This is a genomic window from Stenotrophomonas sp. GW821-FHT01H02A, assembly GCF_059422145.1.
Window position 1 is genome coordinate 112,368 of sequence record NZ_JBWKWI010000001.1, and the last position, 113,099, is coordinate 225,466.

105 protein-coding genes, 3 pseudogenes and 1 riboswitch (1 of these 109 only partly in view) are annotated in these 113,099 nt (G+C 65.9%); of the genes and pseudogenes, 57 read left to right on the plus strand and 51 right to left on the minus strand.

Annotated features, from left to right (window positions below; genetic code table 11):
* On the minus strand, positions 1–825 hold the 5' portion of the coding sequence (locus tag AC07WC_RS00520; protein ID WP_495208324.1) for a LysR family transcriptional regulator. It extends 57 nt beyond the left edge of the window; only the first 825 of its 882 coding nucleotides appear in the window; its start codon is at positions 823–825; its stop codon lies off the left edge, out of view.
* Positions 826–936: 111 nt separating this feature from the next.
* Between AC07WC_RS00520 and AC07WC_RS00525 the strand changes: the two genes are divergently transcribed.
* Both AC07WC_RS00525 and AC07WC_RS00530 read left to right on the plus strand, forming a co-directional pair.
* On the plus strand, positions 937–1,746 hold the full coding sequence (locus AC07WC_RS00525; protein ID WP_495208325.1) for a dioxygenase family protein: 810 nt from the start codon (positions 937–939) through the stop codon (positions 1,744–1,746).
* 131 nt (positions 1,747–1,877) lie between these two features.
* Complete coding sequence (locus AC07WC_RS00530) at positions 1,878–3,521, plus strand: Na+/H+ antiporter (protein ID WP_495208326.1); 1,644 nt, start codon at positions 1,878–1,880, stop codon at positions 3,519–3,521.
* 74 nt (positions 3,522–3,595) lie between these two features.
* Here the strand turns inward: AC07WC_RS00530 and AC07WC_RS00535 are convergent, their stop codons facing one another.
* Positions 3,596–3,847, minus strand: a complete 252-nt coding sequence (locus AC07WC_RS00535) for a DUF3297 family protein (protein ID WP_495208327.1) — start codon at positions 3,845–3,847, stop codon at positions 3,596–3,598.
* 136 nt (positions 3,848–3,983) lie between these two features.
* On the opposite strand from AC07WC_RS00535, the gene AC07WC_RS00540 reads away from it, so the two are divergent.
* The gene (locus AC07WC_RS00540) at positions 3,984–4,526 is read left to right on the plus strand and encodes a DUF6630 family protein (protein WP_495208328.1); all 543 of its coding nucleotides are present in this window, start codon (positions 3,984–3,986) and stop codon (positions 4,524–4,526) included.
* Between the two features lie 42 nt (positions 4,527–4,568).
* Here the strand turns inward: AC07WC_RS00540 and AC07WC_RS00545 are convergent, their stop codons facing one another.
* The 5 genes from AC07WC_RS00545 to msrB (AC07WC_RS00565) form a co-directional block, all read right to left on the minus strand.
* Positions 4,569–4,844 carry a DUF4031 domain-containing protein gene (locus AC07WC_RS00545; RefSeq protein ID WP_495208329.1) on the minus strand — a complete coding sequence of 92 codons (276 nt, stop codon included), beginning with the start codon at positions 4,842–4,844 and terminating at the stop codon, positions 4,569–4,571.
* 14 nt (positions 4,845–4,858) lie between these two features.
* Positions 4,859–5,377, minus strand: a complete 519-nt coding sequence (locus AC07WC_RS00550) for a hypothetical protein (RefSeq protein ID WP_495208330.1) — start codon at positions 5,375–5,377, stop codon at positions 4,859–4,861.
* 96 nt (positions 5,378–5,473) lie between these two features.
* Positions 5,474–6,421 (minus strand): flagellar motor protein MotB, encoded by a 948-nt coding sequence (motB, locus tag AC07WC_RS00555; RefSeq protein ID WP_495208331.1) that lies wholly within the window; start codon positions 6,419–6,421, stop codon positions 5,474–5,476.
* Between the two features lie 9 nt (positions 6,422–6,430).
* Positions 6,431–7,285 carry a flagellar motor stator protein MotA gene (gene motA, locus AC07WC_RS00560; protein WP_088432758.1) on the minus strand — a complete coding sequence of 285 codons (855 nt, stop codon included), beginning with the start codon at positions 7,283–7,285 and terminating at the stop codon, positions 6,431–6,433.
* A gap of 91 nt (positions 7,286–7,376) precedes the next feature.
* A complete protein-coding gene (gene msrB, locus AC07WC_RS00565) occupies positions 7,377–7,844 on the minus strand; it encodes a peptide-methionine (R)-S-oxide reductase MsrB (RefSeq protein ID WP_495208332.1) in 468 nt (155 codons plus the stop codon).
* 126 nt (positions 7,845–7,970) lie between these two features.
* Between msrB (AC07WC_RS00565) and AC07WC_RS00570 the strand changes: the two genes are divergently transcribed.
* Positions 7,971–8,393, plus strand: a complete 423-nt coding sequence (locus AC07WC_RS00570; protein WP_495208333.1) for a classical arabinogalactan protein 4 — start codon at positions 7,971–7,973, stop codon at positions 8,391–8,393.
* A 175-nt stretch (positions 8,394–8,568) separates the two neighbouring features.
* Positions 8,569–8,736 carry a lana protein gene (locus AC07WC_RS00575; protein WP_495208334.1) on the plus strand — a complete coding sequence of 56 codons (168 nt, stop codon included), beginning with the start codon at positions 8,569–8,571 and terminating at the stop codon, positions 8,734–8,736.
* Positions 8,737–8,806: 70 nt separating this feature from the next.
* Here the strand turns inward: AC07WC_RS00575 and AC07WC_RS00580 are convergent, their stop codons facing one another.
* Positions 8,807–9,286: an Lrp/AsnC ligand binding domain-containing protein gene (locus tag AC07WC_RS00580; RefSeq protein WP_046272909.1), complete on the minus strand. Its 480-nt coding sequence runs from the start codon at positions 9,284–9,286 to the stop codon at positions 8,807–8,809.
* A 149-nt stretch (positions 9,287–9,435) separates the two neighbouring features.
* Here AC07WC_RS00580 and AC07WC_RS00585 point away from each other — a divergent pair, with 149 nt between their 5' ends.
* Together AC07WC_RS00585 and alr are read left to right on the plus strand one after the other, a co-directional pair.
* The gene (locus AC07WC_RS00585) at positions 9,436–10,746 is read left to right on the plus strand and encodes a D-amino acid dehydrogenase (RefSeq protein WP_495208335.1); all 1,311 of its coding nucleotides are present in this window, start codon (positions 9,436–9,438) and stop codon (positions 10,744–10,746) included.
* Complete coding sequence (gene alr, locus AC07WC_RS00590; RefSeq protein ID WP_495208336.1) at positions 10,725–11,798, plus strand: alanine racemase; 1,074 nt, start codon at positions 10,725–10,727, stop codon at positions 11,796–11,798. The genes AC07WC_RS00585 and alr overlap by 22 nt, the downstream gene beginning before the upstream one ends.
* A gap of 74 nt (positions 11,799–11,872) precedes the next feature.
* Here alr and AC07WC_RS00595 read toward each other — a convergent pair whose 3' ends face one another.
* Complete coding sequence (locus tag AC07WC_RS00595; protein ID WP_495208337.1) at positions 11,873–12,445, minus strand: DUF3016 domain-containing protein; 573 nt, start codon at positions 12,443–12,445, stop codon at positions 11,873–11,875.
* A gap of 219 nt (positions 12,446–12,664) precedes the next feature.
* Here AC07WC_RS00595 and AC07WC_RS00600 point away from each other — a divergent pair, with 219 nt between their 5' ends.
* On the plus strand, positions 12,665–14,665 hold the full coding sequence (locus AC07WC_RS00600) for a hybrid sensor histidine kinase/response regulator (protein ID WP_495208750.1): 2,001 nt from the start codon (positions 12,665–12,667) through the stop codon (positions 14,663–14,665).
* Between the two features lie 81 nt (positions 14,666–14,746).
* Positions 14,747–15,037, plus strand: a complete 291-nt coding sequence (locus AC07WC_RS00605) for a DUF3247 family protein (protein WP_495208338.1) — start codon at positions 14,747–14,749, stop codon at positions 15,035–15,037.
* 30 nt (positions 15,038–15,067) lie between these two features.
* Here AC07WC_RS00605 and AC07WC_RS00610 read toward each other — a convergent pair whose 3' ends face one another.
* Complete coding sequence (locus AC07WC_RS00610; RefSeq protein WP_495208339.1) at positions 15,068–15,331, minus strand: hypothetical protein; 264 nt, start codon at positions 15,329–15,331, stop codon at positions 15,068–15,070.
* Between the two features lie 142 nt (positions 15,332–15,473).
* On the opposite strand from AC07WC_RS00610, the gene AC07WC_RS00615 reads away from it, so the two are divergent.
* The 3 genes from AC07WC_RS00615 to AC07WC_RS00625 are packed head-to-tail and all read left to right on the plus strand — an operon-like array spanning position 15,474 to position 17,985.
* A complete protein-coding gene (locus AC07WC_RS00615) occupies positions 15,474–16,595 on the plus strand; it encodes a class I SAM-dependent methyltransferase (protein ID WP_495208340.1) in 1,122 nt (373 codons plus the stop codon).
* A complete protein-coding gene (locus AC07WC_RS00620; RefSeq protein WP_495208341.1) occupies positions 16,592–17,296 on the plus strand; it encodes a pseudouridine synthase in 705 nt (234 codons plus the stop codon). The genes AC07WC_RS00615 and AC07WC_RS00620 overlap by 4 nt, the downstream gene beginning before the upstream one ends.
* Positions 17,293–17,985 carry an HAD family hydrolase gene (locus AC07WC_RS00625; protein WP_495208342.1) on the plus strand — a complete coding sequence of 231 codons (693 nt, stop codon included), beginning with the start codon at positions 17,293–17,295 and terminating at the stop codon, positions 17,983–17,985. Before AC07WC_RS00620 ends, AC07WC_RS00625 begins: the two co-directional genes overlap by 4 nt.
* Before the next feature lie 77 nt (positions 17,986–18,062).
* Here AC07WC_RS00625 and fabB read toward each other — a convergent pair whose 3' ends face one another.
* The gene (gene fabB, locus AC07WC_RS00630; protein ID WP_019185764.1) at positions 18,063–19,271 is read right to left on the minus strand and encodes a beta-ketoacyl-ACP synthase I; all 1,209 of its coding nucleotides are present in this window, start codon (positions 19,269–19,271) and stop codon (positions 18,063–18,065) included.
* A complete protein-coding gene (gene fabA / locus AC07WC_RS00635; RefSeq protein ID WP_019185765.1) occupies positions 19,271–19,786 on the minus strand; it encodes a 3-hydroxyacyl-[acyl-carrier-protein] dehydratase FabA in 516 nt (171 codons plus the stop codon). Before fabA ends, fabB begins: the two co-directional genes overlap by 1 nt.
* Positions 19,787–20,017: 231 nt before the next feature.
* Between fabA and dinB the strand changes: the two genes are divergently transcribed.
* Positions 20,018–21,100 (plus strand): DNA polymerase IV, encoded by a 1,083-nt coding sequence (gene dinB / locus AC07WC_RS00640; RefSeq protein ID WP_495208343.1) that lies wholly within the window; start codon positions 20,018–20,020, stop codon positions 21,098–21,100.
* A gap of 455 nt (positions 21,101–21,555) precedes the next feature.
* On the opposite strand, the gene AC07WC_RS00645 is transcribed toward dinB, so the two are convergent.
* A complete protein-coding gene (locus AC07WC_RS00645) occupies positions 21,556–22,470 on the minus strand; it encodes an MBL fold metallo-hydrolase (RefSeq protein ID WP_495208344.1) in 915 nt (304 codons plus the stop codon).
* Positions 22,471–22,585: 115 nt separating this feature from the next.
* Positions 22,586–23,224 carry an NAD(P)-dependent oxidoreductase gene (locus tag AC07WC_RS00650; protein ID WP_495208345.1) on the minus strand — a complete coding sequence of 213 codons (639 nt, stop codon included), beginning with the start codon at positions 23,222–23,224 and terminating at the stop codon, positions 22,586–22,588.
* Positions 23,225–23,319: 95 nt separating this feature from the next.
* Between AC07WC_RS00650 and AC07WC_RS00655 the strand changes: the two genes are divergently transcribed.
* Both AC07WC_RS00655 and gph read left to right on the plus strand, forming a co-directional pair.
* Positions 23,320–24,222 (plus strand): LysR family transcriptional regulator, encoded by a 903-nt coding sequence (locus AC07WC_RS00655; RefSeq protein WP_495208346.1) that lies wholly within the window; start codon positions 23,320–23,322, stop codon positions 24,220–24,222.
* Positions 24,223–24,288: 66 nt separating this feature from the next.
* Positions 24,289–24,963: a phosphoglycolate phosphatase gene (gene gph, locus AC07WC_RS00660; RefSeq protein ID WP_495208347.1), complete on the plus strand. Its 675-nt coding sequence runs from the start codon at positions 24,289–24,291 to the stop codon at positions 24,961–24,963.
* A gap of 148 nt (positions 24,964–25,111) precedes the next feature.
* On the opposite strand, the gene btuB is transcribed toward gph, so the two are convergent.
* Positions 25,112–26,953, minus strand: a complete 1,842-nt coding sequence (btuB, locus tag AC07WC_RS00665) for a TonB-dependent vitamin B12 receptor (protein WP_495208348.1) — start codon at positions 26,951–26,953, stop codon at positions 25,112–25,114.
* A gap of 124 nt (positions 26,954–27,077) precedes the next feature.
* Positions 27,078–27,308: riboswitch (cobalamin riboswitch) on the minus strand.
* Between the two features lie 152 nt (positions 27,309–27,460).
* Here btuB and AC07WC_RS00670 point away from each other — a divergent pair.
* Positions 27,461–28,039 carry a histidine phosphatase family protein gene (locus tag AC07WC_RS00670; protein WP_495208349.1) on the plus strand — a complete coding sequence of 193 codons (579 nt, stop codon included), beginning with the start codon at positions 27,461–27,463 and terminating at the stop codon, positions 28,037–28,039.
* Positions 28,040–28,077: 38 nt separating this feature from the next.
* Here AC07WC_RS00670 and AC07WC_RS00675 read toward each other — a convergent pair whose 3' ends face one another.
* Together AC07WC_RS00675 and AC07WC_RS00680 are read right to left on the minus strand one after the other, a co-directional pair.
* Positions 28,078–28,449 (minus strand): TfoX/Sxy family protein, encoded by a 372-nt coding sequence (locus AC07WC_RS00675; protein WP_495208350.1) that lies wholly within the window; start codon positions 28,447–28,449, stop codon positions 28,078–28,080.
* Complete coding sequence (locus AC07WC_RS00680; RefSeq protein WP_495208351.1) at positions 28,446–28,928, minus strand: GAF domain-containing protein; 483 nt, start codon at positions 28,926–28,928, stop codon at positions 28,446–28,448. The genes AC07WC_RS00675 and AC07WC_RS00680 overlap by 4 nt, the downstream gene beginning before the upstream one ends.
* Positions 28,929–29,045: 117 nt before the next feature.
* Here AC07WC_RS00680 and bioD point away from each other — a divergent pair, with 117 nt between their 5' ends.
* Positions 29,046–29,729: a dethiobiotin synthase gene (bioD, locus tag AC07WC_RS00685; RefSeq protein WP_495208352.1), complete on the plus strand. Its 684-nt coding sequence runs from the start codon at positions 29,046–29,048 to the stop codon at positions 29,727–29,729.
* Between the two features lie 3 nt (positions 29,730–29,732).
* Here the strand turns inward: bioD and AC07WC_RS00690 are convergent, their stop codons facing one another.
* The 4 genes from AC07WC_RS00690 to msrB (AC07WC_RS00705) form a co-directional block, all read right to left on the minus strand.
* The gene (locus tag AC07WC_RS00690) at positions 29,733–31,163 is read right to left on the minus strand and encodes an aminotransferase-like domain-containing protein (protein ID WP_495208353.1); all 1,431 of its coding nucleotides are present in this window, start codon (positions 31,161–31,163) and stop codon (positions 29,733–29,735) included.
* 151 nt (positions 31,164–31,314) lie between these two features.
* Positions 31,315–32,058: a peptide-methionine (S)-S-oxide reductase MsrA gene (msrA, locus tag AC07WC_RS00695; protein ID WP_495208354.1), complete on the minus strand. Its 744-nt coding sequence runs from the start codon at positions 32,056–32,058 to the stop codon at positions 31,315–31,317.
* An 11-nt stretch (positions 32,059–32,069) separates the two neighbouring features.
* Positions 32,070–33,830: a cytochrome c biogenesis protein DipZ gene (locus tag AC07WC_RS00700; RefSeq protein WP_495208355.1), complete on the minus strand. Its 1,761-nt coding sequence runs from the start codon at positions 33,828–33,830 to the stop codon at positions 32,070–32,072.
* Between the two features lie 36 nt (positions 33,831–33,866).
* A complete protein-coding gene (gene msrB / locus AC07WC_RS00705) occupies positions 33,867–34,373 on the minus strand; it encodes a peptide-methionine (R)-S-oxide reductase MsrB (protein WP_495208356.1) in 507 nt (168 codons plus the stop codon).
* Positions 34,374–34,518: 145 nt separating this feature from the next.
* On the opposite strand from msrB (AC07WC_RS00705), the gene AC07WC_RS00710 reads away from it, so the two are divergent.
* Both AC07WC_RS00710 and AC07WC_RS00715 read left to right on the plus strand, forming a co-directional pair.
* Positions 34,519–35,241, plus strand: coding sequence for a response regulator transcription factor (locus tag AC07WC_RS00710; RefSeq protein ID WP_495208357.1), 723 nt, complete (start codon positions 34,519–34,521; stop codon positions 35,239–35,241).
* Positions 35,238–36,704, plus strand: a complete 1,467-nt coding sequence (locus AC07WC_RS00715; RefSeq protein ID WP_495208358.1) for a sensor histidine kinase — start codon at positions 35,238–35,240, stop codon at positions 36,702–36,704. Before AC07WC_RS00710 ends, AC07WC_RS00715 begins: the two co-directional genes overlap by 4 nt.
* A 17-nt stretch (positions 36,705–36,721) precedes the next feature.
* Here the strand turns inward: AC07WC_RS00715 and AC07WC_RS00720 are convergent, their stop codons facing one another.
* Positions 36,722–38,050 carry an ATP-binding protein gene (locus tag AC07WC_RS00720; protein WP_495208359.1) on the minus strand — a complete coding sequence of 443 codons (1,329 nt, stop codon included), beginning with the start codon at positions 38,048–38,050 and terminating at the stop codon, positions 36,722–36,724.
* Positions 38,051–38,055: 5 nt separating this feature from the next.
* Positions 38,056–38,745 (minus strand): winged helix-turn-helix domain-containing protein, encoded by a 690-nt coding sequence (locus AC07WC_RS00725; protein WP_495208360.1) that lies wholly within the window; start codon positions 38,743–38,745, stop codon positions 38,056–38,058.
* Between the two features lie 333 nt (positions 38,746–39,078).
* On the opposite strand from AC07WC_RS00725, the gene AC07WC_RS00730 reads away from it, so the two are divergent.
* Positions 39,079–39,690 (plus strand): porin family protein, encoded by a 612-nt coding sequence (locus AC07WC_RS00730; RefSeq protein ID WP_495208361.1) that lies wholly within the window; start codon positions 39,079–39,081, stop codon positions 39,688–39,690.
* 97 nt (positions 39,691–39,787) lie between these two features.
* On the plus strand, positions 39,788–41,707 hold the full coding sequence (locus AC07WC_RS00735; RefSeq protein WP_495208362.1) for an asparagine synthetase B family protein: 1,920 nt from the start codon (positions 39,788–39,790) through the stop codon (positions 41,705–41,707).
* 20 nt (positions 41,708–41,727) lie between these two features.
* Here AC07WC_RS00735 and AC07WC_RS00740 read toward each other — a convergent pair.
* The 4 genes and pseudogenes from AC07WC_RS00740 to queD form a co-directional block, all read right to left on the minus strand.
* A pseudogene (locus AC07WC_RS00740) lies at positions 41,728–42,037 on the minus strand (transposase).
* A gap of 71 nt (positions 42,038–42,108) precedes the next feature.
* Positions 42,109–42,868: pseudogene (locus AC07WC_RS00745) on the minus strand (IS3 family transposase).
* Between the two features lie 269 nt (positions 42,869–43,137).
* Positions 43,138–43,503 carry a phasin family protein gene (locus tag AC07WC_RS00750; RefSeq protein ID WP_495208363.1) on the minus strand — a complete coding sequence of 122 codons (366 nt, stop codon included), beginning with the start codon at positions 43,501–43,503 and terminating at the stop codon, positions 43,138–43,140.
* A 149-nt stretch (positions 43,504–43,652) separates the two neighbouring features.
* Positions 43,653–44,006 (minus strand): 6-carboxytetrahydropterin synthase QueD, encoded by a 354-nt coding sequence (queD, locus tag AC07WC_RS00755; RefSeq protein WP_495208364.1) that lies wholly within the window; start codon positions 44,004–44,006, stop codon positions 43,653–43,655.
* 188 nt (positions 44,007–44,194) lie between these two features.
* Here queD and AC07WC_RS00760 point away from each other — a divergent pair, with 188 nt between their 5' ends.
* Together AC07WC_RS00760 and AC07WC_RS00765 are read left to right on the plus strand one after the other, a co-directional pair.
* Positions 44,195–46,840, plus strand: coding sequence for a TonB-dependent receptor (locus tag AC07WC_RS00760; RefSeq protein ID WP_495208751.1), 2,646 nt, complete (start codon positions 44,195–44,197; stop codon positions 46,838–46,840).
* A 78-nt stretch (positions 46,841–46,918) separates the two neighbouring features.
* Complete coding sequence (locus tag AC07WC_RS00765; RefSeq protein ID WP_495208752.1) at positions 46,919–49,492, plus strand: M14 family zinc carboxypeptidase; 2,574 nt, start codon at positions 46,919–46,921, stop codon at positions 49,490–49,492.
* A gap of 165 nt (positions 49,493–49,657) precedes the next feature.
* Here the strand turns inward: AC07WC_RS00765 and AC07WC_RS00770 are convergent, their stop codons facing one another.
* Entirely contained in the window at positions 49,658–51,040 is a 1,383-nt protein-coding gene (locus AC07WC_RS00770; RefSeq protein ID WP_495208365.1) for a DEAD/DEAH box helicase, read from the minus strand.
* 443 nt (positions 51,041–51,483) lie between these two features.
* On the opposite strand from AC07WC_RS00770, the gene AC07WC_RS00775 reads away from it, so the two are divergent.
* Both AC07WC_RS00775 and maiA read left to right on the plus strand, forming a co-directional pair.
* Positions 51,484–52,473 carry a fumarylacetoacetate hydrolase family protein gene (locus AC07WC_RS00775; protein ID WP_495208366.1) on the plus strand — a complete coding sequence of 330 codons (990 nt, stop codon included), beginning with the start codon at positions 51,484–51,486 and terminating at the stop codon, positions 52,471–52,473.
* Between the two features lie 20 nt (positions 52,474–52,493).
* Positions 52,494–53,147, plus strand: coding sequence for a maleylacetoacetate isomerase (gene maiA, locus AC07WC_RS00780; protein ID WP_495208367.1), 654 nt, complete (start codon positions 52,494–52,496; stop codon positions 53,145–53,147).
* Between the two features lie 26 nt (positions 53,148–53,173).
* Here maiA and AC07WC_RS00785 read toward each other — a convergent pair whose 3' ends face one another.
* A complete protein-coding gene (locus AC07WC_RS00785) occupies positions 53,174–54,301 on the minus strand; it encodes a PilT/PilU family type 4a pilus ATPase (RefSeq protein WP_070471661.1) in 1,128 nt (375 codons plus the stop codon).
* 97 nt (positions 54,302–54,398) lie between these two features.
* Here AC07WC_RS00785 and AC07WC_RS00790 point away from each other — a divergent pair, with 97 nt between their 5' ends.
* The 15 genes from AC07WC_RS00790 (at position 54,399) to galE (ending at position 71,682) form a co-directional block, all read left to right on the plus strand.
* On the plus strand, positions 54,399–54,782 hold the full coding sequence (locus AC07WC_RS00790; RefSeq protein ID WP_495208368.1) for a DUF4398 domain-containing protein: 384 nt from the start codon (positions 54,399–54,401) through the stop codon (positions 54,780–54,782).
* A 14-nt stretch (positions 54,783–54,796) separates the two neighbouring features.
* A complete protein-coding gene (locus AC07WC_RS00795) occupies positions 54,797–55,678 on the plus strand; it encodes an OmpA family protein (RefSeq protein WP_495208753.1) in 882 nt (293 codons plus the stop codon).
* Between the two features lie 364 nt (positions 55,679–56,042).
* Positions 56,043–56,261, plus strand: coding sequence for an HP1242/YdcH family protein (locus AC07WC_RS00800; protein ID WP_495208369.1), 219 nt, complete (start codon positions 56,043–56,045; stop codon positions 56,259–56,261).
* 190 nt (positions 56,262–56,451) lie between these two features.
* A complete protein-coding gene (locus tag AC07WC_RS00805) occupies positions 56,452–57,822 on the plus strand; it encodes a pyridoxal-phosphate dependent enzyme (RefSeq protein ID WP_495208370.1) in 1,371 nt (456 codons plus the stop codon).
* Positions 57,823–57,940: 118 nt separating this feature from the next.
* Complete coding sequence (locus AC07WC_RS00810) at positions 57,941–59,131, plus strand: cystathionine gamma-synthase (RefSeq protein WP_495208371.1); 1,191 nt, start codon at positions 57,941–57,943, stop codon at positions 59,129–59,131.
* 23 nt (positions 59,132–59,154) lie between these two features.
* Positions 59,155–59,913, plus strand: a complete 759-nt coding sequence (locus tag AC07WC_RS00815; protein WP_495208372.1) for an ABC transporter permease — start codon at positions 59,155–59,157, stop codon at positions 59,911–59,913.
* Positions 59,834–61,312, plus strand: coding sequence for an ABC transporter ATP-binding protein (locus AC07WC_RS00820; RefSeq protein ID WP_495208373.1), 1,479 nt, complete (start codon positions 59,834–59,836; stop codon positions 61,310–61,312). Before AC07WC_RS00815 ends, AC07WC_RS00820 begins: the two co-directional genes overlap by 80 nt.
* Before the next feature lie 26 nt (positions 61,313–61,338).
* The gene (locus AC07WC_RS00825; RefSeq protein WP_495208374.1) at positions 61,339–63,135 is read left to right on the plus strand and encodes a class I SAM-dependent methyltransferase; all 1,797 of its coding nucleotides are present in this window, start codon (positions 61,339–61,341) and stop codon (positions 63,133–63,135) included.
* A 7-nt stretch (positions 63,136–63,142) separates the two neighbouring features.
* Positions 63,143–65,419: a hypothetical protein gene (locus AC07WC_RS00830; RefSeq protein ID WP_495208375.1), complete on the plus strand. Its 2,277-nt coding sequence runs from the start codon at positions 63,143–63,145 to the stop codon at positions 65,417–65,419.
* Positions 65,419–66,147: a glycosyltransferase gene (locus tag AC07WC_RS00835; RefSeq protein ID WP_495208376.1), complete on the plus strand. Its 729-nt coding sequence runs from the start codon at positions 65,419–65,421 to the stop codon at positions 66,145–66,147. The genes AC07WC_RS00830 and AC07WC_RS00835 overlap by 1 nt, the downstream gene beginning before the upstream one ends.
* Positions 66,144–67,589: a glycosyltransferase family 4 protein gene (locus AC07WC_RS00840; protein ID WP_495208377.1), complete on the plus strand. Its 1,446-nt coding sequence runs from the start codon at positions 66,144–66,146 to the stop codon at positions 67,587–67,589. Before AC07WC_RS00835 ends, AC07WC_RS00840 begins: the two co-directional genes overlap by 4 nt.
* Positions 67,586–68,296, plus strand: a complete 711-nt coding sequence (locus AC07WC_RS00845; protein WP_495208378.1) for an NAD-dependent epimerase/dehydratase family protein — start codon at positions 67,586–67,588, stop codon at positions 68,294–68,296. Before AC07WC_RS00840 ends, AC07WC_RS00845 begins: the two co-directional genes overlap by 4 nt.
* A 42-nt stretch (positions 68,297–68,338) precedes the next feature.
* A complete protein-coding gene (locus tag AC07WC_RS00850; RefSeq protein ID WP_495208379.1) occupies positions 68,339–69,205 on the plus strand; it encodes a glycosyltransferase family A protein in 867 nt (288 codons plus the stop codon).
* On the plus strand, positions 69,198–70,640 hold the full coding sequence (locus AC07WC_RS00855; RefSeq protein ID WP_495208380.1) for a glycosyltransferase: 1,443 nt from the start codon (positions 69,198–69,200) through the stop codon (positions 70,638–70,640). Before AC07WC_RS00850 ends, AC07WC_RS00855 begins: the two co-directional genes overlap by 8 nt.
* Before the next feature lie 19 nt (positions 70,641–70,659).
* The gene (galE, locus tag AC07WC_RS00860) at positions 70,660–71,682 is read left to right on the plus strand and encodes a UDP-glucose 4-epimerase GalE (protein ID WP_495208381.1); all 1,023 of its coding nucleotides are present in this window, start codon (positions 70,660–70,662) and stop codon (positions 71,680–71,682) included.
* Positions 71,683–71,715: 33 nt separating this feature from the next.
* Here galE and AC07WC_RS00865 read toward each other — a convergent pair whose 3' ends face one another.
* Positions 71,716–72,120: a GtrA family protein gene (locus tag AC07WC_RS00865; protein ID WP_495208382.1), complete on the minus strand. Its 405-nt coding sequence runs from the start codon at positions 72,118–72,120 to the stop codon at positions 71,716–71,718.
* Positions 72,117–73,091 carry a glycosyltransferase family 2 protein gene (locus tag AC07WC_RS00870; RefSeq protein ID WP_495208383.1) on the minus strand — a complete coding sequence of 325 codons (975 nt, stop codon included), beginning with the start codon at positions 73,089–73,091 and terminating at the stop codon, positions 72,117–72,119. Before AC07WC_RS00870 ends, AC07WC_RS00865 begins: the two co-directional genes overlap by 4 nt.
* A 145-nt stretch (positions 73,092–73,236) precedes the next feature.
* Here AC07WC_RS00870 and AC07WC_RS00875 point away from each other — a divergent pair, with 145 nt between their 5' ends.
* Together AC07WC_RS00875 and AC07WC_RS00880 are read left to right on the plus strand one after the other, a co-directional pair.
* Complete coding sequence (locus tag AC07WC_RS00875) at positions 73,237–74,628, plus strand: hypothetical protein (RefSeq protein WP_495208384.1); 1,392 nt, start codon at positions 73,237–73,239, stop codon at positions 74,626–74,628.
* Positions 74,629–74,635: 7 nt separating this feature from the next.
* On the plus strand, positions 74,636–76,147 hold the full coding sequence (locus AC07WC_RS00880; RefSeq protein WP_495208385.1) for a glucosyltransferase domain-containing protein: 1,512 nt from the start codon (positions 74,636–74,638) through the stop codon (positions 76,145–76,147).
* A gap of 33 nt (positions 76,148–76,180) precedes the next feature.
* On the opposite strand, the gene AC07WC_RS00885 is transcribed toward AC07WC_RS00880, so the two are convergent.
* Complete coding sequence (locus AC07WC_RS00885; protein ID WP_495208386.1) at positions 76,181–76,885, minus strand: class I SAM-dependent methyltransferase; 705 nt, start codon at positions 76,883–76,885, stop codon at positions 76,181–76,183.
* A 284-nt stretch (positions 76,886–77,169) separates the two neighbouring features.
* Between AC07WC_RS00885 and AC07WC_RS00890 the strand changes: the two genes are divergently transcribed.
* Positions 77,170–78,678 (plus strand): glucosyltransferase domain-containing protein, encoded by a 1,509-nt coding sequence (locus AC07WC_RS00890; protein WP_495208387.1) that lies wholly within the window; start codon positions 77,170–77,172, stop codon positions 78,676–78,678.
* Positions 78,679–78,737: 59 nt separating this feature from the next.
* On the opposite strand, the gene AC07WC_RS00895 is transcribed toward AC07WC_RS00890, so the two are convergent.
* The 3 genes from AC07WC_RS00895 to AC07WC_RS00905 form a co-directional block, all read right to left on the minus strand.
* A complete protein-coding gene (locus tag AC07WC_RS00895; RefSeq protein WP_495208388.1) occupies positions 78,738–79,676 on the minus strand; it encodes an electron transfer flavoprotein subunit alpha/FixB family protein in 939 nt (312 codons plus the stop codon).
* A complete protein-coding gene (locus tag AC07WC_RS00900; protein WP_495208389.1) occupies positions 79,676–80,422 on the minus strand; it encodes an electron transfer flavoprotein subunit beta/FixA family protein in 747 nt (248 codons plus the stop codon). The genes AC07WC_RS00895 and AC07WC_RS00900 overlap by 1 nt, the downstream gene beginning before the upstream one ends.
* Positions 80,423–80,546: 124 nt before the next feature.
* The gene (locus AC07WC_RS00905; protein WP_495208390.1) at positions 80,547–82,133 is read right to left on the minus strand and encodes a hypothetical protein; all 1,587 of its coding nucleotides are present in this window, start codon (positions 82,131–82,133) and stop codon (positions 80,547–80,549) included.
* A gap of 306 nt (positions 82,134–82,439) precedes the next feature.
* Between AC07WC_RS00905 and rfbB the strand changes: the two genes are divergently transcribed.
* From rfbB to rfbD, 4 genes are read left to right on the plus strand one after another with little or no spacing between them, the layout of a single operon-like run.
* Complete coding sequence (gene rfbB, locus AC07WC_RS00910; RefSeq protein ID WP_495208391.1) at positions 82,440–83,495, plus strand: dTDP-glucose 4,6-dehydratase; 1,056 nt, start codon at positions 82,440–82,442, stop codon at positions 83,493–83,495.
* A gap of 31 nt (positions 83,496–83,526) precedes the next feature.
* Positions 83,527–84,414 carry a glucose-1-phosphate thymidylyltransferase RfbA gene (rfbA, locus tag AC07WC_RS00915; protein ID WP_495208392.1) on the plus strand — a complete coding sequence of 296 codons (888 nt, stop codon included), beginning with the start codon at positions 83,527–83,529 and terminating at the stop codon, positions 84,412–84,414.
* Positions 84,411–84,968 (plus strand): dTDP-4-dehydrorhamnose 3,5-epimerase, encoded by a 558-nt coding sequence (gene rfbC, locus AC07WC_RS00920; protein ID WP_495208393.1) that lies wholly within the window; start codon positions 84,411–84,413, stop codon positions 84,966–84,968. Before rfbA ends, rfbC begins: the two co-directional genes overlap by 4 nt.
* Entirely contained in the window at positions 84,965–85,864 is a 900-nt protein-coding gene (gene rfbD / locus AC07WC_RS00925) for a dTDP-4-dehydrorhamnose reductase (RefSeq protein WP_495208394.1), read from the plus strand. The genes rfbC and rfbD overlap by 4 nt, the downstream gene beginning before the upstream one ends.
* A 45-nt stretch (positions 85,865–85,909) precedes the next feature.
* Here the strand turns inward: rfbD and AC07WC_RS00930 are convergent, their stop codons facing one another.
* The gene (locus AC07WC_RS00930; protein ID WP_495208395.1) at positions 85,910–87,313 is read right to left on the minus strand and encodes a mannose-1-phosphate guanylyltransferase/mannose-6-phosphate isomerase; all 1,404 of its coding nucleotides are present in this window, start codon (positions 87,311–87,313) and stop codon (positions 85,910–85,912) included.
* Positions 87,314–87,324: 11 nt separating this feature from the next.
* Complete coding sequence (locus tag AC07WC_RS00935) at positions 87,325–88,674, minus strand: phosphohexomutase domain-containing protein (protein WP_495208396.1); 1,350 nt, start codon at positions 88,672–88,674, stop codon at positions 87,325–87,327.
* 159 nt (positions 88,675–88,833) lie between these two features.
* Between AC07WC_RS00935 and AC07WC_RS00940 the strand changes: the two genes are divergently transcribed.
* Both AC07WC_RS00940 and AC07WC_RS00945 read left to right on the plus strand, forming a co-directional pair.
* Positions 88,834–89,568 (plus strand): CoA transferase subunit A, encoded by a 735-nt coding sequence (locus tag AC07WC_RS00940; protein WP_495208397.1) that lies wholly within the window; start codon positions 88,834–88,836, stop codon positions 89,566–89,568.
* A 1-nt stretch (position 89,569) separates the two neighbouring features.
* The gene (locus tag AC07WC_RS00945; protein WP_495208398.1) at positions 89,570–90,202 is read left to right on the plus strand and encodes a CoA transferase subunit B; all 633 of its coding nucleotides are present in this window, start codon (positions 89,570–89,572) and stop codon (positions 90,200–90,202) included.
* A gap of 48 nt (positions 90,203–90,250) precedes the next feature.
* Here the strand turns inward: AC07WC_RS00945 and AC07WC_RS00950 are convergent, their stop codons facing one another.
* On the minus strand, positions 90,251–92,206 hold the full coding sequence (locus AC07WC_RS00950) for a glycoside hydrolase family 99-like domain-containing protein (RefSeq protein ID WP_495208754.1): 1,956 nt from the start codon (positions 92,204–92,206) through the stop codon (positions 90,251–90,253).
* 165 nt (positions 92,207–92,371) lie between these two features.
* On the opposite strand from AC07WC_RS00950, the gene AC07WC_RS00955 reads away from it, so the two are divergent.
* Positions 92,372–92,962, plus strand: a complete 591-nt coding sequence (locus AC07WC_RS00955; RefSeq protein ID WP_495208399.1) for an alpha-ketoglutarate-dependent dioxygenase AlkB family protein — start codon at positions 92,372–92,374, stop codon at positions 92,960–92,962.
* Here AC07WC_RS00955 and AC07WC_RS00960 read toward each other — a convergent pair.
* From AC07WC_RS00960 to AC07WC_RS00975, 4 genes are read right to left on the minus strand one after another with little or no spacing between them, the layout of a single operon-like run.
* Entirely contained in the window at positions 92,940–93,599 is a 660-nt protein-coding gene (locus tag AC07WC_RS00960; RefSeq protein ID WP_495208400.1) for an ABC-type transport auxiliary lipoprotein family protein, read from the minus strand. The two genes, AC07WC_RS00955 and AC07WC_RS00960, sit on opposite strands and share 23 nt — an antisense overlap.
* Positions 93,596–94,522 (minus strand): MlaD family protein, encoded by a 927-nt coding sequence (locus AC07WC_RS00965; RefSeq protein WP_121042588.1) that lies wholly within the window; start codon positions 94,520–94,522, stop codon positions 93,596–93,598. Before AC07WC_RS00965 ends, AC07WC_RS00960 begins: the two co-directional genes overlap by 4 nt.
* A 3-nt stretch (positions 94,523–94,525) precedes the next feature.
* Positions 94,526–95,356, minus strand: a complete 831-nt coding sequence (locus tag AC07WC_RS00970) for an ABC transporter ATP-binding protein (protein WP_495208401.1) — start codon at positions 95,354–95,356, stop codon at positions 94,526–94,528.
* Positions 95,357–95,359: 3 nt separating this feature from the next.
* On the minus strand, positions 95,360–96,511 hold the full coding sequence (locus AC07WC_RS00975; RefSeq protein ID WP_495208402.1) for an ABC transporter permease: 1,152 nt from the start codon (positions 96,509–96,511) through the stop codon (positions 95,360–95,362).
* 121 nt (positions 96,512–96,632) lie between these two features.
* Between AC07WC_RS00975 and AC07WC_RS00980 the strand changes: the two genes are divergently transcribed.
* Positions 96,633–97,892, plus strand: a complete 1,260-nt coding sequence (locus AC07WC_RS00980) for a threonine/serine exporter family protein (protein ID WP_019182566.1) — start codon at positions 96,633–96,635, stop codon at positions 97,890–97,892.
* A gap of 106 nt (positions 97,893–97,998) precedes the next feature.
* On the opposite strand, the pseudogene AC07WC_RS00985 reads toward AC07WC_RS00980, so the two are convergent.
* The 3 genes and pseudogenes from AC07WC_RS00985 to AC07WC_RS00995 form a co-directional block, all read right to left on the minus strand.
* A pseudogene (locus AC07WC_RS00985) lies at positions 97,999–98,373 on the minus strand (H-NS histone family protein); the annotation flags it as partial.
* A 152-nt stretch (positions 98,374–98,525) separates the two neighbouring features.
* Positions 98,526–100,217, minus strand: a complete 1,692-nt coding sequence (locus AC07WC_RS00990) for a proline--tRNA ligase (RefSeq protein WP_495208403.1) — start codon at positions 100,215–100,217, stop codon at positions 98,526–98,528.
* A 98-nt stretch (positions 100,218–100,315) separates the two neighbouring features.
* Positions 100,316–100,690: a DUF4124 domain-containing protein gene (locus AC07WC_RS00995; protein WP_495208404.1), complete on the minus strand. Its 375-nt coding sequence runs from the start codon at positions 100,688–100,690 to the stop codon at positions 100,316–100,318.
* Positions 100,691–100,813: 123 nt separating this feature from the next.
* Here AC07WC_RS00995 and pssA point away from each other — a divergent pair, with 123 nt between their 5' ends.
* From pssA to rimI, 3 genes are read left to right on the plus strand one after another with little or no spacing between them, the layout of a single operon-like run.
* Positions 100,814–101,593, plus strand: coding sequence for a CDP-diacylglycerol--serine O-phosphatidyltransferase (pssA, locus tag AC07WC_RS01000; RefSeq protein ID WP_495208405.1), 780 nt, complete (start codon positions 100,814–100,816; stop codon positions 101,591–101,593).
* Positions 101,590–102,072 (plus strand): hypothetical protein, encoded by a 483-nt coding sequence (locus AC07WC_RS01005; RefSeq protein WP_495208406.1) that lies wholly within the window; start codon positions 101,590–101,592, stop codon positions 102,070–102,072. Before pssA ends, AC07WC_RS01005 begins: the two co-directional genes overlap by 4 nt.
* A complete protein-coding gene (gene rimI / locus AC07WC_RS01010; protein ID WP_495208407.1) occupies positions 102,069–102,566 on the plus strand; it encodes a ribosomal protein S18-alanine N-acetyltransferase in 498 nt (165 codons plus the stop codon). Before AC07WC_RS01005 ends, rimI begins: the two co-directional genes overlap by 4 nt.
* 10 nt (positions 102,567–102,576) lie before the next feature.
* On the opposite strand, the gene AC07WC_RS01015 is transcribed toward rimI, so the two are convergent.
* From AC07WC_RS01015 to AC07WC_RS01035, 5 genes are all read right to left on the minus strand, one after another.
* On the minus strand, positions 102,577–103,401 hold the full coding sequence (locus AC07WC_RS01015) for an EamA family transporter (RefSeq protein ID WP_495208755.1): 825 nt from the start codon (positions 103,399–103,401) through the stop codon (positions 102,577–102,579).
* A gap of 149 nt (positions 103,402–103,550) precedes the next feature.
* Positions 103,551–106,319: a valine--tRNA ligase gene (locus AC07WC_RS01020; protein ID WP_495208408.1), complete on the minus strand. Its 2,769-nt coding sequence runs from the start codon at positions 106,317–106,319 to the stop codon at positions 103,551–103,553.
* 44 nt (positions 106,320–106,363) lie between these two features.
* Complete coding sequence (locus AC07WC_RS01025; RefSeq protein ID WP_088432079.1) at positions 106,364–106,552, minus strand: YqaE/Pmp3 family membrane protein; 189 nt, start codon at positions 106,550–106,552, stop codon at positions 106,364–106,366.
* A gap of 45 nt (positions 106,553–106,597) precedes the next feature.
* Complete coding sequence (locus tag AC07WC_RS01030; RefSeq protein WP_495208409.1) at positions 106,598–107,023, minus strand: DNA polymerase III subunit chi; 426 nt, start codon at positions 107,021–107,023, stop codon at positions 106,598–106,600.
* A gap of 85 nt (positions 107,024–107,108) precedes the next feature.
* A complete protein-coding gene (locus tag AC07WC_RS01035; protein WP_495208410.1) occupies positions 107,109–108,587 on the minus strand; it encodes a leucyl aminopeptidase in 1,479 nt (492 codons plus the stop codon).
* A gap of 104 nt (positions 108,588–108,691) precedes the next feature.
* Between AC07WC_RS01035 and lptF the strand changes: the two genes are divergently transcribed.
* Both lptF and lptG read left to right on the plus strand, forming a co-directional pair.
* Positions 108,692–109,771 (plus strand): LPS export ABC transporter permease LptF, encoded by a 1,080-nt coding sequence (gene lptF, locus AC07WC_RS01040; protein ID WP_495208411.1) that lies wholly within the window; start codon positions 108,692–108,694, stop codon positions 109,769–109,771.
* Positions 109,768–110,877 (plus strand): LPS export ABC transporter permease LptG, encoded by a 1,110-nt coding sequence (gene lptG / locus AC07WC_RS01045; RefSeq protein WP_495208412.1) that lies wholly within the window; start codon positions 109,768–109,770, stop codon positions 110,875–110,877. Before lptF ends, lptG begins: the two co-directional genes overlap by 4 nt.
* Positions 110,878–111,514: 637 nt before the next feature.
* On the opposite strand, the gene AC07WC_RS01050 is transcribed toward lptG, so the two are convergent.
* Positions 111,515–112,003 (minus strand): RDD family protein, encoded by a 489-nt coding sequence (locus AC07WC_RS01050; protein ID WP_495208413.1) that lies wholly within the window; start codon positions 112,001–112,003, stop codon positions 111,515–111,517.
* A 59-nt stretch (positions 112,004–112,062) separates the two neighbouring features.
* Between AC07WC_RS01050 and xerD the strand changes: the two genes are divergently transcribed.
* Entirely contained in the window at positions 112,063–113,040 is a 978-nt protein-coding gene (gene xerD, locus AC07WC_RS01055; RefSeq protein WP_495208414.1) for a site-specific tyrosine recombinase XerD, read from the plus strand.
* The last annotated feature ends 59 nt before the right edge of the window (positions 113,041–113,099 follow it).

Here is a 113,099-nt window from a genome sequence, read left to right on the forward strand (position 1 = left end):
GCTGCGGCTGGTGTACACCGCATGGATGCCGATGCCCGGCACCGTCCACTCGGGCAGGACGCGCTCGAGCCGCCCGTCGGCGAGCGCATCGGCGACCAGGAAGTCCGGCTGCACGATGATGCCCATCCCGGCGATCGCGGCCTCGCGCAGCACATCGCCGTTGTTGGCGCGCACACCGCCGTGCACGGGCACCGAGACCTCCCCGCGCGGACCGTGCAACTGCCATGCATCGCCACCGGCCCAGTAGCTGTAGTGCAGGCACTCGTGCGCGGACAGGTCCTCGGGCTGCTGCGGGCGGCCATGCGTATCCAGGTACGCCGCTGCCGCGCACAGGCTGATCTGCGCGTCGGCCAGCTTGCGCGCGATCAGGGCCGGGCCAGGCTGGCGGGTGATGCGGATCGCGACGTCATAGCCTTCTTCGACCATGTCCACCAGACGGTCGGAGAGCGACAGGTCCAGCTCCACCTGCGGGTAGCGTGCGCGGTACCCGGCCAGCAGCGGACCCAGGCGGGCGATGCCGTAGCTGACCGGCGCATTGATCCGCAGCCGCCCCGAGGGCTCCAGCGCCTGTGCGCTGATGCCGGCCTCCAGCGCATCGAACTCGGCCAGCAGCCGCACGCACTCGGCGTAATAGGCTGCGCCTGTGCTGGTCGGGCTGACGCGGCGGGTCGTGCGGTTGAGCAGGCGGGTCGACAGGCGCTTTTCCAGCGCGGCGATCTGCCGGGTCACCCCCGCCGTGGACAGATCCAGGGCCTGCGCGGCGGCACTGAAGCCGTTGCGTTCGACCACGGCGACAAAAACACGCATGGCATCGAGAGTGTCCATTGTTTCTCTTTTCGAAATAAACAGCGTCGAAGCATCGTATTTATCGGTTGATCTGTCCGCAATAGTCTGATCTGCAGATCGACCCGTTGGGTCCTGCCATTGGAGTCCGTGATGTCCCGCCTGCCGTCCCTTTATATCTCCCATGGCTCGCCGATGACCGCACTCAATCCCGGTCTGGTGGGCGAGCGCCTGGCCGCACTGGCGGCGCGGCTGCCGCGTCCGCGCGCGATCGTGATGGCCTCGGCGCACTGGCTGACGCATCAGCCGGCGGTGGGCGGCCACGCCCAGCCACCCACCATCCACGATTTCGGTGGCTTCCCGAAGGCGCTGTTCGATCTGCAGTACCCGGCGCCGGGCGAGCCCGAGCTGGCCCGGGAGATCGCGCAGCGGCTGGGCGCCGCCGGTCTGCCGACCGCGATCGATGCGCAGCGCGGTCTCGATCACGGCGCGTGGGTGCCGCTGCGGTTCCTGTATCCGCAGGCGGACATCCCGGTCGTCCCGCTGGCGATCCAGCCGCTGCTGGGTCCGGCCCATCAATTCGCGCTGGGCCGCGCGCTGGCACCGCTGCGTGAGCAGGGCGTGCTGCTGATCGGCTCGGGCAGCATCACCCACAACCTGCATGACTGGCGCAGCTACCAGGACGGCAAGGAAGCGCCGTATGTGCGGCCGTTCATCGAGTGGGTGGAGCAGCGCCTGCAGGCCGATGACAGTGCTGCTCTGCTGGACTATCGCCGTCAGGCCCCGCACGCCGTGCAGGCGCACCCCAGCGACGAGCACCTGCAGCCGCTGCACGTCGCGATGGGTGCGGCCGGTGGCGATGCGCTCGGCGCGCAGCGCATCGATGCCGGGATCGATGCCGGTTTCCTGGCGATGGACATCTATCGCTTCGACGGCGCGGATGCGCAGCAGCACGCTGCATGAGGGCACTGCTGTCCGCGAACTGAGCCTGCCGCGCCCTGCGCATTCGCGGGGCGGCGCACGTGTGGTACGTTTTTTCCTGTTTCCGGCGCCGGCTGTCCGCAGCCTCCCCCGCGCTGCTTACTGGAAAATGCATGCATACCATTGAAGTCGTTCTGGCGATGCTGGTGGCGGTGGTCGCCAGCGGCTACCTGGTCCGCGTCCTGCCGTTGTCGCTGCCCTTGCCGCTGGTGCAGATCGGGCTGGGCGCGGTGATTGCCGGGGTGTTCAACCGCGGCCACGCGCTGGAGCCGGAGATGTTCTTCCTGCTGTTCCTGCCGCCGCTGCTGTTCCTGGATGGCTGGCGCATCCCCAAGCAGGGCCTGTTCCGCGATAAAGGCGTGATCCTGGAGCTGGCCTTCGGGCTGGTGGTGTTCACCGTGATCGGTGCCGGCTTCCTGATCCACTGGATGATCCCGGTGATGCCGCTGGCGGTGGCCTTCGCGCTGGCGGCGATCATCTCGCCGACGGATCCGGTGGCGGTCAGCTCGATCGCCTCGCGCGCGCCGATCCCCAAGCGGCTGATGCACATCCTGGAAGGCGAGTCGCTGTTGAACGATGCCTCCGGCCTGGTCTGCTTCCGCTTCGCGGTGGCGGCGGTGATGACCGGTACGTTCTCGCTGGCGACTGCCTCGCTGACCTTTCTGTGGGTGGCCGTGGCCGGTCTGGCGATCGGCGTGGCGGTGACGCTGGGCGTGTCCACCTTCCAGCGCTGGCTGTGGCGGCGCTTCGGCGAGGAGCCGGGCGCGGCGCTGCTGGTCAACCTGCTGATCCCGTTCGCGGCTTATCTGTTGGCCGAAGAACTCAATGCGTCGGGCATTCTCTCGGCGGTCGCCGCGGGCGTCACGATGAGCTACGTGGAGCTGACCGGCCGCGTCTCCGGCAGCATGCGCGTGCAGCGCACCGCGGTCTGGAACATGCTGCAGTTCAGCTTCAACGGCATCATGTTCGTGCTGCTCGGCGAGCAGTTGCCGGGCATCGTGGAGCGCGCGATCAAGACCGTCAGCGAGAGCGGGCACCACAGTGCGTGGTGGCTGCTGGTCTACGTGGTGGTGATCAACCTGGCGCTGGTGCTGCTGCGCCTGGCCTGGGTGTGGCTGTCGCTGCGCTGGAGCCTGCTGCGCGCGCGGCATCGGGGCGAGGCCCGGCAGGGCACCTCCTGGCGGATCGTGGTGGCGACCTCGGTGGCCGGCGTGCGCGGTGCGATCACCCTGGCCGGCGTGCTGACCCTGCCGCTGTTCCTGCCGGACGGCAGTGCGTTCCCGGCACGCGATCTGGTGATCTTCCTGGCCGCGGCGGTGATCCTGATTTCGCTGGTCGGGGCCAGCATCGCGCTGCCGCGGCTGCTCAAGGGCCTGGAACTGCCGGCCGATTCGGGCGAGCGCAAGGAAGAGGACCTGGCCCGCAAGCTGGCGGCCAAGGCCGCGCTGGCCGGGGTGGAGCGTACGCGCCAGCAGCTGGTGCAGAACCAGACCACCGAGAACGTGCAGCTCTACAACGATGCCGCCTCGCGGGTGAGCCTGCTGTACCAGCGCAACCTGGAGAAGGAGGCCGGGCCGGACGCGGACCCGGAGAAGGTCAAGCGGATGGAGCAGGGTTATCGCCAGCTGCGTACCGCCGGGCTGACCGCCGAGCGTGAAGAACTGTTCCGCCTGACCCGGCGGGGCAAGATCTCCGACGAGATCTCGCGCAGGCTGATCCGCAATCTGGACCTGCTGGAAACGCGGCAACGGGATTGAAGCCGCACCCGCGTGGGTGCCTTGCCACGGGTAGAGCCACCCAGGGGGCGGCTCTACTCCCGGCAACCGAGGGATCAGGCGTCCGGCTTCTGATCCAGGAAGTAGGCCACCACGGTGCCCTTGATCTTGATCGTCATCGGGTTGCCGCGGCGGTCGCGGGCCTTGCCGGCCTGCACGCGGATCCAGCCTTCGCTGATCGAATACTCTTCAACATTGTCGCGTTCGACATCGTTGAAGCGGATGCCCACGCCGCGCTCCAGCGCAGCGGCATCGTGGAAGGGGCTGGCCGGGTTGATCGCCAGGTGATCGGGAGGGGTATCGCTCATGGTCACAGGATGCTGACGACCACCAAGGCCGCCTTCTGCCGCACAGGATAAACCGCAGCGGGCCCCGCGCCGAATTTCGCTTCCTGCCAACGCCCTTGCACGGCAGAATGCGCCCCTGTCTCCAGGATTACCGGCCATGCCCGACAACAGCGATTATTTCGACTTCGAAGAAGAAGAGCGCGATTTCGACGAGGACGATTTCGAGGCGCGGATCTGGAATCTGTTCGTGCTGATCAACCCGGGCGACGAAGAACTGGCCCTGCAGCAGTTCAACCGCTGGCGCGAGGCGCTGCTGGAAAGCGGCGAGGGCATCGATGAGGACGCCGACTGGCTGCCGCCGATGATGGCCGCGATCGCCTGGCAGTCCGGGTTCGAGGTGGAGCGTGGCGATGCCGACGCGCTGATGTCGGCGGTCAACGAGCTGTCTGCGCGCTGGAACCTGCAGATCGACTGGGGCGGCGACCTGGACGATGAGGATTTCGCCGCCGAGGTGGATGTGCCGATGCTGATGGCCACCGCCCACGACCGCCTGCGCGAGCATAACTACGCGCTGTGGAGCGTGGATACCGGCAATGACACCCTGGTCGGGTGGATGGCGCTCAACCGCGATGACGACGCGATGTTGGCGCTGTGCTCGCTGCTGGGCGTGGAAGTACGGCCGGGCAGCGATCCGTTCTGACGGCGTGATCGCAGCCTGCGTGTGCCGACCCACGGTCGGCAGCTACGCCTGGTATTGGCTGCGGGCGTTGGCGATGACCGCTTTGACCAGCGCGCGGTCCGTATGCCGTGAGATGGGCTGTGCGCCGAGCGCGATCGCCTGCAGGCGCAATGGGGCGGGCACGTCGTAGTGGGCGCCGCTGCGGCGGTTCTGGAAGGCCCGCCGCGGAATCCCGAGCTGCGCCGCCATGGCGTGCAGCTCGGGCAGGGTGTCGGCCATCAGATGCGCCCAGCGCTCGCCGCGCCAGGGATGTACCGCATCGTCGATATAGACCGTCACCGGATCGCCGTGGCTCAGGCCTGCGGCTTGTCGTCGCTGGCGGCCGGGGTGGCGTCGGCGGCGTCGGCGGCATCGGTGCCGGCCTCATCTGCTACCGCGGCGTCGTCGCCGGCATCGGCAGCGGTGTCGGCGTCTTCGCTTGCTTCGCCTTCCACACCTTCGAACTCGGACACCAGCTGGGCCAAGTACTCGTCGGCGGTCTTGCCTTCGTCAGCGGCCAGATCGTCGATCAGCTGCTGCAGCTGGGTCGAGTACTCCAGGTTGACCTTGCGGCCTTCCTTTTCCTGGACGTTGGAGAGGTGCTTGAGCATCGCCAGCATCGGCACCGGGTTGTCGGCGTTGCCCATGGTCTGGCCGCCGATGGCCAGCAGCCATTCGGTGCCCTGCAGGCCGATCGCGGCGACAACCTGACCTTCTTCGTTGGTCAGCACGGCATGGTTCTGCACCGGCTGCTGGGCGTTGAGGCGGTTGATCGGGCGCTTGGGCTGCTGCTTCTTGCGCTTGTCGCGCTTGGCCTTGGACTGCTTGGACATGGGTGCGGTCTATCTACAATGGAAAGACCCATTGTAGTGCCGGCCGCCGGCCGGCTCCACGCCTTCCATGAACCGCCCGCCGCGCGCGGCCGCGCCTCAGGGCAACGCCGGTGGCGCGCTGGCGGCCTGCACGTCGGGATCGGCAGCGGCCGGTGACAGTGCCACTTCCTGCCCGGCACCGGCCAACGCCGCCGCTTCGGCCGCCCTGGTCATCACCACGATGCTGATCCGGCGGTTGATCGGATTGTCCGGCTGGGTCCGGTCGAACAGCACCGAGGAGGACAGGCCGACCACCCGGGTCACCTTGTCCTCGGTCATCCCGCCATCGAGCAGCGCCCGCCGGGCGGCGTTGGCGCGGTCGGCGCTGAGCTCCCAGTTGCTGTAGCCGCGGGCTGCGTTGTAGGCGGTGATGTCGGTGTGGCCGGTAATGCTGATCCGGTTCGGAACGTGGTTGATGAACTGCGAGAGCTCGCGCAGGATCTCGCGCGTGTACGGTTTCAGCGAGGCGCTGCCCATGTCGAACATCGGCCGGTTCTGCTTGTCCACGATCTGGATGCGCAGGCCTTCCGGAGTGAGATCGAGCAGCAGCTGGTCCTTGAACGGCTCCAGCGCCTGGCTCTTGCTGATCGCTTCTTCCAGCTCCTGCTTGAGCGCTTCGAGCTGGCGCTTTTCGCGCTCGCGCTCGTCTTCCTGCGGCACCGGCCTGGAGGCCTGCTGGTTCTGGAAGGGATCATTGCTGTTGCCGCGCGAGATGTCGGTGGCGCCGCCCAGCTTGATCATCGACGTACTGGCGCCGCCCGGGCCGGCCATGCCCGGGGCCGGGGTGGAACTGCTGCCGGCCAGCGGACTGGGGTTGCGGAAGTATTCGGAGATCGCCGCGCGCTCGGGCTTGCTGGTGGCGGCCATCAGCCACAGCACCAGGAAGAAGGCCATCATCGCGGTCACGAAGTCGGCGTAAGCCACCTTCCAGGCGCCGCCATGGTGCGCGGCGTGGCCGGCCTTCCTGACCCGGCGGACGATGACGGTGGGTTTGTTCTCGGCCATGGCGCTGCCTTACTTGACCGTCTTGAGGTGCTGTTCGAACTCGCTGAAGCCCGGGCGCACGTTGGACGGCAGGGTCTTGCGGGCGAATTCCAGCGCGATCTTCGGGTTGTAGCCGCGCAGGCAGGCCAGCAGCGCGGTCTTCACCGATTCGTAGATGCGCGCATCCTGTTCGGCGCGGGCTTCCACGGCCGAGGCCAGCGGGCCGACGAAGCCATAGGCCAGCAGGATGCCCAGGAAGGTACCGACCAGCGCGCCGGCGACGTGTGCACCGACCTCGGTGATTTCCCCGCCGATCGAGCCCATGGTGATCACGATGCCCAGCACCGCGGCGACGATGCCGAAGCCGGGCAGGCCGTCGGCGACCTTGTTGAGCACCGCGGCCGGCTGCATCGCTTCGCCATGGTGCTTTTCCAGCTCCAGTTCCAGCAGCGGCTCCAGTTCGTGCGGCTCGATGTTGCTGCCGATCATCAGGCGCAGGCAGTCGGTGATGAAGTCGACCAGGTGATGGTCGGCCTGCACCTTCGGGTAGTTGGCGAAGATGCTGCTCTCGGCCGGGCGCTCGACGTGGTCTTCCAGCGCCATGAAGCCTTCCCGGCGCGCCTTGTTGAGCAGTTCGTAGAGTAGGCTGAGGACGTCGATGTAGTCCTGCTGCTTGTAGCGCGGGCCCTTGAACACGCCCACGGTGGCCTGCAGGGTCTGCTTCACGGTTTTGACCGGGGTGCCGACCAGGAACGCGCCCAGCGCCGCGCCGCCGATGATCACCAGTTCATAGGGCTGCCACAGCGCGCCGAGTTTGCCGTGCGCGCCTACATAACCGCCGAGCACGCTGAGGATGACGACGAGAAGTCCAACGATGATGAGCATGGGGCCGACGCGGGAAGGGGATACCTCCATGTCGGCCCCTTCACCCCCTTTCTGAAGGGCGGCGTTCGCTCGATGTCACACTTTTTCGGATTCAGGCAGCCGGCTCGGCTTCCGCCCCAGCGCGCTGCAACGGGTCCGGATAGGCCTGCCCGTTGGGCGTGAACGACAGCGAGACCGAGTTCAGGCAGTGGCGTTCATGGGTCGGTGGCGGGCCATCCGGGAAAACATGGCCGAGATGGCTGTCACATCGCGCGCAGACGATTTCGGTGCGGACCATGCCATGGCTGGCATCGCGGATCTCCCGCACATGGGCCGGGTCGAAGGGCGCGAAGAAGCTCGGCCAGCCGGTACCGGAGTCGAACTTGGTGCTGGAGCGGAACAGCGGCAGGCCGCACAGCCGGCAGCCGTAGACGCCGTCCTGCTTGTTGTCCAGGAAGACCCCGCAGAACGGCGCCTCGGTGCCATGGTGCAGCAGCACGCGCTGCTCGTCGGCACTCAGGCCACGGATCAAGGCCTGGCGTTGGGCGTCGCTGGGAGGGGAGAGGTCGAAAGCGGTCATGGGCAGTCCTCGTGGGGATGCGCTTTACATTGGGTCGCGGGCCCGGGGTTCCAACCGGGCGGCATTCATCGTGCTGATACCCGTGCGGGTGCATGGTGAAGGCCTGGACGCTGCCGGGAGACCACGATGTACCGCCTACGCCGCCATGCCGCCGTGCTGCTGGTACTGCTGCCGTTGACCGCGGCCGCGCAGATCGGCCCGCCGCCCAGCCCCACGGCGACCCGCCCGGTGGTGACCCCGTCGCCCGCGCCCGCGCCGCTGCCGATCCCCGTGCAGCCGGCCCCGGCCGACAGTCTGTCGGGCGAGATGGCGCCGGTGAAGTCGTCCTCGCAGACCCAGCAGCAGCTGCGCACGCACCCGATCCAGAGCAAAGGCCCCTCGCAGCCCGCGCCGATGCGGGGTCCTGCGGTGCAGAGCAAGGTCTACGACCGCCACGGCCGGATCATTCCGGGCGTGAAGCAGGTCGGCCCGAACCGCGTGCTCGATACCCGCACCGGGCGCTACTACGACGCCATTCCCAGTGGGGATGGACAGCAGATCAAGCCTTGAGCGATACGGTGCGGGGTGGCGGAAAAATGAATGGTTTACATCACGCCACCCGCAGTCATCACCGTCAACGCAGCGGCTCACTGTTTTTTCTCCTGTGATTAACCGGATCGGCGGGACCCTGTCCCTGCGCCGCAACACAGCGCATCCCCCGAGGTTTTTCGAGAAGAGTGCAATCATGGCTAACCAGCAGAACCGCAGTCCCGGCAAGACACCGCAGGAGCAGCAGGGCAGTCAGCAGAACCAGAAGCCCGGCCAGCAGAACCAGCAGCAGTGGGACCAGCAGAATCAGAAGGGCGGCAAGCAGCAGGACCAGAAGCATCAGGACCAGAAGCAGCAGCGCTGATGCGCTTGGCGCAATGAACGAAGGCGGTGCGCACATGCGCGCCGCCTTTCTGCTTTTCCGTCGGCCGTGCTCAATCCGGAATCGGCAGGGTCAGGGTTTCCTTGACCTCTTCCATCACGATGTAGCTCTTGGATTCACGCACGTGCGGCAAGGTCAACAAGGTGCTGCCGAGCAGCTTCCGGTACGAAGCCATCTCGCTGATGCGTGCCTTGAGCAGGTAATCGAAATCGCCCGAGACCAGATGGCATTCCAGCACGTTGGGCAGCTTCAGCGCCGCACGGCGGAATTCCTCGAAGATATCGCCGGATTTGTAGGCCAGGCTGATCTCCACGAACACCAGCAGGCTGGCCTTGAGGTAATGCGGGTCGAGCTTGGCGTAGTAGCCGGTGATCGCGCCGTCGCGCTCCAGCCGGCGCACGCGCTCGGTGCAGGGCGTGGTCGACAAGCCGACCCGCTCGCCCAGTTCGGTGAAGGAAATCCGACCCTCGGCCTGCAGGATGCGCAGGATCTTGCGGTCGATCTTGTCCAGTTCACGGGCGCGCGTGGCCATCGGCGTCAACCTCTCGAGGATGTTGGCGAGACAATACCCTGCCTGCGGCTGGAAAAACAGGCGAATTGATTGGTTGTGGCTGACTATACTTCCTCAATTATGGTCCCGGCGTGCTTCTGCGCAGGGAATGATCGGGTTGGAGAGGTGTCATGCGCGTTCTAGTCCTTGGCAGCGGTGTGATCGGCACGACCAGTGCCTGGTACCTGCGGCAGGCCGGGTTTGAAGTCACGGTGGTCGACCGCCAGCCCGGTCCGGCGCTGGAAACCAGCTTCGCCAATGCAGGCCAGCTGTCGTTCGGCTACACCTCGCCGTGGGCCGCGCCCGGGGTGCCGCTCAAGGCAATCAAGTGGCTGTTCTCCGAGCATGCCCCGCTGGCGATCCGGCCTGGCCTGGACTGGCACCAGTACCGCTGGCTGGCCCAGATGCTGCGCAACTGCACGCATGAGCGTTATGCGATCAACAAGGCGCGCATGGTGCGCATGTCCGAGTACAGCCGCGATTGCCTCAACGAACTGCGCCGCGAGACCGGCATCGAATTCGAAGGCCGCGATCTGGGGACCACCCAGTTGTTCCGTACCCAGCAGCAGCTCGATGCGTCCGCGCAGGACATCGACGTGCTGGCCCAGTACGGCGTGCCGTATGAGGTGCTCGACCGCGACGGCATCATCGCCCACGAACCGGCGCTGGCCGGCGTGGCCGACAAGCTGGTCGGTGCGCTGCGCCTGCCGCGCGACCAGACCGGCGACTGCCAGCTGTTCACCCGTCGCCTGGCCCAGATGTGCGTCGATGCCGGGGTGGAATTCCGCTTCGACCAGGACATCGCCGGCCTGCAGAGCGATGGCGACCGCATCACCGGTGCGCGCATCGATGGCAAGCTGGAAACCGCCGATCACTACGTGGTCGCGCTGGGCAGCTACTCGCCGTCGCTGGTCGCACCGCTGGGCATGCAGCTGCCGGTGTACCCGCTCAAGGGCTACTCGCTGACGCTGCCGATCACCGATCCGGCGATGGCGCCGACCTCGACCATCCTCGATGAAAGCTACAAGGTGGCCGTGACCCGTTTCGACGACCGCATCCGCGTGGGTGGCATGGCCGAAGTAGGCGGGTTCGACCTGTCGCTCTCGCCGCGCCGCCGCGCCACGCTGGAGAAGGTGGTGCGTGATCTGTACCCGGACGGTGGCGACCTGTCGCGCGCCGAGTTCTGGACCGGCCTGCGCCCGGCCACGCCGGACGGCACCCCGGTGGTCGGTGCCACGCCGTACCGCAACCTGTTCCTCAATACCGGCCACGGCACCCTGGGCTGGACCATGGCGTGCGGCTCCGGCCGCTACCTGGCCGACCTGATGGATGCCCGCCAGCCGCAGATCAGCACCGAAGGCCTGGATATTTTCCGTTACACCCACCACGCCGCCTCTGTCCGTCACCGTGAGCCGAGTTCATGCGCCCAGCCCGTGCGTTGATTGATCTGGATGCGCTGCGCAGCAATTACCGGCTGGCGCGCGAACTGGGGGGCGGCAAGGCCGTTGCCGTGATCAAGGCCGACGCCTACGGGCACGGTGCGGTGCGCTGCGCCCGCGCGCTGCAGGCCGAGGCCGACGCCTTTGGCGTGGCCTGCATCGAAGAAGCGCTGGAACTGCGCGCGGCCGGTATCACTGGCCCGATCCTGCTGCTGGAAGGGTTCTTCGATGCCGCGGAGCTGCCGCTGATCGTCGAGCATGACCTGTGGTTCGCGGTGGGTGCGCCGTGGCAGGTCGAGGCGGTCGCTGCCTTCCAGACCACCGCCACGCTCAACGTGTGGTTGAAGCTGGACAGCGGCATGCACCGGTTGGGCCTGTGGCCGGACGAGTTCCGCGCCGCCCACGCCGCGCTGAGTGCGTTGGCCCATGTCGGGCCGATGGTGCTGATGACCCACATGGCGCGCGCCGACGAACTGGACAGCCCGCGCACCCGCGAGCAGGCCGACGTCTTCGCGGCCACCATCGACGGCCTGGCCGGGCAGACCAGCCTGTGCAATTCGCCGGCACTGCTGGGCTGGCCGGACGTGCGCAGCGACTGGGTGCGGCCGGGCCTGATGCTGTACGGGATCAACCCGATGCCGGCGCATACCTTGGTGACCGAGCGCCTGCGCCCGGTGATGAGCATGCGCTCGAAGATCTTCGCCGTGCGCGACATCGCGGTGGGCGAGCCGGTCGGCTATGGCGCGCGCTTCGTGGCGCAGCGGCCGACCCGGGTCGGCGTGGTCGCGCTCGGTTATGCCGACGGCTACCCGCAGTTCGCACCGAACGGCACCCCGGTGCGCATTGATGACCAGCCCGGCATCGTGATCGGCCGGGTTTCGATGGACATGCTCACCGTGGACCTGACCCACCTGCCGCAGGCCGGCATCGGCAGCACCGTGACCCTGTGGGGCGATGCGCCGCGCATCGAGGCCCTGGCGCCGCTGTGCAGTGTCAGTGCCTATCAACTGCCGTGTGGCGTGAAGCGGGTGGTGCGCGAGTACGTCGACGGCTGAGCCGCCACCGGCGATACCGCGTGCATGAAAAAAGGCGGCGCTGATGCGCCGCCTTTCACATGTGGGCCGGCGGCTCAGGTGCTGGCCGTGGCCTCGTTGCGCAGGTCGCGCCGGATCCAGTCATCCAGCAGGCGCTTCTCGTAGCGCAGCGGGTCGGTATCGCTCTGCCGGCCGATGTTGTGCAGGTAACCGGTGTCCTGCAGCTTGCGCTCCCCCTCGCCGATCACCTGGCCCTGCGCATCCTTGAGCGTATAGGTCAGCGACACCCGGGGCGGGTAGATGTCGCGCATCACCCGGATGTCGTTGGCGCGCGGGCCATGCCATGGCTCGTAGTCGCCGGCGCGCTTGATGTCGGTGAAGGTGACGGCCAGCGTCTGGCCGGGCTGCAGCTCTTTGCTGGCCGTGGTCTGCACGTACTTCGCCAGCTGCTGCACCCAGTCGCCACGCTCGGCCTCGAAGCGGTTGTTGCTCTGGCGGATCTCGGTGAACTGGGCCGGGTCCGTCCAGGCCACCTGGACCGGGCCATCGGCCTCAAGGGCCCGCGGGGCCTGCGGGTCGGTCACGGTGCGCGGGGCGGCGGTAGCGGCAGCACTGCCGATCAGCAGCAGCCCGGCCAACGCCCCGGCGATCAGGGATGTGCGGTTCATGACAACTCCTGGGTCGCGATCACAAGTGGGATCAGGTGCCCAGTGTGATCCTGATCCGGGTGGCGGACAATGCACGCGCGTATGCTCCGCCTCTGCGGTTGGCGCCAATTCACCCAGGCCTGCCCCGCGCCCCCTGGCGCTTGACGCTGCGAATACGCGCGTTGGCCGATCCTGTCCTCCTCTGTTTCGCCAGTTGCCTCATTGAAGCCCTTGCCCAGCCTGCCCACTTCGACGTTGGAACGCGCCTCTTTCCTGGCTTCATCGCCGGATCCGGCCCTGTATCGCACGGTCCTTGAGCGCCTGAATGCGGGGTTCTGCATCATCGAGGTGATCTTCGATGACGCCGGCGTGGGGGTGGACTACCGGTTCGTGGAGGTCAACGAGGCGTTTTCGCGCAACACCGGGCTGAGCAATGTCTGCGGGCAGCGGATGACAAGCCTGCAGCCGGGCCATGAGACGGACTGGTACCGCACCTATGGCGAGGTGGCACTGAGCGGCCAGGCCCGGCAGTTCGAGATGGAAGCACGCGCGCTGAACCGGTGGTATTCGGTCGAGGCGGTCAGCGTCGGCGAGCCGGACGAGCACCTGGTGGCCGTGGTGTTCTTCGACATCACCAACCGCAAGCACATCGAAGTGGAACTGGCCGAAAGCGAGGCGCGCTTCAGTGCGTTGGCCGATGGCCTGCCGATGCCGGTCTGGGTGCTGGATGAGCGCGGTCATTCGCGCTTCGTCAACAGTGCCTTCAGTGAGTTCTTCGGCGGTGACGAGCAGCGCGTACCGGACGATGTCTGGCGTGGGCTGGTGCATCCCGACGATGCTTCGGTGTTCGATTACGAACTGCAGGAGGCGCTGAAGTCACAGCGTTCCATGCATGCGCTGGTGCGCGGCCGCCGCGCCGATGGCCAATGGCGCTGGCTGGAAATGAACGCGCGTCCGCGCTTCTCGCGGATGGGACGTTTCATCGGCCTGGCCGGCAGCAGCCCCGACGTGACCGAACGCCGCGAGATCGAAATGGCGCGCGAGGAGCTGCTGCAGTCCGAGCGTGCCGCGCGCAGTGCCGCCGAGAACATGGCGCGGCTGAAGGATGAGTTCCTGGCCACGCTTTCGCACGAGCTGCGTACCCCGCTGACCACCATCCTGGGCTGGAGCGAGCTGCTGCTGCAGCGCATCGACAATACCAGCCCGATGTACAAGGGCCTGGGCGTGATCGCCAACAGCGCGATGGCGCAGAAGCGGCTGATCTCGGACATGCTGGACCTGAGCAGCATGCTGCTCGGCAAGGTCCAGCTGGAAGTGGAAATGCTGGATCTGCGGGCGCAGCTGGAAGAGGCGATGCGCGCACAGGAGCTGGTTGCCGAAGGCAAGGCGCTGTCGATGGAACTGGTGATGCCCGACGAGCCGTGTCTGGTCCTGGGTGATGCCACGCGCCTGCAGCAGGTGCTGTGGAACCTGCTCTCCAACGCCATCAAATTCACCCCGGCCGAGGGGCGCGTGGTGCTGACCCTGGCTGCCGACGGCGGGCACTGGTCGATCACCGTGACCGACTCCGGTGACGGCATCGCGCCGGAGTTCCTGCGCCATCTGTTCAGCCGGTTCCGCCAGGCCGACGGCACCACCACACGCCGCCATGGCGGGCTGGGGCTGGGGCTGGCGATCGTGCAGCAGCTGGTGGAACTGCATGGCGGCGTGGTCGCGGCCAGCAGCGACGGCCACGGCCAGGGGGCGAGCTTCAACGTGCGCCTGCCGCGCTATCAGCCGCAGGCCGATGGGCGCCCGCTGCGCGAAGTGTTCAGTGGCCCGATCACCGAGCAGATCATCGAACCCTATCCGCTCAAGGGCCTGCATCTGTTGGCCGTGGAAGACCAGCCGGAAGTGCTGGAGTACCTGCGGCGGCTGCTGGAAGAGCAGGGCGCGTCCGTCACTACGGCATCGTCTGCCGGCGAAGCGCTGGCGCTGCTCAACGAGAACGGCCACGACGGCATCGACGCCCTGCTGACCGACATCGGCATGCCGGGGATGGATGGCTATGGGCTGGTGCGCACGCTGCGCGACAACATGGGGGTCGAGCCCGAGGCGTTGCCCGCCGTCGCCGTCACTGCGCTGGCGCGTGCCGATGACCGCAAGCGGGCGCTGGCCTCGGGCTTCCAGGAGCACGTGGCCAAGCCGTATTCGGTCGCCCAGCTGGTGGCGGCCGTGCGTGGCGTCCTCGCTGGCCGTTGAAACCGCCGCGTTGGCGGTGGTTGTTGGCAACGTGTTGACGCAGCGGCGGGCACACTGAGCGGGTACGCCACAGGAGTTGCCATGTCCCGTTATGCCCCCCGCATCCACACTGACCCAGCGGCCATCGCCGCCCTGGAAGCGCTGCTGCCGCAACTGCACGGCCAGACCCAGGTCGAACTCACGCTTGAGGATGGCAGCCGCCTGCTGGGTACCGTGGCGGTGCAACCGACGCTGCAGCAGTACCGCGACGCCGAGGAAAACGAAGGCAGCAACGGCCAGCTGCGGCTGGACGATCTGGACACGCCGGTCCAGCAGCACCTGATCTGGCTCGACCAGATCACGGCCGTCCGGCAGCTGCCCTACCGCGAATGATCGCGGCGGGCAGGCCAGGCTGCGGCCGGCTCAGTGGATGAACTCGCTCGGTTCGGCCTCGAAGCGGCGCGCGTAGGCACGCTCATCGGCGATCCGGGCCACTTCTTCATCGGCCATGTCCGGCGCGCCATACACCGCATAGGCCACGTTGCCGTCCGAGGTCTTGCCGATCTGATGCAGGCGGTAGCGCGAATGGCCGCCGCCGGTGTCTTCGGGGTAATGCACCGGTGGCTGGCTGCCCTCCATGTCCATCTCGCTGTTGTCGACTACGCCACCGACGAACAATGCACGCATGAGCCATCTCCACGGGAAGTGAGGCTCCACCCTGCCGGTTTGGATGTTGTCAGGGCATCAACAGGACGTTGAATAAACGCAAATCCGGGCCGGGCGGGGCGAACCGGTAGAATGGCGGTCTCTTTTCAAGATGTGCCCCCGCATGGCTGCCCAGCACGACGCTCCCCTGGAAACCCTGTTCCTGCCATTCGCCAGTGGCGCACTGGCCTGGCCGGCCGGCCCCGTGCTGTTCCTGCGCGCCCGCGATGGCGCCCCGCTGCGCGAGCATGCCCAGCCGGCCCAGCTGGTCTGCGAGCAGAGCTTCCGCCCGTTCGCCGACGCCCTGGAAGCCAGTGGCTGGACCGTGCGCGACGAGCAGCAGCTGGCCAGCGACCCCACCCGCTATGCCGCGGTACTGGTGCTGCCGCCGCGCCAGCGCGAGGAAGCCAAGGCCCTGTTCGCGCGTGCGCTGGCCCTGGCCGCCCCGGGTGGCATCGTGGTCGCCTGCCAGCACAACAACGAAGGCGCCCGCTCCGGCGAAGGCGACCTGCAGCAGTTGGCCGGCCTGGGCGGCAAGCTGACCAAGAATCACTGCCGCGCCTACTGGACCGCGCCCCTCAACGGCCAGCATGACGCGACGCTCGCGCAGCGCTGGGCGTCGCTGGACGCACCGCGCGCGATCCTGGGCGGCCGCTTCCAGAGCCGCCCGGGCATCTTCGCCTGGGACCGCATCGATCCGGCCTCGGCGCTGCTGGTCGAGCAGCTGCCGGCCGATCTGGCCGGCCGTGGCGCCGACCTGGGCGCCGGCTTCGGGTATCTGTCCGCCGAAGTGCTGGCCCGCTGCCCGAACGTGACCGCGCTGGACCTGTACGAGGCCGAAGGCCGCGCGCTGGCCCTGGCCCGCGAGAACCTCGCCGCGCTCGGCAAGCCGGCCGCGCTGGCCTACCACTGGCAGGACGTCACCGCCGGGATCGAGGGCGAGTACGACTTCATCGTGACCAACCCGCCGTTCCACACGCCGTCGCGTGCCGACCGTCCCGACATCGGCCAGCGCTTCATCGCCGTGGCCGCGCAGGCGCTGCGCCCGGGCGGCCGGATGTGGCTGGTGGCCAACCGCCATCTGCCGTACGAGCAGATCCTCAACGAAAGCTTCGGCCAGGTCCGCGTGGCCGCCGAGCGCGATGGCTTCAAGCTGATCGAAGCGACCAAGGCCAGCAAGAGCGCCACCCCGGCCCGGGCCCCGCGCAGCACCGAGCCGAAGTGGGGCCGCAGAGGCCGCGCATGAAGCTGGTCAAGCTGTTGGCCAACCTGGGCTATGGCAGCCGCAAGCAGGTGCAGGGGATGTTCCGCGCTGGTCTGATCACCGATGCCGAGGGCGAGGTGCTGTACGCCGACGACGCGGTCGCACATGAGGCGATCCGGGTCGAGGGCGAGCCGCTGGACCCGCCGCAGGGGCTGACCCTGATGCTGCACAAGCCGCGCGGCTACACCTGTTCGACCAAGGACAAGGGCCGGTTGATCTACGACCTGCTGCCGCCGCGGTACCGCGACCGCGCGCCGGTGCTGTCCTCGGTGGGACGCCTGGACCGCGACACCAGCGGCCTGCTGTTGATGACCGACGACGGCGCCCTGCTGCACCGGATCGTGTCGCCGAAGTCGCGCCTGGACAAAGCCTACGAGGTCACCCTGGCCGAGGACCTGCGCGGCGATGAAACCGCGCGCTTCGCCAGCGGTGGGCTGCTGCTGGAATCGGACGACAAGCCCTTGCTGCCGGCCGAGCTGCACGTGAACGGTCCGCGCCAGGCGCAGCTGGTCCTGCACGAGGGCCGCTACCACCAGGCGCGCCGCATGTTCGCGGCGGTCGGCAACCACGTCGAGGCGCTGCACCGCAGCCGCATCGGCGGGCTGTCGCTGGGCGAGCTGCCTGAAGGCGAGTGGCGCATGCTCGATGCCGCCGATCTCGAGACGCTGTTCAACGTCCCATGACTGCCTTCGCCGCGCTGCCGTTCCTGCCCGACGCCGTCATCTTCGACATGGATGGCCTGATGATCGACAGCGAGCGGGTATCGATCGCGTGCTGGTCGCAGGCCGCGCAGGAACTGGCGCTGCCGTTCCCGGAGGGGTTCTGGCTGCGCATGGTGGGCCTGGGAGACCGCGACTGCGAGCGCCTGCTGCTGCAGACGGTGAACGCCGAGCAGGTTGCCGCGCTGTTCGCGCGTTGCCATGATCTCTATGAAGCACGCACACAGCAGGGTCTGCCGCTGCGCCCGGGGATCCTGGAAATCCTGCAGCTGCTTCGCGATCACGATGTGCCGCGTGCAGTGGCGACGTCGACGCGCCAGCCGCGTGCTTCGCGCAAACTGGCCGCCGCCGGCCTGCTGCCGTTCTTCGAGGTAGTGGTGACCAGTAGCGACGTGTCGCGTCCCAAGCCGGCGCCGGACATCTACCTGCTGGCGGCACAGAAGCTGGGCAAGGATCCGTCGCGCTGCCTGGCGCTGGAAGATTCGCCGGCGGGCATCCGCGCAGCAGTGGGCGCGGGCATGACCGCGATCCAGGTGCCGGACCTGGTGCATCCGGACGAGGAACTGCGCGCGCTGGGGCATCGCATCGTGGATTCGCTGCTGGATGCGCGGCAGTTGCTGGTGCCGCTGCTGCCTGCCGCCGGCGCGCGCTGACGCCTGCCGTTGGCGGTTGCGCGGCACGAAAAAGCCCGGCACATGGCCGGGCTTTTTCATGTGCACCCCCGCGGGAATCAGATCCGGCTGAAGACCAGCGCCGCGTTCGTGCCGCCAAAACCAAAGCTGTTGGACATCACGGTGTTGAGCTGTGCCGGCTGGGTCTCGCGCACGATCGGGAAGCCTTCCACCAGCGGATCCAGCTCGCCGATGTTGGCCGACCCGGCGATGAAGCCGTCGCGCATCATCAGCAGGCAGTAGATCGCTTCGTGCACGCTTGCCGCGCCCAGCGAGTGGCCGGACAGCGCCTTGGTCGACGACAGCGGCGGGATGGTCTCGCCGAACACTTCACGGACCGCCTTCAGCTCGGTGACATCGCCCAGCGGAGTCGAGGTGCCGTGCGTGTTGAGGTAGTCGATCGGGCCGGTGAGGTGCTCCATCGCCATGTTCATGCAGCGCACCGCGCCCTCACCGGACGGGGCGACCATGTCCGCACCGTCGGAGGTGACCCCGTAGCCGACCAGCTCGGCATAGATGCGCGCGCCACGGGCCACGGCATGGTCATAGTCTTCCAGCACCAGCATGCCGCCGCCACCGGCGATGACGAAGCCGTCGCGGTCCTTGTCGTACGGACGCGAGGCAGAGGCGGGAGTCTCGTTGAACCGGGTCGACAGGGCGCCCATCGCATCGAACATCACGCTCATCGACCAATGCAGGTCTTCACCGCCACCGGCGAACATCACGTCCTGCGCGCCATGACGGATCAGGTCCGCGGCGGCGCCGATGCAGTGGGCGGAGGTGGCGCAGGCGGCCGACAGCGAGTAGCTCAGGCCCTTGATCTGGAACGCGGTGGCCAGGCAGGCCGACACGGTGGAGCACATCGTGCGCGGCACCATGTACGGGCCGACCTTGCGCACGCCACGCGCGCGCAGGATGTCGGCCGATTCCACCTGCCACTGGCTGGAGCCGCCGCCGGAGCCGGCGATCAGGCCGGTGCGCGGGTTGGCGACCTGTGCCTCGTCCAGACCGGCATCGGCGATGGCGTCGCGCATGGCGATGTAGGCGTAGGCCGAGGCATCGCTCATGAAGCGCTTCACCTTGCGGTCGATCTGCGCGTCCAGGTCCAGCTCGATGTTGCCGCCAACGTGGCTGCGCAGGCCGGCTTCGGCGTGGTCCGGCAGGTGGCGGATGCCGGCGCGGCCCTCACGCAGTGCCGAGGACACGGTGTCCAGATCGTTGCCCAGGCACGAGGTGATGCCCATTCCGGTAATGACGACGCGACGCATCAGAAGTTCTCAGTGGAAGTGAACAGGCCTACACGCAGGTCTTTGGCAGCGTAGATTTCGCGACCGTCGACGAGCATGCGGGCGTCGGACTGGGCCATCACCAGCTTGCGGTTGATGACGCGCGAAATATCGATTTCGTAAGTGACCAGCTTGGCGTTCGGCAGCACCTGGCCGGTGAATTTCACTTCACCGCAACCCAGGGCGCGGCCACGGCCGGGCGCACCGATCCAGGTCAGGAAGAAGCCGGTCAGCTGCCACATGGCATCCAGGCCGAGGCAGCCGGGCATGACCGGGTCGCCGAGGAAATGGCAGTCGAAGAACCACAGGTCAGGGCGGATATCCAGTTCCGCGCGTACCATGCCTTTGCCGTGCGGGCCGCCGTCCTCGCGGATATCGGTGATGCGATCGAACATCAGCATCGGATCATTGGGCAGGCGACCGCTGCCCGGGCCGAACAGTTCACCGCGGGCGCTGGCCAGCAGCTGGTCGCGCGAGAACGCGTTGAGACGAGTCATGGAAAACGCAATCCTGAAGAAGTTGTCGTCGGGGTGAGCCGACCACAGGTCGACTGCTCTTGCATGAAGCAAGTGCTCAAGAGTGCATGAGAAAAAGTGATTCAATCAAACGTTTTAACCGTACGCCGCCGTAGTGTTTTCAGGTTCAAAAACGCATGTTGTTGTTATCCAACAACCATACTGCGGCGTGTGGCTGTAATCTTGTTCATCTGCATCCGAGTGCCGACGCCCGTGTCCCGCCCCCGCAAGATCATTCACGTCGACATGGACGCGTTTTACGCGTCCGTGGAGCAGCGCGACGATCCTTCGTTGCGGGGCAAACCGGTGGTGGTGGCGTGGCGCGGGATGCGTTCGGTGGTGTGCGCGGCGTCGTACGAGGCGCGCGTGTTCGGGGTGCGTTCGACAATGCCTGCGGTGCGCGCGGAGCGGCTGTGTCCGGATGCGGTGTTCGTGCCGCCGGATTTCGTCCGGTACAAGGCAGTGTCCCGGCAGGTGCGCGAGATCTTCCTGCGGCATACCGAGCTGGTGGAGCCGCTGTCACTGGATGAGGCGTACCTGGATGTGACCGAGCACAAGGGCGGGCTGACGGTGGCGACGGAGATCGCACAGATCATCCGCGCGCAGATCCGCGAAGAGACGCAGCTGACGGCGTCGGCGGGCATCGCGCCGAACAAGTTCCTGGCCAAGATCGCCTCGGACTGGCGCAAGCCGGATGGGCAGTTCGTGGTGCCGCCGCATCGCATCGAACAGTTCCTGACGCCGCTCCCGGTGAACCGTGTGCCGGGCGTGGGCAAGGTGATGGCGGCGAAGCTGGCCGAGCTGGGCATCGCGACGGTGGGCGATCTGCGTTCGCTGTCGCTGGAGGAACTGGAGGCGCGGTTCGGGACGTTCGGTGGGCGCTTGTTCAATCGTGCGCGCGGCATCGATGAGCGGCCGGTGGAGCCGGATCAACCGGTGCAGTCGATTTCGTCGGAGGATACGTTCGCGGAGGATCTGTTGCTGGAGGATCTGGCGCCGGCGATCGTGCAGTTGGCGGAGAAGACGTGGCAGGCGACGCGCAGGACCGACCGTGTGGGGCATACGGTGGTGTTGAAGTTGAAGACGTCGCAGTTCCGGATCATCACGCGTAGTTTCACGCCGGAGTCGCCGCCGGCGTCGATGGAGGAACTGCGGGATATTGCGTTGGGGTTGCGGGCGCGGGTGGAGTTGCCGCTGGAGACGCGGTATCGGTTGGTGGGGGTGGGGTTGGGGGGATTCCGGGAGCGGGAGGTGATGCGCCAGCCGGGGTTGTTTGATCACCTTGGTGATACGTAGCTGACCGGATTTCGTGTGCGCTTTTTTGGCTGTTTTTTTGGTCGATTCAAGCGTTGACATCAACAGCAACAGCAACAGCTAATTCGATGGTGTACGGGTGATGAGGGTTTGGGACGACGCGGGTGGGGTATCGGGACCCGCCGCAAGTACGTCCATGTAGGCTCGTGTGTTGCCATCCATGGCAACACACGGTCCCGATACCCCACCCGCGTCGTCCCTTCGACACTTGGTCGGTGCGCGTGGAAAAGGTGCCCTGCACTCTTCCGGATTCACTGAAGACGTTGCTCGCCAGGACTCTACTGCTGCGGTCCCTCGACTCTTGCTAGCGACGTTGCGCCCGACGGTTGCGAACGCTTCGCCCAAGCTTTGCTCGCATCTGGATTCAATGCGGAGGTCTCACCCACGCGTGGTGATCGTGTCGCCTTCGCGCCGCCCTGCCTTTCATTTTCGCGCCATTACGGCCACTGCATTTCGCCCTTGGCTACTTTCGCGCTCAGTTCCAGTGAGCTTTCGCCGGCCAGGGTCGGATAGCGCTTTTTCATGGCGGCGATCAGTGTGTTGGCGTCGTTGCTGCGTGCGGTCTCTTCGTCGAATGCGCGGATGTAGTCGGCGGTGAAATCCACGGCGCTGATGGCCAGGGCGGCACCCGTTGCGTAGTGGCCCGGGATGACGCGCGTGGGTTTGAGGGCCTTGATGGTTGCCAGGGTCTGCAGCCAGTGGGTGTGCGATTGCGGGCTCTGGGTGTCGGCCATCCAGACGTGTTCGCCGGCGACGATCGGGATGCCGCCGAGGATCGTGCGCAGGGCGGGAATCCACAGGACGGTGCGGTCCGGGGTAGGGCCGTTGAGGCCGATGATCTTGATCGGTTGGCCTTCGAGGGTGAGGGTGTCGCCCTCCAGCGGTTCGGGGATGACGATGCGGGTGGGTTTGCCTGCGCCCATCCGGGGGCCCCAGTACGCGAGTTTGGCGGCCTGGGTGGCGTTGATGTGAGCGACGGTGGTCGGCGTGGCGAGGATGCGGGCGTCGGGGAAGGCGTCCTGCAGGGTGGCCAGGCCGAAGTAGTAGTCGGGGTCACCGTGGCTGATGTAGATCGTGGTCAGCCGTTTGCCGGAGGCGCGGATGCGCTGCACCAGCTGGGCGGCGTCGGATGTGGCGAACTGGGCGTCGACCAGGATGGCGTCGTGGCGGCCGGTGATCAGGGTGGACGCGACGGAAAACAGCGCCTTGTCACCGGGGTGGTAGGGCTGCACCTGCAGCGCGTGGGCTTCGGCGGTGGCCGCAGCAGCGTGGCTGATGGCCGGTGGGCTCACGGCGAACGCGGTACCGAGCGTCAACGCCAGGGCCAGGGTCGTGCGGGAAACGGTCGGCATTTCAAGGAGTCCTGTGCAGCGCGGTCCCGGCACACACCGGGGCGATACGGCCCCGACATGACCCCGGGGCCGGTAGAGCCGACCGTTGGTCGGCTGCTTCACATCGGCGGCCTGGTCAGTACGCAACCGTGGCGATCTGCCGCACGTACTGCGGGGTTTCAATCTCGCTGACGAAGGCGTCGGCGTAGTCGGGGTAGCTGATCCGGCTGTGGCCGTCGGCACCGACCAGGAAATTCTGCGCCTGGGTGCGGAAACCACCGCGCTGCGGGCCAGGGCCGATTTCGGCGGCGGGGGAGTAGAAGGTCCAGTCGAGGTCGTCGACGGCGCGCAGCTGCTTCAGCGTCTCGCGGGCGGCCAGGGCGACCGGCTTGTAGGCGTCCGGGAAGCCCTCGGTGTCCACCAGCTGCACGCCCGGTGCAACCTCCAGGCTGCCGGCGCCGCCGACCATGATGAAGCGGGGCACGCCGGCCTGGCGGGCAGCAGCGACCAGCGCGGCGGTGGTGGTGGTGACCGTGCTGGGCGCATCGCCCGGGCGCGGGCCGAAGGCGCTGGCCAGGATGTCATGGCCGGCGATCACCGCTGCCAGGGCATCGGTATCGTCCAGCGCGGCGACGGCGAGCTGGGCACCGTCCAGTTCGGCCGGGAGGTCGGTCTCGCGGCGCACGATGGCGGTGACCTGATGGCCGCGGGCGAGGGCCTGGCGGGTGATTTCACGGCCGATATTGCCGGTGGCACCAACAAGCGCGATTTTCATGGGGAGGTCCGTTGAGGGAGGAAGCCCAGCGTATGCTTCTGGAATCGAGCGAAAAACCGCGTATAACGGCCTAATTTGTTGCACGGATCGATCAAATGGACCGGATGACCGCCATGAACGTGTTCGTCGAGGTGGCCGAACGCGGCAGCCTGACCGCGGCGGCCGAGGCACTGGAGATGTCACGGGCGATGGTGACGCGCTATCTGGCCGAGGTGGAGCGCTGGCTGGGCGCGCGGCTGCTGCACCGGACCACGCGCCGGATCAGTCTGACCGACCCGGGCGAAGCCGCGCTGCTGCGCTTCCGGCAGATGCTGGCGATCGGCGATGAGCTGCGCGGTGAGCTGGCCACCGACAACCCCGAGCCGCATGGTCTGCTGCGGGTCACCGCGAGTGTCTCGTTCGGGCAGATCCACCTGGCGGCAGCGGTGGCGGCGTTCGTCAAACGGCATCCGCTCACGCGGGTGGAACTGCTGCTGGTGGACAGGGCCGTCAATCTGGTCGAAGAGCGCGTGGACATCGCGGTACGCATTTCGCGCGCGATCGACCCGAGTCTGATCGCGCGTCCGTTGGCGCCGTGCCGGTCGGTGCTGTGCGCGGCACCGGCGTACCTGGCCGAGCATGGCACACCGACCACCGCCGATGCGCTGGCCGCACACAACTGTCTCACCCACCACTACGTCGGCAAGAGCGTGTGGCATCTACAGCGCGACGGGCGGAAGATCGCGGTGGCAGTGGGCGGCAACATCAGTGCCAACGAAGCATCGCTGCTGCTTGAAGCGGTGCGTGCCGGCGCCGGCATCGCGATGCTGCCCACGTATCAGATCGCGCCGTTGCTGCGCAGTGGTGAACTGATCGAGGTGCTGCCGGATTACGAAGTGAAAGGCTTGGGCATCCACGCCGTGTATGCGTCGCGTCGGCAGCTGCCGACGATCATGCGCAGCTTCCTGGATTTCCTGGTGGAGCGTTTTGCCAGCCCGGAATTCCTGGCGCAGCTGTAAACGCGGCTCTACCCGGGCGTGCATCGGCATCACACACGCACCTCCGTACAATGGCGCTTCCCTGCTGTGGAAGTGAGCATTGCCTTGTCGTATCCGTACCCGTATCCGTTGGTGGTGTTCGATCTGGATGGCACGCTGGTGGACAGCGCGGCCGATATCGCCGAGGCGCTCAACCGCACATTGGAAGACTGGGCGTTGCCGCGCGTGCCGGAGGCGACCGTGCTGACCTGGATCGGCGATGGGGTGCGCCGGCTGGTCGAACAGGCATTCACCGCGGCCGGCAGCAGTATCGACTTGGACAGGGTGATGCCTGGTTTCATGCGGCACTACGAGGCCTGCCTGTTGCGCAGTCCGCGCCTGTTCGATGGTGTGACCGAGACGTTGGCTGCATTGCGCGAACGCGCGGTGACGCTGACGATCTGCACCAACAAGCCGTCCGCGCTGGTGGCACCGTTGCTGCAGCACTTCGGTCTGCGGGATCAGTTCGCGCTGGTGCTGGGCGGGGATTCGCTGTCGGAGCGCAAGCCGAGCGGGGCGCCGTTGCGGCATATCGCGGCGCACTTCAATGTGGGTGTAGGAGCCGCCTTGATGGTGGGCGATTCGATCACCGATTACCGCGCCGCCGTGGATGCAGGCATGCCGGTGGCGCTGGTGCGCTATGGGTATCCACGTGGGCTGGATCTGGACAATGTCGAGGCAGTTGCAGTGATGGACGATCTGCGGGACTTGTTGGCGCTCTGATGCGCGTGTGCCGACCAACGGTCGGCAGCTACCAGATTCAATGATTGTGCCGACCAACGCTCGGCACCTACCAGATTCAACGATTGTGCCGACCAACGGTCGGCACCTGCCGAGGGTGGGACGGCAGCGGTGCCGCCGTCCCGCGCGCTTACTTCGGCTGGTAGCGCACGCTCAGGCGGTACTCGCGACTGGGCTGGTTGTACCAGGCGACGGTTTCGTAGTCGCGGTCGAAGACGTTGCTGACCCGGCCCAGCACCGACCAGTCGCGGGTCAGGGCGTATTCCAGGCGCAGGTCCACGGTGCCGTAGCCGCCCAGGCCCACCGTGTTCGCGGCATCGTCGTAACGCTTGCCGGCGCCGTTGACGGTGAGGCCGGCGCGGAAGTCACCGAAGCGGCGGTCCACGTCCAGGCGCGCGGTGTTCTGTGCGCGGCGGGCCAGCCAGTTGTCGAACTGCGCGCTGCCGTCGGTGCGGTTGCGCGGATCGGTGTGGCTGAGCTGCGCGTTGAGATCGAACCCGGCGACGGTGATGGCACCGGTCAGTTCGGCGCCGCGGATGCGGGCCTTCTCGACCTGCGACATCATGAAGGTGGTGGCGTCGTAGGTGATCAGGTCATCGATGCGCGTTTCGTACACATCCAGGCCCCAGCGCCAGCCATCACCCTGCTGGGCGATGCCGAGGTTCGCGCTCTTGGATTTTTCCGGGTCCAGGGTCGGCACGCCGCTCCACGGGTCGTACAGATCACTGAAGGTCGGGGCCTTGAATGCGGTGCCGTAGCTGGCGTTGAGGCGGAACCCGCTGCCCAGCTCCAGGCCCCAGCCGAGGCTGCCGGTGGTGTGGTTGCCGAACTGTTCGTTGTCGTCGTTGCGCACGCTGGCCTGCACGTGGTGCGCGCCGAAGCGGCCCTGGTACTGCACGAACACGCCGGTGTTGTCGCGGCTGTCGACCAGATAGCCGGCGCTGCTGCCGTCCAGGTTGTCCTGGCTCCAGTCCACGCCGGCGCTCAGCAGCTGGCCGTCGGCGATGCCGATATCGGCCTGCACCGAGGCGCTGTCGCGGTGGGTCTGCGCGTTGCCCAGCCAGGTATCACCGTTGTAGTTGTCCGATTCGTTGTCGGCACGGCCGACACTGACGGTCAGGTTGAGGCGCTCGCTGGGCGTGTAGCGCAGCTTGCCGCCGAGCACTTGCTGCAGCGTGTCGGAGTAGCTGTAGTAGCCGTCGTAGTGGTTCTCGCCTTCGGCGCGCAGCGCGGTGCCTTCCAGGCTCAGCGTGTCGGTCAGCGCATAGCCGCCGCGCAGGCTCATCGACAGGTTGCGGTAACCGTCACGGTCGGGCTCATCGGCGCCGCAGCCGGCGAACGGCGCGACCGAGCCGCGGCAGGCGTTGATGCCATCGCTGTGCTGGTAGGCGATGTCGGTGCCGAACCAGCCGCGCTCACCGCTGCCACCGAAGCCGCCGCTGGCCTCGCGCAGGCCGTTGCTGCCGCCGCCAAGCTGCAGGTGCGGGGCGAACTGGCCGGCATTGCGGCGGGTGAAGATCTGGATGACGCCACCGATCGCGTCGGCGCCGTACAGGCTGGACTGCGGGCCGCGCACGATTTCGATCCGTTCGATCTGCGCCAGCGGCAGGTCCTGGATCATGGCCAGGCCGAGGTCACCGGTGTTGATGCGCACGCCATCGACCAACACCAGGGTGTGGGCCGAGTTGGTGCCGCGCAGGAACAGCGAACTCTGCTTGCCGAGGCCGCCGCTGTTGTTGAGGTTGATGCCAGCCCGGCCGCGCAGCAGATCCTGCAGCGAGGGCGCCTGGCTGCGCTCGATCTCGGCGCGGTCGATCACCTGCGCCGGCGAGATGCTGTCCTGCAGGGCGATCGGGGTACGGGTGGCGGTGACCAGCACCTGGTCCAGTGCGGTGGCCTCGTCCTGGGCGGACGCCAGCAGGGGCAGGGCCGACAGGACGGCCAGGGAAAGAACGGGGATCTGCAGCTTCATCGATGACTCCATGCACCGCGCACGCCCGCGCGGCAAGGGGTGGGGATGATCGCGCTGCAGGGAGATTCGACGGTGGGCGGGCGCACGCAGGCGCCTGCTTGCCGCCGCCATGCCCGCCGCATCGCAACCAGTCGTCTTCCAGGCCGGTCTCCGGGCTCGCGGGTCGATGGGGGTGCCATCGTGCCAGGCGCCTTCCCATGCCGGAGCACAGTGGCGTGTTGCCTGGTGTTTCCTCGCTTACCGTTGCGGGGGCAGCGCCGGAGTAGCGGCGGGCACAGGGCCTGACGCGTCACCGGCTTCCCGTTTCAACCTGGCGGCGTTGCAGCCCCGGGTCACCTGAAAGTGGGCGCAGTCTAAGCCATCGGCCGGGCCGGTGGAGCGCAGCGGTTAGAATGCGCCTCGCTTTTTCGATGTGATCCCCATGACCCCAACGTGGTTGCAGCAGCCCGGTACCGACGCCCGCGACCCTCACTGGTCGGCCGCCGCGGGCAGTAGACGGGGCCGTGCATGATCCTCGACCTGATCCGCCACGCCAGCACCGGCCGCGACGACCATCTCGATGGCCGTACCGATCCGCCACTGCATGAAGGCGCGACCGATGCCTTGTGTGCGCGCTACGCCGCGCTGACCTGGCAGCGTGTGCTGTGTTCGCCACGGCAGCGCGCCGTGGTCACGGCCGAAGCGCTGGCGAGCCCGCTTGGGCTGGCGGTGGACACCGACGAGGAATGGGAAGAGCTGGATTTTGGTGACTGGGACGGTGGCGCGCTGGAGTCGCTGCCGATGGATGCGTTGTCGGCCTTCCATCTGGACCCGCATGCCAACCCGCCACCACATGGCGAAAGCTGGGGCCAATTCGAGCGCCGCATCGCGCGTGGACTGCATCGGCTGCTGGATGAGCCCGAGCGGGTCTCCACCCTGATCGTCAGCCATGGCGGACCGCTGCGGATGGTGCTGTCGCAGGTATGCGGCCTGCCGATGGCGATGTGCTGGGCGTTGCGGATCGATCACGGCACCCGGCTGCGGCTGCGCGTGGAGCGCGAGGACGATCAACTGTGGGGCGAACTGCTGGAGCTGCAGCAGGTGTGAGGGCGCACGGGTATCGACGCGCTGTCGATACCCGGGGTTCAGCGATGGTCGTCGTCGATCTCGAACGGCGTTGCTTCGTCGCCGTCATCATCGCGATGCTCGACCGTGCGGTCGTAGACCGGGCCGGACGCAGGCGGCGCCTTCTTCAACGGCTGGTCGGCGATGATCGCTTCGTATTCGGCTACCAGCGTCATGCGGCGTGCCTCCGGCAGGTCCTGCCAGTGGCAGTCCTGCAGGGCGCCTTCCAGCGAATAGAGCAGGTTCAAGCTTGGCTTGAAGCCGGCGCGGCGCACCTTGACGAAGGCACCGACGGCGCCGACCGCCACCAGGTCTTCCGGCGTACGCAGCCCGACCTGGCGCAGCCACGCTGCGCTCTTCGGGCCGATGTTGCGCAGCTTGGCGCTACTCATCCCAGGGCCTCGACGAACACGGCGGCGATCGCCTCCAAGCCGGCCTGGTCCTCGGCGTCGAAACGTGCCAGTGAAGGACTATCCAGATCGAACACACCGACCAGCTCGCCGTTGTGGATCAGCGGCACCACCAGTTCCGAGCGCGAGGCCGAATCGCAGGCGATATGGCCCGGGAACGCGTCGACATCTTCGATCCGCTGGGTCACCCGCTGCGACGCCGCGGCGCCACACACGCCCTTGTCGAGCGGAATGCGCACGCAGGCGGGCAGGCCCTGGAACGGGCCGACGACCAGCTCGTTGCCGTCGAAGAAGTAGAAGCCGACCCAGTTCAGGTGCGGCAGGGCGTGGTAGACCAGCGCCGACAGGTTGGCTGCATTGGCGATGCGGTCGCGCTCGCCGTGCACCAGGGCGCGGGCCTGGGCCAGCAGCTGGCCGTACTGTTCCGGCTTGCTGCCGGTGAGCGTGGAGGTATCGAACATGGCCGCAGTCTACCAAGCCGAACGCCCGCCTGCGCCGGGGCCCGCGGAACGCAGCGGACCGCAGCGCAGCGCTGCCGGGAGGGCGGATAATGGCGCGTTCCCCTCCTGGTCGTCCCTATGTCACTGCCTGCGCCGCTGCCTGCCGCCCTGTTCGTCACCGGTACCGATACCGGCATCGGCAAGACCTTCAGCAGCTGTGTGCTGCTGCACGCCCTGCGTCGGCATGGTGCTACCGCAGTGGGCATGAAGCCGGTCGCCAGCGGTTGCGAGCGCACGCCGGAAGGACTGCGCAACGAGGACGCCACCGCCCTGCTGGCGGCCAGCCTGCCGGTGCCTGCGTATGACGACCTCAATCCATTCGCGCTGGAGCAGCCGCTGGCGCCGGAGATCGCCGCGGCCGAGGCCGGTGTGCAGCTGTCATTGGCGCCGATCGAAGCCGCCTTCGCGCGCCTGCGCGCCAGCGCCGATACGGTGGTGGTGGAGGGTGTCGGCGGCTGGCTGGCGCCGCTGTCGGCCACGCTGGACCAGAGTGATCTGGTGCAGGCGCTGGAACTGCCGGTGGTGATGGTGGTCGGGTTGCGGCTGGGCTGCCTCAACCATGCGCGGCTGACCGCCGAGGCGATCGCGGCCCGTGGCGCGCGCTGCATCGGCTGGATCGCCAACGAAGTGGATCCGGCGATGGCCCGGCGCGATGAGAATGTCGCGCTGCTCAAGGCGCGGTTGCCGATGCCGTGCTGGGGCCGCCTGCCGTATGCGCCGGGTGCGGATCCGGCGAGCCTGGCAGACCGCCTGGTGTCCTGAGCGTCAGCCGGCCGCGCGTGCCTGCAGCGCGGTGGCGAGCCGCCCTAACGCAGCGATCGCGCCGACAAAGCGCTCGTCCAGTTCCTGGCAGCACGACAGGCGCAGGCAGTGCCGGTAACGTGCACCGCGCGAGTACACCTGGCCGGGCATGAACACCACGCCCGCGGCCAGGGCCTGCTCGAACAGTTCCCCGGCATCGATGGCCGCGGGCAGTTCCACCCACAGCAGGAACCCACCGCTGGGCTGGGTGGCCGAGGTGCCGGGCGGAAAATGCTGGGCGATCAGTCCGCGCACGTGGCCGACCTGGTCGCTGTAGAGTCGGCGCAGCCCGCGCAGATGGTGTTCGTAGTTTCCGGCTTCCAGGAACGCCGCCACCGCATCGCCGAGCAGGCGTGACTCGGCGCCGGAGGAATGGAACTTGAGCAGCTGGATATCGGCCGCGAAGCGACCTCCGTCGAGCCAGCCGATCCGGTAGTCCGGCGCGAGCGTCTTGGAGAAGCCACTGCAGACCATGATCCAGCCGTCGCGATCGAAGCTCTTGGCCAACGGCTCCAGGGGTTCCTTGAACTGCAGCTCGGCGTAGACCGCATCTTCGATCAGCGGCACCTGGTGGTGGTTGACCAGTGCGGCCAGGCGTTGCTTGTTCGGCACCGGCATGCTGCCGCCGAGCGGATTGTGCACGGTCGGCATGGCCATGATCGCGGCGATACCGCCGGTCTCGAGCAGGGCTTCCAGCGCGTCCAGATCGAGCCCGTCGCGCGGGTGGGTCGGCAGTTCGATCGCACGCAGGCCCAGGCTGCGCAGTAGCGGGTAGATGTTGAAGTAGGACGGTGCTTCGATGGCGACCGCGTCGCCAGGTTTTGTCACCACGCGCAGTGCCAGTTGCAGGGCCTCCATCGCCCCGTGGGTGAGCACCAGCCGATCCACCGTGGTGTGCAGCCCCAGCCGCGGCCCGCGTTGCACGATCTGGGTCAGCAGCCGCGCCGCGCCGTTTGGACGGGCGTAGGTTTCCACCGTGGTGGCGGCACGACGCAGTACCTGCGCGGTACTGCGGGCCAGCTGCGCACCGGGGTAGAAGCGTTTGCCGCGCGGGCCGGCAAAGGCCAGATCGACGATGCCCGGCTGCTGCTGCGCGGCCAGTACGCGGGCCATCATCGCCTGCTGGCCGGGTGCGGTCGGCGGTGACGGCGCCTGTCGCAGCGATTGCGTCGGCTCGGGCAGGCGCGGACTGACCACGAAGCCGGCCTTGGGGCGCGGCAGCACCAGCCCGGCATCTTCCAGTTGCCGATAGGCGGCGATCACCGTGTTGAGGCTGAGGCTGCGCTGCGTCGCCAGCCCGCGAAGCGATGGCAGACGGGTGCCGACCGGCAGCCGTCCGCTGCGGATGGCATCGGCCATTTCATCGGCCAGGGATTGGTAGAGGTTGGTCGCCATCGCAGCTGCATCCACGGGATCTGTAACCGTGCGGATGACAGCCGTCTGCATCTGTATCCGCGCCTGGCGCCAGCCTACCATGGGCATCCCGACTTCCCTCGCGCACGGCAGGTCACGGTGTGCCGTGCGTTTTTTCTTGTTTTCAGCGTCCTCAGCGGGCCGAAATGGTGGTGCTGACCAGTCGCGGTTGTTCGCGGTACAGCGCCGGATACTGCTGCTTCAGCGCGGCCACCTTGGGCAGGTCGTTGATGCGGATGTACAGCGATTCCGGATGCAGCGTGAGGTAGTTCTGGTGGTAGCCCTCGGCGGCGAAGAACGGCTTGCCACCGTCGACCTGGGTGACCACCGGCGCGGCAAAGGTCCTGGCCTGTTGCAGCTGGGCGATGTAGGCGCGGGTGGCATCACGCTGGGCCGCATCGTCGGCATACACGGCCGAACGGTACTGGGTGCCACGGTCCGGGCCTTGCCGGTTGAGCTGGGTCGGGTCGTGCGCCACCGAGAAAAACACCTGCAGCAGCTGGCCGTAGCTCACCTGCGAGGGGTCGTAGGTCACCTGCACCGCCTCGGCATGGCCGGTGCCGCCACTGCCGACGCGTGGATAGGTCGCGGTGGAGGCGCTGCCACCGATGTAACCGGAGAGCGCATTGTCCACGCCCTTGATGTGCTGGAACACGCCCTGCACACCCCAGAAGCAGCCGCCGGCGAACACCACCTGGGCGCGCTTGATGCCGGGCTGGTGCAGGTCCGCCTTCCCGGCAGGCGGTGGCACGGCCACGGTCGCGCTGGTCGCCGCGGCGTGCGCCGGTCGATCCAGCCCAACCGCCACGCTGGCGGTGAGTACGGCGATGGCGACGGCGATGCCGCCGGCAACGAGTTTGTCGAATGCGATCTTCATGCGATGGCTCCTCACCCAAACGTAAAGGCGTAGGCGCGCACGCCCGGATCGAGGAACTCGATCTCGAAGGTGCGTTCCTGCACGGCGCCGGACTGGCGGATCAGCTGGTACAGGCGGTTTTCATCGACGTGGCCGTCGCCGTCGGCGGAAACATCGCCACCGGCCGCTGCGCCCGGCGCCTGCCCATCGATGCGCACGCGGAACCGGACCGGCTTGCCGTCTTCGCCCGGGGCCAGCACCAGGTGCAGGTCGCGCGCATGGAAGCGGAAGGCGATGCGGCCGCCGCCCGTCTCCAGCCGGGCGTCTTCGTTGCCCACGGTCCAGCGCCCGGCCAGCGCCCACTGGTTGTGCTGCAGCGTGGCAGGCACGGTGTAGTCGGCGGGTTGATCCTGGCGCTGGCCACCGGGCGAGGCGAAGTTCTCGGCCCGTGCATGGCCGAGGTAGGTCTCCGGCGATTTGAGGTTGTCCATGTCGGCCTGGCGCGCCACGCCATCCAGCGTCATCGCCACCGGTGCATCGTCACCGGGCAGCGTGTTGCCGGCTTCACGCAGCAGCTGGCGGATGATCTGCTCGGACTGCGCATAGTTGCCTTCGCCGAAGTGATGCGCGCGGATCCGGCCCTGCGCGTCGATGAAGTAGTGCGCCGGCCAGTACTTGTTGTTGAAGCCGCGCCAGATCGCGTAGTCGTTGTCGATCGCGACCGGGTAGCTGACCTTCAGGTCCTTCACGGCGCGCTGCACGTTGACCAGGTTGCGCTCGAAGGCGAACTCCGGCGCGTGCACGCCGATCACCACCAGCCCATGGTCGCGGTAGCGCTCGGCCCACTCGCGTACGTAGGGCATGGCACGCAGGCAGTTGATGCACGAGTAGGTCCAGAAATCGACCAGCACCACCTTGCCGCGCAGCGCTTGTGCATCCAAGGGTGGACTGTTGAGCCAGCCGGTGGCACCGGCCAGCGAAGGCAGGGTGCCTTCCACCGGCAGCGCTTGCCCTGTCGCGCCCGTGGCAGCGCTCATCATGGCGGCGCCAGCCACAGGCGACTGCGCCGGCAACACGTCGAGCAGACCCTGCTCCACCCGGGCCGTACTGACGGTGGACAGCCGGGTCAGTACGCCGGTATCCCACCCCATCGCGATGGCGACCACTGCCAGCAGCGCGGCGATGCCCAGTCCACGGCGCACCCACTCACCCACGCCGAGGCGCTGCTTGAGCGCGGCAAACACCCGCCCGCCGATCCAGATCGCCAGCGCGAGCGAGGTGGCCGCGCCCAGCGCGTAGGCCAGCAGCAGCCCGCTGGTGCCCACGCTCGCGCCCTGCAGCGCCGCACCGGTCAGGATCAGGCCGAGGATCGGGCCGGCGCAGGGTGCCCACAGCAGGCCGGTGGCGATGCCGATCAGCAGCGAGGTGCCCACGCCACCACGGCCGGCATCACTGGCCGCATCGGCCGAGGCACTCAGTCGCGCGCCCAGGCGCTGGAACGGCGACAGCAGGCGATCGGCCAACGCCGGCCACAGCAACGCCAGTGCGAACACCGCCATGACCACCAGCGCGATCCAGCGTCCGATCTGGTTGGCCTGCGCCACCCACTGGCTGCTCACCGCCGCCAGGCTGGCGACGACGGCAAACATCAGCGCCATGCCGATCAGCAGCGGCAACCCACTGCGCAGGAAGGGGCGGTCGGACCGAGCGAACACGAACGGCAGCACCGGCAGGATGCAGGGACTGAGGATGGTGAGCACGCCACCGAGGTAGGCCAGCACGAGCAGAAGCATGGAGAGGTCCTTCTATGACGCAGGGAAGTGCAGCGCTCAGGCCGCGATGAAGTTCATGGCCACGCCGTTCATGCAGTAGCGCAGTCCGGTCGGGCGCGGGCCGTCGTCGAAGACGTGGCCAAGATGGCCACCGCAGCGCCGGCAATGCGCCTCGACGCGGATCATGCCCAGCGTGGCGTCGCGGTCTTCACCGACGGCATCGTGCAGCGGCGCCCAGAAGCTCGGCCAGCCGGTACCGCTGTCGAACTTGGTGGCGGAGGAGAACAGCGGCAACGCGCAGCCGGCACAGGTGAAGGTGCCGCGCCGATGTTCCTTGTTGAGCGGGCTGCTGAACGGCCGCTCGGTGCTCTGCCGGCGCAGCACGCTGTACTGGGCCGGGGTGAGCTGCTCGCGCCACTGCGCATCGCTGCGCATGACCTCGAACTGGCGGACCGGCGCGGCGGGCGCCGCCGGGGCAGGGCCGCTGCAGGCAGTCAGGCCGAACAGGCCCGCGGCGGCTGCCATGCCGCCCATTCCAAGCACATTGCGACGTGTGTAACGCATGGCCGATCTCCGGGCAGGGGGACGATGCGGCCATGCTGCGCCCGGCCGGGTCAACGAATCCTCACGCAGGGTTAAATTTTCCGTGACACATTCCGGGCGCGATCCGTCGACAATGCGTCATGCCTTCCTGCCGCCTCCAGAGCCGATGAGCAGCGCCAAGCGTGTCCTGATCGTCGAAGACGATGTCCACATCGCCAACCTGCTGCGCATGCACCTGCGCGACGAGGGCTATGAGGTCACCCATGCCGCCACCGGCGACGAGGGCCTGGCCCTGCTCGAGGGGCAACCCTGGAGCGCGCTGGTGCTGGACCTGATGCTGCCCGGCGTGGACGGGCTGGAAATCTGCAAGCGCGCCCGCGCGATGACGCGCTATACCCCGATCATCATCACCAGTGCGCGTGCCAGCGAAGTGCATCGCATCCTCGGCCTGGAACTGGGCGCGGATGACTACCTGGCCAAACCCTTTTCGATGCTGGAACTGGTCGCGCGGGTGAAAGCGCTGCTGCGCCGTGTGGAAGCGATGGCGCAGAACGCGCGCATCGATGCCGGTGAAACCGAGGTGGCCGGGCTGCGCATCGATCCAGTCGCACGCACGGCGCTGGTGGAGGGACGGCCGCTGGAACTAACCCCGCGCGAGTTCGACCTGCTGTACTTCTTTGCCCGCCATCCGGGGCAGGTGTATTCGCGCATGGACCTGCTCAACCAGGTATGGGGCTACCAGCACGACGGCTACGAACACACCGTCAACACCCACATCAACCGGCTGCGCAACAAGATCGAGCGCGATGCGGCCAATCCGCAGCGCATCCAGACGGTCTGGGGGCGCGGCTACAAACTGGTCGATGGCAACGAAGGCGGCGACGCATGATCCGGCTCACCTTGTCCCAGCGCCTGTCCGCGGTGTTCTTCGCGCTGCTGTTGCTGTGCTGTGGCGCGCTGGTGTGGATCCAGATGCGCAGCACCACCGTGCATGAGCAGGAAACCGTGCAGCGCCTCTCGCGCGGGCTGGCCGAACACATCGCGCGCAGCGGCGAACTGATGGATGGCCGCGGCATGCGCAACGGCGAGGTGCGCGCGCTGTTCGGCAAGCTGATGGCGGTCAACCCGAGCGTGGAGGTGTACCTGCTCGACGACCAGGGCCGCATCCTCGGCCACGATGCCCCGGACGGCCATCTCAAGCGCAGCCGGGTCGATCTGGCGCCGGTACAGGCGCTGCTGCGCGACGAGCCGCTGCCGATCCTCGGCGATGACCCGCGCAGCGCGACCGGCCGCAAGGTGTTCAACGCGGCGCCACTATGGGTACAGGGCCACCAGGCTGGCTACATCTACGTGGTGCTGGTCGGTGAACAGCGCGAAGCGCTGGCGGCCAATATCGCGGCCAACAGCACGCTGCGCACCACGCTGTGGTCGCTGGCGATCGTGGCGGTGGTCGGCTTGCTGGCCGGCCTGGTCGCGTTCCGCTGGGTCACCCGCCCGCTGCGCCAGTTGACCCGTCGCATCCAGTCCTTCGATGTCGATGCGGCCACCCCGGATGCCGCGCCGGCGCCGGCGCCGCTGCGGATTGGCGAGCGTGATGAACTGGCGATCCTGCAGCACACCTTCGGCCACATGGCCCAGCGCCTGGGCGAGCAGTGGCAGCAGCTGCGCCAGCAGGACCTGCAGCGGCGTGAACTGGTGGCGAATATTTCCCATGACCTGCGCACGCCGCTGTCCTCGCTGCACGGGTATCTGGAAACGCTGGCGCTGAAAGACGCCACGCTCAGCGCCGACGAGCGCCAGCGTTATCTGTCGATCGCGCTGTCGCAGAGCCACAAGGTCGGGCGGCTGGCCCAGGCCCTGTTCGAGCTGGCCAGGCTGGAGCACGGCGGGGTGGTGCTGGACCGGCAGGCGTTCTCGCTGCCGGACCTGGTCCAGGATGTGTTCCAGAAGTTCGAGTTGGCGGCCGGGTCGCGCCGGCAGTCGCTGAGTGCCGACATCGCGCCCGGGTTGCCGCCGGTGGTGGCGGATCTGGCGCTGATCGAGCGGGTGCTGACCAATCTGCTGGACAACGCGATCCGGCATACGCCCGAAGGCGGCCGGATCACGGTGACGCTGCGCGCGGCCGAAGGTGAGGTGCAGATCAGCGTGGCCGACAGCGGCCCCGGTATCGCGCCGGAGCGACGCGACAGCCTGTTCACCGCCATGCCTGCACTGGGCAGCCAACGGCCTGACAGCGGCGGCCTTGGCCTGCTGATCGTGCATCGCATCCTGCAGCTGCATGGCCGCGACATCCAGCTGCTGGAGAGCTGCGCAGGGGCACTGTTCGCGTTCACGCTGCCGACCACACGCTGAGGGTCAGCGGGAGCGCGTCAGGCATTTGGCAGCAACAGCCGGAACCTTGCACCGCCGAGGACGGAGTCGCAGACGTCCGCCTGGCCACCGTGTTTGATGGCGATAATGTGGACCAGGGCCAGCCCCAGTCCGAAGCCATCGAGGTGTCGCTGCAACTGCACGTAGGGCTGGAAAATGCGTTCGCGGTCTGCCGGGGCGACCCCTGGTCCGTCATCGTCGACGGCGATGACCAGCCGTTGGTCGATCTTGGATACGCTTACCACCACCTCGCTGGCCGCATGCCGGCATGCGTTGCCGATCAGATTGCCCAGTGCCAGCAGCAGGGCATCGCGGTTGACGACGAGTGAGTGTTGATGTGAGGGCTGGAAGCGCACGCGCGGTACCCTGCTACCAGGCAGCAGACGCTGGTCGAGTGCGTCGAACAATTCGGCCACCTCCAACCGTTGCGTGCTGATCCGCAGGCTGCGCCCGAACTGCGCATAGGTCACGCCAGCCGAGGCGAGATGCTCCAACCGGGCAACGTCGGCTTTCAGGCCTTCCAGCAGCTCCGCGCCTTCCGCGTCCTCGTCACCGACCTGTATCATGGCCAGCGCGAAACGCATCCGGGTTAGCGGGGTGCGGGTTTCGTGAGCAACCGCCTGAGATAAAATCCGCTGCCCTTCCATGACTTCCTGCAGTTGGGTGGCCATGCTGGACAATGCTTCGCGCAGAGGGCGCACGAGGTGCGTGCCGACCGCCGGTGCATCGATGGCAAGGTTGCCCTGCTGTATGGCCAGCGCCATGTGGCCCAGCGCATAGACATCGCGCCAGAGCCGATAGACCAGAAAATAGAGCGGCAGTGCGATGGCGATGACAAAAATGCCGACCGTCACCAGCGTGTCCACGCTCGGGCTGTCGTACCAGGCGACATCGGCCTTGTTGGCTTTGGAAAAGTCGCCAAGCACCAGCACCTCGCTTGACCCAGGCAGCCGCTGATAACTGAAATTGGCATCTTCGGTCACGACAAGTCCCCCCTGGTCAAGATGTTGTTGGGATCGGGGATAGAGAGTGTGCGGTGCCTCGGCCAGTGGTATCACCCGAAGCGGGTAAGCGAACTGCGTCTGTAGTAGCCGTGTCAGTTGCGGCCAGTCCGCCTGTGGAGTATCGGCATAGCGAGCATGCAGAAGATGATGGATTCCCTGCAGCTGTGTGCGGATCTGCTGATCTTCGCCCTGCTCGGTGAGCGCGGCCCACAGGTAAAGTCCGGAGCCGATCAGGACCAGGTACGCTAGAACGAAACCCAAGCAATAGCGCAGGAAGAGGCGGAAATGCCCGGTGTGGTGAATGGTGGTACCGTAGGGTGCCACCGGACTCAGTCCCACCCGGCCCGGTTGAACAGATAGCCCTTGCTGCGGATGGTCTTGATGCGCTCTGGCACCTCGCCCAGGTCGCCGAGCTTGCGCCGCAGCCGTGAGATGCGGGCATCGATCGAGCGATCCAAGCCGTCGAAGCCGATGCCGCGCAGGTCGCGCAGTAGATTGTCCCGGCTGAGTATCGTTCCGGCGCTCTCGGCCAGGCACAACAGCAGATCGAACTCGGCCGTCGTCAATTCAATGCGCTCGGACTGCAGGGTCACTTCGCGGGTATCGCGCTCGATACGCAGCTGCCCGAAACACAGCGCTGGCCGGGCCTGTCGTTGGCTGCTGTCGCGACGCAGATGCGCGCGGATACGTGCCAGCAGCACGCGTGGCTCAATCGGCTTGCCGATGTAATCGTCAGCACCCAGCTCCAGCCCCAGTACCTGATCGATATCGTCGGTACGAGCGCTCAGCATGCAGATCACGCCGGGATAGCGGGGGCGGAGCGCTGCGCACACCGCAAAGCCATCGATGCCGGGCAGGGCCACGTCGAGCAGCACCACGGCCGGATCCAGCGCGGGAATCCGTTCCACGGCACTCTCGCCAGTGAGTTCGTGCAGTACCTCATAGCCGTGTTTTGCCAGATAGCCGCTCACCAGCCTGCCCAGACGCTCGTCATCCTCCACCAGCACGATATCGACCATAGCTGCATTGCCTGCCTGACCTAGCGCGATCGTAAAGCAGTACGGCAAGGCGTCGACCTTCATACGGATTGCCGCGGGCCGTTCCTGGGCCGTGGTGCCGCCCCGCTGAAACAAAGGGCGTCAATTAGTGCAGACAACGACTACTCATGGCGCATACAGCATCTTCAGTGTGCGGCGATGGATCTGAGGCGAAAACCGCTGCGGTGTCGCGTTCTGCACGTTGTTACGTGTGGTTACACATCGTCGAGAATGGTTTCGACAGGCACACGCGCACTGCACTGACATGCGGCCGGCAGGAATCCACGCTGTGCACTCCCAATCACGGAGTCACCTATGTACATCAAGCGATCCCTTATTGCCTTGTCGCTGGCCCTGGTCGCCACCACCGCCCACGCGTCTCCCCAAGATCGTGACGGCGCTTATGTTTACGGTGGTCTTGGCAAAATGCACGCCAAGTGGAAGACCCCAGCCGCAGACGTGGTACCCGGTGAAAAACGCAAGCAGCGTGATTCCGGGGCTAGCTACGCCATGGGCAGTGGCTATCGATTCGGACCATTCCTGGCCGCGGAAGCTTCGTTTGAGAACACGCTCAACAACAGCCGCCGTAAGGATGTGCCGCGGCTGACGAACCGCTCGCTCAATGTTGGTGCGCTTGCAGTGCTGCCGATTGGTAATCATGTCGAGTTGTTTGGCAAAGTGGCGGCAGGAAGTCGCCAGCAGAGCTGGGCACCCCCCAAGAGCGCCGCTGTGGATACCAAGCGGATCCGTCAGAGCAAGTTCGCCACAACCCCCAGCGTCGGCGCGAACGTCTATCTGACCGAGACACTGGCCGTGCGCGCCGAGTACAGCATTCCACTGTCGGCCAACAGGAAGGTAGAGCAAGCCGCAGGGGTCGAAAGGCTGCGTCTGAATACCTGGAACGTGGGTATGTCCTACCGCTTCTGATTCGAGCGACCGGCGCCGATCCGTGCGGATCGGTGGCGGCTTCCCAAGGTGAGCGGGTGCAATGCCGCGCGCTCACTTCCCGGTAGGAGAAAGACCCATGAATGGTATCTGTGGCGCGGTCCTGCGCCTTGGGCAGTGCGCAGCGGGACTGTCGCAGCACGTGCAAGCCATGAGTGTGACGCCACGCCATCGTGACAGCTTGCCGCCTACGCTCTGGTGTGAAGAAAAGGAGGGCGTGGCACTGGCACAGTTGCACGTCGGTGCGGCGAGGGAAGGCCGGCCTCGCAGGTCTCGGTGTGGGCGCTACGTGCTGTGCATGGATGGCAGGTTGAACGTGCGCACGGCCCTGGAACGTGAGTACGCCACGAGCGTCCATCCAGATGTGGATGATGCGACCCTGCTGTTGCTGTCCATTGCGGCGCGTGGGGTGCAGCGCACACTGCACGATTGCGATGGCACGTTTGCGCTGTCGGTATGGGACTGCCAGGACAAGGTGCTCTGGTTGGCCCGCGATCGGGTGGGTGCCCGTCCGCTCTATTACGGGTGGTGCCATGGCAACGTATTGTTCAGCTCCAGCCTTACATCATTGCACGGCTATCCTGGCTTTCAGGCGCCGGTCAATCGTGATGCGCTTACTCTGTTGCTTCGATATGGCTATATCCCTGCCCCGCACAGCATTCAGCAGGGCGTTTTCAAGGTTGCAGCGGGCTGCGTGGTCCGTCTCAATCTGGCGGTGCGCGAAGCCGGCGCAGTCGCGCATGTCGATCATGCAGGCGGTCGCCGCTACTGGGATGCCCGTGAGGACATGTGCGCCGCCATTGACGAGAGGGCCTACTCAACACTGAGTTTCGACGATGCGGTTGGAGAACTGGAGCTGCTTCTGCACAATGCGGTCTCGCGATGCAGGCCCCAAGGCGCTCCGGCGGCGGCATTTCTCTCCGGAGGGACTGATTCATCGCTGGTAACTGCGGTGCTGCAATCCCAGTCCACGCTGCCGGTGGAGACCTTCACGGTCGGCTTCGATGATCCGCGTCATGACGAATCCCGCTGGGCGGATCAGGTCGCTGGGCGCCTGAGGACGCAGCATACCCGGCACACCCTGCGTCGGGACGAGGCGGCGGCGCTGGTGGCGACCCTGCCGGATGTTTGGTGTGAGCCCTTTGCCGATGCATCCCAGGTGCCGACGCTGCTGGCGTGCGCGCTGGTTGCCAAAGAACACAGCACCGTGCTCACCGGCGATGGGGGAGATGAACTGTTCCATGGCCATGGGGCCTATCAGAGAGCCCTGCGCAATGCGGCCTGGACCGCGCGCATGCCTGCGCCATTGCGGGCAATGCTGCAGCGATGGCCGAAGCGTCACGGCGAGCGTGCTCGACTGGGTGGATGGCCCGCGCTGCACTCGGAGTTGCAGGCAGAGAGTCTGGAAGCACACTACCTGCTGCGCGTATCGCGTTGGCGCGATCCATCCCGCGCGGTGCTGCACGCAAGTGAGCCTCTTACGCTCTTCGCCGACTGCCAGCGATGGCTGCATGCGGGTGATCCGGCTGACCGAGTCCAGTACTTGGACTTCATGATGGATCTCGGCAACGGGATCATGACCAAGATCGATCGTGCCGGTGCCACGCATGGACTGGACACGCAGTCACCACTACTTGATGCCGCCGTCGCACGCTTTGCCTGGTCACTCCCCAGCCCGTTCAAATACGCCGGTGGCGAGCACAAGCGCATTCTCAAGCGGCTGCTCTGCCGACATCTCCCGGAGCAACTGGTCCACCGTCCGAAAATGGGCTTCGGGCCCCCCGTGGCGGCCTGGCTGGCTGGCCCTCTGTTTCCATGGGCAGACGCGCTGCTCGACGAGCAACGCCTGCGTAGAGAGGGATATTTCGATGTGGCCGTGGTCGGGCGTATCTGGGGCGAGTTCTGCCAAGGGCGCCGCAAGTGGCATACCCATCTCTGGCCCATCTTGATGTTCCAAGCCTGGCTGGAACGGCACCGCCAGGCGATCTCAGAGGTCTGAACCCTGCACAAAAAGGTTATTCACTCAACTCCGGGGAAGGTCGCCCGGATCTTGCGGAAGAAATTAGGCGTCGTCTCGGTATCCGTAGGCGACGCGCTTGATGACCTTGATCTTGTTATTGATCCCCGCGACTATATTCGTTCCAAGAGGCCATCGGCAATGAGCCAGGATGCTTGGCAGATCGAGGTGCAGGCGACGGACAAACACCTGCTGGGGCTCAAGGCGGCTACGCAAGGCGCATTGTCGCCAGCTCTTCCATGCTTTTTCTACCCAAGCTTGGCTGCGGTAGCGCCCGGGTTGCGTTGTCCTGGCGTAGCCTGTTGGCCTCATTCACGCGGATCCGGTCGATGACCTATCGGCCGTATTCGGCCGACGTCCCCCGTCCTGAGTAGTGGGCGGGTTTAGAGTCCGGTGCTGATCTTATCCCTCTTGGCAGCCAACTGCGCGGCGTACTGGGCTGGTGTCAGTCCGCCAAGTGCTCGTTTAGGCCTTTCTTCGTTGTAGTCACGCCGCCAGCTTTCGATACTGGTCCTGGCATGTAGCAACGTCGGGAACCAATGCTCGTTCAGACATTCATCGCGCAGCCGCCCGTTGAAGGACTCAACGTAAGCATTTTGGTTCGGCTTGCCTGGCTCGATCAGGCGCAGGGCAATTCCCTTCTCGTGAGCCCACGCCACCATCGCTTTGCCGCAAAACTCCTTGCCGTTGTCTGTCCTGATCACTTGCGGTAAACCGTGCTGAACGGCCAAGCTGTCCAGCACCCTGGCAACGCCCTGCCCGGAAATGGCCCGTTCCACCTCGATAGCCACGGCCTCGTGGGTGGCGTCGTCAACGATGGTCAGGCACTTGATTACTCGGCCTTCCGCGGTGCGGTCGAACACAACATCCATCGACCACACCTGATTGGCGGCGGACGGGCGCAGCAAGGGCTGACGCTCACCGACAGGCACCTTCTTGCGCTTCCTGCGCCGCACCTGAAGGCCCGCTTCCTGATACAGGCGCTCCACGCGCTTGTAGTTCACGACAAGCCCCTTCTGTCGCAATTTCAGATGGATCATGCCCACGCCGTAACGTCGATGCCGGTATGCCAGACTTGCTGCGCCACAGGTAGTACGAGGCCTCACTGAAGCCATGCTGGCGGCATAGTTCCTTGATCGGCATGCCCGCCTCGGCCTCGCGCAGGAAGCCAATGATCTGTTCTTCGGGCTTTTCAACAGACGAATGTCTGGTCAAAGCGCTTCTTCACGTCCAATCTCCTTGTCGCTGAGGCTTGGACTCCAAACCATTGCGCTACTCAATCTCGGGGGGACGTCGTTGAGCCTCTCCCCCAGATGGGAGAAGAACCAAAAAAAGACCCGACAGAGGGAGGGTTCTGTCGGGTCTGGGATTGCGTGGGGGGAGGGACCCACGCAAATTCGATGTTGTCCGGCTCAGCCGCGGGTCTTGCCTGCGCTGGGCGCAGCGGCCGCGAACGGCTGCCGGGCGAGTTCGCTGAAGGCTTCGGAGGCCTTCAGCCCCAGGCCGGCCACTTCCTGGCTGGCGCTGGTCCAACGGGCGAGGTTGTCACGTGCCAGTTGCGCGCCTTTGGGCAGCAGCGACTGCAGCGTGCCGGCATCCTGTGACTGCACGATTTCACCGAAGAACCCGCTGGTGGCAGTGATGTTCTTCTCCAGCGTCTTCAACTGCACCCCGAACATGCTTTCGGCATTTTCCAGTGCGAGCCGGTTGGCGCGCGTGGCCGTGGCGGCCAGCTGGCGGGTGTAGTCGCTGAAGGAATCGGTGAACGCGGGCGCCATGGTCAGGACAGCTCGAGAACGTTGATGCGATGCAGCATACGCGGAATATATTGCGATGCAACATGTTTTTGCCGATCCGGTCCGGATTTGCCCTGCCGCGCTCAGAAACGCTTCAGGATCAACGGGATGGAGAGGCATCCCGCCGGCGATCAACCGCGATAGCGGCAGCCGGAGGTGCAGGTTTCATGCACCGTGACTTCGCTCAGCGCTGACAGAGCCGGCTTGAGCTCGTTCCAGATCCAGATCGCCAGCCGCTCGCTGGTCGGGTTCTCCAGACCGGGGATGTCATTGAGGTAGTGGTGGTCCAGGCGGTCATAGATCGGCTGGAAAGCGGCTTTGACGTCGCCGAAATCCATGATCCAGCCGGTCTGCTCACCCGGCTCGCCTTCCACTTTCAGTTCCACCCGGAACGAGTGGCCGTGCAGCCGCGCACACTTGTGGCCCGGCGGCACGTTGGGGAGGTGGTGAGCGGCCTCGAGGGTAAAAACTTTGAAGATTTCCATGGCGGCATTGTAGCGGCGGGCCGGGAGTGACGCCGGTCCCGTTTGTTAACTTTCGCTGACGAAAACACTTCCATCCGGATGAAGAGATGTTAGTTTCTCTTATATCCGTATGAAGAGATGTTATTGGCCAGGGTTCAGCCAGGCATGGACTACTGCGAAACTTGTCGTCCACCACCCCACTGAAGTTCATGCCCAAGCACACTCTTCTTGTAGCGGCGTTGTCCATCGCTCTGGCAACGCCTTTGGCTGCGTTCGCCGACGCTGCCCCCGATGCCGCCGCCTCCGGCGACAGCAAGACCCTCGCCGCGGTGCGGGTCACCGGGTCCAACATCAAGCGCACCGATACCGAATCGGCCAACCCGGTGCAGGTGATCGAGCGCCAGCAGCTGGAGGAGACCGGTAAGGCCACCGTCGCCGACCTGCTGCGCTCGATCTCGGCCAACACCGGCAACGCCAACAACGAAACCACCAACAACGGCTGGGCCTCCGGTTCGGCCGGGATCGGCCTGCGCGGCCTGTCGCAGAAGAACACGCTGGTGCTGCTCAACGGGCGCCGCCTGGCCAACTATGGCTTCCCGGCTGGCGGCCTGTCGGACACCTTCGTCAATCTCAACGCGCTGCCGCTGGTCGCCGTGGAGCGCATCGAAGTGCTCAAGGACGGCGCTTCGGCCGTGTACGGCTCCGATGCGGTGGCCGGTGTGGTCAACATCATCACCCGGCAGAATTTCGAAGGCGCCGCACTCGGTGGCAGCCTCGGCACCGCCGACCAGGGCGGGCTGGACGAGCAGAACCTGAAGTTCATCGGCGGCATCGGTGACCTGGACACGGACGGCTACAACATCCTGGTCAGCCTGGAAGGCTACAACCGCGAGCGCCTGGACCAGGACCAGCGTGACCTGACCAAGTCGGGCATCTATACCGACAAGCCCGGCGGCCGCTGGAATGGCTGGTCGGCCAAGGGCGCGCGTTACCTGGTCAACGGCACCTCGGTGCCGATGCTGGATGCCAACGGCAACTGCCCGGCGGGCACCACGCTGGTGGCCAGCGCGCCGATCGATGGCCTGGCCGGCAACACCTGCGGCTTCAACCAGGCGCCGTACACCACGCTGATCCCCTCGACCAAGCGCTACCAGGCCTACGTCAACGGCACCTTCCGGGTGAATGACAACGTCGAAGCCTTCGGTGAAGTGCTCTACAGCGACATCAAGGGCGTTGCCTGGTTCGGCAGCAGCCCGTTCTTCACCCTGGAAAGCGGCCGCTTCGCGCTCAACGCCGATACCGGCCTGGCCGAGCCGGTGTCGTCGAACCTGCCGGCCAGCAGTCCGTACAACCCGTACGGCCGCGCGGTGCCGATCGAGTACACGTTCTTCAACCTCGGCGCGACCATCAAGACCAACCGCTCGCAGGCCTACCGCGGCCTGGTCGGGCTGCGCGGCAGCCTGCAGAACTGGGACTGGGAAGTGGGTGCCTTCGGCGCGCGCAGCAGTGAGCGCGAGACTGTCTCCGGCGGCTTCGCCAACCGCTATGCGCTGGCCGATGCCCTCGCCACCGGCAGCTACAACCTGCTCAATCCCGCGGCCACCCCGCAGGACGTGCTCAACGCGATCAACATCAGCACGCTGCGTCCGGCCGAGTCGGTGCTGCAGGGCGTGGATGCCAAGATCTCCGGTGCGATCGGCCACACCTGGGCGGGCGAGATCGGGTTTGCCGCGGGTGCCGAATGGCGCCGCGAGAAACTCGATTCCAACAACCCCTGGCAGATCGATGCGGGCCTGCAGATCCGTCCGGCGATCGCCGAGGTGCATGGCGAGCGCAAGGTCACCGCCGCCTATGCCGAAGTGAACGTGCCGCTGGCCGAGCGCCTGGAACTGCAGGCGGCCGCGCGTGCCGATCACTACAGCGACTTTGGCGATGCCTTCTCGCCCAAGCTGAGCCTGCGTTGGCAGCCGTGGGACATCCTGCTGGTGCGTGCCGCCGCTTCCAAGGGTTTCCGCGCGCCGTCGCTGTCGGAGAACTCCAACAGCACCAGCATCGCCTACGGCAGCGTGATCGATCCGCGCGATCCGGACGTGCCGGGCTCGCGGCAGAACCCGACCTTCTTCACCGTCGGCAACAACGACCTCAAGCCCGAGCGCACCAAGAGCTTCAACGCCGGCATCGTGCTCTCGCCGTGGTCCAACACCAGCCTGAGCGTGGACTACTACCGCATCGAGCTGGAGAACCTGGTGGGCACCAACAACACCCAGACCCTGGTCACCGATGACGTACCCGGTGCAGTGCTGCGCGATGAGCGCGGCAAGCTGCTGGCGGTCTACAACCGCTACCAGAACCTGAGCGAGCTGAAGACCTCCGGCTTCGATGTCGAACTGCGCCAGCGCTTCCCCACCGAGCGTGCCGGCGACTTCGGCCTGAGCACTGCCTTCACCCACGTGCGCGACTACAGCCGCCCCACCGTGGTCGGTGGTCCGCTGGTGGATTACGCCGGCAGCAACCTCGGCGCCACCCTGCCCAAGAACAAGGCGACCACCACCTTCGACTGGAGCTACGGCGATTTCCGCACGGCGCTGACCTGGTACTACACCAGCGGCTATGACCAGAAGGCCAGCGCCGCGGCCACCGCCGTGCAGGACCGCGTGGATGCGTACAACCAGTTCGATCTGTACCTGGGTTACACCGGCATCGACAAGCTGACCCTGTACGCGAAGATCCAGAACCTGGCCGACGAAGAGCCGCCGTATGACGCCTCGTTCCCGGGCATCCGCGCGCCGTACGACTTCAGTCAGTACGACCTGCGCGGCCGCTACTTCACGGTCGGCTTCGACTACCGCTTCTGACCTTGTCCACTGCACCGGAGCGTGCGCATCCACAGGGCCGGAAGGAACCGGCCCGTCTCCCGGGGAATCGCTGTGTCACTGCAACGTCTGCTCTCTCCCATCGCCTGGTTGGCGTTGGTGCTGTGCCTGTCCGCTGCGCCTGCGTCCGCGCAGAGCGCGTATTTCTTCCCGGCCGGCGGTGATTTCGATCCTGCCGTGCCGACCCCGCAGCAGTTCCTCGGCTATGAGATCGGCAGCCGCTACACGCGGCACGATCAGCTGGTGGCCTATTTCAACGAACTGGCCAGACACTCCGACAAGATCAAGGTCGAGGAGATCGGCCGCAGCTACGAAGGACGTCCGCTGCTGATCGCTACGGTGACCTCGGCGCAGAACCTGCAGAACCTGGAGGCATTACGTCGCCAGCACGTCACCCTGGCCGATCCCGCGCAGCCGCTCTCGGCCGCCGGCAGCAGCCCGGTGGTGGTGTGGCTGGGCTACAGCGTGCACGGCAATGAAACCTCCAGCGGTGAAGCGGCGATGCTGACCGCCTACTACCTGGTCACCAACCGCAGTGCGGAGACCGCGCAGTGGCTGCAGCAGGCGGTGGTGTTGTTCGATCCGGCGCAGAACCCGGACGGGCGCGACCGCGCGGCGAGCTGGCACAACGCGTATGCGTCCTCGCCGGCCTCGGCCGATCCGGCCGACAAGGAACATGTCGAACCGTTCCCGCAGGGCCGCACCAATCACTACTTCACCGATCTCAACCGCGACTGGCTGGCACTGACCCAGCAGGACACGCGGCCGAAGATCGCCTACTTCCACCAGTGGTATCCCAACGTCCAGATCGACTTCCACGAGATGGGCAAGGACAGCACCTACTACTTCGAACCGTCGCCGGCGAGCATGCACAGCCCGCTCATTCCGGCGGCGTCATATGCGTTCAACAAGACCCTGGCCAAGTACCACGCACAGTCGCTGGATGCGCTCGGCTCGCTGTACTACACCGGGGAGAACTACGACAACTTCTCGCCGGTGTACGGCTCGACCTACCCGGACTTCCACGGTGCGGTGGGTGTGACCGTGGAGCAGGCCAGCTCGCGCGGCCGCGTGCAGGAATCGGTCAACGGCCTGCTGACCTTCGGCTTCACCATCCGCAACCAGGTGGCGACCGGACTGGGGACCGTGCGTGGCGCGGTGACCGAACGCGACGGGTTGCTGAAGCTGCAGAAGGACTTCTTCCAGTCCGCGTTGAAGCAGGCCAGCCAGCAGCCGGTGAAGTCGTTCGTGTTCGGCGATGCGGCCGATCCGGGGCTCACCCAGCGCCTGCTGGACCTGCTGCTGCAGCACCAGATCACCGTGCAGTCACTGAGCGCCCCGGTGACCGTGGAGGGGCAGCGCTTCGAGCCGGGCAGCGCCTACGTGGTGCAGGCGGCGCAGCCGCAGTTCCGCCTGGTGCATTCGATCTTCGCCGATACCCCGCCGATCAAGGGCGATGTGTTCTACGGCAGTACCTCCTATGCGATCGCACCGGCCTACGGCATCGCGTTCGCCGCCAGCCGCAGCCGGATTGCCGGTGGCGAGCGCGTCGCCAGTGTGCCGGCCGCCAACGGTGGCGTGGTCGGTGGCCAGGCCGGCTACGCCTACGTGTTCGATTGGCGCGATTACAACGCCAGCCGCGCGCTGTATGCGCTGCAGGCAAAGGGCCTGCTGACCCGCGCCGCGTTCCAGCCGTTCACCGCAGCCACCGCGCAGGGCGAGCAATCGTTCGGCTACGGCAGCGTGGTGGTGCCGGTGGCGGGCCAGCCGCTGGCCGGTGCCGAATTGTTGGCGGCCATCGACGCGGTTGGGCGCAGCAGTGGCGTGCACATCCAGGCGTTGTCCAGCGGGCAGAGCCGCAGCGGTATCGATCTGGGCAGCGACAGCGTCAAGGCGCTGCGCAAGCCAGCGGTCGCGCTGGTGATGGGCGAAGGCGTGAGTGCCACCGAAATCGGCTCGGCGTGGTTCCTGCTGGACCAGCACCTGCAACTGCCGGCCAGCAAGATCGATCCGGCCCAGCTCGGCAAGGTCGCTCTGGATCGCTACACCACCATTGTCCTGGCCGGGGGCACCTACGGTGGCGTCGATGCTACCGCCGTGGCCGCGCTCAAGCGCTGGATCAATGCTGGCGGCACGTTGATCACCTATGGCACCGCCGCGCGCTGGGCGATCGAACAGAAGCTCAGCGACGAAGTGCTGGGGCCGGAGGAGAAGGAACCGGAGGCGGCACGACGCGCCTTTGGCGACCAGCGCGACATCGCCGCGATCGAACGCGTGAGCGGCAACATCCTCAGCGCCGACGTGGACACCACGCATCCGCTGGGCTTCGGCGTGCCGCGCCGGCAGCTGGCCGTGAACAAGGAAAACGGCCTGAGCTTCCAGCCCAGCCGCAACCCGTTCTCCACGGTGGTACGCATCGACGAAGCGCCGAAGGTCAACGGTTACCTCTCCGAGCGCAATCGTAGCCGGGTCGCTGGTGCTGCCTGGCTGCTGGTGTCGCCGCAGGGGCAGGGCAACGTGGTGCTGTTCGCCGATGACCCGGCCCACCGCAAGTACTGGCATGGTACCGAGCGCCTGCTGTTGAACGCGATCTTCTTCGGCAACCAGCTCAACCCGACCAAGCCGCGCGGCTGACCCACACGGGTAGCGCCGACCGTTGGTCGGCTGTCGCGGTGCGCGGATGGCATACAGCCGACCAACGGTCGGCTCTACGTGGGGCCGATCGCCGCTTGGACGCGGCACGAAAAAGGGCGACGCAGATGCGTCGCCCTTTTTGCGTTTCAGCGATGCCCGAAGGAATCAGCTGGCGCGACCGCCACCCTGGCTGCGGCCGCCACCGCCACGGCGCTGGCCCTGCGGCTGGCCACTGCGCGGTGCACCGCGACCGGCGCCATCACGCTGGCCGCCACCGGCCTTCTTCGGGCCGGCATGGGCGTGGCGCGGGGCCTCGCTGTGCGGACGACGCGCGTGCTTGCGCGGCGAACGGTCGCCACCCGGCACTTCGGTCTTGCCCGGCGCGCTGTTGCCCCAGCGGATCGGGGTCTGCGGCTCGAAGCCCGGCACGTCGCGGATGTCCATGTCCTTGTCGAGCAGGCGCACGATCTGGCGCAGCAGCTTGGCTTCGTCCTGCGCGACCAGCGAAATCGCCTGGCCGGTCGAGCCGTTACGGCCGGTACGACCGATGCGGTGCACGTAATCCTCGGCCACCATCGGCAGGTCATAGTTGATGACCTTCGGCAGCTCGTTGATGTCGATGCCGCGCGCGGCGATGTCGGTGGCGACCAGCACGGTCACGCGGCCGGCCTTGAAATCACCCAGCGCACGCAGGCGCTGGCCCTGGCTCTTGTTGCCGTGGATCGCCGCGGTCTTGATGCCGGACTTGTCCAGGAACATGGCCAGCTTGTCGCAGCCGTGCTTGGTACGGCCGAACACCAGGGTCTGCTCACGGCTGTCCTGTGCCAGCAGGTGCAGCAGCAGTTCGCGCTTGCGCGCACCATCGACCGGATGCACGCGGTGGGTGATGGTCTCGGCGACGGTGTTCTTCGGGGTCACCTGGATCTGCGCCGGGTCGCGCATGAACTCCAGGGCCAGCTGCTTGATGCTCTCTTCGAACGTGGCCGAGAACAGCAGGGTCTGGCGGTTCTGACGCGGCAGCTTGGCGAGGATCTTCTTGATCGACGGCAGGAAGCCCATGTCGAGCATGCGGTCGGCTTCGTCCAGGACCAGGATCTCGATGCCGGACAGGTCGACGCTGCGACGCTCGATGTGATCGATCAGGCGGCCCGGGCAGGCGACCAGCAGGTCCACGCCACGGCGCAGCACGTCGAACTGGTTGCCCATGCCGACGCCGCCGTAGATGCAGGCGCTGGGAATACGCAGGTACTTGCTGTAGCCGCGCAGGCTGTCATGCACCTGGGTGGCCAGCTCGCGGGTCGGGGCGAGCACCAGGGCACGCGGCTTGCGCGGGCCGTTGACGGCCTGCGGGTTGGTGCCCAGGTGCTGCAGCAGCGGCAGGCCGAACGCGGCCGTCTTGCCGGTACCGGTCTGTGCGCCGGCCAGCAGGTCGCGGCCTTCCAGGGCGAGCGGGATGGCCTGCTCCTGGATCGGGGTCGGGGTGTCGTAGCCCTGCTCGGTCAACGCGCGCAGCAGGAACGGGGCAAGGCCCAAGGATTCAAAAGACATCGGGTGGAAGCTCCAAAGACAAAGTAACGCCAGGCCGAATGGCCGGACGCGAGGCAGATCAATGTGATCGGCTGACTCGGAGCGTTCCCGTGAACCGCGCTGCGAGAATTGGGTGCAGTCGACGCGGTGCGAAGACTGGAATGCATGACGAATGGCGTCGGAGTGGGGGCGGGCGACGGATCGTTGATCCATATCGCCGGCGATCCCGAAGGGAAACGGACGGCCGCTGCAGACCCGGATAGTCTAACGGATGTTTGAGACCCATACCAAATCCCCCTGTTCAGTTTGCGGGGAGGGGGCCGAGCGGTAGCGCCGCCCAATGCGTGGCTGCTCCTGCGCGCAGGCAATGCATTACGGTAAGGCAATGCGGCGGCGCAGCTGGTCGGCCCGTCAACCATTTGATTACACTTGAAACCTATTTTCGCGATCCCGGATACCCACCCATGAAGCTTGGTTCTTTGAAGGAAGGCGGCCGCGACGGCACCCTGATCGTGGTCTCGCGCGATCTGCGCCACGGCGTGCGCGCCACCGGCATCGCCGCGACCCTGCAGCAGGCGCTGGAAGACTGGAGCCACCTGGCCCCGCGCCTGAACGCCCTGTACGAATCGCTGAACGACGGCGACGCCGATGGCGTGTTCGACATCGACCTGCAGGCGCTGGCCGCGCCGCTGCCGCGTTCCTACGAGTTCGTCGACGGCAGTGCCTACCTGCCGCACGTGGCCCGCGTGCGCCGCGCCCGTGGCGCCGAAGTGCCGGAGAGCTTCTACACCGATCCGCTGATGTACCAGGCCACCAGCGCCGGCTTCTACGGCCCGCGCGATGCGGTCAAGGTGGTCAGCGAGGAGTACGGCATCGACCTGGAAGCCGAGCTGGTGGTGATCACCGATGACGTGCCGATGGCGGTGACCCCGGAGCAGGCCGCCGGCCACATCCAGCTGATCGGCCTGGTCAACGACGTCTCGCTGCGCAATCTGATCCCGGGCGAACTGGCCAAGGGTTTCGGCTTCCTGCAGTCCAAGCCGCGTTCGGCGCTGTCGCCGGTGTTCGTCACTCCGGATGAGCTGGGTGACGCTTGGCAGGACAGCAAGGTCCATCTGCCGCTGGTCACGCATATCAATGGCAGCTGGTTCGGTGCGCCGGAAGCGGGGGTGGACATGCAGTTCAACTTCGCCCAGCTGGTCGCGCATGCGGCCAGGACCCGCCCGCTGGGCGCCGGTGCGATCGTCGGCTCGGGCACCATCGCCAACGAGGACACCAGCAAGGGCGCCTCCTGCTTCGCCGAACAGCGCACCGTGGAAACCCTGCGCGACGGCAAGCCGAGCACGCCGTTCATGTCCTTCGGTGACGTGGTGCGGATCGAGATGTTCGATGCGGCCGGCGAAAGCATCTTCGGTGCGATCGAACAGCGCATCGAGCAGGCGGCCAAGCCCTGAGCACCGGCCCGGAGACCGCCGTGGAACCGATCGAACTCTTCAGTTACTGGCGGTCCAGCGCGGCCTACCGCGTGCGTATCGGGCTGAACCTCAAGGGGCTACCGCACCGGATCACCCCGGTGCACCTGGTCCGCGAGGGCGGTGAGCAGCACGGCGCGGCCTATGCCGCGCTCAACCCGCAGGAGCTGGTGCCGACACTGCGCCATGGCGATCGGGTGCTGCAACAGTCGATGGCGATCCTGGAATACCTCGACGAGGTGTTCCCGGCCCCGCCGCTGCTGCCCGGCGACGCCGAGGGCAGGGCGCGCGTGCGTGCGCTGGCCCAGCTGGTGGCCTGCGACATCCACCCGCTCAACAACCTGCGGGTGATGCAGTACCTGGAGCGCAGTCTGCAGGCCAGCGCCGAGCTGCGCACGCAGTGGACGCTGCACTGGATGGCGGAGGGGTTCGCAGCGATGGAAACGCTGCTGGCCGGCCATGCAGCGACCGGCCGTTTCTGTCATGGCGACCAGCCTGGCCTGGCCGATGCCTGCCTGCTGCCGCAGCTGTACAACGCGCACCGGTTCGGCCTGGATCTGGCCCCGTATCCGACCGTGCAGCGGATCGAGGCGGCGTGCCTGGCCTTGCCGGCCTTCGATGCGGCGCGGCCCGAGAATCAGATCGACGCGGGCTGAATCGGCCCGCACCGACGGTTGGTCGATCAGAACCCGTGCGTGATCGCCGGTGCCGAGGCGGCCGAGTAATCCGCGTACGGATCATGCTCGTTGCCGCCCTCGGAGAGCCGGAACTTCAACGCCAGCCCATCGCGTGAGTCGGCCGCGCGCAGCGCTTCCTCCTGCTCGATGATGCCGTTCTTGGCCATCCGGAACAGGCACTGGTCGAAGCTCTCCATGCCTTCTTCCAGCGAGGCTTCCATCGCCGCCTTGATCTCGTGCACCTGGCCGCGGCGCAGCAGGTCGCGGATCATCGGCGTGTTGATCAGCACTTCGGTGGCCGGCAGGCGGCGCCCGTCCTTGCCCTTGACCAGCCGCTGGGAAACGACCGCGCGCAGGTTCAGCGAGAGGTTCATCAGCACATTGCGGTGCGCGCTCTCGGGGAAGAAGTTGAGGATGCGCTCGATGGTCTGGTCGGCGTTGTTGGAGTGCAGGGTGGCCAGGCACAGATGGCCGGTTTCGGCGAACGCGATCGCCGCCTCCATGGTTTCCGCATCCAGGATTTCGCCGATCAGGATCACGTCGGGCGCTTCACGCATCGCGTTCTTCAACGCGTCGTGGAAGGTATGCGTGTCCAGCCCGACCTCGCGCTGGTTGACGATCGACATCTTGTGCTTGTGCAGGTACTCGATCGGGTCTTCGATGGTGAGGATGTGCCCGGTCGTGGTGCTGTTGCGGTGGTCGATCATCGAGGCCAGCGAGGTCGACTTGCCCGAGCCGGTCGAGCCGACCACCAGCACCAGCCCGCGCGGGGTCATGATGACGTCCTTGAGCACCTGCGGCAGGTTGAGCTCCTCGATGCTGGGGATCTTGCTGCGGATCGCCCGGATCACCATGCCGACCTCGCCGCGCTGCTTGAACACGTTGACGCGGAAGCGCCCGGCGTCCGGCAGGGCAATGGCCATGTTGAGCTCGAGCTCGCGCTCGAACTGCGGGGCCTGGCCTTCATCCATCAACGAGTAGGCGATCTTCTTGACCATCCCGGGCGGCAGCCCGGTATTGCCCAGCGGATAGAGTTTCCCCTCGATCTTGATGTATACCGGTGCTCCGGTCGTCAAGAACATGTCCGACGCGTTCTTTTCGGTCATCAGCTTCAGGAAATAGCCGATATCCATGCGAAATGTTTCCCCAACAATCAGCGGCTTGCCATTGCAAGCGCACCGCAGGCTTCCGACAATGGCCGCGCACACAACTCTGGCGACGGCACCCCCAATGAAACCTAGCTTCGCACAAATACGACGGGCCCTGTATGTGACGGTGTGCGCATTCGCGCTCTCTGGTGCCGCACAGGCGCAGGATGGCGCCCTGGAACTGATGCAGGCGCGGCAGGCGGTCGACAAGGCCACCCAGGCCGATGCCGACCAGTACGCCCCGGACCTGATCGCAGTGGCCCGCCAGGGCCTGGAGCAGGCCCAGCGCGCCGCCGGTGACCGCCGCGAGCGCAAGAACGCGCCGCTGCTGGCGGTCCGGGCCACGGTCGACGCCGACCTGGCCCGCGCCCGCAGCGAAGAAGCGACCGCCACCGCCCAGCTGCAGCTGCGCCGCAATGAAGTCACCCAGCTGCAGCGCCAGCTCGCCACCGGGGAAGACCGCTGATGATCTCCACCAAGATGCGCCTGCCCTGCCTCCTGCTGGCCGCCAGCCTCGGCCTGCCGCTGATGGTCCAGGCCGCCGATGACCCGGCCGTGGCCCAGCTCACCCAGCGTCTGATGGCGATCCAGGCCAACCCCGATGCCGCCCAGCTGGCCGCCTTCGAGCGCCTGCAGGCCCAGCAGGCCGTGGCCGACCTGGCCAAGGCCAAGCGCCGCGATCTGGACCAGGCCCGTTACCTGGCCGAGCGCCGGGTCGAGATCGCCGAGACCAGCGTGCGGGCCGCCCTGGCCCAGCGCGAGGTCGATCAGCTCGAGCGCACCCGCAGCGAGCTGCTGATCGAGGCCAGTCGCCGCGATGCCCAGCGTGCCCGCCAGGAAACCGAGCGCCTGCGCGTCCAGGCCCAGATCCAGGCCGAAGAAAGCGAACGCCTGCGCCAGGCGGCCGAACAGGAAGCCCTGGCCCGCCAGGATGCCGAAACCGCGCTGACCAGTGTGGTTGGCAAGCAGGCCGCGCGCCTCAGCGCGGCCCAGCAGAACGCGGCCAAGCTGGCCCGGGAAGAAGCGGAGCTGGTCTCGGGCAGCAAGCTGCCAGGGTCGAAGTTCGATGCACGGGGCGAAGTGTTCACGTTCAACGGCGACGCGTTCGCCGCCGGCAAGGGCAGCCTGTCCAGCGGTGCCAAGGGCCAGGCCAAGGCCTTGGCCGAGTACCTGAACATCGGCAAGAAGGGCCGGGTCCGGATCGAGGCCTATGACGCCGCGGCCGGGGTTGGCCAGCAACGCGCCGAGGCGTTGCGCGATGCCCTGGTGGCCGCCGGCGTCAGTGCCAGCCGGTTGCAGGTCAGCGGCAAGAAGGCCGCAGCGACCAAGGCCCGCTCGGCGGAGGTCATCATCGCCCCGTGATGCCGGGGTGGCCGGGCGTCATGGCCGGAGGTCATGACGCAACTGGTTGTTTTTGTTTAATTTCCGTTGTTCTGCGCGTTCAGCCTGAACCCCGCCTAGGCGGGGCCGACGATATCGTTTGAAAGGGTTGAACCGGTTCCGAAGCAAGCGTAGGGTCAGTTGTCCGGGTCGCCTTCCGCGGCCTGGACGATTGGAGGGCCGGCAATGCACCAGCGCCACGAATCACAGCAGTTGCAGGTCCAGTACGCACTGGACGACGCTGCGGGTTCGCAGGTCAGGGTTGCCCGGCACTCCGCCCCAGGCAGCGCCCCGTGCCGTCAGGCCGGGGCGTTATTGTTTCTGCAGAAGCGATAGGAGGTTCATCATGTTTGACGGTCAGCCCCAGAGCGATATCGACGCACGGCGCAAGCAGGACCCCGAATTCAAGGCGCTTTACGAACGGCACCAGAAGTTGAACAAGACGTGCATGGATGCCGAGCTGGGTGTGCTCCCGATAGACAGCCTCACCCTGGGACAGATGAAGCGTGAAAAGCTGCTGGCCAAGCAGAAACTGGAACGGATGTACGCCTCCCCCGTGCACTGATCCCCTTTACCGCCCTACGTCGCGGGCGGTTCCGGTCTCCTCGTCGACCGGTGCCGTCCGCGTCGCTCCGGGCATCTCCCGCAGCGGCAAACCGGCCGCAAGGTCGATGAACGCGGCAACCTGACTTTCGCCGCCAACCGTCGGATAATCACCGGTCCGGCCGCATTGCGGCGCGAATCGATGTGAACCGATGGCAATCCACTCCTCCGTACTCGAACTCATTGGCCAGACCCCGATCGTCAAGGCCCAGCGTCTGGATACCGGTGTCTGCGAGCTTTACCTGAAGCTCGAGAGTGCCAATCCCGGAGGATCGATCAAAGACCGCATCGGCCTGTCGATGATCGAAGCCGCCGAGCAGCGTGGCGAGCTCAAGCCGGGTGCGACCCTGGTCGAGGGCACCGCCGGCAACACCGGCCTGGGCCTGGCGCTGGTGGCCCAGCAGAAGGGCTACCAGCTGATCCTGGTCGTGCCGGACAAGATGAGCCGCGAGAAGATCTTCAACCTCAAGGCGATGGGTGCCGAAGTGCGCCTGACCCGTTCGGACGTGGCCAAGGGCCACCCGGAGTACTACCAGGACATGGCCAAGCGCGTGGCCGAGGAAACCCCCGGCGCGTACTTCATCAACCAGTTCGGCAACCCGGACAACCCGGCCGCGCACGAGTTCGGCACCGGTCCGGAAATCTTGGCCCAGATGGACGGCGACCTCGACGCGATCGTGTTCGGCTGTGGCAGCTCCGGCACCATGACCGGCCTGTCGCGCGCCTTCGCCACCCTGTCGCCGAAGACCGAGCTGGTCCTGGCCGACCCGGTCGGCTCGATCCTGGCCGAGTACATCAATGACGGGGTGCTCAACGACAAGTCGGGCAGCTGGCTGGTGGAAGGCATCGGCGAGGATTTCCTGCCCTCGATCGCCGATTTCAGCCGGGTCACCAAGGCCTACGCGATCAGCGATGCCGAGAGCTTCCACACCGCGCGCGAGCTGCTGGGCAAGGAAGGCATCCTCGGCGGCTCCTCGACCGGCACCCTGCTGGCCGCGGCGCTGAAGTACTGCAAGGAGCAGACCACCCCGAAGAAGGTGCTGGTGCTGGTCTGCGACACCGGCAACAAGTACCTGTCCAAGATGTACAACGACTACTGGATGCTGGACAACGGCTTCCTGGAACGCCCGCAGTCGGGCGACCTGCGCGACCTGATCCTGCGCCCGTATGGCCAGCGCGACACCGTCGTGATCGGCCCGAACGACCTGCTGACCACCGCCTACCAGCGCATGAAGCTGTACGACGTCTCGCAGCTGCCGGTGATGGATGGCGACCAGCTGGTGGGCATCGTGGATGAAAGCGACGTCCTGCTGCACGTCTACGGTGACGAAGCCCGCTTCCGCGACCCGGTCGCCACTGCGATGGTCAGCAAGCTGGACCGCCTGGACGTGAAATCCCCGATCGAGGCCCTGCTGCCGGTGTTCGACCGTGGCCAGGTCGCCATTGTCATGGATGGCGCCAACTTCCTCGGCCTGATCACCCGCATCGACCTGCTGAACTACCTGCGCCGCCGGGTACAGTAAGCCGTAGTGTCGCAATGAACCCATGTTTATCCGCGTCAACGGCCGATTAAGCCACCGCTGATAGACTTCCGCTCCTTTTGCGGGGCCCCCATGGGGGCTCCTCTTGCTGGGAAACAACATGTCCGATCACGCTTCTTCCGGGCACGGCGACCGCTCGCTCGCCCTGGCTACCCTGGCCATCCACGGCGGCCAATCGCCGGACCCGAGCACCGGCGCCGTGATGCCGCCGATCTATGCGACCTCCACCTACGCCCAGTCCAGCCCCGGTGAGCACCAGGGCTTCGAGTACTCGCGCACCCACAATCCCACCCGCTTCGCCTATGAGCGTTGCGTGGCCTCCCTGGAAGGCGGCAGCCGCGGCTACGCGTTCGCCTCGGGCATGGCCGCCAGCTCCACGGTGATGGAACTGCTGGACGCCGGCAGTCACGTGGTGGCGATGGATGACATCTATGGCGGCACCTTCCGCCTGTTCGAGCGCGTGCGTAAGCGCACCGCCGGCCTGCAGTTCAGCTTCGTCGACCTGACCGACCTGGGCGCTTTCGAGGCCGCGATCACCCCGCAGACCAAGATGGTCTGGATCGAAACCCCGACCAACCCGATGCTGAAGATCGTGGACATCGCGGCAGTGGCGGCCATCGCCAAGCGCCACGGGCTGCTGGTGGTGGTCGACAACACCTTCGCCTCGCCGATGCTGCAGCGTCCGCTGGAGCAGGGTGCGGACCTGGTCCTGCACTCGGCGACCAAGTACCTCAATGGGCACTCGGACATGGTCGGCGGCATGGTCGTGGTCGGCGACGACGCCGAACTGGCCGAGCAGATGACCTTCCTGCAGAACTCCATCGGCGCGGTCCAGGGCCCGTTCGACAGCTTCCTGGCCCTGCGCGGCCTGAAGACCCTGCCGCTGCGCATGAAGGCCCACTGCGCCAATGCGCTGGCCCTGGCCCAGTGGCTGGAAACGCATCCGGCCGTCGAGAAGGTCATCTACCCCGGCCTGACCTCGCACCCGCAGCACGCGCTGGCGACCCGCCAGATGAAGGGCTACGGCGGTATCGTCTCGATCGTCCTCAAGGGCGGTTTCCAGGCGGCCAAGCGCTTCTGCGAGAAGACCGAGCTGTTCACCCTGGCCGAATCGCTGGGGGGCGTGGAAAGTCTGGTCAACCATCCGGCGGTGATGACGCATGCCTCGATCCCGGTCGAGCGCCGCGAGAAGCTGGGCATCAGCGATGCACTGGTGCGGCTGAGCGTGGGGGTCGAGGAGCTGGGGGATCTGCAGGTGGATCTGGAGCGGGCCCTGGTGGAAGCAGCCTGATGATGGGGAGACGCATCGAATTGATGCTCAGCCTGACCGGCCGGGACATCAAGAAGAAGTACAAGGATTCGCTGCTGGGCGCGCTGTGGGGCGTGCTCGTGCCGCTGATCATGCTGGCGATCTATACGATCATCTTCAGCACGATCTTCAGTGCCAAGTGGAAGGGCATCGAGGTCCATACCAAGGTCGACTACGCCGTGCTGCTGTTCATCGGCTTGATCGTCTACAACTTTTTCGCCGAGTCGATCACCCGTGCGCCGACGGCGATCCTGAGTAACCCGAACCTGGTGAAAAAGGTGGTGTTTCCGCTGGAGGTGCTGCCTCCGGTCGTGGTGCTTTCGTCGCTTTACAATGCTGGCGTCGCCACGATCGCATTGATCGCGTTTCTGATCTTCAGCAGCTTCGGATTGCACTGGCAGATCATCCTGTTGCCGATCCTGATCATCCCCATGCTCGCGCTGACCATGGGCGTCACGTATCTGTTCGCATCGCTGGGGGTGTTCTTCCGCGACGTGGATCAACTTGCCGGCCTGCTGGCGCGCATTCTGCAATACCTCACTCCGGTTCTGTATCCGTCAATCATCTTTCCCGATGCGATCGGTAAGTGGATGCGGTTGAGTCCGTTGGCCGTGTATGTGGAACAGACCCGCGCGCTGATCGTTGCCGGCACGCTGCCGGATTGGGGCTTGTACAGCTGGGCGGTTGCTTGGTCGTTGGCCATCTTCTTCTTTGGTTATTGGTGGTTCCAGCGTACCCGGAGGGCTTTCGCTGATGTCGTCTGAAGATCTGGTCATTGATATCGAAAATGTCAGCAAAGTCTTCAACATTTTCGACAAGCCCTCCGACCGCCTGTTGCAGATGCTGTTGCCGCGTCTCGGCCGCGTCGTGCCCGGCAGCGGCAACTGGTCGTCCCGGCAACGTGGCCGTGAGTTCTGGGCGCTGCGCGATGTCAGCCTCAAGGTAAAGCGCGGTGATGCCGTGGGCATCATCGGGCGCAACGGCTCGGGGAAGTCCACGCTGCTGCAGATCATTGCCGGCACGTTGGCGCCAACCACCGGCAAGGCCCACGTCAATGGGCGCATCGCCGCCCTGCTGGAACTGGGCAGCGGATTCAATCCGGATTTCACTGGCCGCGAGAACGTCATCCTCAACGGCATGATCCTCGGACTGACCGAGCGTGAGGTCATGCAGCGTTTCGATGCGATCGCTGCCTTCGCCGACATCGGGGACTTCATTGAGCAGCCGGTACGCACGTACTCCAGCGGGATGATGCTGCGCCTGGCCTTCGCGGTGCAGACCCAGGTGGAGCCGGACATCCTGATCGTCGATGAAGCATTGGCAGTGGGTGACGCGCTGTTCCAGAAGCGCTGCTTCCAGCAGATGGAGGCGCTCAGGGCCAACGGGTGCACGCTGCTGCTGGTGTCACACGATCAGGAATCGATCCGGACCCTGACAGACCACGCGATCCTGCTTCGCGATGGTGTCGTGCGCGCGGCCGGTCCTTCGTCAGATGTAGTACTTGAGTACCGCAAGCAGCTACACGAGGACGAGCGCGATTATTACGCCTCGGTCAGCGCGCAACACCTGCAGCATTCTCAGAAGATCGTCGAGGCGCAGCAGCCGACCGAAGGGCTGGCGCATGACGCATCGCCGGTGCTGGGCGCACGCAGCGACAAGCTCTCCTTCGGTGACTATGACTGTGTCGTCGAGCGCGTCCGGATCTTCGATGAACGTGGCGAGGAGTGTGCCTATTTCCTGCCCGGCGAGCGTGTGGTCATCGAAGTTGTCGCGCGCCCCGTGCGTGACATGGACAAGCTCAACGTCAACATCCGTCTGCGCAACAAGGAAGGCGTCAAGCTTTATTCATGGGGCACCTTGAACCAGGACGTGACCCGCTGGGCGGAGCTCGGCCAGGCGACTCCCAGCGTATGGGGCACCACGTTCGCGGCCGACACTCCCTTCGTGATATCTTTTTCATTCGACTGCGCACTGGGCGTGAACTTTTACGAAATTCAGGTGTCCGTCTCCGAAGAGTTGGAGCGTTTCGGGGGTGCACAACGGATGTTGCATTGGCGCGATGAAGCGGCCTTCTTCCAGGTCGGCATGCGCCAGAAAGAATACTCCTTTGGCGGCGTCTGCGATCTGCGCATGCGCGCGGACATCGCCGATGCCCATCGATAGCGGAAGGTCCAATGGATATGACTCAGATGGCTGTTGAACACGGACTCTCTCCCGCCACCCTCCGTGTGGCAGCGCAACGCCTGTTGGCCTGGCTGCCGGCCGGTCCGGTGGCCATGGTCGGCGACAGCGCCCCCGGGCTGTTGGCCGCACTGCGTAGTCACGGTCTGTCCATCCAGACCGAAGCGACCGGCACGGACGCGGCCACCGGCATCATCGTCCTGACCCAGGCCGACGTGCTGGACGACGCTGTGGCTCGTCTGCAGGCGCTGTTTGCCAACCTCGGCGGGCCGGTCTGCCTGGTCGTATCCGGAGCGGCCGCACACGCGGGCAGTCGTGCCTTCTGGGAGGCGGCTGTCATCCAGGCCGAATGGCGCAAGCACCCACTGAACGAGCGCGTGGCGCCCTATGGCGAGCTGGATCGCGTTGCGGGGCTGGTCATGCTTGCCTTCGAGCGCGTGCCGCCCGCGGCGGTCGCGGTGTATCCGCTGCAGGCGCTGGTCGAAGAACGCGATCTGCACACGGACATGACACGTGAGCCCGGGCGTCGTTCGGATGCACACATGACCCGCTATGCGCAGGCGGCGCAGTTCATCCGCCCGGGCGATCGGGTGATCGACGTGGCCTGCGGCCTGGGCTACGGCTCCTATCAGCTGGCCCATGACAGTCAGGCGAGCTCGTTCACGGGGGTGGACGCCAGTGAGTTCGCCATCGAGTACGCCACGGTGAACTTCGCCGCGGTCTCGCCGACCCCGATGCGGTTCGCCGTCGGCGACGCGCAGGACCTTGCCGGCATGGCCGATGGGTCGGCGGATTTCGCGGTATCGGTCGAGACGCTTGAGCACCTTCCCGAACCCGACCGCCTGCTGGCGGAACTGCATCGCGTGCTGTCACCGGCCGGCCGTGTGTATGCCAGCGTGCCCAATGACTGGTCCGATGAAACCGGGGAGGATCCGAACCCCTTCCACTTCCACGTCTATGACTGGGAGCGTTTAGTCGCACAGTTCACCCGCAACGGTTTCGAGATCGAAAAGGCGTGGCTGCAGGATGCCGGCGGTGGCCAGAAGCGCTCGCTGTCGGCCCGTTCGATGCTCGAGATCGATCCGGTGGCCGGCCCTGCCTGCGATGGCGAATGGCTGCTGGTCCTGGCGCGCAAACGCACGGCCACGCTGGCGGTGGACGACGATCCGCTGGCCGCCGTGCGCGCGTTGCTCCTCGACGGGCGGCGCGATGATGCCGTGGCGCTGTTGGAGGGTGAACAGGCCGCGGGTACGCCGCTGCGCCGCGCGCGTGCACAGGCAATGGCGGCGGTCCTGGCCGCGGCCGACGGCCGTGCGGAGATCGCCGATGCGCATTGGCGCGGCGTCCAGGTGCACGCGCGCCACGCGTTGGCCGATCCGGCGACCGACGCCCAGGCCAGCAGCCTGTTGGGGCTTGCCGCGGCGCAGGGGGCGGCGGGTACCGCAGGTCGCCCGGGCGCAGTGCTACGGCAGTGGCTGGACCATCCGGTGGTCCTGGGGGCGTTGTTCTGCCCGATGCTGGCGGCGGGGGGCGATGTGGACGACCGCGCCATCACGGCCGGTCCCGTCGACGGCGCCGAGCACATCAATATGGGCGCGCGTGACGTGCGCCAGCTCATCGAGGCAAAGGACTGGCTGGACGCCAAATACCATGAGCACCTGCAGCAGATCGCGGAACTGGAGAAGTACGTCGCCGAACTCGAGCAGGCCCGTCGTTGGCTGGATGGCCAGTACCACGGCCTGACCGCGGAGCTGAAGCGCCTCACTGACGCCGCGAAAGCGTCTGCCGGCAATCCGCCGGGATGAGGGTGGGATGAGCACCGTGGCGCCACCCGTTGCACCGGTCGAGCCGCTCGATCCCGCCCTGGCCGGGCCGCTCGCGGCGTATTGCCTGCGCGCGGCAGGTCCCGGGCGGGTGCTGCTTGCCGCCCCCGAGCTGATGCCGCTGGTGGCGCCCCTGTTGGCGGCGGGCTGCGACGTGGCGTGTGTGTCGCCGTCGCCGGAGGCGTGGCTGCCGCAGAACATCGCGCTGTATCCGACATGGGACGCCTGGCAGGCGGCGTCGACCCCCGTGGATCTGCTGGTGGCCTGGACGTCCTGGCCGGGTGCCACGGCGGAGGGCACCGCATCCGCAGCGTCGGCGATGCTGCTTGCCTCTCCGACGGGCCGGGAGGACATGACGGCCGGATGGCACGATCGGGCACTGACCGATGGCTGGCAACGGCACAGCGCCGCGTTCGTGATGGCTGGCGCGCCGGATGGGCTCGCTGTCCTCGCGCTGGCGCGTCACGGCGTCGCCCTGCAGCTTGCCAATCAGGGCCGCCTTGCCGGCTGCCATGGCCTGGCAGCAGCCCTGATCCGTCCCGGTGACGCGGTGCTTGCTACGCATGCGGACGCCGATGGGCTCTGGAGGATTCCCTACGAGCAATCGCGCTGCAGCTGGCTGGGGGTGCTGTCCGCTGGCCCTGCACCCGCGCCGCCTACGGATGGCATGGCGTGGCTTGCACCGGACGCCTGGCAGCAGGCTCGCCGCAACGTGGACGTGTACGTCACCGTGCTGGGCGACAGCAGTACCGATCCGGTCGGGCTGATCGAGCACGCCGATGCGGCACTCGTGCGCAGCGGGCGGCTGGTGATGATTCTGCCGATCGAAGCCGGCGGCATTGCCGTGGAAGCGCGGCTGCTGGCCGAGCTGGAGCAGCGGCAGTTTGTGCTGGATCGCGCCTGGTGGCAGCGGACCGATCGCCACGGCGGGCTTGGTCAGTTCATCGAAATCGAGTGCGACCCGTCCGGCCGCCTGGCCATCGATGCGGGCGCCTCCGCGCTGGCCGACACCCTCGTGCTGATGGCGGTCAAAGTGAACGGCGCCGGAGTGCTGCGTGACCCGGAGCTGTCCGCACCGAACATCGTGGCCTTCCAGCGCGACTACTTGGATGCCAGCGTCGTGCGCCTGATCGTCGCGATGGGCCTGCGCCTGGAATCCGCACTGGCGCGCCGGCAGCTTGCCTTCCGCATTTTGGAGGCCTCCCCGCAGGAGTCGGCCGACCACGGGGCGGCCCTGTGCGTGCTGATGTACGACGCCGTGGCGATGGCAAGCGATCGCCAGGACCACCTGCTGTCCCTGCTCGCCGACTACATCGCGCAGCCCGCGGGCAATCCCACGGTGCTGCGCTGGCAGGTCTCGCTGACGTATGCGGCGGCTACGTACCACCATACCGCTGGTAACCTCGCTACGGCGGCCAGCCTGTACGAAAAGGTGCTGGGCTTTGATGTGCTGGCCTTCAGCCCGCTGCTCGGGACCAAGACCACCACGGCCGCCGTGCGGCTGGGCTGGATCCGATTCGCCAGCGGCGACATCGTCGGCGCGCGCCACGCCTGGTTGCGCGGGTTGGATGAAGCACGCAGGCTGTCCGAGCAGTCCGACTGGCTGGAAGTGGCCGGCCATGCGGATGCGCCGGAGACCTTTTCCCTGCCTGAGTTCGCGGCGGTCCTGGACGAGGCTGGCCGCCTGGCATCGGCACTGCGCCTGACCGCCGAAGTGCCGATGCGCCCAGGACTGACCTGGCAGTGGGCCAATCAATCATGGCAGCAGCAGCTGGCGGAGGCGCGCGCCGCGCTGGTGCAGCGGCAGGCATGGCAGGACCAGTTGCAGGGTGCGAAGAATTGGCTGGATGGGCAGTACCACCAGCTGACGGCAGAACTGGAACGCCGTACCCAGGTCATCGACGCGTTGACCGACAGCAACCGTGAGCTGGCGACCGACAGCGCTGGCGTCCGCACCGCGTTCCGGCTCGCGCACCTGCATGCTGTGCGGGAAAAGGAGGATATGCAGCGGCAGCTGGGCACCGCTCGGTCCGACTATGCCGAGCTCGCCTCCCATCACCAGCAGTTGCTCGGTGCCGCGCAGGATCTGAGTGCTGCCACCCGGGCCGTATTGGGTACCGTTCCGCAATCGAAACTCCCAGCAGAGTCGATTGCCGAGGAGATGTCGCGGCTGGCAGAGTCATTCGACCATGTGCCGCTCAAGCGCCAGATGCGGATGCTGGTGCGGACGCTCATGTCCCTGCTCGGCGGGAAACGGTCGCGATGATGTCCGACCTGACCGTGATCATCACCTTCCATCGCGAAGGGATACTCGCGCATGCCGCCTTGAAGAGCTATCTGCTTTCCCGGGACCTGGCCCGCCAGGCCGATATCGAGGTGCAGATGATCCTGGTGCTGGACAACGCCGACGCGGAAACCATCCAGATAGTGCGGGGCCATCCTGACCTGCGCGGCGACGAGGTGATCATCGAGACCGCGGTCGGCGATTGCGGCCTTGCCCGCAACGTGGGCGTCGGCCTGGGCACGGGCATGTATGTGTGCACGCTCGACGGTGATGACCTGATCAGCCGGGATTACCTGCAGCGGCACGTTGAATTCGCGCGGAGTGCGGCGGAACCGCTCATCCTGCATGCAGAAGTGATCGTCAACTTCGGGGTGGACCACTGCTTCACTCACCAGCTGGATCCGAACACCATGCCCTTTTCCCCGGACATGATGATTTCCGGAAATCCCTGGGTGAGTGCGGTCTTCGCTCCGCGCGACGTGTTTCTGGCGATGCCGTACGTCGCTTGTCGTCCCCGCCAGACCGGGTTCGGCTTCGAGGATTGGCACTGGAACTGCCAGTCCTTGGCCGCCGGCTTCGAGCACGCGGTCGTGCCTGGGACCGCGTACTTCTATCGCCGCAAAGCCTCAGGTTCGATGAACATGGACAGCAGCGCCCTGCAGGCGGTGATTCCGCCGAGCGATCTTTTCGGTCGCTGGAGGCGTTCATGATCCGCAGGATCTCCGGGCTGGTACGCCGGGTCAGTTTCCGTCAACTGATCACCCATCCGCGCGCAGAGCTCGGGCGCATTCTCGCATGGATTGCGCGGCGCCTTGACCGGTTGGCGAAGGTTACCGCCCACGGACGGCCTGACCTTCCGGCGTGGCTGCGCGATGAAATGATCGCGTTGGCTAGCATCGAGCATGGGCTGCTCGGTAGCGGCGGCGACACCGATCATTATCGGCACTACGGTATTCCGATGGTGACCAAGCCCGGCGAACTGTATCGCCGAATCCTGGCGGAGGTGGGGGGCGACGATTACAGCCACGTTCTGATCCTGCCCTGGTTGATACACGGCGGTGCCGATCGCGGCGCGCTGTATCACCTTCAAGCCTGGACGGAGACGCTGTCTGCTGGGAAGATTCTTGTGCTCCTCAGTGACGCCACGGAATCTGCTTGGATCGATCGCGTTCCCTCGGGAGTGAAGGTGGTCCCGTTCGGTCGCATCGTCGGCGACATGGCAATGGAAGGAAAGGTCAAGCTGCTGACTCGGCTGCTTATCCAGATGCAGCCGGCGGTAATCCACACCATCAACTCCCGCGTGGCATGGGAGTCCTTCAGGACGTTCGGCCTCGCGCTGAGCCAGCATTCGCGGCTGTTCGCGTCGCTGTTCTGCGACGATCATGACGCTAATATGGTCCCGACCGGGTATGCGCGCAGCTACCTTCGCAGCTGCTACACCCACCTGACCGCGATCTTCTGCGATAACACGGTCTATCCGGAGAGGTGGGCGATGGAACTGGGTGTGCCCCGCAAAGCGTTCACCGTCCTGCGTTTTCCGTATGATCGGGCCGTGATCGAGAAGGAGGGTGCGTTCGGGACACGGGGCGCTCCGCGTGTGTTGTGGGCCGGCCGGTTCGATCGCCAGAAACGCCCCGACATGCTCCTTGCGGTCGCTCGGGCAATGCCGACCGTGGGCTTCGATGTTCATGGCATATCCGTTATCGGCCCCGAGCATCCGGCGATGCGCGCACTGCATGCGTTGCCCAACGTGACCCTGCATGGGCCATTCGCGCGCTTTGAAGACATCGTCACACCTTCGCATGTAGGTTATCTGTTCACGACTTCCTGGGAAGGCCTCCCTACGATCCTTCTGGATGCGGCCGCCGCAGGGCTGCCCATCGTGGCACCGGCCGTGGGCGGTATCGTCGATATGATCGAACGGGCATGGCTCGTCGAGGATCCGGACGATGCAGAGGCATTCGTGCTGCGGCTCCAGCAACTGATCGCGGAGCCGGAGCTGCGTCGGTCACGGCGTCGTCAGCAATATGCCGCGCTGGCGACCGGGCGCGCCTGGAGCGATTTCATTCACACCCTGCGCGGCGTCGAAGGTTACCTGCCCGAAGCTACACCGATGTTCCTCAATATCAGTCAACAGGGAAGCGTGAAGTGATTATCGGACGGGGACTGGTCGCAACGGCCTTTGCACAGGACTGGCTGCACGATCAAGCAACTGTGCTGGTGGCCGCTGGAGTGTCAAATTCCGCCGAAACCGAGTCTGCGGTCTTCCAGCGGGAAGAGGCGTTGCTCGACGAAGTGCTCGCCTGCCCGGCCGCACAGCACATTGCCTATTTCGGTAGTTGCGCGGTCGGCAATCCAGCCGAACGCCAGACCCTGTATCTGCAGCACAAGGCGCGGATGGAAGCAAAGATTCTCGCTGATCCACGCGGACGAGTGTTCCGCCTGCCGCAGGTGGTTGGGGAGGGGGGGAACCCGCATACGCTGACCAACTTTCTTCGTACCCGGATTGAATCCGGTGAGCCGTTCGACGTATGGGCACGCGCCGAGCGCAACCTGATCGACATCCAGGACGTCGCCATCCTGGGGACGCACGTCCTGCGCCATGCGACCAACTTCCCCCGGCTGATGTCGTTGGCCGACATCCACTCGACCAACATGCTGGATATCGTCCACGCGATGGAGCGGGTGCTGGAGCGCCAGGGCACTTTCCGGATACTCGATCAGGGTGTGTCGTTCCCGATCGACACCGAGGATTGCGAGCGCGCGGCAAAGGCATCGGGGGTCCATCTGGGCGATGGATACCTTAATGCGCTGCTTCGGAAATATTATGGCGGACATGCCGGGAAAGCGGCATCTTGATGTAACCGGTGCCGTCGACGCGCAGTCGACCCGTACGCAGGTATGATCAACGGCCATCTGGGACTCCTCGTCACGGATGCGACCCTAACTTATTCAGAATTGGTGATGCGCAATGAATGCGATCAGTATGCGATCGGGCTGCGGGAGTTGTGCATGACCGCGCCGGCATTGAGTGCCATCGTGACGTTTCACGGTGAAGGAATTCTCGCGCATACCTCACTCCGGTCGTACGCGCTTTCCCGGGCGGTCGCGCGGAAGGCGGGAGTCGAGGTTCAGCTTGTGCTGGTCCTGGATTCTGCCGACGTGCAGACCCGTGCATTCGTTGTGGGGCACCCGGATCTCGATGGAAGTGAATGTGTCATCGAAATTCAGGTGGGTGACCTCGCATTGGCACGCAATGCCGGCGTCGCCGCCAGTCGCGCAGATTACATCTGTACCCTCGATGGCGATGATCTGATCTCGACAGGCTATTTTCTGAAACACCTCGAAGAAGCTGCACGGCTGAGCGGCCGGTTTGTGCTGCATCCCGAGATGGTGCTCAGCTTCGGCATGTACAGCGCTTACAACTGGCAGGTCGACCAGGCAGGCGGCTACTACGACGAGCGCGCACTGCTGACGGTCAATCCCTGGATCAGTGCAGCGTTTTCCTCCCGCGAGTTGTACGAAACGATTCCCTACGTGGCCTGCTATCCGCGTCAGACCGGCTTTGGTTACGAAGACTGGTACTGGAACTGCGAGACCATCGCCCGCGGCGTGGTTCACCAGCTTGCGTGGGGATCTGCCTACTTTTATCGGCGCAAGTGGCACGGCTCACTCAACGAGGCCAGCCACGCGATGAAGACGGTCATTCCGCGAACCTCGCTGTTCGCGCTGGGTTATACCCGCGACCAGGAGCCGGGCCGTGCTTGATCGACTGACGCATAATCGTTGGGTACGAAACCGATATACCCGCCGTGTCGCTCATTGGGTGCGGCACCTGTACGCCCTGCTGTTTGGTCCGGACGCCAGTCCTGATTCCATGGCACATGGCGGGTCATCCGCTGCCATGCCGGTCTGGTTGCAGGAAGAGATGCTCAAGCTGGCGGCGCTGGAGCCAGAACTTATCCCCCCCGGTACCGATCTGAAGCGATATGCCTACTACGGGGTACCGATGGATACCCGCCCGGGTGAGGTGTACGAGGTATTGTCAGCGGAGGTGGGGGCATTGCCGTTCACCCACGTGCTGCTCATTCCTTGGCTGAAGCAGGGCGGTGCCGACCGGGGCATCCTTTATCACGCACGCGCCATTGCAGAGCGTGACCCAGCGGCGCGCATCCTCGTCTTGTCCACTGAGAATGCCACTTCACCGTGGGCGTCTCGCCTGCCCGCCCAGGCTGCGCACGTAGAATTCGGCCGCCATGCCGCCGCGCTAGATTTCAACCAACAGGTCGGGGTGATGGTGCGCGTGCTGGTCCAGTTGCGTGCACCGTTGGTGCATCTGGTCAATTCACGCGTCGGCTGGGAAGTGATCTTGCGCCACGGACTTGCGCTCTCTCAGCATTCGCGGTTGTACGCATCAATATTCTGCGACGATTACGACCAGCGGATGAATCCGGTCGGGTACGCGCGCGACTATCTGCGCTACTGCTACCCCTACCTTACCGCAGTGATCTGCGACAATTCACGCTATCCGAAGATCTGGTCTCATGACCTCGGCGTGCCTGCGTCGGTGTTCACCGTCATCCCGTTTCCGTATGACGGGCAAGTGCTGGAACAGTCAGTCAATTCACTGTCCGCCGTCGATGCCAGCCGCGTGTTGTGGGCAGGCAGGCTGGATCGCCAAAAACGCCCGGACCTGCTGGCCGCGATCGCGGCGCGTATGCCGGACGTACATTTCGATGTATATGGATCCCAGGTAATGTCAGGCGTAGCCGGCGAGGACATTGCGCAGCTCAAGGAACTGCGCAATGTGACGCTCCACGGAGACTTCCAACGACTGGAGCTTGTGGCCTCGCCCGAACACTTCGCGTACCTGCACACCACGGCTTGGGAGGGAACTCCCACCATCCTGTTCGATGTCGCGGCAGCACGGTTGCCGATCTGCGCACCGGCTGTAGGGGGCATTGTCGACTTCCTGCCTGTGCAGGACCTGATAGCGGATGCCGAAGATGTGGAGGCATTCGTCCAGCGGCTGCAGCAGTTGCGGTCCTCGGCTGACGCCCGCGAAGCCTTGGTGAAGCGGCAGCTTGAATCACTTTCGCGCGATCGTCAGTGGTCGAGTTTTAGTTCGCATCTTGAGCGCCTCGATGGTTATCTCGCGCCCAAGGATGCCATCACTGTGGGTGCCGAGGTGCACGGCGCATGATGCCTAAGGAGATTGCACAGTGAAGGTTCTGGTTACCGGCGGCGCAGGCTTTGTCGGATCGCATACGGTGGTGGAGCTCATCGCGGCGGGCCATGACGTGCACGTCGTTGAAAATTTCTGCAACAGCGAACGCTGGATGGTCCAGCGGATCGAGCGAATCAGCGGTCGATCGCTGTCGATAGACGAGCTGGATATCCGTGACAGGCGCGCATTGCTGGCTGCCGCACAGCGCTTCCAGCCAGATGCGGTTATCCATTTCGCTGCCTTGAAGTCCGTGTCGGAGAGCACGCAAGTTCCGGCAGCCTACTACGACGTCAACGTGGGGGGCACCGCGACCCTGCTTGAGGTGATGCAGCAGGTCGGCTGTTGCAATCTGGTGTTTAGTTCTTCGGCGACGGTGTATGGTCAGCCCGAGTTGTGCCCGGTCGCCGAAACGGCCCCCGTGGGGCCGGGCAATCCTTACGGGAGCACAAAACTGGTGGGCGAGTGGCTTATCCGCGACTGCGTGGCAGCCCCGGGCGCATCGCTGGCTGCGGCCATCCTGCGCTACTTCAATCCGGTGGGTGCTCATCCCAGTGGATTGATCGGCGAACTGCCGCGTGGCGTGCCTAACAACCTGGCTCCTTACATCACTCAGACCGCCGCTGGGCAGCGCGACTACATTCGTGTGTTCGGCGACGACTACGCAACGCCGGATGGCACAGGAGTACGTGACTACATCCACGTTGTCGATCTGGCCAAAGCCCACGTCGCCGCGCTTGATGCATTGGCTGCCAGTGACGATCGAGAGCTCACCCTCACCCTCAACCTCGGGACGGGGCGGGGTTATTCGGTCTTGGAGCTGATCGAAGCGTTCTCCTCGGCGGTGGGGCGACCCATTCCCTACCAGCTACAGGGGCGCCGGGCAGGCGACATCGGCGAATGCTGGGCCGACCCGTCGTTGGCCAATGATATCCTCGGTTGGCGCGCGGAAAAGTCGCTTCAGGACATCTGCGAGGATGCATGGCGCTGGCAGCAGGCCATCAGCGCAGCGACAGGCTGAAGATCTCCGGTCGCGGCAACCGCGGCCGGAAGCTCAGTGCTTTGGCGCGATCCGGAACACCCAGAAGTTCATCACGATGAACACGATGACTGGCACTGCAATGGCCGAAAACAGGATGCCCAGCCGATAGTCCAGCGATAGCTTCGAGATCACTGCCATGCTTCCTGCGGAGAGGCCGATGTTTAGCCCGTGCACCACAAGAAACTTGCCGGATTGACGCGCCGTCTCGCCCCTGGAGCCGAAAGTAAAGTACTTGTGGGCGACAAAGTTGGGAGCTAATAGCAGCAGGTAAGCAGCCACGGTGGCCAGCACCGGATGCATGTTCGAACGGCTTACCAGCCACCAGGTCAGCATCGAGAACAACACCGTGCTAATGCCGCCTACCGTACCGAACCGGATCAGTCGGCCGGCAAGCTGCCGTGCTTCACTCCCCCTCATTTTGTGGTGTCCGGTGCCTTTTTCACCCGTTCGGCGACGGAGTACTGGGTCGGGGTGGTGAAGTTGAGCAGAATGCGGCCCACGTACTCGCCAATGGCTCCCAGTGCGAGCAGTTGCACCCCGCCCATGATCAGGATCGCTACGATGAGCGATGACCAGCCGACGGCAACGCCGGGATCGAGGAGCTTCTGGATGACGATGAATGCGGCATACACAAAGCCGGCGGCAGAAATCGCTATTCCGGTCAGCGAGGCCATGCGCAGTGGAGCCACCGAAAAGCTGGTGGCCATCTTCAGCCACAGGGAGATCGACTTCTTCAGGCTGTAGCCCGAAGTGCCGTCCTCGCGGGCGTGATGCCCAACCATGCGTGTGGTGATGCGTGAAGTGGCTGAAAGGATCAGACCGTCCAGATAGATGGCCGGGCCGCGGAATGTCACCACTTCGTTGCGCACGCCGCGCTTCATCGCCTTGAACGGCGACAGATACAGGCCCTTGGGCTTCTGTAGCAGCCAAGTGGCGACCCGGTCGTTGAACCGGCTGCCAAGGACCTTCCAGGCAGCGTGCTTGCGTGTCTGGAAGGCGCCGTAGCAGACGTCGTGGTCGGCGTCCAAAGCTTCCACCAAAGTCGGAATATCCGACGGCGCATGCTGGAGGTCGTCATCCATGGTCACGATGATCCGACCGCGGCATTCGCGCAGGCCGGCGAAAATAGCCATGTGTTGGCCGACGTTTTTGCGCAGATTCAGTGCCCGGACCCAGGAATGGGTGCGGGCCAATTCGCTGGCTACCCTCCAGGAGCCGTCCGGACTGCGGTCGTTGACCAGGATCAGCTCCAGCGAGTAACGCGCGCCAATCTCAGCGTCGATGGCCGCGACGAGCGCCGCCAGGGTCTTCTCGCTGCGGTAGGCCGGCACGACGATGGACAGGTCGATCTGGCCAGTCGAGTCGTCAGTTAGTGCTTGGGTCGCCATTGCCGGTCCAGTCTGGAGGATATTTCGCTTACTAGAGTAGTATAAGCCCCATGCACGGCAGGCGGCCAATGGGGTTTCGGCCATGGCCCGTCGAATTGCCGGGCGATCCGCGTCAACAACCGCAAGTGCGGACAAGAGGTGTGAATTGAATTCGCTGAGGGGCTACTGCGAAAGGGCGTTCGCGCGCTGGGACCAGAACCATGCGCTGTATGCGTTGTTGATCCTGCTGGGCATGTATGGACTGGGCCAGCTGACCGCACCCTACATCGCGCATGACGATTACGACTGGTTGTTGAAGGGCTTCGACCAGGGCTTCGAGACGCCGTTCAGCAAAGCCGGTTCCGAAGGCCGCTGGGGCAACTTCGTCTGGTCCCAGGTGAGCCACCACCTCAACGGCTATTCCGCGTTCGGTCTGTATCTGGTGCTGTTCTCGTCGCTGTGCCTGGTCATGGTCCGGGTGCTGTCGCCGCAGGCGGGCATCTTCGCCGCCCTGCTGTTCTTCCTGGCGCCGATGACCGCCGATACCGCCAAGTGGCCGGTCACCCAGGTGACCGGCGTGCTGGTGACGCTGCTCGGTTGCGTGGCCTTGCTGCGGGTCCATGACGATGGACGCCGACGCCTGGTCATGGCGCTATCGGTCGTGGCCGGCTTCCTCTTCTATCCCTCCTTCGGGCCGTTGTTCCTGCTGATGTATGGCGCCGCCTGCGCAGGCACCCGGCGCAGTGTGGCCCTGGGGGCGGCGGTCTACGTACTGGCCTTCGTCGCCGCGGTGGTGCTGGTGTTCTCGTTGAACTATGTCTTCCATGGTCACTTCGGCATCAAGCCCGCGGCCTGGCGGGAAGCCACGCCGCTGTTGCAGGGCGGTTCGCTGGCCGGGAACATCACCCGTTACCTGGCGTACTTCGGCCTGTTGAAGGCGATCTGGCCGGCGCTCCTGGCCGGCGCGGTCGCTTTTGCGGTGTGCATCCGCTACGGCGTTCGTGCGCGCCACTGCGTGGTGGCACTGGCCTACGGGGCCATGCTGATGGCCATGGATGCCTCACTGTCGATCCTCTCCGGCGTCGGGCTGCCGCTGCGTTCCACGCTGTGGCTGTGGCTGCTGCTGTGCCTGCCGGTGATCTTCCTTGTGCACGAGCGCCGCACGATCCTGTTCGGCCTGGTGTTGGCACTGCCGATCGCCTTCGTGGGCATCAGTGGTTGGCAGGCGGCGTTTTCCAACACCCGTACCGTCGTTCCTGCCATGAGTTCGCTGGGCAACGCATTGACCCGGGTCCAGGCTGCCAATGCCGGCAAGTACGACGACGTGATCATGTTCGGCGACGTCCATGCCAACAGCGCGTTGGCGTGGCTGCATGGCAATCGTGCGCTGCGCAACCACCTGTACAAGGAGTTCGGCGTGTACACCCGGCCTTGCGCGCCGGATGTGTGCGATCAGATCGAGGCTGTGTTGACAGGGCGCGCCGAGAATCCGGAATGGCTGATCGTCGAGCGGCACCTTGTGTGGGTTCTTTCATCGAAGCGTGACAATGGCTACTGAGTACCCCATGCACGGAGCGATGGAGAGAGTGGGTAGGCAGATCAGTTCTGACGGTCGTTACCGGCTGCTGGTGGCCTGCGTGATGGTCGCGGTGGTGACCGTGCTGGCACGACTGCCTTTCATCGTTACCCCAGGTATGTCGACGGACTCCTATGCCTATCTGGACGGATGGCCGACTTGGGAGCAGTTTGCGGGCCAAGGGCGGTTCGGTCTGTATTTGGTATTCCGTCTCTTCGAGGAACTGGCGGTCGACCCGCGTACCTTTGGTACGCTGCTGCAGGGTCTGGGTATAGCGCTGTTCGGACTATCCGCGCCGCTGATGTTCGCCGCTTTCTCTGCGCACAACCAGACCCGCCTGTTGCCGCTGTGCCTGGGGGCCCTGGTTGTCACGCTGCATCCGTACGCGGCCGAAATGTTGACCTTCGCCGAGGCGTCGTTTACTGCATCTGTGGCTGCAGCCCTAGGGGTTGTGGCGATTTTTCTGGTTGCCCGGCACCCAGACCGCTGGTGGTTGTCGTCCACGCTGCTTGTCGCGGCGCTCTCCATTTATCAGTTGCTGGTGAACTATGCCTGCCTGATGATCCTGTTCGGTAGCGTCCAAATCTACCTTCGAACCGACAAGGACACGCGCTGGACGCTGGCACCGTATCGGCGCGTGTTTCTGGCCATTGCGGTGCTTGGGTTGTCGCTCGTAATTTATTTGGCACTGCAGAAGACCATCCTGGCGACCCTGGGTATCCAACAGGTGGGGCGGGCGGCTTTCCTGCCCTTGGATGGGGTAGGTGCCAGGATGAATGATCTTAAGACGCTTACAGGCTTCCTCTGGTCGCGCCCACTGCTGGTGGACTATGGCGTTGCTGCCAAGGCATTGCTTTGGGTGCTGGCCATGGGCGGTTGGGTAGGCCTCGGGCTGGCGGCGGTTCGACGCGGTGGTGTCAATGCGTTGCTGCCGCTGGCGGTGATGGCCTTGGTGCCGCTTGCTGGCATCGGGGTGGTGGCGGTGGGTGCGGTCTGGTGGCCGGTCCCCCGCATTCTGGGCGGCGTGGTGGTGGTATGGGCAATGGGCATTTACTGGCTTGCATGGCTGGCTCCGGGTCGGACGGGCCGCATTCTGGTCGGTGTGTCAGGCGGTGTGCTGTTGCTGAGCATGGCAGCCGTTGGCCATCGGGTTCACAGCGACCAGAAGCAGCTGAATATCTACGATCGGGCGTTGGCGCAGCGCGTCTACACGGGCCTGACCCAACTCGACGGCTATACCGATGAAACTCCGACCGTGATAGTGAATACCCGGCTGAAGTGGGCACATCCTCTGCGTTTGGCGACGGCCTATATGGATCTGAATCTGACCGCGTTCGCCGATAAGGTGGCGCTCAAGGGGCTGCTGGAACTGTCTAATGGACGCAGGCTCCAGGTTGTTCTGCCCAGTGAAGAAGACGTCCGGTTCTGCGGAAATGCACCCGCTTGGCCGGAGCAGGGGTTTGCCACACTACGAGACGGCAGGGCAAGAGTCTGCTTGTAGGTAGTCCGGCCGAGGCACCGCCTTGGCTGGCCTTCAGGCCCGGGCGTGCACGTAGTACTGCGCCCCCAATGGCAGCCATCCCAATGAGCTTTCAGCAGGCCGGAGGAAAGACAGCATTTTTGGAAAGAACACGATGTACTGTGCCTTGACCGCATGGAAGGGCTGTTGGCTTACCAGGCTCAGCAGTTCACGACGGGGGAGCAGGATGGCGTCCTTATCGAATTCGCAGTCGCGGACTACCTTTCTCGTCAAAGGGTTCAGCATGTTGTGTTCGAACACCAGCAGGTGTCCGCCGGGCTTGAGCACGCGCCGGATTTCCGCAGTCCAATGCTCACGCTGTTCCACGGGAATGTGGTGATAGACACAGGCAACGAACACCAGGTTGAAGCTGGCATCCGGGTAGGGCAATAAATTATTGGAGATGACCGCAAAGGAAGCATGATTTCCGTGGTGGCTTTCCGCCAGGGCAACGCTTTCTGATGAGATGTCGGCACCGTGCAGCTCGGCGTTTGGTAGCGCCCGCCGCAGCGGTGCTATCGAACCGCCGATCCCGGTGCCGAAATCCAGCACCTTGATCGTGGTAAGGGCTGCAGACCCCAGCTCCCGCATCGCCACGTCAGCTTTGTACTGGGCGAAGTACTCCGATTCCTCCCCGCTGGCAGTAATGCTGGCGTTGTGCAGGTCGCGGTAACGGGCGGCATAGCGATCAAACTCGGGCCGGACATTCTTATCGTTCATGGACATCTTCACTTCTCGGCACCTTGGAATGATCGCTGACCCTACAACAGATCAAGCAGGCCATGGCTGCGCTTACGGTCCTGAATAGGGGCAAAGTGGATGGTGTATGAGTTCTGTATCAGGGCGGTAGGCCTGGAAAGCGCTGCGGGGCAACCCATTGCCGCCCTCGGATTGATGCCTGCATCATTGGGGCAAGAGATGGACGCGGAAAATACTAATAGTCGCATCTGGCCCGTTTGAGGGCGGGTGGTGTCGCAATACTCTTACATTATAGAAAGGTGGCCATGCACAACACATTCCGTTGGACATCCGAAAAATCTGCAGAATCCACTACATACGTTCTGCAAGTATGCATGGTGGTCGCGATCGTGACGCTGTTCGCGCGATTGCCATTCCTCATCCAGCCTGGATTTTCCATCGATTCCTATCTGGCAGTACTCGGGTCGCCCAACGCAGGCAACTTCCTGCAGCTGGGGCGATTCGGGCAGTATCTGTTTCTTGTTGGTACTGAATCGATCGGCATCGATACGCGGGCGCTTGGCACTCTTCTTCAAGGCCCCGGGTTGGCCTGCTTCGCTGCTGCGGTACCGTTGTTCTTCATGGCATTCGACACGCGTACCCCCGTGCCGCGCAGCGGCGTGGTTCTCGCGAGCCTGATCATCACCCTTCATCCCTTTTCGGCGGAAATGCTCACATTTCCTGAAGCCTCGTTCACCGCGCACCTGTCCACCGCGCTGGGAATCCTGTCGGTCTATCTGGTTGCGCGCCACCCTGGACGTTTTTGGCTGGGTGCGGTTCTACTCGTCGTCGCGTTGTCGCTGTATCAGATGCTGCTGAACTACGTGGGCTTGATGCTCCTGTTCGGTGCCGCCCAGCTTCTGTTGCGCGGGGATGCGTCGGGGAGCTCCCTTGTCGACCGTCTGCGTCCACTGTGCGTTCCTGCTTTGACGGTGCTGGCCGGTGTGGCGGTCTATCTGCTGATCGGCAAGTTGGTCGTCGCGGGATCGGGTATCCCGGTCCAGAGTCGCAGTCAGCTGCTGCCTTTGGAGGCGATGTCCCTGCGTCTGGAAGAGATGAGGCTGCTGTCTGCATGGCTGTGGAAATCGCCCTTGATCGTGAGCGGGGCACCTGCTGCGGGCATGCTTCTCTGGGTTTGTTCGCTACTGGGCTGGGTGGCGTTCATCGGCTGGCGGCTTATGCGGCATTCCCGTACATCATGGGTCTGTCTGCTGATTGCAGCGCTCATACCCTTCGCAGCAATCGGCATCGTCGGTGTCACCGCCGCCTGGTGGCCAGTTCCGCGTGTGCTGGGCGGCATTGTGGCCGCGTGGGCGATGGGCGTGTATTGGCTGCTCGTACTCAGCCCTCCACGTTGGCGATGGGTACCAGCCATACCCGTCGCCTTGGTGTTGCTGGGAACAACGGCCGTCGGACTCCGGATATACAACGACCAGATCAAGCTCAACCGGATTGACGGGTATGTCGCCGGCGAGATATTCCGGTCGTTGAACATGCTTCCCGGCTACAAGGATGGCACGCATGTTGCTATCGTCAATCGCAACATGCGGTGGGCGCACGCATTGCCGCTTCCCACTTCTTACATGGACATGAACATGACGGCGTTCGCATTCAATGGTACGCAAAAGGGCCTGCTGCAGATGACGGTCGGCCGGCCGGTGGACATCATCAACCCGACCCCGGTTCATGCCCTGGTCTGCGACACCATTCCCTTCTGGCCGACCGCCGGATTCACTGCGATGACCGCGGATGGAGATGCGGTGGTCTGCCTGTAGCTGGGTGAAGAACTAAAAAGGCCCGGCGGTCAGTCCGTCGGACCTTCTTCATTTAAGGCTTACAGCGCCGCTTCCAGCTCCGGCAGCAAGGTGAACAGATCCCCCACCAACCCGATATCAGCGATCTCGAAGATCGGCGAATCCGGGTCTTTGTTGATCGCCACGATCGTGCCGGCGTCCTTGATCCCGGTCAGGTGCTGGATCGCACCGCTGATGCCCACCGCCACATACAGCTCCGGCGAGATGATCTTGCCGGTCTGGCCAACCTGCAGGTCACTCGGCACGTAGCCGGCGTCCACGGCGGCGCGTGAGGCACCGACGGCGGCGCCCAGCTTGTCGGCCAGCTGGAAGATCACCTTGAAGTTCTCTTCTGAGCCCACGCCACGGCCGCCGGAGACCACGCGCTTGGCGCTCTGCAGGTCCGGGCGGTCGGTGGCGCCGGCGGCCAAGCCGACGAAGCGGGTGTGGGTCGGCAGAGCCGCATCGACGCTGGCCGCTTCCACGGTGGTGTTGCCGCCCTTGGCCGCCTCCGGCCAGGATGCCGCACGCACGGTAGCGACCACGATCTGGTCGGCCGGCACGTCCACGGTGATGATCGCATTGCCCGCATAGATCGGGCGCTTGAAGCTGTGGCTGCCTTCGACGCTCATCAGGTCGGAGACCTGGTTGACGCCTAACAGGGCGGCCACGCACGGCATCAGGTCCTTACCGAAGGTGGTGGAGGGGCCGAATACGTGCGTGTAGCCGGCGGCCAGCTGCGCGATCTGCGGGGCCAGCACTTGGGCCAGCGCCTGCGCGTTGGCGGCGTTGGTGACGGTCAGTACCTTGGCGACGCCCGCCAGCTGCGCCGCTTCAGCGGCGGCCGCGGTCGGGTCCGCGGCCAGCACCACCACATCGATGCTGGCGCCGCTGATCGCAGCGGCTGCGCTGACGGTCTTGGCGGTGGCGGCGTTGAGCTTGCCGTCGTGGTGTTCAGCAACAACGAGGATCTTGGTCATTACAGCAACCCCTTCTGCTTGAGTGCAGCGACCAGTTCGGCCGCGTCCTTGACCATCACGCCTTTGCTGCGCTTGACCGGCGCCGCGTACTGGGTGGTCTTGAAGGTATCGGCGGCGTCCACGCCGAGGTCGGCCAGCTGCAGGGTTTCCAGCGGCTTGGCCTTGGCCTTCATGATGTCCGGCAGCTTGATGAAGCGCGGCTCGTTCAGGCGCAGGTCGGTGGTGACCACGGCCGGCAGGTCGATTTCCAGCGTTTCCAGGCCGGCGTCGACTTCACGGGTGACCGTGGCCTTGCCGTCGGCGATCTCCAGCTTGCTGGCGAAGGTCGCCTGCGGGCGCCCCCACAGCGTGGCCAGCATCTGGCCGGTCTGGTTGGCATCGTCGTCGATGGCCTGCTTGCCCAGGATCACCAGGTCCGGCTGTTCCTTCTCGACCAGCTTGAGCAGGGTGCGCGCGGCGGTGAGCGGCTGGATGGCCTGGTCGGTCACGACATGGATGGCGCGGTTGGCGCCCATGGCCAGGCCGTTGCGCAGGTGGGCCTGGGCATCGGCCGGTGCGATCGTGGCGACCACGACTTCAGTGGCAATGCCCTTGTCACGCAGGCGCAGCGCTTCTTCCAGCGCGATTTCATCGAACGGGTTGGGGGACAGCTTGACGCCGTCGGTGGCCACGCCGGAACCGTCCGGCTTGACCTGAATGCGGACGTTGTAGTCCACCACGCGCTTGTACGCGACGAGGATTTTCATCTGGTGCTGGATCCTTCAATAACGGGGAAACGTCCGGTTCTATAAATAGCAACCGGTTCGGGGTGGGACCGCGATTCTAACTGGCCAGTGACGACCATGCTAATGCGTATGGTGGCGTCGCTGCTCACCTCGCGTCCAGCGAATGGCACCCTATGGGGGCGGAGCCGACCCTTGCATAGACGTTTCCACCAAAGGTGCCGTATGAAATCGAAGGATTGACTTCAACGGTCGCGACCTTCTCGAAGATTCCGGCTGCCTCGACGACTTCTTCGATCTCTTTCGCGCCTGGCCACCCCGTCCTGGTCGTCGTCATGATGACTGCAGGCGGGCACTCTACCAGAGCCTCTAGCAGCCGCTCGATATCCATGCGCATGGCGATCAGCGCCAAGGTAAGGTCGCTGAGCTGCGGCGAAGGGGGTACCTTGCCTGAGAGCGGAAACAGGGGGAACATGAAACCGCTGACGCTGAGCGTAGTCCCCTGTGGAGCGGCTTGCTGGATGGCATTTGCAGCGATCATGTAGTTGGACGTGCCATGCGCCTCTGGCGGCCATCCGTGTGTAGCAGTTGAGTAAGCATCTGACGCCGCACGAGGGATATCGTTGAATTGTTTGATCCACTGCGGACCACTCAGAACAAGCAGTGCACCGGCCAATAGGACCACTGCTGGCAAAACGATGCTTGGACGTGCGCAGACTCGCCATGCAAGTGCGCAAAGGCCTGCCAGGCCAGGAAGCGAGGAGGCGAAGTGATACGGAAATCCAATTTTCATGATTGGTTCAATAAGCGGTACCGCAGCCACCGCAATCCAGAACAAAGCCCTCATCCAGGCAGTTTGCTGTCCGCGCTGCGTGGACGAAACAATGATGGCGATGGCCCCCGCAGCAGAGATCGCCAAGGGCAGAACGGATGCTTTCGCCCATTGAGCTGCAGCATTCAAGAACAGCTCCGCACGCTGTTCCTGTAAAGCGCTGAACATGGTGCCGGCATCCAGGTAGGCGGCAATGAGCGCTGGGACATCTCCCCGAAGCATGAGTAAGGGAACGCAGACGACAAGGACCATCGAACTGCCGCCTATGCACATCAGCATCGCGTTCCGTCGACCATGGCGAATCCAGGTAGCTGCCACGGCAAGGAATGCAAACGCGGCGAAAGGCTCGCGAATGAGGACGCCCAACGCAACGAGGCCGCCGATGGCGACAAAGCGAAGGCTGCCCAGTGGACGGTCCGACTGGGACAGCACCACGGCGAGAAACAATGGAATGTAGGAAAGGAATATGCTGTTCTTGAATCCGTTCTGCACGAATCCAAGCGCGTTCATTGCCAGCAGGAATGTGAGTGACAGGAGTGCGGCGAAGCCCGTGTCCCGTGATTCTCTCCGCAACATCACGAAGAAGAGCAGGCCTGCCGTCATTGCCACCAGCAGGTCAATCGCCCTGAGCAGGACGAAAGGATTTCCAGGAAGCTCGAACACCCATGCAGTCATGAGTGGATAGAGCATCAGATAGCCATCGGGAGGCAGGCCATGGCCGCCAGCCAATGAACTGGCAATCCGCATGCCGAAGTAACCGTAGTATCCCTCGTCGGTGGTGGGGAGGCCGGACAAGCCAGCAAGCCTTGGAACCAATACTCCTGCTGCGGTGACCAGCAAGCCGATGAGCAAGGCCCACCAGACAGCGGTGTAACGGGCGCGTGTAGGGGACAAAGCGTCCAAACCATCTCTCCTGACGGGAAAATCGATCTGCGACCGTGAAGGGCGCAGGAGGTCGAGGAGCATATCAATGAGCGCCCCGCGGTACGTGGGGCGAAGGCCCGGTGGACAACGGCGGCACGCTGCCGCCTGCGTCAATGTATCAATACGCATGCGTATTGTGAAATGCTGGCGCTGTCTGGAATCGTAGAAAATCGGGCCTCATTCACGCTGCGCGGGCAGTCGTGAAGACGGACCCCATGTATCCTGTTGCGCTGAAGTCGGGGCGGAGGCCGCCCCCGGCACGCACATCGAACAGGAGAACGGGTAGTGCCCACATGGCTTGTCACCGGCGGTGCCGGATTCATTGGCGGTAACTTTGTCCTCGAAGCCGTCGCGAAGGGCGTGCGTGTCATCAATCTCGATGCGCTGACCTATGCGGGCAACCTGAAAACCCTTGCTTCCCTGGGGGGCAATCCGGCCCATGTATTCGTCGAGGGCGACATCGGTGACCAGGCCCTGGTCGCCCGCCTGCTGGCCGAACACCTGCCGGACGCCGTGCTGAACTTCGCCGCCGAAAGCCACGTGGACCGCTCCATCGATGGCCCCGGCGCGTTCATCCAGACCAACGTGGTCGGCACTCTGGCCCTGCTGGAAGCCGTGCGCGATTACTGGAAGGCACTGCCGGCCGACAAGGGCCAGGCGTTCCGCTTCCTGCACGTGTCCACCGATGAGGTCTACGGCACCCTCGGCGAGACCGGCAAGTTCAGCGAGACCACCCCGTATGCGCCCAATTCGCCGTACTCGGCGTCCAAGGCTGCCTCGGACCACCTGGTGCGCGCCTTCCACCACACCTACGGGTTGCCGGTGCTGACCACCAACTGCTCCAACAACTATGGCCCGTACCACTTCCCCGAGAAGCTGATCCCGCTGGTGATCGCCAAGGCCCTGGCCGGCGAACCGCTGCCGGTCTATGGCGATGGCAAGCAGGTGCGTGACTGGCTGTTCGTGAGCGACCACTGCGAAGCGATCCGCACGGTGCTGACAAAGGGCCAGGTCGGCGAGACCTACAACGTGGGCGGCAATTCGGAGAAGCAGAACATCGACGTGGTGCAGGCCATCTGCGCGCTGCTCGATGCGCGCCGCCCGCGTGCGGATGGCCAGCCGCGCGCCAGCCAGATCACCTACGTGACCGACCGCCCGGGCCACGACCGCCGTTATGCGATCGATGCCTCCAAGCTCAAGGACCAGCTGGGCTGGGAGCCGAAGTACACCTTCGAACAGGGCATCGGCTTCACCGTGGACTGGTACCTGGACAACCAGGAATGGGTCAACGGCGTGCTCGACGGCAGCTACCGCCTGCAACGCATCGGCACCACCGCCTGAGGGCGGTGACCACCAGACAGAGGACAACCGCATGACTCAACGCAAGGGCATCATCCTCGCGGGTGGTTCGGGCACGCGCCTGTATCCGATCACCAAGGGCGTCAGCAAGCAGCTGCTGCCGGTATACGACAAGCCGATGATCTATTACCCGCTCAGCGTGTTGATGCTGGCCGGGATCCGCGACGTACTGATCATCAATACGCCGCACGAACAGGCGCTGTTCCAGAGCCTGCTGGGCGATGGCTCGCAGTGGGGCATGAACATCGAGTACGCCGCGCAGCCGAGTCCGGATGGACTGGCCCAGGCCTACCTGATCGGCAAGGACTTCATCGGCGGCAAGCCGAGCTGCCTGGTGCTGGGCGACAACATCTTCCATGGGCACGGTCTGCGTGAAATCCTGCGCAACGCCGACCAGCGCGCCACCGGCGCCACCGTCTTCGGTTACTGGGTCAATGATCCGGAGCGCTACGGCGTGGCCGAGTTCGACAAGGCCGGCAAGGTCATCGACCTGGTCGAGAAGCCGGAGAAGCCGCGCTCCAACTACGCCGTCACCGGCCTGTACTTCTACGACGGCAACGCCAGCGATTACGCGGCCGAGTTGAAGCCGTCGCCGCGTGGCGAACTGGAGATCACCGATCTCAACCAGCGGTACCTGCGCGAGGGCAACCTGCATCTGGAAGCGCTGGGCCGGGGCTATGCGTGGCTGGACACCGGTACGCACCAGTCACTGCTGGAAGCCTCCAACTTCATCGAGACCATCCAGACCCGCCAGGGCCTGCAGGTCTGCTGCCCGGAAGAAATCGCTTTTGGCCAGGGCTGGATCAGCGCCGAACAGCTGGAAGCGTTGGCGGCGCCGTTGATCAAGAACGGCTACGGCCAATACCTGCATTCGCTGGCATTGCGGGGCGTGGTGCCGTGAAGCTGATCGAGACCGCGCTCTCTGGCTGCAAGGTGATCGAGCCGGCCGTGTTTGGCGACGATCGCGGTTTCTTTTTCGAAACCTGGAATGCGGATCGTTTTGCCGAGCATGGCCTGCCGGGTGCATTCGTGCAGAGCAATGTGTCCGCCTCGGCCAAGGGCGTGCTGAGGGGCCTGCATTACCAGTGGCCGCGGCCGCAGGGCAAGCTGGTCACGGTGCTGGAAGGCGAGGTCTACGACGTCGCCGTCGATATCCGTCGCGGTTCGCCGACCTTCGGACGCTGGGAAGCGGTCGTGCTGAGCGCGGAGAACAAGCGGCAGTTCTGGATCCCGGAGGGCTTCGCGCATGGCTTCGCGGTGCTGTCCGAACGTGCACTGTTCAGCTACCTGTGCACGGACGTCTACGTTAAGGAGAGCGACGCAGGCATTCGCTGGAACGACGCCGACATCGCCGTGGACTGGCCGGTCAGTGCCCCGACGCTCTCGGCCAAGGATCAGGCCGCGCCGTTCCTGAAGGACATCCCCGAGGACCGTCTGCCGGTCTACCGGCCGTGACGATCCTGCTGCTGGGGGCCAATGGCCAGCTCGGCCAGGAACTGCAGCGTGCGCTGGCCCCATCGAGCAGGATCGTGGCGACCACGCGCAGCGGTGCGCTGCCCGACGGCCGCAGGTGCGAGGTGGCCGATTTCGATCAGCCGGCATCCCTGGCTGCACTGCTGGATCGCGTGCAGCCGACCATGGTGGTCAACGCGGCCGCGTACACCGCGGTCGACCGTGCCGAGGACGACCGCGAAGCGGCGTTCCGTGCCAATGCAGAGGCGCCGGGCGAGCTGGCACGCGGGTGCGCGCGGGCCGGCGTGCCGCTGGTGCACTACTCCACCGACTATGTGTTCGACGGGCAGGGCACGCGCCCTTATCGCGAGGATGATGGGACGGCACCGCTGGGCGTCTATGGCGCCAGCAAGCTCGCCGGTGAAGATGCCATCCGTGCCGCCGGTGGACGTCACCTGATCTTCCGCACGGCCTGGGTGTACGCCTCGCACAGCACCAACTTCCTGCGCACCATGCTGCGGGTCGGCGCGGAGCGCGACGTGCTGCGCGTGGTGGCCGACCAGGTTGGGACACCGACGCCGGCCGCATTGATTGCCGATGTGACCGCGCAGGTGCTGCGGCATGGCGGAGAGGTGTCGGGCACCTGGCACCTGACCGCCAAGGGTGAAACCAGCTGGCACGGCTTTGCCGAGGCGATCTTCGCCGAAGCCGTGGCGGCAGGCGTACTGCCGCGCGCACCGCGGGTCGAGGCGATCACCACCGCCGAGTACCCGACGCCGGCCAGCCGCCCCGCCTATTCGCACCTGGACGTGTCGAAGCTGGAGCGGGACTTCGGTGTCGTGCTGCCACGCTGGCAGGACGGCCTGGCGCAGGTCATCGCGGAGTATCGATCCGCATGAAAAAACCCGGCCTTGGCCGGGTTTTTTCTTGGATCATCCGCGTGCTCAGGTACGACCGTACGTATCCTCGAACCGCACGATGTCGTCCTCGCCCAGATAACTGCCGGACTGCACTTCGATCAGTTCCAGCGGCAGCTTGCCCGGGTTCTTGAGGCGGTGGGTTACGCCCAGCGGGATGTAGGTGCTCTGGTTTTCGGTGAGCAGCAGCACGTCCTGGCCACGGGTGACTTCGGCCGTGCCACTGACCACGATCCAGTGCTCGGCGCGGTGGTGGTGCATCTGCAGGCTCAGCGTCGCGCCCGGCTTGACCGTGATGCGCTTGACCTGGAAACGGGCACCGCTGTCGATCGAATCAAAGGCGCCCCACGGGCGGTATACCTTGCGGTGCCAGGTCGCTTCGGGACGGCCCTCGGCCTTGATCCGCGCCACCACCTGCTTGATCTCCTGCATGCGGTCGCTCTTGCCCACCATCACCGCATCGTCGGTCTCGACCACGATCACGTCGTCCAGGCCGATCAGCGCGATCAGGCGCTCGCCGTAGGCGAAGGTGTTGCGGCAATCGATCGCGATCACGTCGCCGTGGTGCGCATTGCCCTCTCCATCCTGTTCGGACACGTCACGCAGCGCCGTCCACGAACCCACGTCGTTCCAGCCGGCATCCAGCGGCACGACCACGGCATCGGCGGTCTTTTCCATCACCGCATAATCGATCGAGTCCGACGGGACCGCGGCAAAGGCTTCTTTGTCCAGGCGGGTGAAATCGCTGTCGCGGCGGGCCTGCTGCCAGGCGGTGCGGCTGCCGGCGAGCATGGCCGGATGGAACTTCTCCAGCTCGGCCAGGAAGCGCGATGCCTTGAACAGGAACATGCCACTGTTCCAGAAATACTCACCGGACTGGACGTAGGCGCTCGCGGTCTCCACATCCGGTTTTTCCACGAACCGATCCACGGTGCGCACGTCGCCGCCCGAGGCCGCCTTGATGTAGCCGTAGCCGGTTTCCGGGCCGGTCGGCACGATGCCGAAGGTCACCAGCTTGCCCGATTCGGCCGCCGGCACCGCACGCAGCACGGCGGCACGGAACGCGGTCTCGTCGGCGATCACATGATCCGACGGCAGCACCAGCAGCAGCGCATCGTCGCCATCGCGAGTCGCTTCCAGCGCGGCCACCGCGATCGCCGGCGCGGTACTGCGGCCCACCGGCTCCAGCAGGATCGCCTGCGGCTGCACGCCGAGCTGCTGCAGCTGCTCGGCAGCCACGAACCGGTGTTCTTCGTTGGCGACGATCAGCGGTGCCCGACCAGCAATAGGCGCCACCCGTTGCCAGGTGGCCTGCAGCATGGTCTGGTCGCCGGCAAGCGCCAGGAACTGCTTGGGGTAGGACTCGCGGGACAACGGCCACAGGCGGGTGCCGGAGCCGCCGGACAGGATGACGGGGAGAAGGTCTGGCATGGGCAGTCGCCTCAGGCGTCCTTGATCAACCGGGAAAGTTCATCGGTGCGTGCGCGCAGCAGTGCTGCGTCGCCGCGGGTTTCAACATTCAGGCGCAGCAGCGGCTCGGTGTTGGAGCTGCGCAGGTTGAAGCGCCAGTCGCCGAAATCGGCGCTGATGCCATCGGTGTGGTCCAGCGCAGGTGCCTGCGCGGCAAAGTGCTCCATCACGCGGGCGACGGAACGCTTGGCGTCGGCGACCTTGAAGTTGATCTCACCGCTGCACGGGAACTTCTGCATGCGCGCTTCGACCAGATCGGCCAGCGAACGACCGGACTCGGACACCAGTGCGGCGATCAGCAGCCACGGGATCATCCCGGAATCGGCGTAGGCGAACTCGCGGAAATAGTGATGTGCGCTCATCTCGCCGCCATAGACGGCATTTTCCGAACGCATCTTTTCCTTGATGAAGGCATGGCCGCTCTTGCACAGCACCGGCTGGCCACCGGCTTCCTCGACCATTTCCACCGTGTTCCAGGTCAGGCGCGGATCGTGCACGATCTTGCCGCCCGGCTGGCGCGCCAGGATCGCCTGGGCGAGCAGGCCGACCAGGTAGTAGCCTTCGATGAAGCGGCCGTTGTGGTCGAAGAAGAAGCAGCGGTCGAAATCGCCATCCCAGGCAATGCCGAAGTCCGCGCCGTGCTCGCGCACGGCCTGCGCGGTGAGCTCGCGGTTCTCCGGCAGCAGCGGATTGGGGATGCCGTTCGGGAAGCTGCCATCGGGCTCATGGCAGATGCGGATGAAGTCCAGCGGCAGATGCGGGGCGAGCAGGTCGACGATCGTGCCCGCCCCGCCGTTGCCGGCATTGACCACCAGCTTCAGCGGCTTCAGCGCCTTGGGCTCGATGTAGCTCAGCAGATGCGCGATGTAGGCGCTCTTGTCCGGCTGCGATTGCAGGCCGGCGCGCGGCTCGGCAGCGGGTGCCTGGTCGGCTTCGACCGCATCGGAGATCGCGAACAGGCCGGTATCGGAGCTGATCGGACGCGCCTGCTCCTTGACCAGCTTCATGCCGTTGTAATCCATCGGGTTATGGCTGGCAGTGACCATGACGCCACCGGCCGCCTGCAGGTGATCCACCTGGAAATAGACTTCCTCGGTCCCGCACAGGCCGATGTCGAGCACCTCACGGCCGGCGCCGCGCAGGCCGGCGGCCAGTGCATCCTGCAGCGCTCCGCTGGTCAGGCGGACATCGTGGCCCACCACCACCGCGCCGGGCGACAGCTGCGCGGCCAGTGCCACGCCGATACGGCGGGCCAGATCTTCGTTCAGTTCATCCGGAACCCGGCCGCGGATGTCGTACGCCTTGAATGCGGGGAGCGTCATCTATTCAGTCCTTCTGACAGTCAGCGCAGTAGTTTAGCTGCTGCCATGTATGGGAATCGTTTTCACCGGGCGCATCCGGTCGGTGCCGGGCCCCAGGGCGGGGAATGCCCCCGGGCAATGGCTACAATGCCGGCTTACATCAACGAGGTGAGGGCGTAGATGAGCAAGTCCCCAGACAACGCCGGGCGACGTGGCAAGCAGTACGCCAGTGCGGCCGAGGCGCTGCAAGGTGCCATCGCCGATGGCCAGACCCTGGCGGTCGGCGGGTTCGGCCTGTGCGGCATTCCCGAGGCCCTGATCGCGGCACTGCGCGATACCGGTGCCAAGGGCCTGACCGTGATCTCCAACAACGCTGGTGTCGATGGCTTCGGCCTCGGGCAGCTGCTGGAAACCCGGCAGATCCGGAAAATGATCTCGTCCTACGTGGGCGAGAACAAGGAGTTCGAGCGCCAGTACTTGGCCGGTGAGCTGGAACTGGAGTTCAACCCGCAGGGCACCCTGGCCGAGCGCCTGCGTGCCGGTGGCGCGGGCATCCCGGCCTTCTTCACCGCCACCGGCTACGGCACGGTGGTGGCCGAAGGCAAGGAAACCCGCGAGTTCGACGGCAAACACTACGTGATGGAGACCGCGTTGCGCGCCGACATCGCGCTGGTCAAGGCGTGGAAGGCCGACGCAGCCGGCAACCTGGTGTTCCACAAGACCGCCCGCAACTTCAACCCGGCCTGCGCCATGGCCGGCAAACTGTGCATCGTGGAAGTGGAAGAGGTGGTGCCGGTGGGCAGCATCGACCCGGATCAGGTGCATCTGCCGGGCATCTACGTGCACCGCATCGTGCACAACGCACACCCTGAAAAGCGTATCGAACAGCGTACCGTCCGCCAGGAGGCGAACTGAAATGGCCTGGACCCGCGATGAAATGGCACAGCACGCCGCACGCGAACTGACCGACGGCGCCTACGTGAACCTGGGCATCGGCCTGCCGACCCTGGTCGCCAACCACATCCCCGACGGCGTGGACGTGTGGCTGCAGTCCGAAAACGGCCTGCTCGGCATCGGCCCGTTCCCGACCGAAGACGAGGTCGACGCCGACCTGATCAACGCCGGCAAGCAGACGGTGACCGCACGTGCGGGTGCCAGCTACTTCGGCAGTCACGACAGCTTCGCGATGATCCGCGGCGGCCACATCAACCTGGCCATCCTCGGTGCGATGCAGGTCACCGACAAGGGCGACCTGGCGAACTGGATGGTGCCCGGCAAGATGGTCAAGGGCATGGGGGGGGCGATGGATCTGGTCGCCGGCGTGCAGCGTGTGGTGGTGCTGATGGAGCACATCGCCAAGAATGGCGAGCACAAGATTCTGTCCGAGTGCAATCTGCCGCTGACCGGTGTTGGTGTGGTCGATCGCATCATCACCGACCTGGCCGTATTCGACGTCACTGACAAGGGCCTCGTGCTGGTCGAGGCGGCCCCGGGCGTGGGTATCGATGAGCTGAAGGAAAAGACCGGCGTGGCGTTCCACGGCGGGTAACTCGGTGGACGATCCAGGCAAACCGCCAGGATCGTCCTGTCCGGCCGACTAGCTCTGCTGGGCCAGGCAGGTGAAGCCCGCATCGGCGACCACCTCGGGAAGCATGACCTCCAAGACCTGGGCGAACATGGCAGGTGAGCCTGTCGGAACTGCTTGCAACTCGCTTGGCAGCAGATGTGCGTCCAGGATCGGCCGCAAGGCCTGCAGCTTGATCCAGTAATGCAGTGGCGCACGGGTACGCGCCCGGCTGGGAGGCGTGCCCGTGATCCCAATGCGTGCGCGGACGCGCGACCATTCAGTGGCCTCCGCGTGCAATTGCCCGGCCTCGCTCGTGCCGATCCACAACATGCCGAGAGACGTATCGCTGGCGAGCGCCGCCAAAGCGCTCTCGGTCGCAGACCCGGACAATGCGGTCAACGTACTCTGGAGTGCGCCGTCCTGCGTCGATGGTTCCCTGTCCAACTGCAGTCGGAGCACCGAGGCCTGTTGCTGCCCAGGCAGGCGATCCACGATCTGCAGGAACGACACTAGAGGTGCCGCGTCGGACACCACCAGTTCGACTCTCCCCGTTGGCTGCTTTCCGGTGAGGAGAGGCGCCAGGGCCGGGCTTGCTGCCCGCGTAGTGACGACGAAGATCCGTCGGATGCTCAGGCTCTCGCCCAACTGCTCCAATGCGCTTGAAAGCCGAGCTGGATTGATCGTCTCAATTACGGCATAGGCCTCGGTTGCCACAGGCGCTTGCGGCTCTCTCAATGCGCGCCGTGTTGCATCGAGATATGCATGCCCCAGCCGCGCATCGGGCTCCAGCACCGCGCCCTCGGCCCACTCATTCCATGCGTTGATGAACACCATCCGCCGGTCGGCCGGCACCGCGGCCAGGCGCGTGTGCAAGGTGGCCGACAACCAATCGCCGTAGCCGCGCGGCGAGGCATGCAGGTAGACGCGGCCCTTTCCGGAGCGGCGCGCTTCGTTATCCCAGCCAGGATTGACCCCCGGATAAAGTGTGTAGGGCGGTAGCGGGCGCGCGGCCATTTCTGTGGCCAGCTCACGCCAGTCGCGCACGTCGCCCTCGAAATCCGGGTTGATCAGGTACTGGTTGGCCGTGAGCGAGCGAGGGTTGCTCATGTTCGGCGGGAACTCGACAGCCGCGTCGAAGCCGATGTCACGCGGATCCGGGCGTTCGAAGCCCTGGACATACGCCAGGTGAATCTCGCCGATGCCGTTGTTCAGGCACCACTGCCGCCAGCGCTGGGCGGTGGCGCGCGCATCGGGCAACAGGTGTGGACGATAGACCAGCAGCATGGGCTTACCGTCAACCTTCAATGCACGGCGGTCACGCAGGTAGGCGGCGACGTGGGCGATGAAGGCTAGGTCATCTTCGGCGCTGTGCTGCTGTCCGATCAGGATATCCTCGTCGCGCCCGTCCCAGCGCCGTGCCCAGTTCTCGTTTGCCCAGCACAAGCAGAATGGCAGGTCGATGCTGTCATCGGTCAGCCACTGGTGCAGCGGGTCCTCCATCAATGTGGTGCCGCTGAACCAGTAGTAGTAGAAGCAGAACGCGCCGATGCCGTACTCGCTGGCCAGCTGCGCCTGGTCGCGCATGATCTGCGGATTGCGCAGATCATAGAACCCCAGGTCAGCGGGCAGGCGCGGCTGGATGTGGCCCTCGAATTGGGGCAGGGCGCGGGTGACGTTGCGCCATTCGGTGAACCCCTTGCCCCACCACGCATCGTTCTCGGCGAACGGATGGAACTGCGGCAGGTAGAACGCCACCAGCGTCGCGGGCAGCTGCGCGGGCAAGGTATCCACCCGATGCGGTACGTAGCCGATCGCAGCCTCATCGGCGCGCTGCAGCGGGCGCTGGGCAGCCGCGGCCGTGGCATCGATGTGGCCGCGGGGCGGTGGCGGGACCCAGTCGCCGTGATCGCGCAGGAAGCGCGCGCGAAGCCGATCACGCTGGTCATCGGACAGCGGCAACGCCCGAAATCCGGTGCGGAGTGCCATGAAGAGCGCTTGGCGCAGCTTGGTCTTGGTCGTGCTCACGCGCGACGGACCTCGATCCAGGGAAAAACGACAGCAAGCATGCGGGCTCCAGCGGCACAACGGGTTGGCCGCCATTCTCGGGGTTTGCCTGCGCACGGGCAAATCCGCACGTGCTAGCGTTCACCCATGGATCTCCACCTTCCCGACGCCCAGGTGTACTGGCATCGCCACTGGCTACCCCGTGACGCCGCCGACACCCTCCAGCACACGCTCCGCGACGGCGTCCCGTGGGAAGTGCACAAGATCCGCATCTTCGGCCGCCAGGTCGATTCCCCGCGGATGAGCTGCTGGATGGGCGACCCGGCCGCGCGCTACCGCTATTCCGGCACCGCGTTCGTGCCCGAGCCCTGGCATCCGGCGCTGCTGCCGCTGCGCGATCAGCTGGCAACCTTCTGCGGCGCGCCGTTCAACAGCGTGCTGCTCAATCGCTATCGCGATGGTGATGACGGGATGGGCTGGCACAGTGACAACGAGCCCGAACTGGGACCGGCGCCCGTGATCGCGTCATTGAGCCTGGGTGCGGGGCGGCGGTTCCTGCTGCGGCGCCGGGACGACCATGCCAAAAAAGCCAAGGTGCTGCTGGACCATGGCGATCTGCTGGTGATGGGCGGGCAGACCCAGCGCCATTACCAGCATTCCCTGCCCAAAAGCGCGCGACCACTGGCCGAGCGCCTCAATCTGACCTTCCGCTGGATTACCGCACCCGGGTCGGCGTGACCGCAGCGCGGGCGTGATCCTGCTCGCCGGTCACCAGCGTCCAGCCCACCACGTTCGTGGTCAGCGTCTGCAGGCCCTTTTCCAGCGCGGCGGTGACCTGGGCGACGTCGGTGCTGCCCACCGGGTTTTCCTGGCGGAACGTACGATCAGCGACGACGCGCTGGTCGACCACGTGGATCAGTTTCGCGTTGACTTCGATCAGCGCGGTCGGCGTGGCCTGGCCGCGGTAGTCGGCTTCGAAGCGACGCACGTCCATGGCCAGCTTGTAGTCGGCGCGGATGCCGGTGGTGACCCGGGCCACGCCGTTGATGCGGCCGGAATCCTCGAAGCCGCGCACCAGCGCGTCGTCGAGCATGTCGGTGGCCGGCTGGGCCCAGCTCACGCCCTTGTAGACCTCCAGTTCGGAGGGGGTCGGGCGTACGTTGATGCGCGGGCTGTCGACCACGCGCGCGGCGCTGGGCTTGACCAGCACCAGCTGCCAATCCACGGTCGGCCAGCTCGGGTCGGCCTGGATGCGGACCACGGGCGAATAGATGGTCACCGCGCTGCGCTCGTTGCTGCCCAGCAGCGAGCAGCCACCAAGCGCGGCGATCAGGGCGACCGGCAGCAGGGGCCGGAAGAAGGTCGGGCGGCTCATTTGGGTTCGAACTCCTTGGGTGCGTCACGGCCGAGCAGGTAGCGTGCCGGGTTGTTGTCCAGGCGGTCGCTGACCCGGCGCAGGTCGCGGATCAGGCCGCGCAGCTCGGTCAGGGTCGGGCCGAGCTGGGCCAGGCCATCGTTGGCGAAGCTGTTGATCGCGGCGCGGTTCTCGCCAAGGATCGAGTCGGCATTGCCGGCGGCCGAGTCCAGCTTGCTCAGCGTGGTCTCCAGCTTGTCCAGGATCGGCGGCAGCTGCTGCACGAGGTTCTTGTCCAGCCGCTGGATCGTGCCGTTGGTGCTCTTCAGGGTGACATCCAGGCTGCGGGCGGCGTCGCGCGCGCTGAGCAGCAGCGCCTGGGTGCCCTGGTCGCGATCGGCCAGGCCGCCGCTGATGGTTTCCAGGTTGGCCAGGGTTGCGTTGATGCTGGCCACGTTGCGGTCGCTGAGCACCTGGTCCATGCGTTCGACGATCCGGTTGGCCACGTCGGTGATGTTCTGCAGTGCCGACGGCGTGGTCGGGATGATCGGGGCCGGGTCCTTGTTGACCGCGGTCAGGGCGGCGGACTGCGGCGTGCCGCCACTGAGCTGGATGATCGACGGGCCGGTCAGGCTGGTGATCGCCAGCTTGGCACGGGTATCGGTCTTGACCGGCGTATTGGAGTTCAGGCGGATCCGCGCGACCACCTGGCGCGGATCGTCCGGGACCAGGTTCAACTCGGTGATCGAACCGACCGCGATGCCGTTGTACTGCACCGGGCTGCCCACCGACAGGCCGGTGACGGCCTCGCGGAACACCACGCGGTATTCCGTCCAGGTCCGGTCGGAGGAGTACTTGGCGGCCCACAGGCCGAAGGCCAGCAGCGCCAGGCCCACTACCAGGGTGAAGGCGCCGATCAGGACGTAATTGGCTTTGGTTTCCATGGCTTACTCGCTCTCGTGCTTTGCATCGCGCGCAGCACGCGCGCGCGGTCCGTGGAAATACTCCTGGATCCACGGGTGGTCCAGTTGTTCGATCTCGTGCAGCGGGGCGTTGGCGATGACCTTCTTGTCGGCCAGCACCGCCACCCGGTCACAGATCGCATACAGGGTGTCCAGATCGTGTGTGATCAGGAAGACAGTCAGGCCCAGCGCTTCCTGCAGGGTCTTGATCAGCCGGTCGAACGCGGCCGCGCCGATCGGGTCCAGCCCGGCGGTGGGCTCATCCAGGAACAGCAGCGGCGGGTCCAGCGCCAGCGCCCGGGCCAGGCCGGCGCGTTTGCGCATGCCACCGGACAGCTGCGAGGGCAGCTTGTTGATCGCATCGGCGGGCAGGCCGGCCAGTTTCACCTTGAGCAGGGCCAGCTCGTAATGCCAGCGCTCGGGCAGTTCGCCGTGGTGTTCCTTCAGCGGCACCTGCACGTTCTCGCCGACCGTCAGCGAGGAGAACAGGGCGCCATCCTGGAACAGCACGCCTGTGTTGCGCTCGATATGCAGGCGATTGGCCGGGTCACTGGAGCGGGCGTCGACGCCGAGTACCTCGATCTGGCCGTCATCGGGTGCGCGCAGGCCGAGGATGCTGCGCATCAACACCGACTTGCCGGTGCCCGAGCCGCCGACCACGCCGAGGATCTCGCCGCGACGCACATCCAGGTCCAGCCCGTCATGCACGACCTGTGCGCCGAAACGGTTGGTCAGCCCGCGCACGCGGATCAGCAGCTCACCGTCGCCGGTGGCGGCTTCGTCGCGGTCAGGGGCCGGGGCGGTGTCGGTGCTCATCGGTTACCAGCCCATCTTCATGAACCACAGCGCGGCGAACGCGTCGAGGATGATCACCAGCGAAATCGCCTGCACCACGCTGGAGGTGGTGCGCTCGCCAACCGACTGCGCGGTGCCTTCGACCTTCAGCCCTTCCAGGCAGCCGATCAGGCCGATCACCAGGGCGAACACCGGGGCCTTGGACAGGCCGACCAGCATGTTGCGCACTTCCATGGTGTCGTGCATCCGTGCGATGTACATCTGCGGCGGGATATCCAGATCGAACGCACCTACGGTGATGCCACCGGCGAGACCCGCGACCATCGCGATGAAGGTCAGCAGCGGCAGCGTGATCAGCAGGGCGATCAGGCGCGGCAGCACCAGCAGGTCGACCGGGTCCAGGCCGAGCGTTTTCATCGCGTCGATTTCTTCGCGCGCCTTCATCGCACCGATCTGCGCGGTGAACGCACTGGCGGTGCGGCCGGCCAGCACGATCGCGGTCAACAGCACCGCGAACTCGCGCAGGAAGGCGATGCTGACCAGTTCGACCACGTAGATCTCCGCACCGAAGTCGCGCAGGATCGTCGAGCCGAGGAAGGCGATCACCGCGCCGACCAGATACGACAGCAGCGCCACCAGCGGCACCGCGTCCAGGCCGACCTGCTCCATCTGGGCGACGGTGGCGGTAAGCCGGAAACGGCGCGGTTCCTTGACCAGGCGCGCACCCTTGACCAGGTTCTCGCCGAGGAAACTGGCCAGCGCCACGATGTTGTGGCCCATGCCATGCACGCTGACACCGAGCCGCTCCAGCGCGGCCAGTACGCCGAAGTCGCGCTTGGCCTTGGGCCGGTCGTCGGCGACTTCCTCGATGGTGGAGACCAGTGCGCGATGTTCCTCGCGGAACGTCACTGCCTCCTCGCCCAGATCGGCCCGGTGGGCGACTCGCAGCAGTTGCAGCACGCCGGCCGAGTCGAGCAGGGTGATCCCGCTGGCGTCCAGTCCGGTCACTTTCTCCGGAAGGCCGCGCAGCACTTCGGCCGCGTCCAGCGCGGTGCGCAATGTCCAATGGCCAGACAACCGGATCAGGCCGGGGTCCTGGGCATCCTGCTCGAGATGGGGGGCTTGGTCTGAGGTCATGTAGGCGTCCTGCGCGCAGCATAACCTGTCCGGGTGCATGGCTCGCGTATGCGCCGGAGCAGGCTGAACGCGTCGGTCCGTACCGCCCGCGCCTGCACGCCGGCGCACGCTGACACCGGGATTCTTCAGGCCGGGGCGTGTTCGGGTAATACTACGGCGCATGTCTGCCGACGCCCCCACCATCGTTGCACCACCGGCCACCTACGCACAGCGCGTGGCCTTCGTTTCGGAAATGGCCGGGCGCCTGCACAGCTATGGCACCACCGCGCAGCGACTGGAAGCGGCCGTGGTCGCGCTGGCGCAGCGGCTGGACCTGGATTGCGAGCCGTGGTCGAACCCGACCGGGCTGATCCTGAGTTTCAGCGACCCGACCAAGGCGATCGGTTCGTCGGACATCACCCGCGTGATCCGGCTGGCACCGGGCGAGAACGACCTGCATAAACTCAGCATCGCCGACCAGATCACCGATGCGGTGGCCAATGGCACCATGAGCATCGCGCAGGGGCATACCGCCCTGCGCCAGCTGGACAAGGATCCCGGCCGCTGGGGCAAGGTCCGCACGATTCTCTCCTACAGCCTCGGCGCAGCGGGCGTGGCCGGCCTGTGGAAACTGCCGTGGCTGGATATCGCCACCGCCGGCGTGATCGGCCTGTTGATCGGCGTCATGGGCATGTATACCGACCGTCGCCCGGCCACGCGCGAAGCCAACGAAGCCCTGGCGGCGCTGCTGGCCGGTTCGGTGGCGACGCTGGTGGCCTCCTTCATCGGGGCGCTCAACCTCAACACGGTGATCATCGCCTCGCTGGTGGTGCTGCTGCCCGGGATGTCGCTGACCAACGCGGTCAATGAGCTGGCCAGCCAGCACTGGGTCTCGGGCACGGCGCGGTTTGCCGGCGCAGTGACCACGATCCTGAAACTGACGGTGGGCGCGGTGATCGCGGTGACCCTGTCCGGCATCGTCGGGCTTGAACCCCTGGTCCGTGCGTCGCGACCGCAGGCCGATTGGGTCGAATGGGGGGCGCTGCTGCTGGCCGCGTTCGCGTTCGCGATGCTGTTCAAGGCCAACCGTCGTGACTTCCCATGGGTGATGGCCGCGGCGGTAGCCGGTTATGCGATTTCCAAGTTCGCGGGCCAGGCCTGGGGCATACCGGCGGGCATTTTCATGTCGGCGATGTTGTTGACCGCCGCCGGCAATCTGTTCGGTCGCCTGGCGCAGCGCCCGGGCGCGATCATCCGCCTGCCCGGCATCATCATGCTGGTGCCCGGCAGCACCAGCCTGCGCGGCGTGCTGACGCTGGTCCAGCAGCAGGACATGAGCGCCGGCCAGACCGTGCTGATGACCGTGCTCAACGTGGTGATGGCCCTGGTGGCCGGCCTGTTGTTCGGCAACCTGCTGATCCCGGCACGCAAGAATCTCTGAGCGTCCGTCCACCGCGCGCCCGCCCCGGCGCGCGGCCGACCCTGCGGACATGAAAACGCCGGCGCGAGGCCGGCGTTTTCATGTGCGGCAGTGACTGACCGGCTTACTTCTTGATCAGGAACTCTTCGACCTTCTTGCCCTTGGCGGTATGCGCGGCCAGCCAACGCGGCTGCTTGCCACGGCCGGTCCAGGTTTCCTTCGGGTTGGCCGGGTTGCGGTACTTCGGGGCGACCTTGCCAAGCTTGCGCACGGCCTTGGCCGGGGCCTTGGTGGCCTTGCTCGCAGCGCGGCCACGCGCGGCCGGGGCAGCGCCGCCGAACAGTTCTTCCACCGAATAGCCCTGGGCCTTGGCCAGCTTGGTCAGCTGTGCGCGGACCTTGGTGATCGCCGGGCGCTTGGCCACGATGGTCTGCTGCTTCTTGGCGTTCTTGATCAGCGCGCCCAGCTCTTTGGCGGACAGGCCGCTCAGGTCAATGCTCATCTACTACTCCGCAATATATTAAGGACAGGGTGAGCCGGTCCTTGGCATCGGAAACAGCATACATTCTCTTTTGCGAAATACACAAACAAACCGGAGATATTGAAACCGGGTGCGCCATTGAAAAGGCCGGGTTACTCACCCGGCCTTTGTCATTACTTCGTCAATTTAGCCAGCAGTGCGTCCCTGTCGAGGACCTCCGCTTCGGCCGCGCTGCGGGCGCGGTACTCGAACGTGCCGGCGGCGACGCCGCGTTCGGATACCACGATCCGGTGCGGCACGCCGATCAGTTCCATATCGGCGAACATCGCGCCCGGGCGCAGGCCGCGGTCGTCCAGCGCCACGTCCAGGCCGGCGGCCTGCAGCTGCGCCAACAGGTCGGCGGCGGTGGACGAGACGGTCTCGTCCTGCTTGGGGTTGATCATGCACACCACGACCTGCCACGGCGCCATCGCGTCGGGCCAGATAATGCCGGCGTCGTCATGATTCTGCTCGATCGCCGCGGCGACGATGCGCGAAATGCCGATGCCGTAGCAGCCCATCGCCAATACCGCGGCCTTGCCGTTCTCGTCGAGCACGGTCGCATTCAATGCCTGCGCGTACTGACGGCCAAGCTGGAACACGTGGCCCACTTCGATGCCGCGTGCGATCTTCAGTTCGCCGCCATCGGCGGCGCGGTCGCCGGCCTTGGCGTTGCGGATGTCGGCCACTTCCGGCTCGGGCAGGTCGCGGCCCCAGTTGACGCCGGCGATGTGGAAACCAGCTTCGTTGGCGCCGACCACGAAATCGGCGAGCGCGGCGACTTCGCGGTCGGCCACGATGCGGACCGGCCGGGCCGGATTGAGCGGGCCGAGGAAGCCGGGCTGGCTGCCCAGGTGCGTGGCGATCTCCGCCTCGCTGGCCATGCGATAGCCCTGCAGGCCCTCGACCTTGCCCAGTTTGATTTCATTGACGTCGTGATCGCCGCGCACCAGCGCCAGCACGAAGCCGCCCTCGCTCATGATCGCGATCGACTTGACCGTGCGCTCCAGGCCAAGGCCGAGCAGGGCGGCCACGGCCTCGCAGGTTTTCTGCGTGGGTGTGTCGACCTTGCGCAGTGCTTCGCTGGCGGCCGCGCGTTCGCCCGGGGCCGCGGCGATGGCCGCTTCCATGTTGGCGGCGTAATCCGATCCGGTGGAAAACACCAGCGCGTCTTCGCCGGAGTCGGCGATCACGTGGAATTCCTGCGAGGCGTCGCCACCGATCGCGCCGGAATCCGCCTGCACCATGCGGAAGTCCAGGCCGAGGCGGGTGAAGATGCGGGCATACGCCGACTTCATGTTTTCGTACTCGCGCACCAGGCACTCATCGTGCAGGTGGAAGGAATACGCATCCTTCATCAGGAATTCGCGCGCGCGCATCACGCCGAAACGCGGGCGGATTTCATCGCGGAACTTGGTCTGGATCTGGAAGAAATTGACCGGCAGCTGCTTGTAGCTGGACAGTTCCTGGCGCGCGAAATCGGCGGCAGCCTCTTCGGCGGTCGGGCTGTAGCAGAACACCTGCTCCTTGCGATCCTTGATCTTCAGCAGCTGCGGGCCGAACTTTTCCCAGCGGCCGGTGGCTTCCCACAGTTCCTTGGGCTGGATCGTCGGAATCTGGAATTCCACTGCGCCGGCACGTTCCATTTCCTCACGCACGATGCGCTCGACCTTGCGCAGCACGCGCAGGCCCAGCGGCGACCAGGTATACAGCCCCGAGGCCAGCTTGCGGATCATGCCCGCGCGCAGCATCAAGCGGTGGCTGGTCAGCTCCGCGTCGCTGGGGGTTTCCTTGGTGGTGTGCAGGTGGAACTGGGAGAGGCGCATCGTCGGCTTCGCTGAACGGCAGAAGCCGATATTCTGCCAGTCCGGCCGCCGCGATGGGTGCTGCCGGTGGTTTTGGGCCCTCGGCCGCGGCCGGCGGCTCAGGCCTTGGGTGTGCAGTAGGCCTGGATGGCGGCCTCGGCCAAGCCCTTCTGGGCGCTGCGCTGTTCGTCGGTCAGGGCGGTATCGGCCTTGCCATCGCCGTCGGTGTCCTGCATGACCTTGCCCGGCCCATCGAGCAGGGCAAGATTGCCGCGGGCGGTGGTGCAGGCGGTGTTCTCGGCCGGCGCGGCAGCGGCCGCACGGGGTGCCGGGTCCCGGCTCTCGAGCTGGCGGGCTTCGTACTTCTGGCCGGCCGGCGGCTTCTCCGAGTACTGGGTCACGCCGTTGGCGTCTTTCCACTTGTAGACAGTGCCGGCGCTGGCCGTGGCGCTGGCGAGCAGCAACAGGGCGCTCAGACGGGACAGGGCACGCATGGCAACTCCGGACTCGGGACAGAGCGGCGATTGCAGCACCCCGGGCCGGTGCTGGCAAGCCGATCCCGCCGGCCCGGCACCCGGCACTGCCCCAAAGGGCACCGCAGCCACTAAACTGGCCGCATGGATCAAATGAAACCCCCGCCGCGCTCGCGCAGCATTTATCTGCTGCCCAACCTGTTCACCACCGCAGGCCTGTTCGCCGGCTTCTACGCGATCATCGCCGCGGCCAACGGCGACTTCGTCAATGCCGCCATCGCCGTGTTCGTCGCGGCCGTCATGGACGGCCTGGACGGCCGCGTGGCCCGGCTGACCGGGACCAGCAGCGAATTCGGCGTGCAGTACGACTCGCTGGCCGACCTGGTCAGCTTCGGCATGGCCCCGGCCCTGGTGATGTACCACTGGTCGCTGTCCTGGCTGAAGTTCGACGACCCGGTGCTCGGTCGCGTCGGCTGGGCGGTCGCCTTCCTGTATGCCGCCTGCGCTGCGCTGCGCCTGGCCCGCTTCAATACCCAGGTCACCGTGGTCGACAAGCGCTGGTTCATCGGCCTGGCCAGCCCGGCCGCCGCCGGCCTGATGATGTCCTTCGTCTGGGCCTTCGCCGATGGCAACCTGGGCTGGGACGGCAACCAGCTGCGCTATGTCGCGCTCGGCGTGACCCTGATCGCGGCCCTGCTGATGGTCAGCCGGATCCGCTTCTGGAGCTTCAAGGGCAGTGGCGAGAAGGGGCCGCGCGCGGATCGCGTGCCGTTCCTGGCGCTGGCCCTGGTCCCGATCGCCATTGCGATCATGGTCATCGATCTGCCGCGCGTGCTGTTCGCAGTCGGCGTGGTGTACGCCCTGTCCGGCCCGGGGTACTGGCTGTGGCAGCGCACCCGCAAGACGGTCGAGCCGAGCGCGTGAGCGGGCAGGCGCTGCCGCCATTGTGGTCGCCGGCGCAGCAGTCCTGGCTGCAGGCCATGGGCTACACGGTGTTCGTCGACGGCAGTGTCGCGCCCGAGGCCGTGGCGGTGCCGGAGATCGAGTTGCACGCGGCCCCGCTGGCCGAGCCGTCGGCGCCGGTGCGCCCAGCGCGGCCGGCGCCATCGGCGGAGGCGCCCACCCCGGTACGGCGCGGTGCTCCGCGCACGGTGGAAGAAGACAGTCCCGTCGCCCCGCCGGACGTGACACCGGCGCGCACGGGAGGTGGCCGGCGCGCCGCGGTGCGGATGCCTGATCGGCTGCAGATCGCCCTGCTGCGCGCTTCCGGCTGCAACCCGGCCGAGCCGGACACCCAGGCCTTGATGGCCAGCTGGAATCTGGACGAACTGCGCGGCAGTGCCGCCGCCAAGCGCGCGTTGTGGCCGCAGCTGCGTGCCCTGCGCAGGAAGAACCGCCCGTGAGTGCGGTGAGCTCGCCACGACCGTTCTCGCTGCGCGCGCTGCGCGAAAGCGACCTCAATGCGGTGATGGCGATCGAGGTGCGTGGTTATCCGTACCCATGGACCCGCGGCATCTTCCAGGATTGCCTGCGTGCCGGTTATCCCGGCCTGGCGATGGAAGAGGACGGCCTGCTGATGGGCTACGGCCTGCTCAGCATCGCCGCCGATGAAGCCCATATCCTCAACATCTGCGTGGACCCGCTGTGCCAGTCGCGCGGCCATGGGCGCCATCTGCTGCGCGCGCTGGTGAAGCTGGCGCGTGACCACGGTGCGCACCGCGTGTTCCTGGAAGTACGGCCGTCCAATACCCCGGCGGTGGCGCTTTACCACAGCGAGGGTTTCAACGAGATCGGTCGCCGGCCGCGCTACTACCCCGCCCGCGAGGGACGCGAGGATGCGCTGGTGATGGCCATCGAACTGGTCGACGACGATATCCAGGTGATGCCGCCGCTTTGACAGCGTGGCTCTACGCCATCCGCAGCACCACCGCGCCGAGCACGATCAAGCCGGCGGCGATCCAGCGCTGGCGGGTCACGCGCTCGCGCAGCAGCCAGGCCGAGATCAGGATCCCGAACAGGATCGAGGTTTCGCGCAGTGCGGAGATCATCGCGATCGGCGCGACCGTCATGGCCCACAGCGCCAGCCCGTACGAGACCAGCGTGCCGATGCCACCGATGATGCCGTAGCCCCAGTTGCGGCGCGCATAGTCACGCAGCGCGCCGGCCCGGGTACACAGCGCCCACAGCGGCAACGGCAGGCCGGCGAGCAGGAACAGCCACAGCGTGTAGCTCACCGCGGCGCCCGAGTGGCGTGCGCCCCAGCCATCGATCAGCGTGTAGGTGGCGATGACACCGGCATTGAGCAGCGGCAGCCAGAGGTGTTGGCGCGAGGTGCCGCGGGTCATGCACAGGATGCCCACGCAGATCAGCGCGATCCCGCTCCAGGCGATCCAGGCCAGGCGCTCGCCGAGCAACAGCGTGCTGATCAGCGCGACCAGGAGCGGCGCGCAACCCCGCATCAGCGGGTAGGACGCGCTCATGTCGGCCAGCTGGTAGGTGCGTGCGACGAGTACGTAGTATCCGACCTGGAGGAGGGTCGAAGCCGCCAGCCACGGCCAGCTCTGGGCGGCGGGGGCGGGCACGAATGGCAGGCCGATCGCGGCGATCACCGCGGCCGAGCCGGTGACCAGGATCGTGGTCAGCAGCGTGTCGGTGCCGCGTTTGACGATCGCGTTCCAGCCGGCATGCAGCAGGGCGGCGAACAGCACGATGCAGAAGATGGACAGCGACATCGTGTCGGCGGTCATTCATTCCATGGGCGAAGCCGCATGATGCCGCAGATGGGCGGCTTTCGCGCCCGGGTAACCGCGCGGGCAGGCCCTTTATGCGTCATCGGCCCACGGTAGAGCCCCCATGGGGTGGCTCTACCGTGATCCGGCGCTTACAGCTTCGCGCGCTGCGAACGCAGGCCATCCAGCTGCGCGGTCCATTCAACCAGGCGCACGCGCTCCTGCTCGACCACCGCCGCCGGCACCTTGTCGGTGAACTTGGCCAGCTTGGTCTCGCTCTTTTCCTTCTCCGATTCCACCCGGGCGATTTCCTTGTCCAGGCGCGCGCGTTCGGCACCCAGATCGACCAGGCCCTCCAGCGGCACCAGCAGGGTGAGATCGCCCACGATCGCGGCGGCGGCCGGCGGCGTGTCGCTGCCGTTGGCCAGCCACTCGATGCGCTCCAGCTTGAGCAGGAACGAGAGAGAGGAAGTGAAGCGGGTCATGCGTGCACGATCGTCGTCGTTGCCGCCCTGCAGCAGCAGCGGCACCAGCTTGGACGGCGGCACGTTCAACTCGCTGCGCACGCGGCGCAGCGCATTGACCATCGACTTCAGCCATTCCACGTCGGCCTCGGCGCGGGCGAAATCACCGGCGAACTCCTCGGCGGTCGGATACGGCCGCAGCGAGATGGTGTCGTCGGTGATGCCCAGGCGTGGGGCGACCTGGCGCCACAGCTGCTCGGTGACGAACGGCGTCAACGGGTGCAGCAGGCGCAGCAGTGCCTCAAGCACGTACAGCAGGGTGTGACGGGTGCTGTTGGCATCGTCGGCGTCGGCACCGTTGAGGGCCGGCTTGGTCAGCTCCAGGAACCAGTCGCAGAACTCGTTCCACGCGAACTCGTACAGGCTCTGCGCCAGCAGGTCGAAGCGGTAGTTGGCGTAATGCGTCTGCGCTTCGGCCGAGACCGCCGCCAGGCGCGCGAGAATCCAGCGCTCGGCATCGGTCCGCGGCTGCGGTACGCCGGTGAAGCTGCCACCCTCGGTGTTCATCAGGGTGAAGCGGCTGGCGTTCCACAGCTTGTTGCAGAAGTTCTTGTAGCCCTCGGCGCGGTTCATGTCGAACTTGATGTCGCGGCCGTGGGTGGCCAGCGCGGCGATGGTGAAGCGCAGCGCATCGGCGCCGTGGGCGATGATGCCCTCGGGGAATTCGCGGCGGGTCGCCTTCTCGATCTTCGGCGCATCCTTGGGCTTCATCAGGCCGGTGGTGCGCTTGGCGACCAGGTCCTCCAGCGAGATGCCGTCGATGATGTCCAGCGGGTCGAGCACGTTGCCCTTGGACTTGGACATCTTCTGGCCCTGCGAATCGCGGATCAGGCCGGTCATGTAGATGTCCTTGAACGGAATCTTCCCGGTGAAGCTGTCGGTGGCCATGATCATGCGGGCCACCCAGAAGAAGATGATGTCGAACCCGGTGACCAGCACCGCCGACGGCAGGTAGCGCTCGAAACCGCGCGCTTGCATGGCCTGCTCGTTCGGCCAGCCCAGCGTGGAGAACGGCCACAGCTGCGAGGAGAACCAGGTCTCCAGCACGTCGCTGTCCTGGTGCAGGGCGAGGTCGGCGGCGAGGTTGTTCTTCGCGCGCGCTTCGGCTTCGTCGCGGCCGACATAGCAGTTGCCCGCCTCGTCGAACCACGCCGGAATGCGGTGCCCCCACCACAGCTGGCGGCTGATGCACCAATCCTGGATGTTCTCCATCCAGTGGCGGTAGGTGTTGATCCAGTTGGCCGGGACGAACTGGATGCTGCCGTTCTCGACCAGCTCCAGGCCACGCTTGGCCAGCACATCCATCTTCACGAACCACTGGTCGGTCAAGTACGGCTCGATCACCTGTTGGGTACGGTCGCCGCGCGGCACCTGCAGCTTGTGTGCCTTGGTCTCGACCAGGATGCCCAGGTCTTCCAGCTCGGCCAGGATCACCTTGCGTGCTTCGTAGCGGTCCAGCCCGCGGTATTTCTCCGGGGCGTTGTCGTTGATCGCCGCCGCCGGAGTGAACAGGTTGATCATCGGCAGGTTGTGGCGCAGGCCGACCTGGTAATCGTTGAAATCGTGCGCGGGCGTGACCTTGACCACGCCGGTACCGAACTCGCGGTCGACGTAATCGTCGGCGATCACCGGAATCTCGCGGTCGGTCAGCGGCAGCTTGACCATTTTCCCGATCAGGTGCGCGTAGCGCTCATCGTCCGGGTGCACCATCACCGCGGTGTCGCCCAGCATGGTTTCCGGGCGGGTGGTGGCCACGGTCAGGGTGCCGCTGCCATCGGCCAGCGGGTAGCTGATCGACCACAGGAAGCCGTCTTCCTCCACGCTCTCCACTTCCAGATCGGAGATGGCGGTCTTGAGCACCGGATCCCAGTTGACCAGGCGCTGGCCGCGGTAGATCAGGCCCCGCTCGTGCCAGCGCACGAAGGCCTCGATCACCGCTTCGGACGGCTGCGGGTCCATGGTGAAGGTGCTGCGCGACCAGTCGCTGGAGGTGCCCAGGCGGCGCATCTGGCGCTCGATGGTGTCACCGGATTGCGCCTTCCACTCCCACACCTTTCCGATGAAGCCGTCGCGGCCCAGCGAATCGCGGGTCTCGCCCTGGCCGGCCAGGGCGAGGTTGCGCGACACCACCATCTCGGTGGCGATGCCGGCGTGGTCGGTACCCACCTGCCACAACGTGTCGTAGCCGCGCATGCGGTGGTAGCGCACCAGCGCATCCATCAGGGTCTGCTGGAAGGCATGGCCCATGTGCAGCGTGCCGGTCACGTTCGGCGGCGGCAGCAGGATGGTGTACGGCTCGCCCTTGCCGGACGGCTTGAAGTGGCCGGCCTTCTCCCACGCGTCGTACAACGCGGTTTCAAAGGTTTTCGGGTCGTAGCTGGAGGCGAGTTGGGTCATGCGGGAACCAAGGATCGAATACGGAAGGTGGGGGTGCCGGAAGCTCAGCGCCCTAAGGCGCGACGGATCTTCTGGTCGGTATGGAACTGTGAGACCGCGTAGGCGGCCCAGATCGCGGCGGGCAGCCAGCCGATCAGTGTTATCTGCAGGATCAGGCAGAGGATGCCTGCGATCGGGCGGCCGATGGTGAAGAAGGCGAACCAGGGAAAGATCAGGGCGATCAGCAGGCGCATCAAGGGTCTCCGGGGGCGGCGGCGACCGGGCGGGCGCCGCGCGGGTTACATGTCGTACTTGTTCAGGTCAAAGCCCAGTGCCTTGTACTGGCGCCAGCGCTCGCGCAGCGGTTCGCGCGCTTCCGGGTCGGCCGGGACCACTTCCAGCACGCGGTCGCAGGCGGCCAGGTAGGGGTCGTCGCGCAGGTTGATCACCAGCGGCCGGGCCGGGGCCTCGGTGCCGGGAACGGCGATCAGCACCAGCGCCTCTTCCTCGTCCATGTCTTCGCCGGCGATCTGGTGCGGGATGTAGGCATCGTTGTCGAACGACCACAACAGCTCGTCCAGCTCCTCGGCCTGGGCCTGGTCGCGCGCCAGCACCAGGGTGAACAGCCCGGCGTCGTTGGCCTTGCGGGCCAGTTCGCAGACCAGCCGCAACGGCTCGGTCAGGAAGCGGGGCTTGGCGATCAGGTAGAAATCAGCACGGGACATGGCAGGGCCTGGAGCGGAGGGAGAACCCGGCGCCAGGCCGGGCGGGATCGCGGCCACCCGGAGGCGGCCGCGATCGGGCAGGGCATCAGGCGTGGGCGACCTGGTCCAGCAGCCACTGGCTCAGCAGGCCGACCGGGCGACCGGTGGCCATGCCACGCTTGCCTTCATCGCTGGCCACGCCGGCGATGTCCAGATGGGCCCAGCGCTGGCCTTCGGTGAAGCGCGACAGGAAGCAGCCGGCGGTGATCGCACCGGCCCAGCGGCCGCCGATGTTGTAGATGTCGGCGAAGCTGGAATCCAGCATCGGCTGGTACTCGTCCCACAGCGGCAGGCGCCAGGCGCGGTCGAACACGTGCTCGCCGGCGGCCAGCAGCTCGTTGGCCAGGTCATCATGCTTGGTCATCAGGCCAGCGGTCTGGTGGCCCAGGGCGACCAGGCAGGCGCCGGTCAGGGTGGCCACGTCGATCAGCGCGGCCGGCTCGAAGCGCTGCGCGTAGGTGAGCGCGTCGCACAGGATCAGGCGGCCTTCGGCGTCGGTGTTGCCGACTTCGATGGTCTTGCCCGACATCGAGGTGATCACGTCCGACGGGCGGTACGCATTGCCGTCGATGGCGTTCTCGACCGCCGGCACCACCACCACCAGGTTCAGCGGCAGCTTGGCCGTGACGGCCGCGACGAAGGTGCCGATGACGTTGGCGCCACCGCACATGTCGTACTTCATCTCTTCGATGCCGCCCTGGGTCTTCAGGTTGACGCCACCGGTATCGAAGGTGATGCCCTTGCCGACCAGCACGTAGGGCTTGGCGGCGCCGCCGTTGCTCCACTTCAGCACGACCAGGCGCGGGCGGTTGGCCGAACCACGGGCCACGGCCAGCAGCGAGCCCATGCCCAGTGCTTCCATCTGCTGCTCGTCCAGGATCTCCGCTTCGGCGCCTTCATGGGCCTGGGCGAAGGTGACCGAGGACTCGGCCAGGTAGGCCGGGGTGCAGACGTTCGGCGGCAGGTTGCCCAGCTCACGGGCGTACTGCACGCCGGCGGCGATGGCCTGGCCTTGGGCCAGCGCCTGGGCATCGGTGCCGGCAATCGCCAGCCTGGTCAGGCCCGGCTCGTCGGCCTTCTTCTTGCCCAGCGTGGCGCTGTAGCGGTAGGCGGCGTGGTCGGCGGTGATGATGGCCTGGCGGATGTTCCAGGCGGCATCGCGGCCCTTGACCTCGATCTCGGTCAGGGTGAACAGCGCGTGGTGGTTGACCCCGCTCTTCAGGGCGCGGCTGGCGTCGCCGACGGCCTTGAGGTACTGCGGCACGCCGAACTTGGCCGGCTCACCGAGCCCGACCACCAGCACGCGTGCGGCGGCGACGCCGGGCAGATCGTGCAGTGCGGTGGTGTTGCCGGTCTTGCCGCCCACGTCACCGCGGGCGATCAGGGCCGACAGGCGCCCGCCGGACGCGGTGTCCAGGGCCTGTGCCGCCGGGCTCAGGGTCTGGTCGGCGTAGGCGCCGACGATGACGCAATCGCACTCGGCCGAGGCCGGGGCTGCGTGGTTCAGGGTGAATTCCAGGGCCATTGATCAGATTCCGTTGGCAAATCCGTACAATCGCGAGCTGTTTACGTCCCGTCAGTAGACTGGGCAGCACCGCGAACGAATCCGAGAGTTTAAACCACCGCCCCATGTCGAAGCTCGATCGCTATCTCCTGCGTGATTTCGTCCAGAGTTTCCTGGCCACCCTGATCGTGTTGCTGGTGGTGAGCGTCGGTGGTGTCCTGGTGGACATCCTCGGCAACATCGCCGACGGCCGCCTGCCAGCCCGCCTGCTGTTCTCCCAGCTGGGCCTGCAGTTCATCGTCTATATGCCGCTGATCCTGCCGCTGGCGCTGATGCTGGGCCTGCTGCTGGCGACGGCCCGGCTGTACCGGGACTCGGAAATGGCGGTCATCACCGCCATCGGCGTCGGCCCGAAGCGCCTGCTGCGCCCGCTGCTGATGCTGGTGGTGCCGGTGGTCGGGCTGATCGCCCTGTGCTCGCTGTGGCTGGGCCCCTGGGCCGACCGCACCGGCGAGACGATGATCGACGAGGCCAACCGCAGCGTGGTCATGGCCGGCCTGGAGGCGGGCAAGTTCACCCTGCTGCCCAATGGCGGCGTGGTCTACCTGTCCTCGGTCTCCCCGGACGGCACCCAGCTGGGCAAGGTCTTCCTGCAGCGCCAGAAGGAGGATCGCCTCGAGGTGATCTCCGCCGATCATGGCCGGATGTACTTCGAAGGTGCCAAGCAGCGCTACCTGGAACTGGATGACGGCCACCAGGTCGAGGGCCCGGCCAATGGCGCGCTGGACTACAAACTGATGACCTTCGCGCGCAACGACGTGGCCATGCCCGACGGCGCCGAGACCCGCAAGGACGACGATCCCGAACTGCTGCCCACCACCCAGCTGTTCGGTGACGCGCGTCCGGATGCGCAGGCCCAGCTGCACTCGCGCATCGCCCCGCCGCTGATCGCACTGGCCTTCGCCCTGATGACCCTGCCGCTGGCCCGCAGCTCGCCGCGCCAGCAGCGCTACGGCCGGATGATGCTGGCCTTCCTGGCCTACATGGTCGGCATGAACCTGATGTTCATCGGCACCCGCTGGATCGCCGATGGCAAGCTGCCCGCAGCGGCCGGCCTGTGGTGGCTGACCCTGCCGTTGCTGGCCCTCGCCCTGTGGATGTACTTCCGCGACGGCAAACTGTCGCGTCCCCGGAGGACCGCATGAACGTGTTGCGCCCCATGCGGTTTGATCTGTACCTGGGCCGCGCCGTGTTCGGCACCGTCCTGCTGACCTGGGCGGTACTGGTCGGGCTGGACGTGGTGATGGCGTTCTCCGGCGAGTTCAAGGACGTCGGCAAGGGCAGCTACACCCTTGGCCACGCCGCCGCCTGGGTGCTGTACACCGTGCCCCGCCGCGCCTATACCTTCTTCCCGACCGCGGCCGTGATCGGTGCGCTGATGGGCCTGGGCCAGCTGGCCGCCACCTCCGAGCTCACCGCCCTGCGCGCGCTGGGCCTGTCGCGCAAGCGCTTGAGCGTCTCGGTGGCGATCGCGCTGTCGCTGATGACCGCGGTGATGGTGTTCAGCGGCGAAACGCTGGGCCCGTGGGGCCAGAGCAAGGCCGACGACATCAAGATCAGCGCCAAGTGGGGCAGCAGCCTGAGCGCGGCCCGCTATTCGGGCGTGTGGGCGCGCGAAGGCGACACCTTCCTCAACGCCCAGAGCGGCGACGAGCAGTTGCAGGCCGGCGGGGGTACGCGCCTGATCCTGCACGATGTGCGCCTGTACAAGATCGCCGACGACGGCCGCCTGGCCTCGCTGACCTACGCCACGACCGCCGAGCATGGCGCCGACGGCTGGGTCTTGAACAAGGTCCGCCGCGACACCTTCGGTGAGCGTTCGGCGACCCGCGAGACGGTCGAGTCCGAGCCGTGGAATTCACGTCTGGATGCAGCAGCGCTGGCCAGCGGCATTTCCAAGCCGCGCAATCTGACGGCGATGGATCTGCGCACCAGCATCGAGTATCGCAAGCGCAATGGGCTGGATGCGCGCGATTACGAGGATGTGTACTGGAGCCGGTGGTTCTATCCGATCAATGTGCTGGCGCTGTGTCTGGCGGCGGTGCCGTTCGCGTTCGGATCGCTGCGCAGTGGTGGCATGGGCAAGCGGTTGTTCCTGGGCATTCTGTTCGCGCTGGGCTTCTGGTTGCTGCAGTTGTTCTTCGGCCGGATGGCGGGTGCGCTGAAGTTCGATTACCGGATTGCGTATGCGTTGCCACCGATCGTGATGATGGTGGTATCCGGGTTGTTGTTCCGGCGGAAGTCGGGCTGATTCTTCTGCTCAAACGCCAAACGCCAAACGCCAAACGCCAAACGCCAAACGCCAAACGCCGAAGCCGAAGCGGCCACCATGTACTCTCGAGCTAGGCGCGACAGGCTCGCCATTCCGGGACCCGCCGCAAGTACGTCCCTGTAGGCTCGTGTGCTGCCATCCATGGCAGCACACGGTCCCGGCCTGGCAATCCCGCCGCGCCTCCGACAGTGTGCTGGTGGGGGAGGGAGAGCAGCCGGGCATGGCCCGGCTCTGTCCGTTCTGATGGGATGCGCAGGCGCCTTTGCTCGTGTCGAGTCCTGTTGGTCGAGCGGCAGAGCGGCGAATGAATCTATCGATTGAGCCAACGTTCGACTTCGCGATGAAGGTTGCGCTCCTTGAGGCATCTTGATCGCGACACTCGGTATTCAGCGCGATACCTCAGGCACGCAGTAATTCCACTTCTACCAACCGCATTACGTGATCTGTCAATGCGGAGAGGCGCAACCCATTTCGGGACCGTAGTGCGCCATGAATGGCGCACTACGAGCCTACATGGACGTACTTGCGGCGGGTCCAGAAATGGGTTGCGCCTCTCCGCAAACGCACAGAAAGTCGAAACGCTGCTTTCAGCTTTTTCCTGGAAGGCGCCTGAGCTTCAGCGCTTCGGTAACCGGACAACCCGCGTCCCGCTGGCCCGGTCATGCCAGGCCAGGCGCTGTCGGTCCACCAGCGCCCACCAGAACCCCAGACCGGCCGCCAACACCGACAGCGAGCCCACCGCATACCGCAGCCACAACTGCCTGCGCGTCGGCACCGTGCCGTCCAGCGATACCACCTGCAACCGCCACGGCCGCATCCCCAGCGTCTGCCCACCGCGACGCCAACTCATCGTCGCGTACAGCCCCGTCAGCAGCCAGCAGCAGGCCCACAACGCCCACTGCCATGCACTGAACGGCGCGATGTTCTCCCGCTCCGCATGACCGCTCAACGTGTAGATCGCCACGAACACCGCACCGAGCAGCATCCATAGCGCCAGCGCCGGGAAGAAGTCGTACAGCAACGACAACAACCGCCACAGCAGCAACGATGCAGGGCGATCAGCAGCAGGGGACGACGGTGCGGTATCGGTCATGTTCCGGAGCATACCCGGCCCGCCGCCCGCGTTCGATGGCCCACGCACCTTCCGCTCCGTATGCTGTCCGCATGTCCGACGCCACTACCCCCGCCCTGCGCCGCCAGCTTGTCCAGCACCTGCCCGAGCTGCGTGACGATGACAACGTACGCATCCAGCGCTTCCTCGACACCGCCTGGGCCGAACACGGCCTGGCCCGTGCCAGCCTGGACAGCTATCGGCGCGATCTCGAGGGTCTCGCGCGCTGGCGTGATGGCGCCACAGGGGGCCTGGCCGGCCTGGATCGTGCCGGGCTCTTCGACTACCTTGCCTGGCGCTCGCGCCACGGCTGGTCGCCACGCAGCAATGCCCGCCTGCTCTCCGCGCTGCGGGCCTTCTTCGCCGATGCCGTGCGCCGCGGCGAGCGCACGGACGATCCAAGCGCGCTGCTGGATCCGCCCAAACTGCCCCGCTTGCTGCCCAAGGCGCTGGCCGAAAGCCAGATCGACGCCCTGCTGGCCAGTCCTGATATCGAGACGCCGCTCGGGCTGCGCGACCGCGCCATGCTGGAGCTGATGTATGCCGCGGGCCTGCGCGTGAGCGAACTGGTCAACCTGCCGGCCAATGCCGTCAACCTGCGCCAGGGTGTGCTGCGCGTGACCGGCAAGGGCAGCAAGGAACGGCTGGTTCCGCTGGGCGAGGAATCCCAGCACTGGCTCGAGCGGTACCTGGCCGAATCGCGGCCGCAGCTCACCGGCAAGCGCAACGTGCCGACGCCGCAGGATGGCGCGGTGCCGATGTTCCTGGAACCCTCGCTGCATCCGCTCAGCCGCCAGCAGTTCTGGGGCCTGGTGAAGAAGTACGCGGTCCTGGCCGGGATCGACCCGGTCAGGATCAGTCCGCACGGCCTGCGCCACAGCTTCGCCACGCATCTGCTCAACCGGGGCGCCGACCTGCGCGCGCTGCAGATGCTGCTGGGCCACAGTTCGCTGTCCACCACCCAGATCTACACGCTGGTCGCCCGCGAACACCTGCAGAAACTGCACGCCAAGCACCACCCGCGCGGCTGAGGGGGCGGGCAGAACCCGGCCGCGCATCACCGTTCCACTGCGGTCCAGCTGCGCGGGCA

Coding starts and splice junctions, on each gene's coding strand:
- AC07WC_RS00525 (WP_495208325.1), top strand. CDS start 937: ATGTCCCGCCTGCCGTCCCTTTATATCTCCCATGGCTCGCCGATGACC.
- AC07WC_RS00530 (WP_495208326.1), top strand. CDS start 1,878: ATGCATACCATTGAAGTCGTTCTGGCGATGCTGGTGGCGGTGGTCGCC.
- AC07WC_RS00535 (WP_495208327.1), bottom strand. CDS start 3,847: ATGAGCGATACCCCTCCCGATCACCTGGCGATCAACCCGGCCAGCCCC.
- AC07WC_RS00540 (WP_495208328.1), top strand. CDS start 3,984: ATGCCCGACAACAGCGATTATTTCGACTTCGAAGAAGAAGAGCGCGAT.
- AC07WC_RS00550 (WP_495208330.1), bottom strand. CDS start 5,377: ATGTCCAAGCAGTCCAAGGCCAAGCGCGACAAGCGCAAGAAGCAGCAG.
- motB (WP_495208331.1), bottom strand. CDS start 6,421: ATGGCCGAGAACAAACCCACCGTCATCGTCCGCCGGGTCAGGAAGGCC.
- motA (WP_088432758.1), bottom strand. CDS start 7,285: ATGCTCATCATCGTTGGACTTCTCGTCGTCATCCTCAGCGTGCTCGGC.
- msrB (WP_495208332.1), bottom strand. CDS start 7,844: ATGACCGCTTTCGACCTCTCCCCTCCCAGCGACGCCCAACGCCAGGCC.
- AC07WC_RS00570 (WP_495208333.1), top strand. CDS start 7,971: ATGTACCGCCTACGCCGCCATGCCGCCGTGCTGCTGGTACTGCTGCCG.
- AC07WC_RS00575 (WP_495208334.1), top strand. CDS start 8,569: ATGGCTAACCAGCAGAACCGCAGTCCCGGCAAGACACCGCAGGAGCAG.
- AC07WC_RS00580 (WP_046272909.1), bottom strand. CDS start 9,286: ATGGCCACGCGCGCCCGTGAACTGGACAAGATCGACCGCAAGATCCTG.
- AC07WC_RS00585 (WP_495208335.1), top strand. CDS start 9,436: ATGCGCGTTCTAGTCCTTGGCAGCGGTGTGATCGGCACGACCAGTGCC.
- alr (WP_495208336.1), top strand. CDS start 10,725: ATGCGCCCAGCCCGTGCGTTGATTGATCTGGATGCGCTGCGCAGCAAT.
- AC07WC_RS00595 (WP_495208337.1), bottom strand. CDS start 12,445: ATGAACCGCACATCCCTGATCGCCGGGGCGTTGGCCGGGCTGCTGCTG.
- AC07WC_RS00605 (WP_495208338.1), top strand. CDS start 14,747: ATGTCCCGTTATGCCCCCCGCATCCACACTGACCCAGCGGCCATCGCC.
- AC07WC_RS00610 (WP_495208339.1), bottom strand. CDS start 15,331: ATGCGTGCATTGTTCGTCGGTGGCGTAGTCGACAACAGCGAGATGGAC.
- AC07WC_RS00615 (WP_495208340.1), top strand. CDS start 15,474: ATGGCTGCCCAGCACGACGCTCCCCTGGAAACCCTGTTCCTGCCATTC.
- AC07WC_RS00620 (WP_495208341.1), top strand. CDS start 16,592: ATGAAGCTGGTCAAGCTGTTGGCCAACCTGGGCTATGGCAGCCGCAAG.
- AC07WC_RS00625 (WP_495208342.1), top strand. CDS start 17,293: ATGACTGCCTTCGCCGCGCTGCCGTTCCTGCCCGACGCCGTCATCTTC.
- fabB (WP_019185764.1), bottom strand. CDS start 19,271: ATGCGTCGCGTCGTCATTACCGGAATGGGCATCACCTCGTGCCTGGGC.
- fabA (WP_019185765.1), bottom strand. CDS start 19,786: ATGACTCGTCTCAACGCGTTCTCGCGCGACCAGCTGCTGGCCAGCGCC.
- AC07WC_RS00645 (WP_495208344.1), bottom strand. CDS start 22,470: ATGCCGACCGTTTCCCGCACGACCCTGGCCCTGGCGTTGACGCTCGGT.
- AC07WC_RS00650 (WP_495208345.1), bottom strand. CDS start 23,224: ATGAAAATCGCGCTTGTTGGTGCCACCGGCAATATCGGCCGTGAAATC.
- AC07WC_RS00655 (WP_495208346.1), top strand. CDS start 23,320: ATGGACCGGATGACCGCCATGAACGTGTTCGTCGAGGTGGCCGAACGC.
- btuB (WP_495208348.1), bottom strand. CDS start 26,953: ATGAAGCTGCAGATCCCCGTTCTTTCCCTGGCCGTCCTGTCGGCCCTG.
- AC07WC_RS00670 (WP_495208349.1), top strand. CDS start 27,461: ATGATCCTCGACCTGATCCGCCACGCCAGCACCGGCCGCGACGACCAT.
- AC07WC_RS00675 (WP_495208350.1), bottom strand. CDS start 28,449: ATGAGTAGCGCCAAGCTGCGCAACATCGGCCCGAAGAGCGCAGCGTGG.
- AC07WC_RS00680 (WP_495208351.1), bottom strand. CDS start 28,928: ATGTTCGATACCTCCACGCTCACCGGCAGCAAGCCGGAACAGTACGGC.
- bioD (WP_495208352.1), top strand. CDS start 29,046: ATGTCACTGCCTGCGCCGCTGCCTGCCGCCCTGTTCGTCACCGGTACC.
- AC07WC_RS00690 (WP_495208353.1), bottom strand. CDS start 31,163: ATGGCGACCAACCTCTACCAATCCCTGGCCGATGAAATGGCCGATGCC.
- msrA (WP_495208354.1), bottom strand. CDS start 32,058: ATGAAGATCGCATTCGACAAACTCGTTGCCGGCGGCATCGCCGTCGCC.
- AC07WC_RS00700 (WP_495208355.1), bottom strand. CDS start 33,830: ATGCTTCTGCTCGTGCTGGCCTACCTCGGTGGCGTGCTCACCATCCTC.
- msrB (WP_495208356.1), bottom strand. CDS start 34,373: ATGCGTTACACACGTCGCAATGTGCTTGGAATGGGCGGCATGGCAGCC.
- AC07WC_RS00710 (WP_495208357.1), top strand. CDS start 34,519: ATGAGCAGCGCCAAGCGTGTCCTGATCGTCGAAGACGATGTCCACATC.
- AC07WC_RS00715 (WP_495208358.1), top strand. CDS start 35,238: ATGATCCGGCTCACCTTGTCCCAGCGCCTGTCCGCGGTGTTCTTCGCG.
- AC07WC_RS00725 (WP_495208360.1), bottom strand. CDS start 38,745: ATGGTCGATATCGTGCTGGTGGAGGATGACGAGCGTCTGGGCAGGCTG.
- AC07WC_RS00730 (WP_495208361.1), top strand. CDS start 39,079: ATGTACATCAAGCGATCCCTTATTGCCTTGTCGCTGGCCCTGGTCGCC.
- AC07WC_RS00735 (WP_495208362.1), top strand. CDS start 39,788: ATGAATGGTATCTGTGGCGCGGTCCTGCGCCTTGGGCAGTGCGCAGCG.
- AC07WC_RS00750 (WP_495208363.1), bottom strand. CDS start 43,503: ATGGCGCCCGCGTTCACCGATTCCTTCAGCGACTACACCCGCCAGCTG.
- queD (WP_495208364.1), bottom strand. CDS start 44,006: ATGGAAATCTTCAAAGTTTTTACCCTCGAGGCCGCTCACCACCTCCCC.
- AC07WC_RS00760 (WP_495208751.1), top strand. CDS start 44,195: ATGCCCAAGCACACTCTTCTTGTAGCGGCGTTGTCCATCGCTCTGGCA.
- AC07WC_RS00770 (WP_495208365.1), bottom strand. CDS start 51,040: ATGTCTTTTGAATCCTTGGGCCTTGCCCCGTTCCTGCTGCGCGCGTTG.
- AC07WC_RS00775 (WP_495208366.1), top strand. CDS start 51,484: ATGAAGCTTGGTTCTTTGAAGGAAGGCGGCCGCGACGGCACCCTGATC.
- AC07WC_RS00785 (WP_070471661.1), bottom strand. CDS start 54,301: ATGGATATCGGCTATTTCCTGAAGCTGATGACCGAAAAGAACGCGTCG.
- AC07WC_RS00790 (WP_495208368.1), top strand. CDS start 54,399: ATGAAACCTAGCTTCGCACAAATACGACGGGCCCTGTATGTGACGGTG.
- AC07WC_RS00795 (WP_495208753.1), top strand. CDS start 54,797: ATGCGCCTGCCCTGCCTCCTGCTGGCCGCCAGCCTCGGCCTGCCGCTG.
- AC07WC_RS00800 (WP_495208369.1), top strand. CDS start 56,043: ATGTTTGACGGTCAGCCCCAGAGCGATATCGACGCACGGCGCAAGCAG.
- AC07WC_RS00805 (WP_495208370.1), top strand. CDS start 56,452: ATGGCAATCCACTCCTCCGTACTCGAACTCATTGGCCAGACCCCGATC.
- AC07WC_RS00810 (WP_495208371.1), top strand. CDS start 57,941: ATGTCCGATCACGCTTCTTCCGGGCACGGCGACCGCTCGCTCGCCCTG.
- AC07WC_RS00815 (WP_495208372.1), top strand. CDS start 59,155: ATGCTCAGCCTGACCGGCCGGGACATCAAGAAGAAGTACAAGGATTCG.
- AC07WC_RS00825 (WP_495208374.1), top strand. CDS start 61,339: ATGGCTGTTGAACACGGACTCTCTCCCGCCACCCTCCGTGTGGCAGCG.
- AC07WC_RS00830 (WP_495208375.1), top strand. CDS start 63,143: ATGAGCACCGTGGCGCCACCCGTTGCACCGGTCGAGCCGCTCGATCCC.
- AC07WC_RS00835 (WP_495208376.1), top strand. CDS start 65,419: ATGTCCGACCTGACCGTGATCATCACCTTCCATCGCGAAGGGATACTC.
- AC07WC_RS00840 (WP_495208377.1), top strand. CDS start 66,144: ATGATCCGCAGGATCTCCGGGCTGGTACGCCGGGTCAGTTTCCGTCAA.
- AC07WC_RS00850 (WP_495208379.1), top strand. CDS start 68,339: ATGATCAACGGCCATCTGGGACTCCTCGTCACGGATGCGACCCTAACT.
- AC07WC_RS00865 (WP_495208382.1), bottom strand. CDS start 72,120: ATGAGGGGGAGTGAAGCACGGCAGCTTGCCGGCCGACTGATCCGGTTC.
- AC07WC_RS00870 (WP_495208383.1), bottom strand. CDS start 73,091: ATGGCGACCCAAGCACTAACTGACGACTCGACTGGCCAGATCGACCTG.
- AC07WC_RS00880 (WP_495208385.1), top strand. CDS start 74,636: ATGCACGGAGCGATGGAGAGAGTGGGTAGGCAGATCAGTTCTGACGGT.
- AC07WC_RS00885 (WP_495208386.1), bottom strand. CDS start 76,885: ATGAACGATAAGAATGTCCGGCCCGAGTTTGATCGCTATGCCGCCCGT.
- AC07WC_RS00890 (WP_495208387.1), top strand. CDS start 77,170: ATGCACAACACATTCCGTTGGACATCCGAAAAATCTGCAGAATCCACT.
- AC07WC_RS00895 (WP_495208388.1), bottom strand. CDS start 79,676: ATGACCAAGATCCTCGTTGTTGCTGAACACCACGACGGCAAGCTCAAC.
- AC07WC_RS00900 (WP_495208389.1), bottom strand. CDS start 80,422: ATGAAAATCCTCGTCGCGTACAAGCGCGTGGTGGACTACAACGTCCGC.
- rfbA (WP_495208392.1), top strand. CDS start 83,527: ATGACTCAACGCAAGGGCATCATCCTCGCGGGTGGTTCGGGCACGCGC.
- AC07WC_RS00930 (WP_495208395.1), bottom strand. CDS start 87,313: ATGCCAGACCTTCTCCCCGTCATCCTGTCCGGCGGCTCCGGCACCCGC.
- AC07WC_RS00935 (WP_495208396.1), bottom strand. CDS start 88,674: ATGACGCTCCCCGCATTCAAGGCGTACGACATCCGCGGCCGGGTTCCG.
- AC07WC_RS00940 (WP_495208397.1), top strand. CDS start 88,834: ATGAGCAAGTCCCCAGACAACGCCGGGCGACGTGGCAAGCAGTACGCC.
- AC07WC_RS00945 (WP_495208398.1), top strand. CDS start 89,570: ATGGCCTGGACCCGCGATGAAATGGCACAGCACGCCGCACGCGAACTG.
- AC07WC_RS00950 (WP_495208754.1), bottom strand. CDS start 92,206: ATGGCACTCCGCACCGGATTTCGGGCGTTGCCGCTGTCCGATGACCAG.
- AC07WC_RS00955 (WP_495208399.1), top strand. CDS start 92,372: ATGGATCTCCACCTTCCCGACGCCCAGGTGTACTGGCATCGCCACTGG.
- AC07WC_RS00960 (WP_495208400.1), bottom strand. CDS start 93,599: ATGAGCCGCCCGACCTTCTTCCGGCCCCTGCTGCCGGTCGCCCTGATC.
- AC07WC_RS00965 (WP_121042588.1), bottom strand. CDS start 94,522: ATGGAAACCAAAGCCAATTACGTCCTGATCGGCGCCTTCACCCTGGTA.
- AC07WC_RS00970 (WP_495208401.1), bottom strand. CDS start 95,356: ATGAGCACCGACACCGCCCCGGCCCCTGACCGCGACGAAGCCGCCACC.
- AC07WC_RS00975 (WP_495208402.1), bottom strand. CDS start 96,511: ATGCACCCGGACAGGTTATGCTGCGCGCAGGACGCCTACATGACCTCA.
- AC07WC_RS00980 (WP_019182566.1), top strand. CDS start 96,633: ATGTCTGCCGACGCCCCCACCATCGTTGCACCACCGGCCACCTACGCA.
- AC07WC_RS00990 (WP_495208403.1), bottom strand. CDS start 100,217: ATGCGCCTCTCCCAGTTCCACCTGCACACCACCAAGGAAACCCCCAGC.
- AC07WC_RS00995 (WP_495208404.1), bottom strand. CDS start 100,690: ATGCGTGCCCTGTCCCGTCTGAGCGCCCTGTTGCTGCTCGCCAGCGCC.
- pssA (WP_495208405.1), top strand. CDS start 100,814: ATGGATCAAATGAAACCCCCGCCGCGCTCGCGCAGCATTTATCTGCTG.
- AC07WC_RS01015 (WP_495208755.1), bottom strand. CDS start 103,401: ATGTCGCTGTCCATCTTCTGCATCGTGCTGTTCGCCGCCCTGCTGCAT.
- AC07WC_RS01020 (WP_495208408.1), bottom strand. CDS start 106,319: ATGACCCAACTCGCCTCCAGCTACGACCCGAAAACCTTTGAAACCGCG.
- AC07WC_RS01025 (WP_088432079.1), bottom strand. CDS start 106,552: ATGCGCCTGCTGATCGCCCTGATCTTTCCCTGGTTCGCCTTCTTCACC.
- AC07WC_RS01030 (WP_495208409.1), bottom strand. CDS start 107,023: ATGTCCCGTGCTGATTTCTACCTGATCGCCAAGCCCCGCTTCCTGACC.
- AC07WC_RS01035 (WP_495208410.1), bottom strand. CDS start 108,587: ATGGCCCTGGAATTCACCCTGAACCACGCAGCCCCGGCCTCGGCCGAG.
- lptF (WP_495208411.1), top strand. CDS start 108,692: ATGTCGAAGCTCGATCGCTATCTCCTGCGTGATTTCGTCCAGAGTTTC.
- lptG (WP_495208412.1), top strand. CDS start 109,768: ATGAACGTGTTGCGCCCCATGCGGTTTGATCTGTACCTGGGCCGCGCC.
- AC07WC_RS01050 (WP_495208413.1), bottom strand. CDS start 112,003: ATGCTCCGGAACATGACCGATACCGCACCGTCGTCCCCTGCTGCTGAT.
- xerD (WP_495208414.1), top strand. CDS start 112,063: ATGTCCGACGCCACTACCCCCGCCCTGCGCCGCCAGCTTGTCCAGCAC.